This window comes from Desulfogranum aggregans, from assembly GCF_055398265.1.
Map to the genome: position 1 here is coordinate 759137 of NZ_AP042447.1, position 115343 is coordinate 874479.

At 51.8% G+C, this 115343-nt stretch carries 102 protein-coding genes and 1 riboswitch (2 of these 103 running past the window's edge); of the genes, 58 read left to right on the forward strand and 44 right to left on the reverse strand.

From position 1 onward, the window contains the following. The 10 genes from leuS to ACZ52Z_RS03630 all read right to left on the reverse strand — a co-directional run. Positions 1–852 carry the 5' end (the start) of a leucine--tRNA ligase gene (gene leuS / locus ACZ52Z_RS03585; protein ID WP_464269389.1) on the reverse strand. Its footprint begins 1620 nt before the window's first position, so 852 of the gene's 2472 nt are visible here — the first part of the coding sequence; it begins with the start codon at positions 850–852; its stop codon lies beyond the left edge, outside the window. 81 nt (positions 853–933) lie between these two features. Further along, positions 934–2313, reverse strand: coding sequence for a replicative DNA helicase (dnaB, locus tag ACZ52Z_RS03590; RefSeq protein ID WP_464269390.1), 1380 nt, complete (start codon positions 2311–2313; stop codon positions 934–936). Between the two features lie 258 nt (positions 2314–2571). Next, positions 2572–3027: a 50S ribosomal protein L9 gene (gene rplI / locus ACZ52Z_RS03595; protein ID WP_464269391.1), complete on the reverse strand. Its 456-nt coding sequence runs from the start codon at positions 3025–3027 to the stop codon at positions 2572–2574. Positions 3028–3586: 559 nt separating this feature from the next. Further along, positions 3587–3826, reverse strand: coding sequence for a 30S ribosomal protein S18 (gene rpsR / locus ACZ52Z_RS03600; protein WP_464269392.1), 240 nt, complete (start codon positions 3824–3826; stop codon positions 3587–3589). Between the two features lie 39 nt (positions 3827–3865). Then, positions 3866–4312 carry a 30S ribosomal protein S6 gene (gene rpsF, locus ACZ52Z_RS03605; protein ID WP_464269393.1) on the reverse strand — a complete coding sequence of 149 codons (447 nt, stop codon included), beginning with the start codon at positions 4310–4312 and terminating at the stop codon, positions 3866–3868. Between the two features lie 135 nt (positions 4313–4447). After that, complete coding sequence (locus ACZ52Z_RS03610) at positions 4448–4849, reverse strand: MazG nucleotide pyrophosphohydrolase domain-containing protein (protein ID WP_464269394.1); 402 nt, start codon at positions 4847–4849, stop codon at positions 4448–4450. 123 nt (positions 4850–4972) lie between these two features. Then, positions 4973–5812, reverse strand: a complete 840-nt coding sequence (locus tag ACZ52Z_RS03615) for a CheR family methyltransferase (RefSeq protein WP_464269395.1) — start codon at positions 5810–5812, stop codon at positions 4973–4975. 83 nt (positions 5813–5895) lie between these two features. Next, the gene (locus ACZ52Z_RS03620) at positions 5896–7020 is read right to left on the reverse strand and encodes a protein-glutamate methylesterase/protein-glutamine glutaminase (RefSeq protein ID WP_464269396.1); all 1125 of its coding nucleotides are present in this window, start codon (positions 7018–7020) and stop codon (positions 5896–5898) included. Between the two features lie 10 nt (positions 7021–7030). Further along, the gene (locus ACZ52Z_RS03625) at positions 7031–7501 is read right to left on the reverse strand and encodes a chemotaxis protein CheW (protein WP_464269397.1); all 471 of its coding nucleotides are present in this window, start codon (positions 7499–7501) and stop codon (positions 7031–7033) included. A gap of 128 nt (positions 7502–7629) precedes the next feature. After that, a complete protein-coding gene (locus ACZ52Z_RS03630) occupies positions 7630–10524 on the reverse strand; it encodes a hybrid sensor histidine kinase/response regulator (RefSeq protein ID WP_464269398.1) in 2895 nt (964 codons plus the stop codon). Between the two features lie 180 nt (positions 10525–10704). On the opposite strand from ACZ52Z_RS03630, the gene ACZ52Z_RS03635 reads away from it, so the two are divergent. After that, on the forward strand, positions 10705–10938 hold the full coding sequence (locus tag ACZ52Z_RS03635) for a hypothetical protein (protein ID WP_464269399.1): 234 nt from the start codon (positions 10705–10707) through the stop codon (positions 10936–10938). Between the two features lie 38 nt (positions 10939–10976). Here ACZ52Z_RS03635 and ACZ52Z_RS03640 read toward each other — a convergent pair whose 3' ends face one another. Then, positions 10977–11417: an FKBP-type peptidyl-prolyl cis-trans isomerase gene (locus ACZ52Z_RS03640; RefSeq protein WP_464269400.1), complete on the reverse strand. Its 441-nt coding sequence runs from the start codon at positions 11415–11417 to the stop codon at positions 10977–10979. A gap of 374 nt (positions 11418–11791) precedes the next feature. Between ACZ52Z_RS03640 and hisI the strand changes: the two genes are divergently transcribed. Genes hisI through yihA form a run of 3 tightly spaced genes read left to right on the forward strand, consistent with a single transcriptional unit; the run spans position 11792 to position 13707 of the window. Beyond that, complete coding sequence (gene hisI / locus ACZ52Z_RS03645; RefSeq protein ID WP_464269401.1) at positions 11792–12178, forward strand: phosphoribosyl-AMP cyclohydrolase; 387 nt, start codon at positions 11792–11794, stop codon at positions 12176–12178. Positions 12179–12206: 28 nt separating this feature from the next. Further along, complete coding sequence (hisG, locus tag ACZ52Z_RS03650) at positions 12207–13079, forward strand: ATP phosphoribosyltransferase (protein WP_464269402.1); 873 nt, start codon at positions 12207–12209, stop codon at positions 13077–13079. Between the two features lie 43 nt (positions 13080–13122). Then, positions 13123–13707 carry a ribosome biogenesis GTP-binding protein YihA/YsxC gene (gene yihA / locus ACZ52Z_RS03655; protein WP_464269403.1) on the forward strand — a complete coding sequence of 195 codons (585 nt, stop codon included), beginning with the start codon at positions 13123–13125 and terminating at the stop codon, positions 13705–13707. Between the two features lie 12 nt (positions 13708–13719). On the opposite strand, the gene lepA is transcribed toward yihA, so the two are convergent. Further along, positions 13720–15513 (reverse strand): translation elongation factor 4, encoded by a 1794-nt coding sequence (gene lepA / locus ACZ52Z_RS03660; RefSeq protein WP_464269404.1) that lies wholly within the window; start codon positions 15511–15513, stop codon positions 13720–13722. 283 nt (positions 15514–15796) lie between these two features. Here lepA and ACZ52Z_RS03665 point away from each other — a divergent pair, with 283 nt between their 5' ends. From ACZ52Z_RS03665 to greA, 4 genes are all read left to right on the forward strand, one after another. Beyond that, the gene (locus ACZ52Z_RS03665) at positions 15797–16783 is read left to right on the forward strand and encodes a sigma-70 family RNA polymerase sigma factor (RefSeq protein ID WP_464269405.1); all 987 of its coding nucleotides are present in this window, start codon (positions 15797–15799) and stop codon (positions 16781–16783) included. Positions 16784–16846: 63 nt separating this feature from the next. Next, on the forward strand, positions 16847–18022 hold the full coding sequence (locus ACZ52Z_RS03670) for a DegT/DnrJ/EryC1/StrS family aminotransferase (protein ID WP_464269406.1): 1176 nt from the start codon (positions 16847–16849) through the stop codon (positions 18020–18022). A 24-nt stretch (positions 18023–18046) separates the two neighbouring features. Continuing rightward, on the forward strand, positions 18047–19378 hold the full coding sequence (locus ACZ52Z_RS03675) for a tetratricopeptide repeat protein (protein WP_464269407.1): 1332 nt from the start codon (positions 18047–18049) through the stop codon (positions 19376–19378). Positions 19379–19547: 169 nt separating this feature from the next. Further along, positions 19548–20033 carry a transcription elongation factor GreA gene (gene greA, locus ACZ52Z_RS03680; protein ID WP_464269408.1) on the forward strand — a complete coding sequence of 162 codons (486 nt, stop codon included), beginning with the start codon at positions 19548–19550 and terminating at the stop codon, positions 20031–20033. Positions 20034–20179: 146 nt separating this feature from the next. Here greA and ACZ52Z_RS03685 read toward each other — a convergent pair whose 3' ends face one another. Beyond that, positions 20180–20818 (reverse strand): TetR/AcrR family transcriptional regulator, encoded by a 639-nt coding sequence (locus tag ACZ52Z_RS03685; protein ID WP_464269409.1) that lies wholly within the window; start codon positions 20816–20818, stop codon positions 20180–20182. A gap of 246 nt (positions 20819–21064) precedes the next feature. Here ACZ52Z_RS03685 and purD point away from each other — a divergent pair, with 246 nt between their 5' ends. Genes purD through ACZ52Z_RS03700 form a run of 3 tightly spaced genes read left to right on the forward strand, consistent with a single transcriptional unit; the run spans position 21065 to position 23811 of the window. Beyond that, positions 21065–22840 carry a phosphoribosylamine--glycine ligase gene (purD, locus tag ACZ52Z_RS03690; RefSeq protein ID WP_464269410.1) on the forward strand — a complete coding sequence of 592 codons (1776 nt, stop codon included), beginning with the start codon at positions 21065–21067 and terminating at the stop codon, positions 22838–22840. Further along, complete coding sequence (locus ACZ52Z_RS03695) at positions 22834–23466, forward strand: L-threonylcarbamoyladenylate synthase (protein WP_464269411.1); 633 nt, start codon at positions 22834–22836, stop codon at positions 23464–23466. Before purD ends, ACZ52Z_RS03695 begins: the two co-directional genes overlap by 7 nt. Positions 23467–23475: 9 nt before the next feature. Further along, positions 23476–23811 (forward strand): Hpt domain-containing protein, encoded by a 336-nt coding sequence (locus ACZ52Z_RS03700; RefSeq protein WP_464269412.1) that lies wholly within the window; start codon positions 23476–23478, stop codon positions 23809–23811. 62 nt (positions 23812–23873) lie between these two features. Here the strand turns inward: ACZ52Z_RS03700 and ACZ52Z_RS03705 are convergent, their stop codons facing one another. The 3 genes from ACZ52Z_RS03705 to hrpA form a co-directional block, all read right to left on the reverse strand. Next, complete coding sequence (locus tag ACZ52Z_RS03705) at positions 23874–24617, reverse strand: rhodanese-like domain-containing protein (RefSeq protein ID WP_464269413.1); 744 nt, start codon at positions 24615–24617, stop codon at positions 23874–23876. A 3-nt stretch (positions 24618–24620) separates the two neighbouring features. Then, entirely contained in the window at positions 24621–25196 is a 576-nt protein-coding gene (locus tag ACZ52Z_RS03710; RefSeq protein WP_464269414.1) for a rhodanese-like domain-containing protein, read from the reverse strand. A 258-nt stretch (positions 25197–25454) separates the two neighbouring features. After that, positions 25455–29192, reverse strand: coding sequence for an ATP-dependent RNA helicase HrpA (gene hrpA / locus ACZ52Z_RS03715; protein ID WP_464269415.1), 3738 nt, complete (start codon positions 29190–29192; stop codon positions 25455–25457). A gap of 122 nt (positions 29193–29314) precedes the next feature. Here hrpA and galU point away from each other — a divergent pair, with 122 nt between their 5' ends. Next, positions 29315–30199 (forward strand): UTP--glucose-1-phosphate uridylyltransferase GalU, encoded by an 885-nt coding sequence (galU, locus tag ACZ52Z_RS03720; protein ID WP_464269416.1) that lies wholly within the window; start codon positions 29315–29317, stop codon positions 30197–30199. Positions 30200–30219: 20 nt separating this feature from the next. Next, positions 30220–32730 carry a replication restart helicase PriA gene (gene priA / locus ACZ52Z_RS03725; RefSeq protein WP_464269417.1) on the forward strand — a complete coding sequence of 837 codons (2511 nt, stop codon included), beginning with the start codon at positions 30220–30222 and terminating at the stop codon, positions 32728–32730. A gap of 96 nt (positions 32731–32826) precedes the next feature. On the opposite strand, the gene ACZ52Z_RS03730 is transcribed toward priA, so the two are convergent. After that, the gene (locus ACZ52Z_RS03730) at positions 32827–33246 is read right to left on the reverse strand and encodes a periplasmic heavy metal sensor (protein ID WP_464269418.1); all 420 of its coding nucleotides are present in this window, start codon (positions 33244–33246) and stop codon (positions 32827–32829) included. Between the two features lie 325 nt (positions 33247–33571). Between ACZ52Z_RS03730 and ACZ52Z_RS03735 the strand changes: the two genes are divergently transcribed. After that, complete coding sequence (locus ACZ52Z_RS03735) at positions 33572–35416, forward strand: two-component system sensor histidine kinase NtrB (RefSeq protein ID WP_464269419.1); 1845 nt, start codon at positions 33572–33574, stop codon at positions 35414–35416. A 22-nt stretch (positions 35417–35438) separates the two neighbouring features. Here ACZ52Z_RS03735 and ACZ52Z_RS03740 read toward each other — a convergent pair whose 3' ends face one another. Next, positions 35439–35654, reverse strand: a complete 216-nt coding sequence (locus ACZ52Z_RS03740) for a hypothetical protein (RefSeq protein WP_464269420.1) — start codon at positions 35652–35654, stop codon at positions 35439–35441. 175 nt (positions 35655–35829) lie between these two features. Between ACZ52Z_RS03740 and ACZ52Z_RS03745 the strand changes: the two genes are divergently transcribed. From ACZ52Z_RS03745 to ACZ52Z_RS03755, 3 genes are all read left to right on the forward strand, one after another. Further along, on the forward strand, positions 35830–36384 hold the full coding sequence (locus tag ACZ52Z_RS03745) for a YqgE/AlgH family protein (RefSeq protein ID WP_464269421.1): 555 nt from the start codon (positions 35830–35832) through the stop codon (positions 36382–36384). Between the two features lie 84 nt (positions 36385–36468). After that, complete coding sequence (locus ACZ52Z_RS03750; RefSeq protein ID WP_464269422.1) at positions 36469–36897, forward strand: YkgJ family cysteine cluster protein; 429 nt, start codon at positions 36469–36471, stop codon at positions 36895–36897. Then, on the forward strand, positions 36894–37367 hold the full coding sequence (locus ACZ52Z_RS03755; protein WP_464269423.1) for a 23S rRNA (pseudouridine(1915)-N(3))-methyltransferase RlmH: 474 nt from the start codon (positions 36894–36896) through the stop codon (positions 37365–37367). Before ACZ52Z_RS03750 ends, ACZ52Z_RS03755 begins: the two co-directional genes overlap by 4 nt. Here ACZ52Z_RS03755 and ACZ52Z_RS03760 read toward each other — a convergent pair. Then, a complete protein-coding gene (locus ACZ52Z_RS03760; RefSeq protein ID WP_464269424.1) occupies positions 37358–38482 on the reverse strand; it encodes a putative NPN-dependent ornithine cyclodeaminase in 1125 nt (374 codons plus the stop codon). The genes ACZ52Z_RS03755 and ACZ52Z_RS03760 overlap by 10 nt on opposite strands. A gap of 326 nt (positions 38483–38808) precedes the next feature. Between ACZ52Z_RS03760 and tsaE the strand changes: the two genes are divergently transcribed. From tsaE to gmhB, 5 genes are all read left to right on the forward strand, one after another. Next, positions 38809–39378, forward strand: coding sequence for a tRNA (adenosine(37)-N6)-threonylcarbamoyltransferase complex ATPase subunit type 1 TsaE (tsaE, locus tag ACZ52Z_RS03765; RefSeq protein WP_464269425.1), 570 nt, complete (start codon positions 38809–38811; stop codon positions 39376–39378). A 14-nt stretch (positions 39379–39392) separates the two neighbouring features. Continuing rightward, positions 39393–40610 (forward strand): EAL and HDOD domain-containing protein, encoded by a 1218-nt coding sequence (locus ACZ52Z_RS03770; RefSeq protein ID WP_464269426.1) that lies wholly within the window; start codon positions 39393–39395, stop codon positions 40608–40610. A gap of 83 nt (positions 40611–40693) precedes the next feature. Further along, positions 40694–42448 (forward strand): YcaO-like family protein, encoded by a 1755-nt coding sequence (locus ACZ52Z_RS03775; RefSeq protein WP_464269427.1) that lies wholly within the window; start codon positions 40694–40696, stop codon positions 42446–42448. Positions 42449–42452: 4 nt separating this feature from the next. Continuing rightward, on the forward strand, positions 42453–43517 hold the full coding sequence (gene waaF / locus ACZ52Z_RS03780; RefSeq protein WP_464269428.1) for a lipopolysaccharide heptosyltransferase II: 1065 nt from the start codon (positions 42453–42455) through the stop codon (positions 43515–43517). Positions 43518–43521: 4 nt separating this feature from the next. Next, positions 43522–44115 (forward strand): D-glycero-beta-D-manno-heptose 1,7-bisphosphate 7-phosphatase, encoded by a 594-nt coding sequence (gene gmhB / locus ACZ52Z_RS03785; protein ID WP_464269429.1) that lies wholly within the window; start codon positions 43522–43524, stop codon positions 44113–44115. Between the two features lie 25 nt (positions 44116–44140). On the opposite strand, the gene ACZ52Z_RS03790 is transcribed toward gmhB, so the two are convergent. Then, entirely contained in the window at positions 44141–44449 is a 309-nt protein-coding gene (locus tag ACZ52Z_RS03790; protein ID WP_464269430.1) for a PilZ domain-containing protein, read from the reverse strand. A gap of 416 nt (positions 44450–44865) precedes the next feature. Between ACZ52Z_RS03790 and ACZ52Z_RS03795 the strand changes: the two genes are divergently transcribed. Genes ACZ52Z_RS03795 through ACZ52Z_RS03810 form a run of 4 tightly spaced genes read left to right on the forward strand, consistent with a single transcriptional unit; the run spans position 44866 to position 49977 of the window. After that, the gene (locus ACZ52Z_RS03795; RefSeq protein ID WP_464269431.1) at positions 44866–47787 is read left to right on the forward strand and encodes a DUF294 nucleotidyltransferase-like domain-containing protein; all 2922 of its coding nucleotides are present in this window, start codon (positions 44866–44868) and stop codon (positions 47785–47787) included. A 30-nt stretch (positions 47788–47817) separates the two neighbouring features. Further along, positions 47818–48408, forward strand: coding sequence for a LemA family protein (locus tag ACZ52Z_RS03800; protein ID WP_464269432.1), 591 nt, complete (start codon positions 47818–47820; stop codon positions 48406–48408). Then, a complete protein-coding gene (locus tag ACZ52Z_RS03805; protein ID WP_464269433.1) occupies positions 48401–49288 on the forward strand; it encodes a TPM domain-containing protein in 888 nt (295 codons plus the stop codon). The genes ACZ52Z_RS03800 and ACZ52Z_RS03805 overlap by 8 nt, the downstream gene beginning before the upstream one ends. Before the next feature lie 5 nt (positions 49289–49293). Further along, the gene (locus ACZ52Z_RS03810) at positions 49294–49977 is read left to right on the forward strand and encodes a TPM domain-containing protein (RefSeq protein ID WP_464269434.1); all 684 of its coding nucleotides are present in this window, start codon (positions 49294–49296) and stop codon (positions 49975–49977) included. A gap of 11 nt (positions 49978–49988) precedes the next feature. Here the strand turns inward: ACZ52Z_RS03810 and ACZ52Z_RS03815 are convergent, their stop codons facing one another. From ACZ52Z_RS03815 to ACZ52Z_RS03825, 3 genes are read right to left on the reverse strand one after another with little or no spacing between them, the layout of a single operon-like run. Further along, positions 49989–50642, reverse strand: coding sequence for a hypothetical protein (locus ACZ52Z_RS03815; protein WP_464269435.1), 654 nt, complete (start codon positions 50640–50642; stop codon positions 49989–49991). Between the two features lie 9 nt (positions 50643–50651). Continuing rightward, positions 50652–51596, reverse strand: a complete 945-nt coding sequence (locus tag ACZ52Z_RS03820) for a S66 peptidase family protein (protein WP_464269436.1) — start codon at positions 51594–51596, stop codon at positions 50652–50654. Next, the gene (locus ACZ52Z_RS03825) at positions 51593–52384 is read right to left on the reverse strand and encodes a type III pantothenate kinase (protein ID WP_464269437.1); all 792 of its coding nucleotides are present in this window, start codon (positions 52382–52384) and stop codon (positions 51593–51595) included. Before ACZ52Z_RS03825 ends, ACZ52Z_RS03820 begins: the two co-directional genes overlap by 4 nt. 143 nt (positions 52385–52527) lie before the next feature. Here ACZ52Z_RS03825 and cutA point away from each other — a divergent pair, with 143 nt between their 5' ends. The 4 genes from cutA (at position 52528) to msrA (ending at position 57724) form a co-directional block, all read left to right on the forward strand. Further along, entirely contained in the window at positions 52528–52866 is a 339-nt protein-coding gene (gene cutA, locus ACZ52Z_RS03830; protein WP_464269438.1) for a divalent-cation tolerance protein CutA, read from the forward strand. Positions 52867–53211: 345 nt separating this feature from the next. Beyond that, entirely contained in the window at positions 53212–55044 is a 1833-nt protein-coding gene (locus ACZ52Z_RS03835; RefSeq protein ID WP_464269439.1) for a DNA topoisomerase IV subunit B, read from the forward strand. Further along, positions 55041–57041: a DNA topoisomerase IV subunit A gene (locus tag ACZ52Z_RS03840; RefSeq protein WP_464269440.1), complete on the forward strand. Its 2001-nt coding sequence runs from the start codon at positions 55041–55043 to the stop codon at positions 57039–57041. Before ACZ52Z_RS03835 ends, ACZ52Z_RS03840 begins: the two co-directional genes overlap by 4 nt. 146 nt (positions 57042–57187) lie before the next feature. Then, positions 57188–57724 carry a peptide-methionine (S)-S-oxide reductase MsrA gene (gene msrA, locus ACZ52Z_RS03845; protein ID WP_464269441.1) on the forward strand — a complete coding sequence of 179 codons (537 nt, stop codon included), beginning with the start codon at positions 57188–57190 and terminating at the stop codon, positions 57722–57724. Positions 57725–57800: 76 nt separating this feature from the next. Here msrA and thiC read toward each other — a convergent pair whose 3' ends face one another. The 6 genes from thiC to thiS are packed head-to-tail and all read right to left on the reverse strand — an operon-like array spanning position 57801 to position 62430. Next, positions 57801–59090, reverse strand: a complete 1290-nt coding sequence (thiC, locus tag ACZ52Z_RS03850) for a phosphomethylpyrimidine synthase ThiC (RefSeq protein WP_464269442.1) — start codon at positions 59088–59090, stop codon at positions 57801–57803. A gap of 40 nt (positions 59091–59130) precedes the next feature. Then, positions 59131–59775, reverse strand: a complete 645-nt coding sequence (gene thiE / locus ACZ52Z_RS03855; RefSeq protein WP_464269443.1) for a thiamine phosphate synthase — start codon at positions 59773–59775, stop codon at positions 59131–59133. Next, positions 59768–60304, reverse strand: coding sequence for a sulfur carrier protein ThiS adenylyltransferase ThiF (gene thiF, locus ACZ52Z_RS03860; protein ID WP_464269444.1), 537 nt, complete (start codon positions 60302–60304; stop codon positions 59768–59770). Before thiF ends, thiE begins: the two co-directional genes overlap by 8 nt. Further along, positions 60301–61410 carry a 2-iminoacetate synthase ThiH gene (gene thiH, locus ACZ52Z_RS03865; protein ID WP_464269445.1) on the reverse strand — a complete coding sequence of 370 codons (1110 nt, stop codon included), beginning with the start codon at positions 61408–61410 and terminating at the stop codon, positions 60301–60303. Before thiH ends, thiF begins: the two co-directional genes overlap by 4 nt. A gap of 48 nt (positions 61411–61458) precedes the next feature. Further along, positions 61459–62229 (reverse strand): thiazole synthase, encoded by a 771-nt coding sequence (locus ACZ52Z_RS03870; RefSeq protein WP_464269446.1) that lies wholly within the window; start codon positions 62227–62229, stop codon positions 61459–61461. Positions 62230–62232: 3 nt separating this feature from the next. Then, complete coding sequence (gene thiS / locus ACZ52Z_RS03875) at positions 62233–62430, reverse strand: sulfur carrier protein ThiS (RefSeq protein WP_464269447.1); 198 nt, start codon at positions 62428–62430, stop codon at positions 62233–62235. 84 nt (positions 62431–62514) lie between these two features. Next, a riboswitch (TPP riboswitch) is annotated at positions 62515–62613 on the reverse strand. A gap of 705 nt (positions 62614–63318) precedes the next feature. Between thiS and ACZ52Z_RS03880 the strand changes: the two genes are divergently transcribed. Then, on the forward strand, positions 63319–64110 hold the full coding sequence (locus ACZ52Z_RS03880) for an SDR family NAD(P)-dependent oxidoreductase (protein WP_464269448.1): 792 nt from the start codon (positions 63319–63321) through the stop codon (positions 64108–64110). A 445-nt stretch (positions 64111–64555) separates the two neighbouring features. After that, positions 64556–65638, forward strand: a complete 1083-nt coding sequence (locus ACZ52Z_RS03885) for an endonuclease/exonuclease/phosphatase family protein (RefSeq protein ID WP_464270752.1) — start codon at positions 64556–64558, stop codon at positions 65636–65638. 157 nt (positions 65639–65795) lie between these two features. Here the strand turns inward: ACZ52Z_RS03885 and ACZ52Z_RS03890 are convergent, their stop codons facing one another. After that, positions 65796–68069 carry a nitric oxide reductase activation protein NorD gene (locus tag ACZ52Z_RS03890; protein ID WP_464269449.1) on the reverse strand — a complete coding sequence of 758 codons (2274 nt, stop codon included), beginning with the start codon at positions 68067–68069 and terminating at the stop codon, positions 65796–65798. Positions 68070–68491: 422 nt separating this feature from the next. On the opposite strand from ACZ52Z_RS03890, the gene ACZ52Z_RS03895 reads away from it, so the two are divergent. Next, positions 68492–68857 carry a response regulator gene (locus ACZ52Z_RS03895; protein ID WP_464269450.1) on the forward strand — a complete coding sequence of 122 codons (366 nt, stop codon included), beginning with the start codon at positions 68492–68494 and terminating at the stop codon, positions 68855–68857. 139 nt (positions 68858–68996) lie between these two features. On the opposite strand, the gene ACZ52Z_RS03900 is transcribed toward ACZ52Z_RS03895, so the two are convergent. Beyond that, complete coding sequence (locus tag ACZ52Z_RS03900) at positions 68997–70970, reverse strand: Clp1/GlmU family protein (RefSeq protein ID WP_464269451.1); 1974 nt, start codon at positions 70968–70970, stop codon at positions 68997–68999. Positions 70971–71401: 431 nt separating this feature from the next. Here ACZ52Z_RS03900 and ACZ52Z_RS03905 point away from each other — a divergent pair, with 431 nt between their 5' ends. After that, complete coding sequence (locus ACZ52Z_RS03905; protein ID WP_464269452.1) at positions 71402–73795, forward strand: thrombospondin type 3 repeat-containing protein; 2394 nt, start codon at positions 71402–71404, stop codon at positions 73793–73795. Between the two features lie 113 nt (positions 73796–73908). Further along, complete coding sequence (locus tag ACZ52Z_RS03910; protein ID WP_464269453.1) at positions 73909–75924, forward strand: eCIS core domain-containing protein; 2016 nt, start codon at positions 73909–73911, stop codon at positions 75922–75924. A 142-nt stretch (positions 75925–76066) separates the two neighbouring features. On the opposite strand, the gene ACZ52Z_RS03915 is transcribed toward ACZ52Z_RS03910, so the two are convergent. Further along, positions 76067–76432 (reverse strand): cell wall hydrolase, encoded by a 366-nt coding sequence (locus ACZ52Z_RS03915; protein WP_464269454.1) that lies wholly within the window; start codon positions 76430–76432, stop codon positions 76067–76069. A 10-nt stretch (positions 76433–76442) separates the two neighbouring features. Next, positions 76443–76682 (reverse strand): NifU family protein, encoded by a 240-nt coding sequence (locus ACZ52Z_RS03920; protein WP_464269455.1) that lies wholly within the window; start codon positions 76680–76682, stop codon positions 76443–76445. 191 nt (positions 76683–76873) lie between these two features. On the opposite strand from ACZ52Z_RS03920, the gene recD2 reads away from it, so the two are divergent. From recD2 to ppk1, 5 genes are all read left to right on the forward strand, one after another. Continuing rightward, a complete protein-coding gene (gene recD2, locus ACZ52Z_RS03925; protein ID WP_464269456.1) occupies positions 76874–79363 on the forward strand; it encodes an SF1B family DNA helicase RecD2 in 2490 nt (829 codons plus the stop codon). A gap of 91 nt (positions 79364–79454) precedes the next feature. Further along, positions 79455–80339: a bifunctional 5,10-methylenetetrahydrofolate dehydrogenase/5,10-methenyltetrahydrofolate cyclohydrolase gene (locus ACZ52Z_RS03930; protein ID WP_464269457.1), complete on the forward strand. Its 885-nt coding sequence runs from the start codon at positions 79455–79457 to the stop codon at positions 80337–80339. A 29-nt stretch (positions 80340–80368) separates the two neighbouring features. Continuing rightward, positions 80369–80563, forward strand: coding sequence for a hypothetical protein (locus ACZ52Z_RS03935; RefSeq protein ID WP_464269458.1), 195 nt, complete (start codon positions 80369–80371; stop codon positions 80561–80563). An 89-nt stretch (positions 80564–80652) separates the two neighbouring features. After that, entirely contained in the window at positions 80653–81222 is a 570-nt protein-coding gene (locus tag ACZ52Z_RS03940) for a DUF4136 domain-containing protein (protein WP_464269459.1), read from the forward strand. Positions 81223–81325: 103 nt separating this feature from the next. After that, on the forward strand, positions 81326–83509 hold the full coding sequence (gene ppk1 / locus ACZ52Z_RS03945) for a polyphosphate kinase 1 (RefSeq protein WP_464270753.1): 2184 nt from the start codon (positions 81326–81328) through the stop codon (positions 83507–83509). Here ppk1 and ACZ52Z_RS03950 read toward each other — a convergent pair. The 7 genes from ACZ52Z_RS03950 to ACZ52Z_RS03980 form a co-directional block, all read right to left on the reverse strand. Continuing rightward, positions 83506–86658, reverse strand: a complete 3153-nt coding sequence (locus ACZ52Z_RS03950; RefSeq protein ID WP_464269460.1) for a DNA polymerase III subunit alpha — start codon at positions 86656–86658, stop codon at positions 83506–83508. The two genes, ppk1 and ACZ52Z_RS03950, sit on opposite strands and share 4 nt — an antisense overlap. Then, a complete protein-coding gene (locus tag ACZ52Z_RS03955; protein ID WP_464269461.1) occupies positions 86594–87769 on the reverse strand; it encodes a DNA polymerase Y family protein in 1176 nt (391 codons plus the stop codon). The genes ACZ52Z_RS03950 and ACZ52Z_RS03955 overlap by 65 nt, the downstream gene beginning before the upstream one ends. A gap of 61 nt (positions 87770–87830) precedes the next feature. Further along, a complete protein-coding gene (locus ACZ52Z_RS03960; RefSeq protein ID WP_464269462.1) occupies positions 87831–88625 on the reverse strand; it encodes a DUF72 domain-containing protein in 795 nt (264 codons plus the stop codon). Next, positions 88625–89269 carry a transcriptional repressor LexA gene (gene lexA / locus ACZ52Z_RS03965; protein ID WP_464269463.1) on the reverse strand — a complete coding sequence of 215 codons (645 nt, stop codon included), beginning with the start codon at positions 89267–89269 and terminating at the stop codon, positions 88625–88627. Before lexA ends, ACZ52Z_RS03960 begins: the two co-directional genes overlap by 1 nt. A 202-nt stretch (positions 89270–89471) precedes the next feature. Continuing rightward, on the reverse strand, positions 89472–89963 hold the full coding sequence (locus ACZ52Z_RS03970; RefSeq protein ID WP_464269464.1) for a universal stress protein: 492 nt from the start codon (positions 89961–89963) through the stop codon (positions 89472–89474). Positions 89964–90011: 48 nt separating this feature from the next. Then, entirely contained in the window at positions 90012–92090 is a 2079-nt protein-coding gene (locus ACZ52Z_RS03975) for a TRAP transporter permease (RefSeq protein ID WP_464269465.1), read from the reverse strand. Between the two features lie 231 nt (positions 92091–92321). Further along, positions 92322–93290, reverse strand: coding sequence for a TAXI family TRAP transporter solute-binding subunit (locus ACZ52Z_RS03980; RefSeq protein WP_464269466.1), 969 nt, complete (start codon positions 93288–93290; stop codon positions 92322–92324). Between the two features lie 264 nt (positions 93291–93554). Between ACZ52Z_RS03980 and ACZ52Z_RS03985 the strand changes: the two genes are divergently transcribed. From ACZ52Z_RS03985 to ACZ52Z_RS04015, 7 genes are all read left to right on the forward strand, one after another. After that, positions 93555–93845 (forward strand): 4Fe-4S dicluster domain-containing protein, encoded by a 291-nt coding sequence (locus ACZ52Z_RS03985; protein WP_464269467.1) that lies wholly within the window; start codon positions 93555–93557, stop codon positions 93843–93845. Further along, positions 93838–94977, forward strand: coding sequence for a 2-oxoacid:acceptor oxidoreductase subunit alpha (locus tag ACZ52Z_RS03990; protein ID WP_464269468.1), 1140 nt, complete (start codon positions 93838–93840; stop codon positions 94975–94977). Before ACZ52Z_RS03985 ends, ACZ52Z_RS03990 begins: the two co-directional genes overlap by 8 nt. A 13-nt stretch (positions 94978–94990) precedes the next feature. Further along, positions 94991–95833: a 2-oxoacid:ferredoxin oxidoreductase subunit beta gene (locus ACZ52Z_RS03995; RefSeq protein ID WP_464269469.1), complete on the forward strand. Its 843-nt coding sequence runs from the start codon at positions 94991–94993 to the stop codon at positions 95831–95833. Further along, positions 95830–96432 carry a 2-oxoacid:acceptor oxidoreductase family protein gene (locus tag ACZ52Z_RS04000; RefSeq protein ID WP_464269470.1) on the forward strand — a complete coding sequence of 201 codons (603 nt, stop codon included), beginning with the start codon at positions 95830–95832 and terminating at the stop codon, positions 96430–96432. Before ACZ52Z_RS03995 ends, ACZ52Z_RS04000 begins: the two co-directional genes overlap by 4 nt. A 1-nt stretch (position 96433) precedes the next feature. Further along, entirely contained in the window at positions 96434–97009 is a 576-nt protein-coding gene (locus ACZ52Z_RS04005; RefSeq protein ID WP_464269471.1) for a flavodoxin family protein, read from the forward strand. A 161-nt stretch (positions 97010–97170) separates the two neighbouring features. Continuing rightward, complete coding sequence (locus ACZ52Z_RS04010; RefSeq protein ID WP_464269472.1) at positions 97171–97356, forward strand: zinc-ribbon domain-containing protein; 186 nt, start codon at positions 97171–97173, stop codon at positions 97354–97356. 355 nt (positions 97357–97711) lie between these two features. Next, positions 97712–98722, forward strand: a complete 1011-nt coding sequence (locus ACZ52Z_RS04015) for a hypothetical protein (protein ID WP_464269473.1) — start codon at positions 97712–97714, stop codon at positions 98720–98722. Here ACZ52Z_RS04015 and rlmN read toward each other — a convergent pair. From rlmN to ACZ52Z_RS04035, 4 genes are all read right to left on the reverse strand, one after another. Further along, positions 98717–99802 (reverse strand): dual-specificity RNA methyltransferase RlmN, encoded by a 1086-nt coding sequence (gene rlmN / locus ACZ52Z_RS04020; protein WP_464269474.1) that lies wholly within the window; start codon positions 99800–99802, stop codon positions 98717–98719. The genes ACZ52Z_RS04015 and rlmN overlap by 6 nt on opposite strands. Positions 99803–99817: 15 nt before the next feature. Then, complete coding sequence (locus tag ACZ52Z_RS04025; protein ID WP_464269475.1) at positions 99818–100702, reverse strand: radical SAM protein; 885 nt, start codon at positions 100700–100702, stop codon at positions 99818–99820. 97 nt (positions 100703–100799) lie between these two features. Next, positions 100800–101885 carry a 3-phosphoserine/phosphohydroxythreonine transaminase gene (serC, locus tag ACZ52Z_RS04030; RefSeq protein WP_464269476.1) on the reverse strand — a complete coding sequence of 362 codons (1086 nt, stop codon included), beginning with the start codon at positions 101883–101885 and terminating at the stop codon, positions 100800–100802. A 76-nt stretch (positions 101886–101961) separates the two neighbouring features. Beyond that, positions 101962–102420, reverse strand: a complete 459-nt coding sequence (locus ACZ52Z_RS04035) for a tRNA (cytidine(34)-2'-O)-methyltransferase (protein ID WP_464269477.1) — start codon at positions 102418–102420, stop codon at positions 101962–101964. 246 nt (positions 102421–102666) lie between these two features. On the opposite strand from ACZ52Z_RS04035, the gene ACZ52Z_RS04040 reads away from it, so the two are divergent. The 11 genes from ACZ52Z_RS04040 to ACZ52Z_RS04090 all read left to right on the forward strand — a co-directional run. Continuing rightward, entirely contained in the window at positions 102667–103908 is a 1242-nt protein-coding gene (locus ACZ52Z_RS04040) for an aspartate kinase (RefSeq protein WP_464269478.1), read from the forward strand. A 9-nt stretch (positions 103909–103917) separates the two neighbouring features. Further along, positions 103918–105513 carry a citramalate synthase gene (gene cimA, locus ACZ52Z_RS04045; RefSeq protein ID WP_464269479.1) on the forward strand — a complete coding sequence of 532 codons (1596 nt, stop codon included), beginning with the start codon at positions 103918–103920 and terminating at the stop codon, positions 105511–105513. Continuing rightward, positions 105494–106009 (forward strand): ComEA family DNA-binding protein, encoded by a 516-nt coding sequence (locus ACZ52Z_RS04050; protein WP_464269480.1) that lies wholly within the window; start codon positions 105494–105496, stop codon positions 106007–106009. The genes cimA and ACZ52Z_RS04050 overlap by 20 nt, the downstream gene beginning before the upstream one ends. Continuing rightward, the gene (gene miaA / locus ACZ52Z_RS04055) at positions 106009–106962 is read left to right on the forward strand and encodes a tRNA (adenosine(37)-N6)-dimethylallyltransferase MiaA (RefSeq protein ID WP_464269481.1); all 954 of its coding nucleotides are present in this window, start codon (positions 106009–106011) and stop codon (positions 106960–106962) included. The genes ACZ52Z_RS04050 and miaA overlap by 1 nt, the downstream gene beginning before the upstream one ends. Positions 106963–107031: 69 nt before the next feature. Continuing rightward, positions 107032–108741, forward strand: coding sequence for a single-stranded-DNA-specific exonuclease RecJ (gene recJ / locus ACZ52Z_RS04060; RefSeq protein WP_464269482.1), 1710 nt, complete (start codon positions 107032–107034; stop codon positions 108739–108741). A gap of 134 nt (positions 108742–108875) precedes the next feature. Next, a complete protein-coding gene (purB, locus tag ACZ52Z_RS04065; protein ID WP_464269483.1) occupies positions 108876–110321 on the forward strand; it encodes an adenylosuccinate lyase in 1446 nt (481 codons plus the stop codon). A 9-nt stretch (positions 110322–110330) separates the two neighbouring features. Beyond that, positions 110331–110612: a DUF4911 domain-containing protein gene (locus tag ACZ52Z_RS04070; protein ID WP_464269484.1), complete on the forward strand. Its 282-nt coding sequence runs from the start codon at positions 110331–110333 to the stop codon at positions 110610–110612. Beyond that, positions 110590–111939 (forward strand): tRNA (N6-isopentenyl adenosine(37)-C2)-methylthiotransferase MiaB, encoded by a 1350-nt coding sequence (miaB, locus tag ACZ52Z_RS04075; RefSeq protein ID WP_464269485.1) that lies wholly within the window; start codon positions 110590–110592, stop codon positions 111937–111939. Before ACZ52Z_RS04070 ends, miaB begins: the two co-directional genes overlap by 23 nt. Before the next feature lie 295 nt (positions 111940–112234). Next, positions 112235–112636 carry an OadG family protein gene (locus tag ACZ52Z_RS04080; protein WP_464269486.1) on the forward strand — a complete coding sequence of 134 codons (402 nt, stop codon included), beginning with the start codon at positions 112235–112237 and terminating at the stop codon, positions 112634–112636. Between the two features lie 42 nt (positions 112637–112678). Next, positions 112679–113806: a sodium ion-translocating decarboxylase subunit beta gene (locus ACZ52Z_RS04085; protein ID WP_464269487.1), complete on the forward strand. Its 1128-nt coding sequence runs from the start codon at positions 112679–112681 to the stop codon at positions 113804–113806. 606 nt (positions 113807–114412) lie between these two features. Then, on the forward strand, positions 114413–115343 hold the 5' portion of the coding sequence (locus ACZ52Z_RS04090) for a UbiD family decarboxylase (RefSeq protein ID WP_464269488.1). The gene runs 884 nt beyond the window's last position; the window shows 931 of its 1815 coding nt (coding positions 1–931); the start codon lies at positions 114413–114415; its stop codon lies beyond the right edge, outside the window.

Sequence of the window (115343 nt, forward strand, 5' to 3'; positions counted from 1 at the left end):
AAAGTCCCGAACCTCGTCTTCCTTTTCCGTGCCGGCGATAAGCTGTTCCACCAACGGATGCTCGGCTGCAAGGGACATGAAGGTGACCCCGAAAATAGTGTCAGGCCTGGTGGTGAAGATGGTGACGCTCTTTTCCTCTCCTTCCACAGGGAAATCGCAGGCTAGTCCAGTGCTTTTCCCTATCCAGTTGCGCTGCATGGTGACGACTTTTTCCGGCCAACCGCTGAGTTTGTCCAGATCGTCGAGCAGTTCGTCGGCATAGTCGGTTATCTTGAAAAACCATCCATGCATGGTTTTGGGAAAAACCGGCTGGTCGCAGCGCCAGCATAATCCATCAATGACCTGCTCACGAGCGAGAACGGTCTGGCAGTCGTTGCACCAGTTGACTGTGGTCTCTTTTCTATAGACCAGTCCTTTTTCCAGCATCTCAAGAAACAGCTGCTGTTCCCAACGATAATATTTAGGGTTGCAGGTGGCGAGTTCCCTGTTCCAGTCGTAGCTGAGGCCCAGTGCTTTGAGCTGGTCGCGCATGTAATCGATATTGTCGTAGGTCCAGGCGGCGGGGTGAACCCCTCTTTTCATGGCGGCATTCTCTGCAGGCAAACCAAAAGCGTCCCAGCCCATGGGATGAATGACGTTATATCCCTGGAGTCGTTTATACCGGGCAATGACATCACCTATGGTATAGTTGCGTACATGGCCCATATGGATTCGACCGGAGGGGTATGGGAACATCTCAAGCACGTAATACTTTTCACGTTCACTCTCGTGCGTAACTGTGTAGGGATTGGTTGTTTCCCACCGCTGTTGCCATTTGGATTCAATGGTTTGAAAAGTGTATTTATCGTTCATCTGCCTGCACACGGGATTATTGTTGATGGATCTGACGGTGCCGATTGCCGCAAAAGGGATGCCATTGGTTTGCGACAACGCTCAGTTGAGCGGTGGGGCAAGTGTCGTATAATTTTCAAATGTAGTGAATTCACCGAGGAAGGTCAGCTTGATGATTCCTGTGGGACCGTTTCGCTGCTTGCCAACGATGACCTCCGCCAGGCCGCGATTAGGGTTATCCTCGGCCTTGTTATACACTTCGTCGCGATAAATAAACATGATAACATCAGCGTCCTGTTCAATCGCTCCTGATTCGCGAAGATCTGAGAGCTGAGGTCGTTTATCCGTTCGGCTTTCCAGGCTTCGGTTCAACTGGGAAAGTGCCAGTACAGGAACATCAAGCTCTTTGGCCATGGCCTTGAGGGATCTGGATATATCGGAGATCTCCTGGGCTCTGTTCTCAATACCGCTTTTCCCCTGCATGAGTTGCAGGTAGTCGACAACGACCATGCCGATGTCGTGTTCTGATTTCAGCCGTCTGGCCTTTGCCCGCATCTCAAGCACAGTAATACCAGCGGTATCGTCGATGAAAATCGGGGCGTCAGCGAGCATACCGGTTGCCCGGGTCAATTTGGGCCAGTCGGATTCGTGCAGTTTACCGGTACGCATTCGCTGGGAATCGATACGTCCGAGTGAACAGAGCATTCGTAGAGCTAATGATTCCATGGACATCTCAAGACTGAAGACCGCGACCGGCACCTTTTCGATAAGGGCGGCATGTTGAACAATGTTCATAGCCAGAGCTGTCTTTCCCATGGAAGGACGGGCAGCAAGCACGATCATGTCCGAAGATTGCAGCCCGGCGGTCATTTTGTCCAATTCATCATACCCGGTTGCTACGCCGGTGATGAGTTCCTGGCGGTCATACAATCGGGTGATGCGGTCAAAAGCCCTGGGAACAATCTTTGCCATGGCTTGAAACCCCTGTCCATTCTTAGACTGAGCAATCTCAAAGATCGTACGCTCTGCCTCGTCAACCAGTATATCGATGTCGTCCTGGGCGTCATAACAACGGGCGGCCACCTCTGATGTCGTCCTGATCAGCTTCCGCAATACTGATTTTTTGCGAATGATGTGAGCGTGATGCACCAGCGTACCGGCAAAAGGAATGATATCGGTGAGTGAGGCCATGTAGCCGGCACCGCCGACATCTTCGAGTTTATTCTTGTCCTTGAGCAAACCGGTGACGGTAATCAGATCATGGGGTTCACTTTTTTCAAAAAGGGAGACCATGGCTGCATAAATTATCTTATGCGCCTCCTTGTAGAAATCATCGGGATCGATAATTTCCGCGACCTGCAGAAGAGATTTATCCTGGATGAGAATAGTTCCCAGTACTGCCTGCTCGGCTTCTATATTTTGCGGAGGGAGGAGGGACGGTGAGGTAACTGGTGGGGAAGCGACTGCTTGTTGCATATCCATGGCCTGAAACAGGAGAAACCGTGATACAAAGAGGTAGGGCCAACTATACTGCTGCTGCCTATTAATGCACGTCTAAAATACCAGTGCCTTTTCCGCCAGGCAGAAAAGGCACTCAAGTGACACTGGTTTCCGTGCTCGACCCTTCAGCGAAGCATCATGGAGACCAGTTAAAGAATTTTCATGTCATTACCTTGGGCCTGCGGGCGACGGAGGCCCAAGGCAGGCATGAAAAAAATAAGCTTTCAACCAGCCGGTTGGTCAGTCGCCGATTACCTCCGGAACGACCTGCACTGAAATATCTGCAGTGGCCTGATAGCCGACCTTGACGGGTACCTTGTACTCGCCAATCTCCTTGATAGCATCTTTGAGAATAATATTCTTTTTTTCCACCTGGACGCCGGCATCAGCGAGGGCGGCTGAGATATCGGAGCTGGTAACCGAGCCAAACAGCCGATTTTCATCGCCCGCCCGCTTATTGATGATGACAACCTTGTCTGCAAGTACGGATGTTAGTTTTGCTGCAGCCTTCTGCTGCTCAGCCAGGCGGGTTTCGATGGCCTGCTTTTCCTTTTCCAATTGCGCAAGTGTCGACTTGGTAACCAGGACCGCTTTATGTTGGGGGATAAGGTAGTTTCTAGCGTACCCATCCTTTACCTTCACGATTTCACCTTCCTGGCCCAGGGTATCTATTGTTTCTTTGAGTATAATTTCCATGGGTGACCCCTCTACAAGTGATATGATTGACGTAATCACCGTGCCTCATTGTCGCTGCAAGTGATAGTATTTTTTCTTAGTTAGTTACAATATGTTTACCGGGGAGATTCCTGAAATTGATCCACACCTCGAAATATCATGTACGGCCCCACTTCCATACAACTGCAACATGGTTGCATGCTGTAAAGAGAGCATACCTGGTGGGATATCCGCCTCGCCCCTGTATACTTCACGCGCCAGAATCAGGCGCACATCGAGAAAGGCGGCTATCTGGCTGTACTGGTGTACCGAGGTTGCCTGATTGCAGCCCCATCAGAGCAGAATCAAACTTCCACAGAGGGTTGCAATGGCACTTGCCCCGGTGGTCGCTATGCTTTAACCTGCTCGTGCTCCCCCTCCGGTCAATCACGAACCCGAGGGGAAAGAATGCAAGTGAGACGAGAAACAGGGCCATGCGCTGGGCAAGCACCGCAACTGCTCCGGCGGGGAGCAGATTGTTTCTCAACCTTGTGCGAGCGCCTCGGCCTCCTGGATCACTGTTCTGTCCAGGATGAACGGATCAGAATTGGGTTGAACCGGTGTATGGCAGAAGGGCAAGCTGACGAGCGCGCTTGACCGCCTCGGTCAGTTGACGCTGGTGGCTTGCACAGGTGCCATATATACGTCGGGGAATAATTTTCCCTCTTTCTGTAACAAAACCTCTCAGGGTTTTAGGGTCTTTGTAGTCTATAACGATTTCTTTGTCCGTGCAGAATCTGCAGACGCGGCGACGGGAAAATACTTTTTTGGGTGCTGCCATGGGAGTTCTCCTTATTTCAGATAAGCTGGTCTGGGGCTGTTACGCTTCTTTGTCAGTTTCTTCTGCCGGGGCTTCGGCTTTTTCTTCAGCTTTTGCCTCGTCTGAAGAGCTTTCGTCCTCTCCCGCTTCCTCAGCTTCTTTTGCAGCTGCTTCTTCTGCTATGCGTTCTTTTTCCTGAGCGATGGCACTCTCATCGATTGCATCATTGAGTTTGATGGTCAGGAAGCGAAGCAGTCGATCGTCTATTCTGAATATTCGCTCGAGTTCATTGATGGTGTGCCCTGGAGCAGCATAATTAACATGTACATAGTAGCCCTGAACCTCTTTCTTGATTTCATAGGCAAGTTTTCTCATGCCCCAGCGATCGACGTTGATGATGGTGCCGCCGTCATTGGTGATAAGCGAATTAGTTCTGTCAATGATCTCGGTGAATTGGTCCTCACCAAGATTTGGACGCAGAATATAGGTGGTTTCGTAATGACGCATGATGCCTCCTCGTGGTCATGGTGGCCCTCGCTTCTATCTGGATGATGAGAGCGAAGAGGTTTAATGTGATGAACAACGAAATTTACTTAAAATGCCATTATTCGTCAACAGAGAATATGAGTGTCTGCGGTTTTCTTATTTTTGTTTCTCTTCTTCCTTGATCTTCTGCCATTGACGTCGCAAGTGTTGCTCGTCAATGTACTCCACATCGCCAAACACATGGGGGTGTCGGCGTATCATTTTTTCATTGATGGCAGCTATAGGGTTAGCGAGGCCAAAATCTTGTTTTTCCGCGTACATGACGCTTAGCATGGTCAAAATAAAATACATGTCGCCAAGTTCTTCGCAGATATCGGCACTATTTTCCCTGTCCAGTGCCTCCACGAGCTCACGGCACTCTTCGAGCAGGTACTTCTTGAAGGTGAGAGGTGTTTGTTTCTTATCCCATGGGCAACCGTTCTCTCCGCGCAGGGTGGTAATGATTTCTATCAGGCGTTTCAACTCTGCGCCTGGAGCAGCATCTGATGACAATGACATGGCAAACAATAGGTGTTTGGGTTTATTAGTACGCCTTCGGTGAACGGGCACAGTCGCACAACTTGGCTGATATACACCCGATCAATGGCGGTGATGTCGCTTTCTGATGAACAGAAACAACCCTTACTTGAGCTGATAAAATATCGAGCGTAAATGTCTTTTAGGAACGAAAAGAGGGCTGACACCGGTTAGCGATTCGGTGGAGCCGATAATGAGGTAGCCATCGGGCTCTAGGGCCTGGGCCAGCTTGTGAAACAGTTTTTTTCGATCTTCCTGGGTAAAGTAAATGGCGACATTGCGGCAGAGGATAATATCATATTTTCCCACACCAACAAAGGGTTGCATCAGGTTGATTTTACGAAAATTGGCCATTGCGCGCAGTTCGTCTTTGACTCGCCAGCCACCTGAATAGGCAGTGAAATAACGGTTAAGCTTGTCTTTGGCTAAGCCTCTCTCGATTTCAAATTTGTTGTATTTTCCCGCGCTGGCTTGCGCTATGGCTGCATCGGAAATGTCTGTCCCTATCAGTTTAATGGAATAACGGGAGAGGTTGCCCAGCAACTCGCGCAACACCATGGCCACCGAGTAGATTTCCTGCCCCGTGGAGCAGGCGGCGCTCCAGATGCGCAAGGGGACCCGGGTGTTGGCGGGGTGAGCCTTTGAGCGGGCATCGATCAATTCCGGTAGAATTTTGTGACGCAACAGTTCAAACGGGCTGTTATCACGAAAAAATAAGGTTTCATTGGTCGAAATGGCATCGATAATTTTTTTTTCGAGTATCCGCCCCTTATCCGCACTCGCCCGTGTATACAATTCTCCATAGCTGGTCAGGCCATATTCGTCGACAATGGTTTTCAGGCGTGTTTCCAGCAGATATTTTTTGGAAGAGTCAAGGTAAATACCTGATATCTTGTAGATATACTGGGAGAAAAGCTTGGCCTCTTCAGCAGTTATTTTGAGCATCTAGTAGTCGGGTGGTGTTGTTGTCGGCAGCCGGGAGGTGCATGAGCCGCGTGTTTAAAAGGGGCAAAGAATAAGCTGTGCACTCATTGCACCGAACGAACGATTTCGTCAGCTATTTTATCCAGAGAAACCACCCTGTCAAGCAACCCGAGTTCAGCCGGTGCTTTTGGCATACCGTAAACTACGCAAGATTCCTCGTCCTGGCCGATTAAAAAAGCATTTTTTTTCTTCAACGCCTGCAGGCCAAGGGTTCCATCCGATCCCATTCCGGTCATGATGACAGCTGTAGTTCTGCCGACAAAAAAATCTGCCACCGAACGAAAGAGGTAATCTGCCGAGGGCTTACAGGAGTTCTCCGGTGGATCATCGGTGATCCGTATCAGGCGATGCACTCCATCAGCAGCTGCAACCAGTTTCATCTGTTTGCCGCCCGGCGCTATATAGGCCACATTCGGGACAAGCGGTTCGCCGTTTTCCGCTTCTTTCACCTGTATTCTGCTTTTCTTGTTTAAACTGGCGGCGAGTGATCGGGTAAAGACCGGCGGCATGTGCTGTACAATAACCAACGGCACGCCGATGTCGCCCGGGAGCCGCGGAATCATCTGGGCAAGGGCATTGGGTCCGCCTGTGGAGATACCGATTGCAACGATTTCGGATGCCCCTCTCCTAACCGGCGTGGACAATGGGCGGTTGGCAACAGATGGCTGGGCGGTGGCAGTTCCGCGGGATTGGCGTATTGGCGGTTCTTTACCTACTCTACGCTTGGGACCTGTACCGCCAACAGCTGTGCGTCCTTTGGAAAAAGCGCGAATCAGAGGTGTGAGGTTCTCTCTCAGGTATGCTTTACTCTGCTCGATATTGGTGGCATTTGGTTTAAGGATAAAATCAAAGGCTCCGAGTTCAAGTGCTTTCATGGTCATTGACCCGCCCTCGGAAGTCAAGGTGGACACCATGATGGCGGAGACCTGGGGAGCGTTCCGGCGAAGGTGTTCAAGCACTTCGATGCCATTCATCTCGGGCATTTCAATATCAAGGGTGAGGAGATCTGGCTGAAGGCTCTTTATCTTGGAAACAGCAATCTTCCCGTTATGGGCAACGCCGACGACTTCGACACCGGGTATTTCCTTGAGAATATCACTCACTGCCTTTCGGTAGACAATCGTGTCGTCTACGACCAATACCCTGACATTTTTTTGTTTGCCTGTCATCGACTCTAAACTACACACGGTTGATGTTGTCTGCGTCCATTTTCAATACTTCCTTTACATCCAGAATACCGATAAGCTTGTTTTCCGTCTTGTATACGCCGGTAAAGAAAGTTCCCTGGATTCCGCTCATGTTCGCCGGAGAAGGTTCAATCTTTTCCGGTTCCGCCGTGACCACGTCACTGAGTTTGTTTACCAGCAACCCTACGTATTCACCCGGAGAATTGACAATTATATTACGGGGGTCCTGATTGATGTCCGTCTTGCCAAGACCGAGTTTTTTCCCAAGATCGATAATAGTAACGATCTGGCCGCGAAGGTTTAATATCCCCATGACATAATCGGGCGCCTGGGGCACGTTTGTCATCTCCATGAGTTTGTTGATTTCCTGAATCTGCAGGATGTCCATGCCGCACAGTGCATCACCCACATGAAAAGTGGCGAGCTCGATTACGGTCTTGTTGGCTTGCGATAAGGAACTCATCTGTTTGATTTCTCCTTGCAACTCATTATTCTGGCATCCTCGGCCTCACGGCTGTCGGGTGCTTTTCATGCATTTGGTGATATATCCCCTGAGGAGCCGGACCAGGGGGTATAGGTTCGGCAGCGGTTTTAATACACGGGCAATTTCATGCCGACATATCGATGGACACTTTCCATCAGTCGCTCCTTGTCGAGCTTGATGTGATATTCATCTACCCCAACCGCTTTGCCTCGTTCCACATCCTCATCAGCAGCAAGAGTCGTCAGGGCAATGACCGGCAATTCTCTATACTGGGGATGCTGTTTGATCCTCTCCGTCAATTCAAACCCATCCATATTAGGCATCTCAATATCCGTGACAATCAGGGAGAGTGATTCATACTGTTCGCTGATGACCTCCCAGGCTTCGACGCCGTCTTCACTTTCGATAACCGTGTATCCCGCCTCCTCAAGGTAGCCTCGGACCTGGTTACGGAAAAAGTTGGAATCTTCCACAATCAGAATAGTTGGCGCTTCCTGGGCTTCTTCAAATTGGTTTTCAAAACTGGAATTTTCAAACCAGTGGGGATTGATCGTTTTGACTATTTCAAAAATATCTACCAGCATAGTGGTGTTACCGGCAATGATGGTCGAGCCCATAATACCTGTCTGTTTGAGCGTGACATCATCTATCTCCGAGGCAATCTCCACTGCATCAATGGGACCGGTGGCCAGCAGGCCGATATCTTTGCCGCCGAGACAGAAAACGATGACCAGGTAGTTTTCCTGGTCACTCAGCGGTTGTACCATGGCGACATCATCGATACTGACCAGTGGTAGACTGCCGCCTCGGTATTTCATTACTCTCCGGCCGCCAATATCTTCTATATCGCCGGCCTCTATCTTTTCAACCCGTTCAACCTGATTGAGAGGGACGCCGAAATTTTCCTGCGGTGCGCTGGAAAAGGTCAGGAGTGATTGTCGGTCACGGGATTTTGTAATCGAATCCCGTGCCGCGTCGGCAAGTTCGTTGGCACGCTCGGTGCCGTCCAGGGAGGTGAGCCCCGCCATGTTGGCAATACTGCTGACATCAAGGATAAGAGCGATCCTGCCATCGCCCATGATGGTGGCGCCGGCATAGCCTCGACATTGCTGCAGGTGACGGCCGAGGGGTTTGATGACAATTTCTTCCGAGTCGTGGAGACGATCAACAATCAATCCGTACTTGGTTGCTCCTGTGGATACCACAACGATATTGAGTGCACTAGCTGGAGCCTGTCGCCTGTCGGTGTGCCTTCGCTCCTCAACGTCACCTTCCTTTTCCCTGTCATGTGTCTCCTCGACAGGTGCATCCGCTGCATCCAAGAGGGAGCCGGATCGCCTGTCAACAAGCTGCTGGCGTCGGTCGACTTCGGTCTCTTCCCGCACAGGGTCATAGTAGGTTCGCTCTATGTCAAGGACATCAGCCATGCGGATAAGCGGTAACAGGTTGCCTCGCAACCTTACCACCTCGGCATTTCCGACTCTCTCTATGCGTTCGGAAATTTTTGACGCCGGTATGCGCAGCAACTCCTCCAGGTTGACCTGTGGGATGGCGTACCGTTCCCCACCGGTCATGATGATCTGGCAGGGGATGATAGCCAGGGTAAGCGGCAGTTTGATGCTGATGGTTGATCCCTGCCCGACTTCGGATTCTATTTCAATGGAGCCGCCGAGTTCATCGAGATTGGTTTTCACCACATCCATCCCTACTCCGCGACCGGATACATCGGTTACCTGTTCCGCAGTGGAAAAACCGGGTAGGAGAATCAGGTTGATGCGCTCTTTGTCCGACATCGCATGCACCTGTTCCTGGGTAATTAATCCTTTTTTTACGGCTGCTTCCGCAATGGCATCGCCGTCTATTCCTTTCCCATCATCGCTTATCTCAATGACGACCTGACCGGCGGCATGGTAGGCTTTAAGTACGATAAGCCCCTTGGCATCCTTACCTTTGCCGATACGGATGTCTGGCGCCTCGATGCCATGATCCACCGAATTGCGGACCAGGTGGGTCAGCGGATCATTGATCGCCTCGATGATTGTCTTGTCCAGCTCAACATCCTTGCCGACAATGGTGAGATCAATTTGTTTATTGAGTTTTCCGGAGAGATCACGTACTACCCTGGGGAATTTGTTGAACACATTACCGATGGGCTGCATCCTGGTAAGCATGATGGCCTCCTGGAGTTCAGAGGTCACCAGGTCTATTCGCTGGCCGACAGCTTCTGCATTCCGTACATCACCGGACGTAATCGTCTGGAGCAGCTGGTTTCGCGAAAGCACCAACTCTCCGGCAAGATTCATCAGCTGGTCCAGCAGGCTCACCGTAACTCGAATGGAGGTATCGGGTTTGGCCGAAGAGGTTGTTGAGGTTTTGGCAGTGGTCTCTTTTGCCGTCGGGACAGCCTGGGGCACAGTTTCGGCAGCCGCTACTGCTGCTGCCGCAGCTTCAGCCAGCGGTTGCTGAACATCCGCCGCATCATCAGCAGGCGGGTCAGGGAACTGCTTTTCCTGTTCGTGCACTTCAGAATATGGTTTCTCTACAGCTTCCTGCTGCCCGGCCTCCTCCTCTGGGGAAGAGGGCGGCTCCGCATTTGCTGGGGCGATGGCAGCTTCTCCACGGGCATATATATCATCAAGTGCTTCGACATGGTGGGTGATATCAACCGTATTGCTGTTGCCGATATCTTCGATCAACTGCTGCAGCTGGTCAGATGCCAGGAGGAGAACGTTGATGATATCCGGGTCGGGAACAAGCTTTTCGCTTCGAATCAACCCCAGTACATTTTCCAGGGAGTGAGCAAGGTCCTGGATAACGTTGAGGCCCATGAAACCGGCGCCTCCTTTTATGGAGTGAGCGGCACGAAATACTTTGTTGACCAGTTCAACGTCAATATTTGCGCCTCTTTCCTCGATGGAAAGGAGATCTTTTTCTATGTCGGCAAGATGGTCAAGTGATTCCTCTATAAATCCCTGTAATATTTCATCATCTTCAAAATTCATTAAAAATTCTCCTGCAAAACAAGACCATACGTGCGGATTCCATTGCAAAAGCGCCTTGGAAAACCATTGATGGAGGCTAATAGTATCTGATGGGAGACTCGTATAAGAGTATTGTACGTGTCCGAACCTGCTTGTACAGGATTTTTTTTACATGGTTAAAATTTAAGTGGAGAGAGGTTCATGGCACAAGGTAAGGAAGAGCACGTCACTCTTTTTCGCCGCTACCCGTTCCGGGAAGGGGAAAAAATCCATATCCAGGATGGACCACGAAAAGGCGACTGGCTAGTGGTTGAAGTGCGGGATAAAACAGTGGTGTTGCGGTGTCCGGTCAGCGGATTCCAGGCTGAGTGGACCCGGTTCTGCTATTTTATAGAGGAGAAGGACACCCTCTGGCCTGCAGACATGTCCACCTGAGGGACGGGCAACAACTCGCAGCAGGCCAGAGAGGGGAATCAGTTGCCGATGGAGTGCAGCTTATAGGTATAGGTAATGTGCTTGCCCGCCAGGGGGTGATTGTAATCAATGGTCACCGTATTGTTGTGAACGCCGAGTACTGTCGCAGGAACCTGTTGCGGCTGGCCGTCTTTTTCTACGGAAAGGGAGAGTACCATACCGGGACGCGGCGTTACCTTGTCACCGAATGACGCAAGGGGCACCTCATGGACCAGTGATTTATGGTAGGGGCCGAAGGCATCTTCAGGCTCAATGCGAACGGTTTTTGTTTCTCCGGGCTCCATCCCCAGCATGGAGGCTTCAACGGCCTGGAGTATCCTGCCAGAACCGATGGAAAGGGGAATGGGCTTATTTTCCGGCACCTGATCGACCACTTCTCCTGAATCTATCGTTGCGGTATAACTGACCAATACAGTATCTGTAAATTGCACAGGGCTCATTTTCTCTGTTCCTTGGATTTTGATTTGAGCATCAAGATTGTGCGGCATCATATACAACCTGTCCTGGTTTGACAATAGCTGCCTTGAGCAAGAGAGGGGTTGACAAACTCGATTGGAGGGCATAAGTATCCTGTGCCGAAGAGTTGGCTGTTTTCATCGGAAATACTGCCTACGACTGTTCATAGCCGTCGACGCAGCTGGAGCCGGTCCTGACCTCTTAGTTTTTTCTTGTATTGTCCAGGTTGTTCAATAAAATCCTGTATGGCGAATACACCATTTGTCGGGTGAAGCCCCTTGTTGCTGCTATGCACGAATCCATAAGAAGACCGCACCTTGTGTAACGAATTGAATGCATTCATGGGAAAAGTGATGTTATGATTAAGCTCGATTTCGCAAAAGATACCAATGGGTTGCTTCCTGCAATTGTTCAGGATCATGAAACCGGTCAGGTGCTGATGCTCGCCTATATCAATCAACTTGCCTGGGAAAAGACCCTGGAAACCGGCAAAGCTCACTACTGGAGCCGCAGCAGAAATACCCTGTGGCTGAAAGGTGAATCTTCGGGCCATGTGCAGTTGATAAAGGATATTGCCGTCGACTGCGACATGGACACCGTGGTTTTTCAAGTTGAACAGCTTGGCGGGGCCGCCTGCCATAAGGGCTATAAAAGCTGTTTTTATCGACACCTCGAACAGGACCAGCTCATCGTCAAGGAAGAGAAGGTTTTTGATCCGGAAAAAGTATACAAAAAAAATGCATGATCCGCAGGATCAGCGCGTGGGGAAGAATATGAAGATGTTGAAGTTGGGAATACCCAAAGGCAGCCTGGAAAAGGCAACAATCGATCTTTTTGCCAAATCAGGATGGCAGATTAAGTTGATGTCGCGAAACTATTTTCCCGAAGTTGACGACCCGGAGTTGAACTGTTCCATTTGTCGTCCGCAGGAGATGTCCCGATACGTTGAGTCGGGTATGCTGGATGCGGGCATTACCGGTAAAGACTGGACCATGGAAAACGACTCTGATGTGGAGGTCGTCGCAGACCTGGTCTACTCCAAAGTCAGTAAAAAACCTACTCGGTGGGTTATTGCGGTCCCCGGCGACTCGGATATCACCAGTATCGAGCAACTTGATGGTAAAAGAATCTCAACGGAGCTGGTTAATGTCACGCGTCGCTTTTTTGATGAAAAGGGGCTGAATGTGGACATTTCCTTTTCCTGGGGTGCAACTGAGGCCAAAGCGGTGTCCGGGCTTGCCGACGCCATCGTTGAGGTCACTGAAACCGAATCGACCATTCGTGCGCACGGTCTCCGCGTCATTCATGAATTAATGGAGTCCAATGTTCAGATGATCGCCAACAAGAGCGCGCTTGCTGACCCATGGAAAAAAGAGAAAATCGATAATGTCATCACGCTGCTCAAGGGAGCATTGCGGGCCGATCGGATTGTGGGGTTGAAGATGAACGTTCCTGGGGAGAAGCTCGAAACAATCATCGGTCTGCTACCCAGTCTTAACGCGCCGACGGTTGCCCAATTGTACAAAACCGAGTGGTTTTCGGTTGAAACAGTGATTTCCGAGCATCAGGTGCGGGATCTGGTTCCCCAGTTGAAAAAGTTTGGGGCAGAGGGAATTATTGAGTACACGCTCAATAAAGTCATTTGATTCAGTAGGACAGACTGCCAATCGGAGCCATATGACAGGCAAGGTGAATTTTCAATCAGTGCATTTCCTGCTTTCCGCTTTTTCGCTCAAACAGCTACCGGAACCGGTCGTTCCTGAAATAGCCTTTGCAGGGAGATCCAATGTTGGAAAATCCAGCCTGATCAATCGTCTGGTCGGCAGAACCAATCTGGTCAAAACAAGCTCCAAACCGGGAAAGACGCAAAGTCTCAATTATTTTTCACTCGATGACCAGCTCTACCTGGTTGACCTTCCCGGGTATGGCTTTGCCAAAGTATCCAAAAAGGTGCGCAATCAGTGGCTGACCCTGATCAACGGATACCTGATCGGTCGGGAGGTGCTGGCAACGGTGGTGGTCATAGTTGACCTTCGCCATGAAGTCAAGCAGCTGGACCGTGATCTTGTCGATTGGTTGCGCTACCACCATATTTCCTGCCAGCTTGTATATACCAAAGCCGACAAGCTGTCGAACAACATGCAGGCGAAGCATGCAGCTGCACTCGATGCCGGACTCAATGTGCATTCGGATCAGCGGATAATTTTTTCAGCCAAGACCGGTCAGGGCTTGGAGGCACTGAGAGAACAGCTGCTTCTTCATGCCGGCATATAGGGGCGGCGAGAATTACTGATCGGATTTGAGGACTGCCAGGAAGGCCCGCTGGGGTATCTCAACATTGCCCACGGTTTTCATCCGTTTCTTGCCTGCCTTTTGCTTCTCCAGCAATTTTCTCTTTCTGCTGATATCTCCACCGTAGCATTTGGCGGTAACATCCTTTCTCAGGGCTGAAATGTTTTTCCTGGCGACGATGTTGCCGCCGATAGCAGCCTGGATGGCAATTTTGAACATCTGGCGGGGGATCTCGTCCTTGAGTCGTTCACAGGCGTGCATGCCTCTTTCCCGAGCTTTCTCCCGGTGAGTAAGCTGCGAGAGCGCATCCACCTGTTCCCCGTTCACCAGAATATCCAGCTTGACCAGGTCGCTGGGTCGGTAGTCGGTCAATTCGTAGTCAAAGGAGCCGTATCCTTGGGTTATGGATTTCAGGCGGTCGTAAAAGTCATAGATTACCTCGGCCAGAGGCAGCTCGCAGGTAAACTCTATCCGTCCCGGCATGGGGTAATGGTAATTGGTGTTTTCCCCTCTTCGTTCCATACAGAGATTCATCACTGCGCCCATGTAGCGTTCCGGGATATGAATGGTGGCTTTGATAAACGGCTCTTCGATTCGGGAAATGGATCCCGGATCCGGAAAATAAGCGGGATTGTCGACCTCTATTTCCGTGCCGTCCTGCAGGTAGAAGATATATTTGACTGTTGGTACAGTCAGGATAAGCGATATATCGAATTCTCTTTCCAGGCGTTCCTGCACCACTTCCAGGTGGAGGAGCCCTAAAAAACCGCAGCGAAATCCGAACCCCAGCGCTGCCGAGGAGTCCTTTTGAAAGGTAAGTGCTGCATCATTGAGTTTTAATTTCTCCAGGGCATTCGCCAGGTCTTCATAGTCATCGGTGGAGATCGGATAGATGGAGGAGAAAACAACCTGCTGCACTTCCCGAAATCCGGGTAAAGCAATGGGGCAGGGGGCAGCTTTGAGGGTAATGGTATCTCCTGGGCGCGTGTCGGAAACGGTCTTGACTCCGGCAATAATATACCCGACCTGGCCGGCGGTCAGTTTTTTTTGCGGCATGCGCTTAAGCCCAAAAACACCGAGCTCTTCCACTCTATATTCGGCTCCATTGGACATGAAGACAATAAAGTCTCCAGTGGAGATGGTGCCATTGACGATGCGAACCGAAATAATAGTGCCGCGATAGGGATCGTAATTGGCGTCGAAAACAAGGGCCTGCAGCGGAGCATCGTTTGTTCCTTCCGGAGGTGGAAGGTAACGGACAATCGCCTCAAGCAGTTCACTGACGCCTTCGCCGGTCTTGGCCGAGCAGAGTCTGATAGTATCGCCTTCAAGGCCGAGGTCATCGACAATCTGGCTGACTACCTTTTCCGGTTCAGCTGCAGGTAGGTCAATCTTGTTGATGACGGGAATAATCTCCAGATCATTTTCCATTGCCAGATAGAGGTTGGCGAGGGTCTGTGCCTCTATCCCCTGGGCTGCATCAATCAGCAGCAAGGCTCCTTCGCAGGATGCAAGGGCTCGTGAAACCTCGTAACTGAAATCCACATGACCGGGGGTGTCCACCAGATTAAGCGTATAGGTGTTGCCGTCCTCTGAGGTGAAGGGGAGGCAGATGGTCTGCGATTTGATGGTTATGCCGCGTTCACGCTCGATATCCATATTGTCGAGCAACTGGTCTTTAAACTCCCGGTCAGTCACCATCTTACAGTGCTGGATAATCCGGTCGGCCAGGGTCGATTTGCCATGGTCAATATGAGCAATTATACTGAAATTTCTAATGTTATCCATTGTCGCCATCTGTAGAGGAAGGAAAGCGTGTAAAAAGGTGCTATAAATAGCACAGATTGAGTGAAAAAAAAACTCTTCCGCGAAAAGTCACTATATAAAGTGAAAAAAAATATTGAATAGAGTATAGTTATCTCAGACTAATATTCGCAGTAGTTCTGTACCCCTTTAACTTCCACCCTCGGAGAAAAAGCGGGCAAAACACAACTGCCCGCCAAAAGTATTTTCTCTGTAAACCTGTTCGGTATACAACCCTTTGCGAATTTAACCTTTATCTACTTTGCCAATGACAGCATCCAGCGACAGCGCAACACTTGATCCGAATAGTGCACAACATCATCCACTGGTCGTCAGCTCAAATGAAGAAAATCTTCCCGCACTGAGCAACCCGGCGCTACACCGTTATCTGCAGGAGATCAGCCAGTATGAGTTGTTAAGCCGTGAGGAAACCGAAGAGCTGGCAGCCAAATTTCAGGAAACCGGAGATCCGGATGCGGCTTATCGTTTAGTCTCGTCCAATCTGCGCCTGGTGGTTAAGGTGGCAATGGACTTCCAGAAATATTGGATGCAGAATTTTATGGATCTGATTCAGGAGGGGAATGTCGGTCTTGTGCAGGCTACAAAAAAATTTGATCCTTACCGTGGGGTCAAGTTCTCCTACTATGCCGCATACTGGATTCGTGCCTATATTCTGAAGTTCATTATGGATAATTGGCGGTTGGTGAAAATCGGAACAACCCAAGCCCAGCGCAAATTGTTCTTCAGCCTTAACAAAGAGAAAAAACTGCTTGAAGCGCAGGGGTTTAAGCCTGAAGTAAAACTGCTTGCCGAGCGGCTGAATGTGAAGGAAAGTGAAGTTATTGAAATGGGACAACGCATGGACAACTGGGATGTTTCCCTGGAAGCGCCCGTGCGGAGTGATTCAGAGGATGAGCAAAAGAGTTTTCTTCCTCATGAGGGGCCAGGTATCGAAGAGATCGTCGCCAGTCATGAGATGCGTGACCGCCTCAAGGAGGTCCTGGCAGGACTCCACGACAACCTTAACGAAAAAGAGCAGGTTATACTTGGCACCCGGTTGCTGAGTGATGAACCGAAAACACTCCAGACCATTGCCGATGAATTTCAAATTTCCAGGGAACGGGTGCGTCAAATTGAAGCTAACCTGTTAAAAAAACTGCGTAAACAACTGGAAAAAGAAATGCCTGACATCCATGATTTCTTTAACGGTGAAAGCATGATCCTTGCGAGCAAGCCGGTTAAAGAAACCACCTGATTCTTTTCTTCCTCTATTTTTTAATCATTATTATATCCACCTTTACCTTTCTTACCCTTTTTCATGAATGTACCATTACTTGACTTGAAACCTCAACTGGAGGTTCTTCGAGATGATATACTTGCAAGCGTTACAGAGGTTATCGATTCCACGAGATATATTCTGGGACCTGTTGTTGAAGACTTTGAAAACGAAATTGCCCAGTACTGCTCCACTGAGTATGGCGTCGGCGTCTCAAGCGGGACCGATGCGTTGCTTGCTGCATTGATGTCGTTGGATATCGGTGCAGGGGATATGGTCCTGACAACGCCGTACACCTTTTTTGCAACCATGGGGACCATCCTTCGAACCGGTGCTCAGCCCCTGTTTGTAGATATCGACAAAGACAGTTTTAATATTGACCCGCAACTCGCCGCGGAAGCGGTCAATAATGCTCAGGGAAAAGTGAAAGCCATCATGCCTGTTCACCTGTATGGACAATGTGCGGACATGCTCCCCATCATGAAGATAAGCGATCAGTACGGAATTCCGGTTATCGAGGATGCGGCGCAGGCAATAGGAGCCGAATACCCCATGCAAAAGAATGGCAGGACCGAATGGCGACGGGCCGGGAGCATGGGGCTGGCTGGGTGCTTTTCTTTTTTTCCGAGTAAGAACCTCGGCGGTATAGGCGATGGCGGCATGATTACCACTGCAGACGAGCGTTTTGCCACTCTCCTTCGACACAATCGCAATCACGGTGCTGAGCCAAAGTACTACCATGCTCGTGTAGGTGGTAACTTCAGGCTGGATACCATTCAGGCGGCAGTGCTTTCCATCAAGCTGAAACACCTGGAAAGTTGGCATGCTGCTAGGCGGAAAAATGCACAGCTCTATACCAGGTTTTTCACTGAGGCCGGCCTGAAAGACGACCCCGTAGTCCTGCCGCAAGCCGTGTATGCCGAGCATGCTGATGCCGAGCATCATAACCACCATATTTACAATCAATTTGTCATTCGGGTGCCCCAGCGAGACAGCCTCCGCGAATACTTAAGTCAACAATCCATCGGTACTGAAATCTATTATCCTCTCTGCCTTCACCAGCAGGAATGTGTCGCCGAAATTGCCGGCATGGCCGAGCAACGGTTCCCCGTTGCAGAGGATGCTGCAGAGGCAACCCTCGCTCTGCCAATCTACCCGGAACTGGCCGAAGCACAGTTAGGTTATGTTGTGAATGCTATCAAGGAATTTTACCATTAACAGGCCGGCTGTTGAGGTATGCCTATGACAAGCAAAGCAAGGAGATGGCTATGGGGTGCCTTAAAAATGGGTGGCTTCGCGGTAATGGTAGCGATGTATGTGCCTGGCGACCGGGCCGCGGCCACTGAGGACTCAAAAAACGGTCTTGTTCCGGATCGCGATATTGCCTATGCCACCTCCCAGACCGCACCGGTATGGAAAACAACGTGGGACGAGGCAAGGGGGGAGTCGCGTACCGGAAACTTCAGGCAGGCGCTTTCTCTGTATTCCTTACTCCTGAACAACAAACCGAACCTGGATGAGGCTCGGTGGGAGTATATATCTGTACTTCTTCATGTCGAAGAGTGGGAAGCGGCGGAAACACAGCTCAACACTCTGCTGGCCAAAGAGCACGGAAACACTCGGTACCTCTTTGCTCAGGCGAAGATTGCCCTGCATACCGGGAACCTGGAAAAAGCGGCAGGGGTGTATCGCCGTCTGTTTGAAAGCAGTCCGCCTGGGGAGAAAACCGTTGCAGCCCTCGATGGTTTAACCAGTGCCCTTATTGGCATGGGCAAACAAACCCTGGCCGAACCGCTTATGGATTACCTGCTCAGCCTGGAAACGGAGAACCGCACGTTTAAGCGGCGCGCCTTCCTCCTTTATAGTCACCTGCATCACTTCAATAAAGCTGCCTTGTTGGTTCCAGAGGTGTATGCCGCATTTCCGCACGACCCTGAGGTGCTGAAGTGCAGTGCTGAAGTTGCAACCATCCTGGGAAAGACCGATACTGCTGCAAGGTACTGGCAAGAGCTTGTCGCCATTGTTCCAGGCCATATGCAGGCCAATACGATGCTGGTCTCTTATTACAGGGAGAAGGGTAACTCGGCTATGGAACTCGTGCATCTTGAGCGACTGGTGGACAAGGGACATCATGCATCCTCACTTGCCGCACGACGGATAGAGCTGCATATCGAGCATGGTCGTGCTGACCGAGCCCTTGAATTATGCGATACCGTTCTCCTCGAGGATCCTGATCAACCTGATATCCTTGTCCTCAGAGGTCGTGCACTCGTTGCATTGGCAACAGAGCTGCTGGTTCTCGTGGAAAACAGTGACTCGCAGCTGCTCTGGGAAGACCTGTTGGAGGTTACCTCCAACAGGGTTGAGGTGTACAAAACAATGGCCGGTATTCTTCGCAACAGGGGGGAGCTCAGAAAGCTTACCGATATCCTGCTCGTTGTTGCACAAGAGTTGCCTCGAAGCGATCCGGTATGGCGAGAACTGGAGCAGCTCCTGATTGTCCAGGGGAGGGGCGAGGAGATGGCTGCACTGCAGAGGCAGTTGCAGACCAACAATAACCGGAGTATAAACTAGCAGCGAACTACGTCATGTGCGGCATCCCACGCATCCACTCACCATGTGTATGCAGCACCCCTTGGTGGATGGCACTATCCCCATATATTCACTGCATTATTCTTCGTATTGCTCAATACCAAGTAAGTATATTTTCTATCTAGTAATAATATTTTAAGAGGAAGAAGGAATGGTTGAACGTATACCAATGTCTCTGACAGGGAACAAGGCGCTTCGTGATGAACTGGAACGGCTCGAGAGGGTGGAGCGCCATGAAACGGTAAAAGCGATTGAAACCGCCAGAGCACATGGAGACCTCAGTGAAAACGCCGAATACCATGCTGCTAAAGAACGTCAGGGCATGATTGAAGGGCGTATTATGGAACTCAAGGATAAGTTGGGACGTGCTGAAGTGATAGATTGTTCGAAAGTGCCGACAGAGCGTGCAATTTTCGGTACAAAAATCACCTTGATGGATATGGACACTGACGAAGAGGTAGCGTACCAGTTGCTTGGTCCTGAGGAGGCTGATGTGAAAAATGGCTCTATATCTGTCCTGTCCCCGCTTGGCCGCGCCATATTGGGAAAAGAGGTTGGTGACGAGGTCGTAACCAAGACACCGGGTGGCATTCGAGAATTTGAAGTTGTTGATATTAGCACAGGTAAAATTCAATAACCACTTCGGTCAACAAGATGCGTCGACCGTACCTGTACCTCTGCACGCCTGGCAAGGATGTGGCAAGTGTGGGAATCCACTATGTATATGGTGCGAAAACGTATTGAAAAAACGCCCAGGCCGGGCGGGGTGGCGCACTACTGAGGTTATTGCGCATCCTCCCGGCTGACCGGGGCCGGGGCATGACCGTTCAGGTCGTGCTGTAAAACACCGTTCAGGATAATTGCTGCCACCTGGGAGCTCACTTCCTCCATCGTCGTGGTTGAACGAATCTCATTCCCTACACTCCAAACACGAGAAATCTCGTCCAACGACCCGAAAATTAACTGTTTGGCAATATCCGACTCTATCTCCTGGCGAAAAATACCCTGCTGTTTGCCTTCCTCAATAATGGAAGAGACGATATCAAGATAGTTGGTAAAACTATTTTTCCGGTATTCTCGGACCAACTTATTGGTCTGGCGAAGTTCAATATGCATCACCTCAGCGAGATTCCGATTTTTTTTCATCTCTTCCAGGTGCTTATGAATAAAGATCTCAAGTTTTACCTTGGGATCGTGTTCGTTGGCAATCAGTTCGTTGGTCTGGATGATGAGTTTGCCGATTTCCTCCTCAAAGACAGAGATGAGGATGTCGAATTTGTTTTTAAAATAAAGATAGATCGTTCCATCGGCCACCTTGGCCTCTTTGGCGATATCTGATATACGGGCGTTGAAAAATCCTTTTTTCGCAAAGACCTTGGTGGCGGCACGAATGATTTTTCGATGCTTGTCAGGTGATTTCATTTATTTGTTTTTACAGGAAGTTACCTTAAATGAATGAGCCCTCATTCTGACGAAAGTAACAGTACTCACCAAAGCTGTCAAGAAAAATGCCGGAAGCCGGTTCGCCCCAGAGCCTTTCCCTTCCTTCCTTCCGCGTAGTTTACCCTCAAAGAAGATGTAATTTTACTGGACGGATACCGTATCTATTTATTAGGTTCGCTGTTAATTGTTGCTACAGCCTTCAACTATTACGCGGGAGATCGTACAATGAACATTTTGGTTATTGGGAGTGGTGGTCGAGAACACGCCCTGGTATGGAAGATCAAGCAATCTTCGCGGGTTAAAAAAATATATTGTGCCCCTGGGAATGCCGGGATCAGTAAACTGGCCAACTGTGTGGATATATCCGCCGGAGACGTTGAAAGCCTGGTTCAATTCGCTGTGAGTGAAAACATCGATTTGACCGTGGTGGGCCCCGAAGATCCGCTTACAAAAGGAATTGTGGACGAATTTGAGAAAAACGGTCTGCGAATCTTCGGCCCGAGCAAGGCTGCTGCCTCGTTGGAAGCCAGCAAGGCGTTTACCAAAGATTTTCTGCAAAAATATAATATTCCCAGTGCGTCGTACAAGGTTTGCACCAAGCCTGGACAGGCTAAAAAGTACATCGACAAGATTGGCGCTCCCTGCGTGGTGAAGGCCGATGGCCTCGCGGCTGGCAAAGGGGTCATTATTGCGGAAACTACTGAGGCCGCCAAAAACGCCGTTGACACCATCATGAAGGAAAAACAGTTCGGCGAAGCCGGCAATCAGGTGGTGATTGAAAGCTATCTTCGTGGCGAAGAAGCCTCGTTCATCGCATTTACCGATGGTAAGAGCGTGCTGCCTCTCCCTTCTTCTCAGGACCATAAGGCTGCCTTTGAAGGTGACCGGGGACCAAATACCGGCGGGATGGGGGCCTATTCTCCGGCGCCGGTGCTGACAGACCATCTTACAATGCGGGTGATGAATGAAGTCATGTTGCCCACAGTCCGTGGCATGGCAGCGGAAGGCCGCCCCTATAAAGGTATGTTGTATGCAGGTTTGATGATTGACGGCGATGAGATCAATGTCCTTGAGTTCAATTGCCGATTCGGTGACCCGGAATGCCAACCGCTTTTGATGCGGCTGAAAAGTGACCTGGTTGAGGTCATGGAGCACTGTATTGATTCCACCCTGGATGAAATCGAACTGGATATTGACCCGCGTCCAACGGTATGCGTGGTGATGGCCTCAGGGGGGTATCCCAGCGATTATGTCAAGGGTAAAGCCATCACTGGATTGATCAAGGCGGGAAGGATAAAAAATGTGGAGGTTTTTCATGCCGGGACAAGCATTGAAAATCGTCGAACAGTAACCAGCGGCGGCCGGGTTCTTGGGGTGACAGCAATAGGTCAGGATATCGGGAAGGCAATTGAACTGGCCTATCAGGCTGTGGATGAAATAGACTGGTCTGGTTGTTTTTACAGAAGAGATATCGGCCATCGAGCGCTGAAGCGGCTACAGCAGCAGAAGGGACCCGCGGTGGGGATACTCATGGGGAGCGATTCTGATCTTCCGGTCATGCAAGCCGCAGCCGATACGCTTAAGAGCTTTGATATTTCCTGCGAAATGCGTATAGCCTCTGCACACAGGACGCCGGAGCAGGCGGCTGAGTATGCCCGAACCGCCTATGACCGTGGGGTGAAGATAATCATCGCCGGAGCAGGTATGGCCGCTCACCTGGCAGGTGTCCTGGCCGCTCATACTACCGTCCCGGTTATTGGTATCCCCATTGACGCCTCTTCGCTGAACGGCCTTGACGCCCTTCTTTCCACGGTACAGATGCCTCCTGGCATCCCGGTTGGAACCATGGGAATCGGGAAGGCAGGCGCTAAAAATGCGGCTGTTCTGGCGGCCCGCATTCTCGGAATTCATGACGAAGACCTCCAGAGAAAACTCCATCAATATGCTGCGGATATGGAGCAACAGGTAATGGAAAAAAATAGTGCCTTAAAGGGATGCTGAAGATTTCGGCAGATGAACAGGCGATAGACAAGGCTGTCCGTCTTGTGCAGGATGGCGGCCTTGTTGCTTTTCCCACGGAAACCTACTATGGCCTTGGTGTCGATCCTTTTAATACCGATGCGCTGCAGCGCCTTTTTCACGTAAAAAAAAGGGCGGCGCATCTTCCTATCCTTGTACTCGTAGGGAGTGTTGATCAGGCGGCGACACTGGCTGCGCGGCCATTGCCAGACAGTTTTTATCTTCTCGCCCAACACTTCTGGCCTGGACCGCTTACCCTGGTTTGCAGTGCTTTGCCTCAACTCCCCTCCGCCCTCACCGGTGGTACGGGAACCATAGGCATGCGCCATTCATCAGGCGAGGTAGCCGGCAGACTAGTGGATGCGCTGGGAGCACCAATTACCGCAACCAGTGCAAATATTTCCGGCAGGTCTCCTGCCGCCAACGCCGAACAGGTAGCCCATTATTTTCACAACAGCGTAGATATGGTAATCGACGGCGGCCAGACTCCCGGCGTTAAGGGGTCAACCCTTGTCCTCTGCACCGATACTTCTGTCCGGTGTCTTCGAGAAGGGGCTCTCAGTCGTAGTGCCATCAACGAAGTACTTCCCTTAGAACCAACTGATTGAATAGGAAAAATGAACTCATTACAGTGGAACAAGGAGTTTGCCCTGGAGCAGACAGCAGGCGATAAGGAACTGCTTGAAGAGCTCTTGCTGCTGTTCAAAGATTCTTCTGCTGCAGATTTTCAGCAACTGCAGGAAGCTGTCCAGGCCGGAGATATGGCCAGCATACTCTCAGCGGCGCACAGTATAAAAGGCGCTGCGGCCAGCCTGGGGATCGAAGGAATACGGAGTGTTTCGCTGGAAATAGAACAGACCGCTCGTGAGGAAGGCGACAAGGCGGATATTGAAAAGAGAGCGAGTCAGCTCGGTGAGTTGCTTGGCCAATTTAATGCTTTAGTTGAATTGTAGCCAGCAAAAACACCCTGGAAGCGCCTCGGTCAATGGTTGAGACGCTTCCAGCAATTTATAGGTTATGGACGGATAATTTCACAGTCACATTCTGCATCGGCAATGTTGAGCAGAAGGAACTTGGCGTTATATCCGTTTTTCAACAGTTCCTTATACGCCATATCTGCTCGCGCTCCGGTAGAACAATGCACATATATCTTTTTATCTTTGGGCAATTCATCCATGCGGGCAGGAATCTCATCCAACGGTATGTTGATGGTATTTTTAAAAATACCGAGCTCAGCCACCTCTTCTTTTGTTCGTGCATCAACGATGACAGCGTCTGGATCTTCGCCTGAGGCGGCTTTTCTGAAGTCGGCCAGAGACACCTCACCCTTGCCTAGCTTGCGTACCCATCGAATTTCCGTATTGAAAATCGGGCCTTTTTCAATGGGTTCTCCTGAAGCAATCCATCCGGCAAAGCCGCCTTTCACCAGCGAGACGAACTTAAAGCCTTCGTAGCGAAGGTCTTCTACCGCATCAAGTACCTCTTCGTCGCCATAGAGGACGACCGGTGCATTGCGCGGGATATCATCAATACGGTCTTCAAGCTGGGGATATGGAATACTGTAGGCACCCTTTATCCGTCCTTTTACGGCTTCACTGCTGTCGCGCACATCGACCAGGACGACATTGCCGTTTTTGATGAAATTATGGGTTGCGTAAGTGGGCAGGTACTCTTGGGACCATGCAGGCTCACCATCAAGATAAACGCGAACGTTGGAGTAACCGAGTTTCTTCGCCAGACCGGCGGAGTTTGTTGACATGCCTCATGTGGGCCCTCCACAATAGAAAACCAGTAACTGGTCCTTATCTTCAGGAAGCAGGGCGGCTTTCTTTTCCTTAAGCAGCGGTACCGGAATGGAAACCGCACCAGGAAGATGTGATTGACCGTAACGACTGGCAGGTCTTGAATCAACCAGGTAAACCTGTTCACCAGTATTTAACAGGGCATTGAGTTCTTCGGTCTTTATCTCGGTAACACCAGCAGGAAGCTTTGCCAGTTTTGGTTTGATGGAACGGGCATAAATGTCCTTGCCACGCTGTTCATAGCTGATAATGGCGGCATTTCCTTTGACTGCATGTTCAACGCCTGTGGTCTGTTCATCAAACCTGACCATTATAACTTTTGCCTGGTCACCTTTTCCCACCTCTATGGAGATGGTCTTGGCCTTGTTTGATTTTCCTTCAATTTTCCCCTTGTAGACGTCCTGTTTTACCGTTTGTTTTGCCTGACCGGCGTCCGTGGACATCGACTGTTCTGTTTCCGGTTTATGGGCGCAGCCAAAGCTGAGCAGTCCAATCACCAGCAATGCTGACAACAGTTTTGTTAATCGACCGTGCACGTTTTTCCTCCTCTGTACGTATTCATGTGGGCCTCGCGATCGGAGAGGTAAGCGCGTTATGGTGAATTACTCCAACTCTTCACCTAGGGAACACGGGCTCCAATCGGTGGTTGGTACATCCCTAGATAATCTTATAGCATTAAATTTTACCAAGGCACAAGCAATGCACGATGTCCATCCATGAATAATATTGATTATCCATATAAAGACAGCTGGGTGCTGGGTTGCCGGCAGGTAAAAAAGAGCAGAGGTGGCTGACTATTCGACGGTTCTGCACACATTTTCAACTTCCTTCCAGTATGCCAGCAAGCGTTTCTCGGAAACCGGCACTGCAGTGCCGAGTTCCGGGGCGAATACAGAGACCCTGAATTCTTCCACTAGCTCGCGGTATGTGGTCAGTCGTTGCCTGCACGCAGGTGACGGGGAGGCAAAGGTGGTAAACTGCTCCAGCCTGTTGAGTGGTTTCTGCAGCCTGGCTGCTTTGTTGCGATCTTTATCCGGAAAATGCTCGGCACGTTCAACTCTGACGATGAGTGCCTGCAAATAGCGGCCAGTATGGGGAAAGAGGGGATGTTGATGCTGGTGAAGAATCTTGCTTGGCATGATCTGTTCAAGTGCCTCCAGGTATTCTTCATACCGCTGTTGATTGAAACTACGGCTCTTTCTGACGCGTTGGGCCCACTGTTCTATACATTGCCTGGCCTGGCGTCTTTTTTTTAGCATCTCTAGGAAGTGCTGCAGCAGAGGCAGGCCAAGCTTCAGCAGGCCTTTTTCCTTCACCTGATTGACCTGATCGAAAAAAGCGTCAGTTGAGGGAAAATGTTCCCCGTCAATGGGGAAGAGTGTCTGAATGAGGTAATTGAACAGTTCCTCTTTCAGCTGGCCGGCCGTTTTCTTCCCTCCAAGAGATAGCCAGCTTGCCGAGTGCATGGTCACCGCTGCCTTGCACTCCCTTCGCAATTGCTTTTCTTCTCCAGGAAACTGGGATGCAAAGAGTGCTGCCAGGGCAATCCTGTTGGAGTCAATACGGGTGCTGCGTTCCAGGGTATAGGTCAAAGAGAACGCGCCCTCTTTCATGCTCAGACACGGGCAGTATATTTGCACAATGCCTCTTTGGCTGTCCTTCACCTGCAGGGAGGACTGGACCCGGTCAAAATCATTGGGGGTAAACGGATCAATGGTCGGCAGCTTACGGGTTGAACTAGCCTGAGCAACGGTTGGCGATCGGGAGAGGTACTGGTGAACTTGCTGAAGGGATCGGGAGTGAAAGCAAGGGGTGCCTTGCTCATCGAGCAGGGCAAAGCGCATGCGCAGGAAGGGGGGCAGGGTGTCTGCCTGCCAATCGGTCCGGTGGACACTGACCTGGTATGTCCGCCGAAGCACCTGCTCTATGGACTGGTATAGTGACCCCTTATAGAGATCAAGCGCATCCATTATCCTGTCAACGGCGTCCGGCAAAGGGACAAGTGGCTTGCGCAGTCTTTTCGGCAGCCGCTTCAACAGGTGGAGAATTTTTTCCGGCAGTAGACCGGGGACAAGCCATTCAAAGAGGGTAGGCTGCAGGCTGTCAACGAGCTGTAAGGGAAGGGAAACAGTAACCCCGTCACGTTCATCACCCGGGGTAAAGGTATAGTTCAGCTGCAGGGTATGTTCTCCCGCCGTCAACGTGGGAGGGTACAGGTACAGCTCGTTATCATCCGGTGCGCTGGTGCAGACATCCTCCGGGGTCATGCGCAGGTGCGTATCGCTCTTTTTTTTGCGCAGGTATCTGTGCAGGGTGAATCGGTCATACACATTGCCCAGATTCCGGTCATAGAAAAGGAAAAGGTGTTCATCGTCGGCAACAATCGTTCGGCGACGAAGGCGGTCCTCTACCTCTCTGTAATGGGCAAGCAGGTCCAAATTCGCCTGGAGAAACGGATACCCTCTTCCAAGCCGGTTCTGGACAAGTGCTTCACGGATAAAGATTGTCCGCGCCTCTTGGCGGGTGTGTTTATTGATACGCCCATAATTGATTTTACGACCGCTTATGATGGGTAATCCAAAAAGGCTGACGTGTTCATCTGCAATGACTCTTCCGCTTTTTTTCTCCCAGCGGGGGGTGGTCCATGAGCGTTTGCAGAGTTCGCCTCCCAGTTGCTCCAGCCATTCCGCTTTGATGGTGGCTGCGGTTCGTGCAAACAGTTGACTTGTTTCAACAAACGCGGCAGCAACGATAAATTCACCGCCATGTTTGTAGAGGGCTGATCCGGGAAAAATCTGCAGTTCCTTATTGGCTGCGGCTTGATAGATATTCTTTTCTTTTTTACGGCAGACATTGCGCAGAAAACCGCTGGTAAGGGCCATATGAACGGCTTCATACCCGGCGGGCTCGTCATTGAGTCCAAAATCCGTTCTGTTTTTCAATAGTCGTGTCAGCTGGTCGTGTACATCTATCCATTCGCGCATTCGTTGCCAGGAGAGGTAGTGCTGCTTGCAGAACTTGGACAACGTCGACCAGCTGACACGTGTTTTATCCTGGAAGAGCGCCGACCACAGGGCGTAGAGCGTTAAAAAATCGGACCGGTTGTCCATAAACTCTCGATGGGCCTGATCAGCCTGCTGTTCTTTGTCCAGCGGTCGAACGCGTGGATCCTGGATGGTCAGGGCGGCAGCAATGACGGTGATCTCTCGCAAGGCATTCTGTTTACCGCCTTCAATGATGATGCGCGAGATGCAGGGATCGAGCGGCAACGATGCCATTAGACGGCCTTCCTTGGTGAGTCTGTGGTTGCGATCAAGAGCGCCCAGCTCAATAAGGGCTTGGAATCCAAGGCGTATTGTTCGAGGATGGGGTGGATCGACAAAGGGATACTGGTCAGGGGGGCCGAGCTGAAGACTGACCATTTGCAGGATGACCTCTGCAAGGTTGGAACGCTGGATTTCCGGCAGCGTAAAAGCATCGCGGCTGAGGAAATCCTCTTCAGCATAAAGGCGAATGCAGGTACCGGGTCCGGTTCGACCGCATCGACCCTGCCGTTGATTGCAGCTGGCTTGAGAAACTTTGCTGATACGAAGGCTGGTGGTGCCGGTTCGAGGGTTATACCTGGAAATACGAGCCAAACCTGTATCTACGACAAAACGGATGCCCGGTACGGTGATGGAGGTCTCGGCAACGTTGGTGGCAATGATGATTTTTCGCTGGGGGGCTGGCTTGAATATCCTGCGCTGGTCCGCAGCCTGCAGGCGACCGAACAGGGGAAGGATGAGGTTGTTTTCATGCACATAGTCTCCCAGTCCGTTGATAGTGTCAAAAATATCCCTTTCCGTTGGCATAAACACAAGGATATCGCCGCCAAAGGGGTCGGTGGCCAAATCCTGAACAACTTTGACCGCCTGCTCGACATAGCCTGTTGATTCAGAAGCTTCCTCTGTCGCCTGGGGGGCGTATATGGTAGTGATGGGATAGAGTCGACCAGAAACACTGATGATCGGTGCGGTGTTGAAATGATGGCTGAACTTTTCCGTATCAATGGTAGCCGAAGAGATGATCAGTTTGAGTTGCGGACGCTTTTTCAGCAGTTGCTTGACGTAGCCAAGGAGAAAATCAATATTTAGGCTTCGTTCATGGGCCTCATCTATAATCAAGGCTTCATATTGACGCAGCAGACGATCGCCTCTGGTTTCAGCAAGCAATACCCCGTCTGTCATAAACTTGATAAGTGTGGATTCGCGTGTTCGGTCCTGGAACCGAATCTTGTATCCCACTATCTCTGGAGCGCGCAGTTCTTCGGCAACCCGCTCAGCCACAGAAATGGCGGCAATCCGTCGAGGCTGGGTACAGCCAATCATTCCCCGCTTGCCAAGGCCGGCCTCCAGGCAGATTTTCGGTAATTGGGTGGTCTTGCCGGAGCCGGTATCCCCAGCAATAACGATGACTTGATGTTCAGCGAGGGCGTTGCGGATACTCTCCCGGTGTTCAGCTATGGGCAGGTTGGCTGGATAAGAAATATGCATAAAAAAGAAGGAATTGTACTTGTGAGAAAAACCAAACTGTGAGTATAGTTTACACTTTGCTATTTGTACACCCCATCGTGCTTCCACGCTATCCTTTACCAAAACTCAGAATCGAGGTGACAATGCAGGCGATACGAAAAGCTGTTATTCCGGTGGCCGGCTTAGGTACCCGTTTTTTGCCGGCAACCAAAGCCATTCCCAAAGAAATGCTGACCATCGTTGATCGACCAACCATACAATATATTGTCGAGGAAGTCGTTGCCTCCGGTATCGAAGAGGTCGTTCTCATCACCAGTGAAGGGAAATCCGCCATTGAAAATCATTTTGATTATGATTTCCAGCTGGATACTGTTCTCAAAGAAAAGAACAAGACCCAGCTTAGCGAGGAGCTGACCAATATTTCCAACCTGATCGATATTGTTTCCGTCCGCCAGAAAAAACCGCTGGGGCTGGGCCATGCCATATGGATGGCGCGTAATGTCATCGGCAACGAACCCTTCCTGGTTTTGCTCGGCGATGACCTGGTGATGAGCGATGTTCCCTGCTGTAAGCAGATGATTGACCTTTATACTGAGGTTGGAGAATCTATTGTCGCCATTCAGCGGGTCCCCATGGACCAGACCTATCAGTATGGAATAGTGGAAGGGGAGCCAACAGATAAAGATCGGACCTTCAAGATCAACCGTATGGTCGAGAAACCAGCCCCCGGCACATCGCATAGCGACATGGCCATTATCGGTCGCTACCTGCTCATGCCGGAGGTTTTCGATCTGCTGGGGAAAACCACTCCGGGCCATGGCGGTGAAATTCAGTTGACCGATGCCCTGCTGGCGCTTTCCAACCAGCGAGGAATGTACGCCTATGAGTTTGAAGGAAAACGTTATGACGCCGGGGATAAACTCGGGTACCTGAAGGCCATCGTTGATTTCGCCCTCCGACACCCTGATTTGGGCCAACCGTTTGGTGACCATCTGCAAAAGGTCTGTAAGGGCAGCAGGAAAAAATAGGCTGGACACTGCAGGAAAAGATGATCCGCTATGAGGTTGCCGTCAATGCGCCGATCAACCATACGCTGACCTACGGCCACCCGGAAACCTCTGTCACGCCCATACCTGTTGGCAGTTGTGTGCTCGTACCTCTGGGTAACCGAAAGGTTACCGGCTATGTCCTGGACACGCTCGGTCCTGAAGAGGAAGGCGAGGAGCATTCTCGCCGTCCCATCAAGCCCATAGCTGAAGTCTTTGAACCTGCTCCGTTTTTTCCTGAGTTCCTTATCCCTCTCTATCGGTGGGTTGCCGAATACTATCATCATCCCCTGGGGGAAGTCATCAAAACCGCTTTACCGGCTGCTCCGTCGGCAAAAAGTGGTTTGCGTGCCCAGCTCACCGATCAGGGGCGGCAGATGCTGGCCGAATCCACTGTCGCAGAAACGGGAGAGGCCCAGCCGGCATGGTTGCGGCGTTTACTTGCAGAGGAGGAATTGTCCCCCAGTGCTGTCACCCGCATAAAACAGGATGTTTCACAACGAAAACAGCTCGAATCACTGATTCGTCGTAACTATGTGGCTCTCATACCGACCTTAATTGCCAGGCAGGTAAAGCCGAAAAAGGAAACCGTGTACGCTTTGGCGCCAGGTGGCCACAGCCCTGAAGAACTTCTTGCTGAGCTGCAGACTGGTCAACCCGTTAAGTCCTCCTTCCGACTGAAGGTCTCCGAACAGAAGGCTTTAACCGTGTTTCTCACCGCCTACCAGGCTGGTCGGGAGACGCCTGTTGGGCGAAAAGCCATATTAGGTCAGTACCGCAATGGCGCCAAGGCCCTGACATCGCTGTGCGAAAAAGGCATCATCACACAGCGGTCAAAGCGTCTCTATCGCGACCCTTTTGGGGAAACCATCCCCACGGTTGAATCACCGTTGGAACTCACCGAAGAACAAAACAAAGCACTCAAGGAGATAATTCCGGCAATAGAAGCTGCCGTTTTCCAGCCATTTCTTCTCTTCGGTGTTACCGGCTGCGGCAAGACTGAGGTGTACCTCAGGGCTGCGGAAGCCGCGCTGCAATCGGATAAATCAGCACTCATACTGGTACCGGAAATTGCCCTGGCAACGCAACTGGAAGCGCAGTTTTACTCACGCTTCGGGGAGCAACTGGCCTTGTTTCATAGCGGTCTTACCCCCGGAGAACGGGCTGATCAGTGGCAGCGGGTCGTTAATGGTATCGCCCGGGTGGTGCTCGGTGCCCGCTCTGCAGTTTTCGCCCCTCTCCATTCCCTGGGCGTGATAATCGTTGATGAAGAGCATGAACCGGCGTACAAGCAGGAGGATGGAGCGAGGTACAATGGACGTGATGTTGCTGTCATGCGCGCCAAGCAGGCTGGCTGTCCGATACTTCTCGGCACAGCCACGCCTTCCATAACCACCTATCATAACGCTGCCATTGGCAAGTATCGGTTGCTGACTATCACGAAGCGGGTAGAGGAAAAACCCCTGCCAACAGTGGAGGTGGTTGATCTTTCAGGACCCCGGAGAAGCAGGCACGATCTTTTTTTTTCCGATGAGTTGATTCACCATATTGGCCTCACCCTTGACAGGAGGCAGCAGGTGCTGTTGTTTGTCAACCGACGCGGCTTTTCCTCCTCCATGCTCTGTAGAGATTGTGGGCATATTGTGCAGTGCCGGCACTGTCACGTGTCCATGACCTATCACCGCCAACGTCGGAAACTGCTTTGTCATTATTGTGGATACAGTATGGGAACCCGTATTGTCTGCCCACAGTGTCATTCAGAGAATGTCGCCGGTGTCGGTCTGGGAGCAGAGCGGATAGAAGAAGAAGCCAAGCAGCTATTTCCTGCGGCAAGGGTAGCTCGGCTCGACAGCGATGTTGCCGGAAAAAGAAAACGCTACCTGTCGGTGCTCAAAGAGGTACGATCTGGAAATGTAGATATTCTCGTTGGAACGCAGATGATCGCCAAAGGCCTTCATTTCCCCGATATTACCCTTGTTGGCGTAATATGGGCAGACGCCGGTTTTTCCATTCCAGATTATAAGGCGGCTGAACGAACCTACGCTCTTTTATCTCAGGTGACGGGAAGGGCCGGTCGAGGCGTGGAGCCGGGGAAAGTCATCATTCAAACCAGCCAGCCGGAACACTATGCCATCGTTCATGCCAAAGCTCATGATTACGCCTCACTCTATGAAACCGAGTTGGCGTCCCGTGCGCCAATGGGCTTTCCTCCTTTTTCCAGGTTGATCAATATACTCTTCAGCGGAACTGATGAACGCAAGGTCGAACAGGCAGCCCGTAAAACCCAAACCCTTATTGCAGATAGGTGCAGACGGGAACAGATAACCGTTCTGGGGCCGTCACCTTCTCCTGTGAGCAAAATTAAGGACAGGTATAGGTGGCAGTTGCTCTTACAGGGGACAAATCCTGCAGGGCTCCACCGAATCTGCTCAGCAGTGCACGCTCAACAGAGGGGACATGGTTCACACGCGGTACGCGTGGCAGTGGACGTTGATCCGGAAAGTATGATGTAGGTGCGGCGGGTTGGACGGTTAGGCAAAACTCCCCCAGCAGGAGGAAAAGGAGGGAAAACCTGCCAGGGGAGGGGAGGAGGGGGAGATACGAGGTGATCAGTTCCATTTACCACGCATGCCTTTTTTTCCATCGCAACCCATCATGGCTCCGTGAAACCCCATGCCCACCGCAGGCAGCCCGTATTCCTGGGCCTTGATGCGCAATTGCTCGCGGAGGTCAAACAACTCACCGGCTATCTTTGAGGCCTTGGCCGGGTCGGGTGTCTCTGCTGCCATAACCGCACGCATAGAGGCGCGCTTTTCCATCATTTGCTTGCGCAATTCAGTGGTGTCCTGAAGGAATTTTTCGTGTGCCTTCTGCGTTACGGTGTCCATTTGCCGTGCCTGGCAGGGACTGTTGCCGCCCTGGCCGTGCCAGTTTGGTTTGGCAATAGCTGCCTGGGTGATAGCCAGGGATATACCGCTGGCAAGGATGGTCGCAAGGAGGATGGATTTTTTGTTTGGAATATTTTTCATTTTTTTCTCCACTTTGTAGGTTGAGGTGATGAACGCCTGTTGCACCCTGTTTATTGCCAACCGCGTGCCATGTTGCAAGTAAAAGCTATAATATGCTGAAATTATATAGAAAAATGATAAATTAAGGAGAGGGGACGTAAAGAGTTTTCTTCATGCGAGCTGCTGTTGTTTCTTTTTTACGCACTGTTTCGCTTAAGACTGGGTAAAAAATACACGCATTGTTTCAACCTGTTGTCCGTGGCGATGCACTGTTCGCTGCATGGTGCTTTGCACAGGGTGTATTTCTATATGTAAACATGGTCTCTAATTTGCAGAGAATCAAGCTATGCAGACACTCACCAGTTTTCTTCGATCCCGCTTTCTCTACGCCTCTCCCTGGCTCCTTACTGCGGCTGCCGGGCTGCTGATCATTATTATCGTCACGTTTGCCTTTCACAATCTTCGATTGGAAAAACGATTGATGACCAATGCCATGATGCAGAAGGCAGCCACGTTGATCAAGGCCGTGCAATCAGGGGCAAGGGCTTCCTACCTTGCCGACGTACGCAATAACTTTTGGGAAAGTGATCCCTGGCACAGCCATGTGCAGAAGGTGATCGATCATCTTGTCGAGGATACCGACATCATGGAGATAGCGTTGTTTGACGAACAGGGGAGCATCCTTGCCCATAGCGACCAACAACGCATCGGAACAAAGCGCTCGCTGGACAGCGAAATGTTCCACAGTGAAAGCGAAGCAGAGGAAAGTAAGGTGTATATATCCATACTCCCACAAAAAGAAGGCGGCCGGGTATTTGTTGCTGAAAAGAGAATTCGACCTATTCTTGTTGGCGGCATGCGAAAACCAACCCATCATCATGAACGTGGGATGTTCTTTTTCGATCGAAAACGACAGCGTCCACCGGCTATGGGGATGTTTTTTGAAAGGAGCAAAAGTAGTCGACCGTTTTTTCTGCTGGTTGGGCTGGATATGCATGAGTATGAACAAACACTCGGCAGGTTGCGGCTGCAAATAGTTATCCTTTCCCTGGCAATGCTCCTGGTTGGTTTGGCCGGTTGGTTTTCCCTCTCCATGGTGCAAGGCTACAGGGTCTCTCAGAAAACGCTTAATGCCATCCAGGCCTTTACTTCTCTGCTCATCACCACCTTGCCGGTGGGCATTATCGCCACCGATAAATCTGGCCGTATCGCAACATGGAACCAGGCGGTGGACAATATAACCGGTATCAGCGACACTGAAGCTTTAGGAAAAAAGCCCCATGAAATTCTTCCGCCGGCGCTGGCTGTTTTTTTTGACGATGCACCGCGCAGACATCACCCTGCAGCGGACGATGAACAGGAAGTCCGCCTCGCTGATCGGTATCCTCCGCTGGTCTTGCTCTGTCGCCTCATTCAAATCTACGACAATAATAAAGTGTGTGTGGGCGATGTGCTGCTGCTTTCAGATATCTCCAAGGTCAAGCGGCTTGAACAGAAAATGCGGGAAAGCGAACGGTTGGCTGCCATCGGTCGAATGGCCGGTGGAGTGGCGCACGAAGTACGAAATCCTTTAAGCTCGATTAAGGGGCTGGGGCTCCTGCTGAAAAACTCTTTTCTGCCGGGATCCAAAGAACATGATACTGCAGACCTGCTGATTCAGGAAACCGATCGCATGAACCGCACTATTACAGAGATGCTCAGCTTTACTCGTCCTTCCTCGCTCAGCCTGCAGCCGGTTGATGTACGGCAATTGCTGGAAAAGGAAATAGAATTGATCAGGGCGGAAAGCGAAGATAATGCTATTGCTATCGAGCTTCGAGTCCAAGAAGGTTTGCGGCACGTGCACGGGGATAAGGACAGGTTGACGCAAGTCCTGATGAATATTCTATTGAACTCCATTCAGGCCATGCCTGATGGAGGTAGCCTCTCGCTTGAAGCGGAAAGCGTAGAGCAGGGGGAGTGGGTGCAGATAATTATCAGGGATACCGGGCAGGGGATGGATGAGGCTATACTCGCTCAGGTTTTTTACCCCTATTTCACCACCAAGAAGAAGGGAACCGGGATTGGGCTTGCCATATCGCAGAAAATTATTCTTGATCATGGGGGGACCATCACTGTGGCCAGCGAAGCAGGACAGGGAACAACGGTTACTCTGTTGCTCCCTGCTGCCGATCCGGGGAGGAAGAAATGATTTTTCCCGTACACACTTGGTCTCAGCCCTCATCCAGGTGGTCATTTGCGGAAGGGGCAGCGGAAAAATTTTTATCAAGAAATGCGCAATCGGCCGGGCATAAGTCAAAACGGATTTCAGCTTCCTGCAGCAGTTTTTCCCTGGTGGCCGTTGGCCGTTTTTCCAGGTTTTCGCTTAACCAGAGCAATGCCTTTTTCACTTTTTCAGAATGAGGATACAGTGATGTGCAATCAGTCATAGTGGGTGCCTTGTAGGGTGAAGGTGTGAGTGAATATGTCCGCACCTTTCATAGCATGATTCACCGAGAAGAGCCATGGTTTGCCATTCTCTTTCCAGTGGATGGCTGATCCTCCTTGACTGTTGAAACAGTCAAGTGATAGGATCTTTGTAAACAAACTACGAGCAGAGTTACTATGGAAAGTCTTGCCGGCCATTTTCTCATATCCACCCCGCAGATGCCAGATCCTCGTTTTCAGAGGCAGGTCATCTATATGTGTGCCCATAATGAAGAAGGGGCCATGGGCGTTGTTATAAATAATCCTAACCATGAAATCACTCTTCTGGAAGTGTTTCATGGTGCGAATCTGCCCATCCCGGAAGGTCCCCTGCCACCTGTATATATTGGCGGCCCGGTGGAAATGGATGCCGGGTTTATTCTTTTTCTGAGCGCCAAGGAAGCAGACCAGTTTTCCCTGGCAGTGACTGAAGAAGTATCGCTGTCGCGTGATACGCGCCTGCTTGAGGATATCAGCCTAGGAAAAGGACCCCGAGAGTATATCTTCCTGCTCGGCTATGCAGGGTGGGGACCCGGACAGCTGGAAGCCGAGCTGGTTGACAACAGCTGGCTGACCGTAGAAGGGGACTTGGACGTCCTCTTTCATACCCCAGACGAATTGAAGTGGAAAAAAGCTGCAGCGCGTTTGGGTATAGACATCTCCATTCTCGGTGATGCCATCGGTTCTGCCTGATCCACGCATACGGCAAAATGAGTCGACATTGAGCCAGTGCCTGCCGCCTTTTTATCTTAGAGCCCTCTCTAGGGAGAGTCTTTCATGCAATCTAAAGAAACGTTTACCATAGACGAAATTTTTCAGTGCACCCGCTGTGGTTTTTGCTGCCATGGAGAGACGACCGTTTCCCTCTCCGCCTATGACCAGAAGCGTATGGCCGCTGAACTGGGTATGAGCATTGAAGAAGCGCGGGAAACGTACTGGCGTCTTTCCGGCAACGTTGTGCAAATGCAAGTGAAGGATGGTCACTGTATTTTTTATGATCCGGAAATCAAAGGCTGTTCGGTGCATGCCGGACGGCCGGAACGGTGCAGGGAGTGGCCGCTGCACCCCAGCATTCTTGCTGATAAGAACAACTATACCACCATTGTCGATTCCTGCCCGGGCCTCAATCGAGAGATGGAGTATGAGGAGTTCTGCAGCAGGTTGCGCTTTTTTCTGGAAAAGGGGGCGGGGCAAGAGCAGCCATGAAGCTGATCCTTCCCCTGCTTGGAAAAACCAAGCAAGCGTACCTCGACGAGGGCATACGCGATTACAGCAAACGGTTGAGTCATTTTATGCAGGTGGACCTGCCGGTGCTCAAAGGGAAGAACAGCCGCAGTCTTCCGGACGAACAACTCAAGCGTCATGAGGCTGAATTACTGCTGGATGCAATCAGCTCGTGCAGACAGGGGGTGGTTGTCGCACTTGACCCGCAGGGAAAGATGGTGGACTCTCCGGGGTTGGCTTCCCTGCTCGACCAGTGGCAGATGCAGGGGGTTGATAGTGCGGCCTTTCTTATTGGTGGGCATCTGGGGTTGCATCCATCCATCGTTGAGCGGGCCGATCAGTTGCTCTCGCTTTCCCGGCTGACCTTTACCCATGAGATGACCAGACTCATCACCCTGGAACAGCTGTATCGGGCCTGTACCATCCTAGCAGGTCAAAAATATCACAAATGATCCATCGGCGCAGGGGAAGAGACGGCTTCCAGCTTTCGGGCTACATGGACTATAAAATCCTGAACATTGGTGAGAATGGCCTTGGCCATCAGTGAGCCCCGATCGCACAATTTATTCACCGCAAATTCACTCATATCCACCGAATAAAAATACACTGGCCGAAGATTCCCCTCGTGGTCAAAGGTGAAAGAGGGAGTCATGTTGCCGCTGGCGATCGTATGTAGCTGGGTCGCGAGCCCTATTACCGTTGTTGCCTGGGATGTAAATGAACGCATCTTCTCCTGGGCCGCGTAGACATCAGCGATAACGCCAGGCAACGGGCCATCGTCCCGTATGGAACCGGCGAGTACATAGGGAATGTTGGAGGTTACCAGGCTGTACATGACCCCTTCACAGAGGAGTCCCCGCTTGACAGCTGCCTCCACACTGCCGGCTCTACGGATGGTGTTGATAGCCTCCAGGTGCTTGTAGTGTCCATCGCTTACTCTTGTTTTGTGATAGAGCTCCTGCCCCAGGGCGGTACCGAAGAAAGCTGCCTCGATATCATGGGTGGCTAGGGCATTGCCTGCCAGCAGCGCATCCACATAGCCATGTTGAATAAGGGTTGAAAAGGCTGAGCGGGCATCATGGTCGAAAATAACTGCCGGTCCCACGACCCAGACCACATATCCGTTGGTGCGCTCATAGGCCAACAGGTCGTAGAGCATGTCATAATCGATACTGAAAGCCGTTTCACGACTGCGATTGGAGCGAAAGGTGAAGAGTTCTTCATGACCATCGCCTTCGACAAACCCACTGGCATGGACATAGATGCCTTCTTCTCCGTTGTTCGTGCGCCCAATGGCTACCAGGTCATCGCGTCGTAACCTTCTGAATTCTGTGACTGCCAGGGTGTCGTCTGGTTGCAGCACGACCACAGCGTCCATTCTTGAACGGCCTGCCAGCAGCCAGTGTCCTCTTCTGACATGAAAATATTCAGGATAGATGGTCGTTGCGTGAAATCCTTCCGGTGCCACCCCGTCCTGTTCGACGGGTACAAAGGTTGCCAATGGTGCGTCGGCAAGTGGCGGCGTGTCAAAATCAGGAGCGGTATAGGCAGGCATGGTGAAAGACATCTGTACCTCCCGGGCAGTGGTATGGTCAAGGCAATCAGGGCAAAAAGGGTACACCTTGAGTCAAAGTGGCAATACCTTGAGGGAATCACCTGAGGTTACAGTGGTGATACAAAGAAAAATTGTCAATCGATTCAGGTGAATATTTCTTTTTTTCTGCCAATGTCGAGACCTCCTTCAAGGAGGATGCAACCCGGTTAATAGGCCGGGGGGAGTATTGGGTATCCGGAAAACGCATATGCTGTTCGGCTATCCCAGAGACTGTTTTTCGCCCTGGTTAAAATACCCCTTGCCCAGAACACGTAAACTCCCTACAATGCCGTCAGAGAATGAACAGTAAAATTAACCGCCGGCTATCGACCTGTCCGCCAGCCGGGGTATCCCCTGAACAGCGCATTTCTGCACCATTGTCACAGCAAAACCGTTTCATCTCCAGGCCGCTTAACCTGGAGCAGCTTACCGAATTTGCCGCCCAGTTTGCCCCCCTCCTCCATGCTGGCGATACCATACTGTTGTCAGGCGAGCTTGGGGCGGGAAAAACGGCCTTGGTCCAGCTTCTAGCCAGACAACTGGATGTCAGTGATGAGCAGTATGTTTCCAGCCCTTCTTTTGCCCTTATGCATGAATATTCAGGCAGGCTGCCCATTTATCACATGGACCTATACCGTCTCAGCGACGAGGAGGATGTGGAAGCCGCCGGCCTGCTCGATTATTTCGATCACCAAGGCATATGTTTCGTTGAATGGCCGGTGCGGTTGGGGAGTGCTATGCCACGCCAGTATCTTGACCTGGAAATACACATTCACGATCAAGCACATCGTCGTCTCACGTTCACCTTTCACGGAGAGGATTGGCAACAGCGGCGTGATCGCATAGCGCAACTGCTTAAAGCTGCGTAACTTACCAGGATTGAATGGATATCTATCTTGCAAGGCAACCGATTTTTGATCGTAAACAGCGGGTCTTCGGCTACGAAGTACTCTACCGGGGGGAACTGCAGAACTACTTTCCCCTGGAGGTGGATGGAGAACTTGCCACCAGTACCGTTCTTGCCCACACCCTCATGAATATTGGCCTGGAAAGGGTTGCCGGCGGCAAAAAGGCGCTGATAAACTTTACCGCACAGCACCTGCTAGACGGCACCCCCCTGCAAATGCCCCATGAGACGTGTATCGTAGAAATCCTGGAAAATATTCCCCCGACCAAAGAAATTCTCACTGCCTGCGAGCAGTTAAAGCAGCGCGGCTATACACTGGCACTGGATGACTACTGTTTTGAGGAAATCCAGGAGCCTTTCCTTCAGTGGGTGGATGTGGTGAAAGTGGATATGAGGGCGTGTAGTCCGGATCGATTACAGACCAACATCAGCCATATTGCCAAAGATCGCCACCAGTCGATGCTTGCTGAAAAAATTGAGCAGCAGGATGAGTATGCCCGATGCCGTGAGATGGGCTTTCACTATTTTCAGGGGTACTTTTTCAGTAAACCTGAAGTGATACACAAACAAAAACTCGATATTACCCAGGTCACACTTCTTGCCATGATGGCCGAGGTGACCCGCCCGGATTTTAGCTTTTCTCGTGCAGAAAAGATGATCTCCTCAGATGTTTCCCTCTCGTTTAAACTGCTGCGCTACATCAATTCAGCCTACTATTCCCTGGTTTCCAAGGTGAAATCCATCCGCCATGCGCTGGCGTATCTCGGCGAGAAAGGAACCCGCCAGTTTGTCTGTCTGGTGGTCGCATCAGAATTAGCGGTCAACAAAACGCCTGAGCTTACCCGGTTAGCCATAATCCGCGGCCAGTTGTGTAAATTGCTTGCTCTTCAGTGCCGTGCTGGGTATGACGAGTCCGAAGTTTTTCTGTTAGGCTTGTTCTCCCTCCTTGATGCCATGCTTGATCGGCAAATGGAAGAGGTGCTGCACCAGTTGCCCCTTGATGAAAGCCTCTACAATGCGCTTGTCCAGCGAACGGGGCCGCTTGCACCCTTTCTGCTGACGGTAGAGGCCTATGAAAAAGGCGACCTGCAGACATGTATGCACCATCTTTCCCGATTAAACATTTCCAGTGAGGCGATGGTTTCGTCCTACTTTCAAGCATTGCAATGGGCAGATTTGTTTAATGAGGAGTAAACAGGGGTAGTATTAACCGCCATTATTTCTCACCAATTTATCTGTCCTTCCCTATACCATTTTATTCACTTTGTGTTGTGTATATGAAACAAAAGATAGTAACGCTGCGTCCGTGTAAAAAAACATACACCTATGACCAGGACAAAGCATGTTCGCCCGTAGAGACGGTAGAACGGTTCCACCAGCGCCTCAGGTCCACCCGCCTGGATATCCTTAAAGAGGTGAAGCGAATAGATAACGGAAGGCTGGATATCCCCGTCTATTTTTCTGTCTGTGGAGACGATGCCGTCCATATTATCGGTAACAAGAAACAGATGGGCAAAGGGTCTACGCCCGAACAGTCCCGTGCAAGTGCCTGCATGGAGTTGGGCGAGCGATTTTCCTTCTTCAGCTTCATCGGTGATCAGGAGAATTTTATTACCGGCGATTATCAGGCTATGGAACAGGCCGGATACCCGGTTTTACCGGCAGAGGTTCTACTCACTTCGGTGCATGATACCACCCTTGATGCCGGCACCCTAAAAAAACTGCTCACCGGTATACCAATGCAGTGGACCTGGTCAACCAGGCTTTCCGACATGGAACCGGTGCTGCTTCCTTTCAGCTGGTTTTATGCCATCAACGAATTCAATGGCCCATCTGCCGGTAACACCTACGAAGAGGCGGTCATGCAGGGGATCTGTGAGATAATAGAACGGCATGTTTGTGCCGTGATCAGCAGGGAGAAACTCCAGACCCCGGCTATTGACCTTGACTCCATCACTGACCCGGTAGCCGTGGAACTGATAGAAAAATTTCGTGCCAATAACATCCAGCTTCATCTACAGGACTTTTCCCTGGATACAGGTATTCCCACCATCGGTGCTCTGGCCTGGGATCCAGAGACATTCCCTGAAAAAAGCGAAATCGTTTTCACCGCTGGAACAACGCCGGATGCAGCCAAAGCCGTTATACGTGCCCTGACCGAAGTGGCGCAGCTAGCCGGCGACTTCAACAGCGGCTCCAATTATGTCGCCAGCGGGTTGCCTAAACCCCTGCAACTGGAAGACGTAGCGTATGTAATTAACAGCGACAGGAATGTTCAACTGGCTGAAATACCCGATGTAAATGACGATGACATCTTTCAGGAGGTGCAGAACTGTATCGCGGCTGCCCGTAAAATGGGCACAGATATCTATGTCCTAGACACTACCCATCCGGAGCTGCAGATACCGGCCCTGTACACTATTATTCCCGGAGCACACTTTCGCGAGAGAGCCATGGGCGGCAACAGCGCAATGTTTGCCGCCAAGCTTGCGGCCACCCTGCTCGAGGGACAACAGCGAAGAGATGCCTTGGACGCTATGGAAAGGCTCCTGCCCACAGCCTATTATCTTCATTTCTACAAGGGACGGGAGGCCTACGAATTGGGTGCGCTCGAAGAAGCACTGGCCCATTTCGACAGGGCCCTTACTCACCAGCCTCATGCAGAGGATCTTCCGTATATTTATTCGTACAAGGGCAGTTGCTTGCGGGATATGGGACGTTTCAGCGAGGCTATCACTGCCCTCAAGGAGGGGTTGCGCATTGACGAAGAACGACCGGACATGCACAATACCATTGGCGTATGCTACTTCAAGGACGAACAGTACCCACAGGCCGTGCGCCACTTTCGACGGGCAGTGGAGCTGAATCCTGTTTCCGCCATTGATTACGCAAATCTGGCGCTTAATCTGGAGAAAACCGGCAGCAGGGAGGAGGCAATTGAAAATTACCAGATTGCCTTGGGACAGGACCCCACCATCGAATTTGCGATAGAGCGGCTGGGACAACTGCTCGAGCAGGCAGATAAAAGGTGATTCCGTGCTGCGACCTTTTCCCTCCACACCCAAAAAAATTCTCATTCGCTCAACCAACTGGATCGGCGATGCGGTTATGACCACCCCGGCCGTCCGCACCATCCGGGATAATTTTCCCGAGAGCCACATAACCCTCCTGGCTCTCCCATGGGTCGGAGATATTTTCCGTTCCAGCCCAAGGGTCGATGCGATCATCACCTATGATAAAAACAATCTACATCAGGGATTACGCGGTAAATGGACATTGGCCCGGGAGCTCGCCCAACACCGCTTTGACTGTGCAATTCTGCTGCAGAATGCATTTGAGGCGGCCCTGATCACGACCCTAGCCGGCATACCGGTAAGAGGAGGGTACACCACCGATGCGCGGGGTATGCTCCTTACCCACGGTGTACGGAAGAGCCCCCAAATCAACACCAAACACCAGGTCCATTATTATCAGGAAATGCTTCAGGGGCTTGGTTTACGGCCATCGGCGAATGTCCTCGAACTGTTTATTCCGTCAGCCGTCAGGCACCAAGCCCGAACCAGCATCAACCAACTGACCGGCGATGATTCCGGGGAATTGCCAGTGGTCGGATTCAACCCAGGAGCGGCTTATGGCCCGGCAAAAAAATGGCCTGCAGAGAAGTATGCAGCCCTGGCCCGGCTCATAAGTGAGGGCACGGATGCGGCTATTGCGGTGTTCGGTACTGCTGCAGATAACCAGGCGGCACAAATGATCGGAGAAAATGTTGCTGATCGAAAAAAGTTTCTCGACTTTACCGGAAAAACAACCTTGCTCGACGCCATGGCATTGATCAGTCACTGCAGCGCATTTGTCACCAATGATTCCGGCCTGATGCATGTGGCTGCTGCCCTGCATGTGCCGCTTGCGGCCATTTTCGGCTCCACGGATCACATTGCGACCGGGCCCTATTCGGAAAAGAGTACCATCATCCGTAAACCGCTCCCGTGCAGCCCGTGCAAACAGACGCACTGCCCGGAAAAACATCTGCGTTGCCTGCGGCAGATAGAGGTAGACGAAGTGTATTCAGCGGTTTCCGATCTCCTAACCTCCACAGTCTAAAACAATGTCACACCCATTGCGACCTGCGGTTTTTCTTGACAGGGACGGCACCATCAACGAACAGATGGGATATATCAACCATATCTCGCGTTTTCAGCTGCTCCCCGGTGTTGGCGCAGCTATTCGCCGACTAAACGATCTGTCCATTCCCGTGGTTGTCGTTACCAACCAGTCCGGACTGGCCAGAGGCTATTTTCCGGCTTCACTGCTTGAAGAGGTGCATCAAAAGATGCACTCGCAACTTGCGGAAGAGGGGGCGCATGTTGACGGCATCTTTATCTGTCCGCATCATCCGGAGGCTAAGGAGGCCCGTTACCGGATCGACTGCGACTGCAGAAAGCCAAAAACCGGGTTGCTGCAACAGGCGGCAGCAGAACTGCACCTGGACCTGACGGCTTCTTTTGTGGTGGGAGACAGGTGGTCGGATATCCGGTGCGGCGATGCGGTAGGTGCACGTACCATACTTGTGCTTACCGGTTATGGACAGGGCGACGCAGTCTATATAGGTCCACAGCAAACCGTGCAGCCGCACCACATTGCACCAGATTTAGGGGAAGCGGTTCAATGGATACTGGCTCAGCTGAGCCACTGCCCATGACCAATCAGCTGCATGGGTTGCGCGATTACAATGTTCGGCGCATCATGGCCGCCATGGAGTCGATAAACTCCGCACCTATGCGTGAACCCGCTATATTCTGCAAACGGACCTTTCTCGTGACCATGGCACCGGAGGCGACCCGGTATTTGATCTCCAGCTCCTGACCGATACGCAGTCGCCGCGATTGTCCCGATTTCACTGTAAATCCAAGGCCGGTCGGTGAAACGTCACGAAGCTGGGCACGCATGACCACCCCTTTGCCTGCTGTGGCCAGGGCCTGTCCACTGATCGATTCGCGCATAAATCCACGGTGATTGAGAATATAGCTCGACACTTTGCCACATTTGCAGCGGACCATTTTTCGCCGGTTCGTGGTCGAGACAGGGACGTACCTGATGGATTTGCATCGTGAACAGACAACATGTATACGTCCACCTTTTACATCGCAACTCTTAGTTCTCCCGCGCATAAACAATCCTCTCCTATCGGTGGTACCTTTTCAGAAAAAGTACCGGTTCCCTCGCCGTAGTATGTCCAGCCTGCCGCCTCGCGGCTGGCAGTCAGTTGTTTTCTGTACAGAATATCTCTAGAGGAATATATGGAGGTATGGTATTTAATACAACCGTAAAAGGATCAGCAACTTGCGATCAGACCATCTGAAGGCCAGCTGTTGCCCCTGACCAGCCTGCCGCGTCGAATTTTTATGGCAGTCATTGTCTCCCGATGCTCACTTCCATCAAGGAGGATTGTATGCCGCCTGAAAAGGATGTTCGAGTCTGGCGCCCGTTTATCTATCGTATCATCCTGCCCTCACTGCTTGCCATTTCCCTGTTTGTCGCTATCATTTTCCTGTTGATCATTCCCTCTCTGGAAAAATCCATGATGGCCGGCAAGCAGGAGATGATCAAGGAACTCTCCTTTGCCGCCTGGTCCATTGTCAATAAAGCAGCAGAACAGGAAGTTGACGACACCCTGAGCCGCCGGGAGGCCCAGCGGCAGGCCCTGCAGTATATTCAGTTTCTTCGTTATGGAGAAGAAATCAAGGATTACTTCTGGGTGATGGACCTCAGCCCGAAAATGCTCATGCACCCGTACCGGACTGATCTTATCGGCCAAGAGCTCGACAACTTCAGAAACCAGGAGGGCAGGGAGCTGTTCAATGAGTTTGTCCAGGTCGCCCAGGAGAGGGGAGACGGGTATGTTCGATACCTGTGGGAAGATAAAGACAACCCGAACCTGACTGTTCCCAAACTCTCCTACGTCAAGCTGTTTAAGCCTTGGGGATGGATTATCGGTACAGGAATTTACCTGGAAGATGTGCGACTGGAGATCAAATCGTTGACCAACCGGCTGCTTATTCTTTCGCTCGGCATTACTGCCGTTATTACCGCGCTGCTCTTTTTTATCACACGGGAGAGCATGAAGATTGAGTCCCGGCGGCAGGAAAACGAGCGCCGTCTCCGCGAAGCTGGAGAGAAATATAAATCCTTGGTCGATGCCTCTACCGAGGGCGTCATGATGATCATCGACCGGCAAATAGTCTATGCAAATAAAATCATAGAGGACATCAGCGGCTACTCGGAAAGCGAGATTGCCGAGATTCCCCCGGCCGACCTCATTACCTTTTCACCTTCAGCCGACCACCCTTTTCGCAACGGCGGGGAGGTGCTCAATGGTGAGCATCAGACCCAACTGGAGGGGTTGCTTCACCATAAGACAGGCTCATCCTTTGATATCCTCCTGTCGGTCTCACCCATGGAGATCAGCGGGCAATCCGGCACGATCTTCATTATTCGAGACATCAGTACCCAAAAACAGATTGACGGTGAGCTGGGGTCTAGACGAAAGAAATTTGAACACCTCACCGATAATATCAGTATTGGGGTGTTTCGTACAACGTACGGCGGCGACGAGGTCTTTGTCGAAGCAAATCCCGCTACAGCTGACATCTTCGGTATGCCGACAAATGAACAACTCTTTACGGTTTCTTTGCGCACACTGTTTAGTAATCCGCAGCAGTATCGACATTTTAAGCAAATGCTGCGCAGTGATGAAGCGGTCAACAATATGGTTTTTGACTATCAAAAAACCGATGGATCCATAGCTACCCTCTCCCTGACCGCTGTCCTGGTAAAAAACGCCTATGGTCAACCTGTCTATTGCGACGGGTTTGTAGAGGATATAACAGAGCGGCATCGCAGGGAGGTTGAGCGGGAAGGGTTGATTAGTGAGTTGAAGGCAAGTCTGCTGTTCCAGAACGAGCCTATTCATAAGGCTCATGCTGTCGCCATACCAACCTGCTCGCTCTCTACCTCCATCGAGCTCGCCACCCGATTCATGACCCATGCAGGCTCAAGCGCCATACTGGTAACCTCAGATCATCAGGGCTCTCCGGTTGGCATTGTCACTGATAATGACATACGTGAGCGGATGGTTGCACGCGGAATGCGGAGCACGGAATCGGTATCTTCTATTATGAGTGCTCCGCTTATCGGCATATCCGGCGACGCCCTCATCTTTGAGGGCATTGTCGAGATGCTGGAAAATCGCGTCGATCATTTACTGGTCCGTGATCCCCAGGGAGCCTACTTCAAAGTAATAAGCGCCAAAAATCTTCTTAAAAATCAGCAGTATATACTAACAAAGCTTATCCGTGACATTGACAGCGCCCATTCTCCGGTAGAGCTGGCCAACCTGAAGGGGCGTCTACCTGAACTGGTCCAGCGCCTTTTTGAGAGCGCACCTGATGCCCGCAACCTCACCCGGATTATTTCCGCTGTTGCCGAGGCTGTGATGAAAAAGTGCATTGTCCTGGCTATTGCTGATCTTGGCCCACCGCCCTGTGCCTATGCGTTTATGGCTCTGGGCAGTGTAGGGCGGGAGGAGCAGACCCTGGTCACTGACCAGGATAACGCCATAGTCTATGCCAATGTTGATGCCATTGACGAGGAAGCCACCGCAGCCTATTTTCTGGCAATGGGGGAAAAAGTCTGCACCTGGCTCGATGCAGCCGGATATACCCTCTGCAAGGGAGAGGTGATGGCCAAAAACCCCAAGTGGTGTCAACCGGTTCGCGTATGGGAGGACTATTTTCGCACGTGGGTATCGGCAATGGAACCAGCAGACCTGCTGGACACCAAGATATTTTTTGATTTTCGCTGGGTCAATGGTGATCTGGAGCTGGTTACCGGTTTACGCTCTTTTCTCCACCAACTGACCGATACCAAGCCTCTGTTTTTTTACCACCTAGCCCAGAATTGCCTGCAGTCAAAACCGCCGCTCAATTTTTTTAAAAATATTGTAGTGGAATCCAGCGGTGAGCACCGGGAAATGTTCAGCCTGAAAAAGGCAATGACGCCCCTGGTTGATTACACCAGGATTTATTCACTGCGTCACCATATCCCCCAGACCAACACTTTTGCCCGGTTCAACCAGTTGCAAGCCAAAGGGCACTTAAGTGAAAAAGAGTGTCAGGAATTGACCTTGGTCTATAAATACCTGCTTGAATTGCGTTTTAAGCACCAAATCCTGGCTCTTGCTCATGGAAAAGAACCGGACAACTACATCAACCCCAAGTTGGTCACCGAGATGGAACAGGTGGTTCTTCGGGAAGCCCTTTCCCAGGTAGCGGATTTCCAAACTAAGATGGGTTTTGATTTTAAACAAATATGATTTATCAATGATCAAACCGGGAGAATTGCAATGAAACACCGCGCGACCCTCGTGGTATTCTTCGCTGTTGTCGTGAGTCTGCTGGGAGGGTGCAGCTACAATACGCTGCAGGTTAAAGAGGAGGCCGTGTTTAAGGCATGGGCGGATATTGAATCCACTCTTCAGCGACGGGCTGACCTGATCCCCAACCTGGTAAAGACGGTCAAGGGGTATGCCCAGCACGAGCAGGAAACCCTGGAAGCGGTAATAGAAGCTCGGGTCAAAGCGACGGCTGTACATATTGGTCCGGAGGATTTAGGCGATCCGTCTGCCATGCGGCACGTGCAGGCTGTTCAGGGAAATTTGAGCGCAGCGCTCTCCAGGTTATTGGTTGTTGTCGAGCGCTACCCGGACCTCAAGGCCAGCCAGAACTTTCTTGATCTGCAGAGCCAATTGGAAGGAACGGAAAACAGAATCAACGTTGCGCGGCAGCGATACAATAGAGCGGTGGAGGAATTTAACGGAGCCATTCGCACCTTCCCGGCGAACCTGACCAACTCGTTCCTGCTTAAACTTGAACGGAAAGAGTACTTCTCGGCCACCAACGAGGCCGCCGAGGTACCAGAGGTATCTTTTGAGTAACCTGTGGCGATGCGCCGTAACGGCGGGAGTATTGCTGCTCTGTCTGATACTCTTGGACAGAGTATCCATTGCCCGCTCTGTGCCAGCTCCCTCAGGGTTCGTCAACGATACAGCGCATCTGCTCTCGCCCGCCACTCGCCAGTTGCTTGAACAGCAATTGCAGCGGCTGGCTGAGGAAGATTCCACCCAGGTGGTGCTCTTGACCATTCCTTCGCTTGGTGGAGAAAGTATCGAGGCATATGCCTTGAGAGTCGCTGAGGCATGGCAAATAGGGCAACAACAATTCGATAACGGGGTACTGCTGCTTGTTGCCAAAGGAGATCGAAAAATACGCATAGAAGTCGGACACGGGCTGGAGCCTGTTCTCACCGACCTGATCGCCGGCCGCATTATCCGCACGGTTATGGTGCCCCAGTTTCGCAGAAATCGTTTCGACCAGGGAATAATCGATGGCGTTGGTGCCATCATCGGCACGGTCAAGGGGACGTTTGACGTCAATCTGCTGGAGGACAAACAGGGTACAGACCCTCTCGGCTGGCTGATTGCCGCATTGGTTGGCTGTTTTTTTCTCGGCAGGATGTTTCGCAAAAAAAAGGTGGTTGCTGCAGCTGCCGGCGCCCTGTACGGGACGGTGCTGGCCCTTGCCGCACCGTTCATTGAAGGGGTGGTGCTGATTTTACTGTGTACGGTTGGCGGTATGGTTGGGACGGTTGCTGCCAGTGCGTTTACCAGAGCAGCCACGGGCCGACAAAGCGGAAAAGGGGTGCATTTTCCCGGCACCCTCGGTGACAACAATCGTCGCAGCGGCAAAACGTTCGGTGGCGGATTCAGCGGCGGTGGTGGTGGATTTGGCGGAGGCGGCGCCTCAGGAAACTGGTGATACGGATGACACTTGCTCAAACATTTCTCTCCTCTGCAGAACAGGAGGCTGTTCGTCAAACCGTTCAGGCCGTGGAGAAAACCACTTCCGGAGAGATCGCCCCCATGGTCGTTTCCGCCAGCCACGAGTATCCTGCAGCCGCTATAGTCGGCGGTCTGACCCTGGCCGTGGTGCCAGCCCTGATGATGACTATGACCGTTGACTACTTCTTATGGACAGACTGGAACAGTCTCTGGATTTTTTTGCTTATGGCCGCTTTGTTTTTCCCTGTGAGCAGCTTTCTGATCGAGCGATCCCTTCGGATGAAGCGATGGTTCGTGTCCGAGTCCCAGATGGCTTTGGAGGTTCAACGGGGCGCGTTCCTCTCCTTTTATCAGGAGAATCTGCACCAAACAAGAGAGGAGAACGGGGTACTCCTCTATATCTCGGTTTTTGAACGCAAGGCCTGGATTCTTGGGGACAGAGGGGTCAATGGGAAGATTGCTGCCTCCGGTTGGCAGCCTCTTGTCGACAACCTGACCCAAGGTATTCGGCAACGCAAGAGGGGGGAGGCAATCTGTCACGCCATCGAGGAAATCGGAAATCTATTGCGTGAACATTTTCCCGTAAAAGTCCAAGATGCCAATGAACTCGAGGATCTGATTATTGGCAAGAGCCAACGAGCGGGACATGATTTGGTCATTCGTTAAGGTGGGGTAGTTTAAAAAAAACAGAAACGGACATTCCAGCCGTTTTTTAGCAGCGTGCCGACTACCGGCGACTTGATCTCCCTTGAGTGATAAGAATATTCCTCTGGATTTCTGCCCCTGTAGTTTTCCACTCCCCACTGTTTGCCGAGACCGACCTGCAAGAAAGGTTTCGGTCGACTGAAGAACCCGGTCTTGACCTTTTCAGGGCAATCGATAAACTGCAGGGAGCGGACCCGATCGACCGTCTCTACCGTATTCGTGGCGCTATCAAAGCGAAGGTGAAGTTCGTAGAGCCGGTTCATCCCGTGGCGGTTCATCCATTCACACCACTTGGGGCTTGTGACGTGCCAGGTGACGATCAAACGGTTCTTTTTCTCCCGAACCTGCACGGGTCCCTGCACTTCGTTTATTGCAAGGAGCTGTTTTTTCAAGGTTGCAAGAGGAACCGTCTTTCCCATGCCGCGAAAAAACCAGATTTTTTTCAGGAGCATATTCAGCACAGGCAAGAGGGAAACAAAGACCAGCCCCCCCCACAGCCCGTAAGCGGTCATGGCGGCCTGTGACTTCAGCCCTGCTTCAACAACCAGCAGGGGGACAAGGGTCAATGCGTAGCCGCAGAGCAACAGAAGAAAAGCGAATATGGTGAGCAGATAGCGTTTGACCATTGATTCTCGTTACAGTACCTGTACCGACTGCGGATGAAGGCGCAGCTTTCCGCCTTGACCGTCCATGGTGGCCTCCATACCCATCGGCAGGGCTGTATTGGCCTCCTGATGCCCAGCTGGAAAACCTCCCCATACCGGGTAGCCTGGACCTTCTGTCAGCTCCAGAACCCGATGCCATACCTGCTCGTGGAGCCGGATCGTCTCCAGCCGATCCGGGGTGCCCGGATCAAAGGTTCCTAAAACCAAACCGGCTATTCGCTCCAGACGACCGCTGAGTGCAAGTTGGGTCAGCATACGGTCAATCCGGTAGAGGCTTTCTCCGGTATCCTCCAGCACAAGGATAGCATTGTCCCAGATGCATTCCCATGGAGTGCCGATAAGATGCACCAGCGTGGTCAGGTTGCCGCCGAGCAAACGACCAGTTGCCGTCCCCCCGCGGAGCACTTCCACTTCGGCGGAGAAGATGGTGTCTTCGGCTGTACCGGTCATCAGGGCAAACAGCTGGTGTAGGCTTCTCTCATTAATCGAGGGCAGTGAGGTGAGGACCGGTCCATGAATTCCCACTATTCCGGCCTGCTGCACCATACCGCTGATCAGGGCACTGACATCACTGAATCCGATCAACAGTTTTGGATGGCGGCGCAGTCGTTTCCAGTCGATTCCCGGCAACATGCGCAGGCAGCCGAATCCCCCGCGAACCGCCATTATTGCCTGAACCTGATCATCCTCCCACAGGGTGTTGAGCGCGCTTATTCGGGCACTATCCGTGTCAGCGAGATAGTGCCCGGAATTTTCCAACGCCCCTTCGACCAGGAAGTGAAACCCGAGATTGCGGATCAGGGCAATGCCCTGTTCGTACTCCCGGGTATGCCGCAGAGGACCGGCGGGGCAGAAGAGGCCGATGGTATCGCCTTTGCGAAGCCTGGGAGGGAGCAAGGGACGTGACGTTGTCATTGGGCGTTCAAGGAGTAGAGGTGTTTGAGGCCGACCAGGGTCAGATGGGTGTCGGCAATATTCAATGAGTGGGCGTAGGGCATGATGATATCGGCCATGCCTCCTGTGGCGATCGTATTCACCTCTTCCTGATCTGGTGCCAGTTCTTTTCCCAGGATGTCGATCATCCTATCTATGAGTCCGCCGAACCCGTAAAGCATGCCGGAATGGATGGCTTTGACAGTGGAGGTGCCGATAGGATTTTCAGGGGTAACGTCTATGTCGAGACGGGGAAGCTTCGCAGTACGCGATGCAAGGGCATCAAGGGAAATGCCGATTCCCGGATGAATGGTTCCGCCACGATACTCGTGCCGACTGTTGATGCAGTCAAAGGTGATTGCTGTACCGAAGTCGACCACAATAAAGGCTGAATGGAATCGTTCCCAGGCCGCCACCGCATTAACGATGCGATCTGCGCCCACCTCGGCGGGATTTTCTATGTGAATCTTCAGGCCGCCCAGGTTGAGGAGGTGGTTAACTGCCAGAGGCGGATGTCGCAGCTCAATCAGGTAATTTTTGGCGAAATTCAGCCAACTTGTTTCCAGGGTCGGCACCACCGAAGAGACGATGAAACCGGTAATCTGCAACGGATCGATTTTAGCCATCTGAAACAGGGCATTGTAGCGTATAGCGAGTTCATCGGCAGTTCGGTCCTGGTTGGACTGGAGCCGCCAGTTGGCAATGAACGTATCATTGTGTATAACCCCGCTGACGGTGTGCGAATTACCTACATCAACCGTAAATAGCATTTTCTCTCCCACAGCTTGCTTTACCGGGGCAATATTTGTATTTTTTGCCCGAGATTGGTACTATGTTTCTGCGCGGGGCATCCGGTTTTTCCGACCGTCGATGCCCTGAAACTCTGTAACAGGTATTTGATCAGGTGTAAACAGTGACTCGATATATTCAAGTACAGACAACGGTAACCACAGAAGCCGAGGCTGTAGCGCTCGCAACCTTGGCCGTGGAGGAGCGGCTGGCCGGCTGTGTACAGATCACTTCCTGTTCCAGCGTCTACCAGTGGCAAGGAAAAATTGAACACGACCGGGAATACCTTTGTACCATGAAATCCCACAGCCTTCTTTTTCCCTTGTTGCGCAAGGCATTGGAACAAGCCCATCCTTATGACGTACCGGAAATCATTGCCTTGCCGATAACCGATGGAGCCGATCCCTACCTGCAGTGGCTGGGGGAGACCCTTCGCCCCTTGCCTGAAGAGCAAGACTCCTGAAAGCGCCCATGAGCGACGAGGTCACCACGGACGAAATACAATGAAGAGTACCCCTTCCACCAGCAGACGAAGACGCCGCCGCGCCCCATTTAAATGTCATTGCTGTAAACAGGAAAAGCCTTTCTGCTGGAGCTGCACCTGCGGCTTTCAGATCTGTCCGGAATGCTTTGAGGAGAATAAATGGGGGATAAGCAACGGACCAACCTGGATTTGCCCCGACTGCGAGCGGGTGCACATGATGGAATAGTCAGATATATCGCAAACACCCGACCCTGAAAACACACTGCCCAAAGACCGTGAGTTTTTGTTTCTTCAGCCCATTGAGCATCTTTCTGCATACAGCCTATGTCCACTCACCAGTACGATGAATCAAAAATAAAAACACTCAGTTCCCTTGAACACATCCGCAAACGACCGGGAATGTATATCGGACGGCTGGGCAACGGCAGTCACCCCGACGATGGAATATATATCCTGCTCAAGGAGGTGGTGGACAACGCGGTGGATGAGTTTATCATGGGGTATGGCAAGCGGATTGCTATAGGAATCCAGCCTTCCGGCAGCTGCATCGTTCGGGATTTCGGTCGGGGTATCCCTCTGGGCAAGGTGGTTGAGTGTGTTTCCGTGATTAATACCGGAGCCAAGTACAATACTGATGTATTCCAGTTTTCGGTTGGCCTCAACGGTGTGGGAACCAAAGCGGTAAATGCGCTTTCCACGCGATTTACGGTCTGCGCCTTTCGTGACGGCAGGTTCAAGCGGGCAATTTTTGATCATGGCACGCTTGTGGAGGAGGAGGAAGGGGAGACTTCGGAAAAAAACGGCACCCTGATAGAATTCACTCCTGATCCTGAGTTGTTTCCTGAATATACCTTTGATCACGAATTTATTGAACAGCGACTGTGGCGCTATGCCTACCTCAATGCAGGGCTCAGCCTGTTTTTCAATGACACCGAGTTCTTTTCCAAAAAAGGATTACAGGATCTTCTCGAAAAAGAGGTCAACAGCAACCGGATTTACGAACCGGTTCACTTCAGTGGAAAAGCACTGGAATTTGCCTTTACCCATACCGATGATTACGGGGAACTCTATTTTTCCTTTGTCAACGGGACCTACACCAGTGAGGGGGGAACCCATCTGTCGGCTTTTCGGGAAGGGTTTCTCAAGGGAGTTAATGAGTTTAGTGGGAAAAAATTCAGTGGTCAGGATGTCCGTGATGGTTTGGTGGGAGTGCTCGCGGTCAAGGTGCAGGAGCCGGTTTTTGAATCACAGACCAAGAATAAACTCGGCAATACCGATATTCGCTCAGGGATTGTCAATGCCACCAAAGATGCGGTAGCCAATTTTCTCTACATGCATCCGGATGTAGCGGAAATGCTGCTCGACAAAGTGCAGCGAAATGAAAAGGTTCGCCGTGAGCTGCAGTCGGTCCGCCGTGAGGCCAAGGCCAAGGCCAAAAAAGTCGCCCTCAAAATTCCTCAGCTCAAAGACTGCAAGTATCATCCCTCACGAGGAAAATCGTCTAAAGCGGGAAAAGAAAACATGCTGTTCATCACCGAGGGACAATCGGCAGCAGGCTCCATTGTCAGTTCACGCGATCCCATGACCCAGGCGGTGTTTTCCATCAAAGGCAAACCGATGAATGTGTATGGCCAGCGGCTCGACCTGCTCTATAAAAATGATGAAATGTATTCGCTCATGCGTGCCTTGGACATCGAAGAGTCGATTTCCAACCTGCGTTTCGACCGGATTATCTTTGCCACTGATGCTGATGTGGACGGGTTGCATATCCGTAACCTGCTGTTGACTTTTTTCCTTCATTATTTTGAACCCCTGATCAAACTCGGTCATGTCTACATCCTGGAGACCCCTATCTTCCGGGTCCGCAACAAAAAGGAGACCATCTACTGCTACTCTGATCAGGAAATGGAAGCAGCCTTCACCAGGCTCAAGGCCAAGGGCAAGCGGGACAAAGGGATTGAAGTCACCCGGTTTAAAGGGCTGGGAGAGATTTCTCCGCCGGAATTCAAGCAGTTCATCGGTGAGGATATGCGTCTTAAGCAGGTGAGGATGGATTCGCTGGGAGAAGTCAATCGGGTGCTAAAATTTTATATGGGAAAAAATACACCTGAACGAAGACAGTACATCATGGATCACCTCAAACTGGAGCCGGCATGAGTGAGTCTGCAGAGCGTCAACGAGGCAAACTGCACAAGCTCTTTGACGAAAACTTTCTTGAGTATACCTCCTATGTTATTCGGGAACGGGCGATTCCGGATGTGGACGATGGCCTGAAACCGGTGCAGCGGCGACTGCTGCAGACCCTGTATAACATGGATGACGGGCGTTTCCACAAGGTGGCCAACGTGGTCGGGGAGACCATGAAGCTCCATCCCCATGGTGATCAGTCGATTTTTGCCGCTTTGGTAAACCTGGCCAATAAAGACTACCTGATCGACCGCCAGGGAAACTTCGGCAATATCTATACAGGAGACCAGGCATCGGCTGCCAGGTATATCGAATGCCGCCTGACCCCGCTGGCTCTGGAGACCCTGTTCAACAAGGAACTGACCCGGTTCATCGATTCCTATGACGGTCGAATGCAGGAGCCGGTCAGTCTGCCCGTTAAAATCCCGCTGCTGCTGCTGCTCGGCGCGGAAGGCATTGCCGTGGGTATGGCGACCAAGATAATGCCCCATAACTTCAATGAGTTGCTACAGGCGCAGATAGATTACCTGGAGGGCAGGGAATTTACGCTCTATCCGGATTTCCCCCGGGGAGGCATTATTGATGTCAGTGACTACAATCACGGTAACGGCCGCATACGTTGCCGGGCCAAACTGGAACAGCCAGACAGTAAGACCATTCATATCACTGAGCTCCCCTATAACATCACCACCCACACACTGATTGAATCCATAGAGCGGGCTGCCAAAAGCGAAAAACTGAAAATTTCCTCGGTCAACGATTATACGGCCGAAAAGGTGGAAGTTGAAATCAAGCTGCCCCGGGGCATTCATGCCGAAGAAACCATTGATGCCCTCTATGCCTTTACCGATTGCGAGATAAGCGTATCGCCCAGCCTGATCGCCATTGAGGACAACATGCCCAAGGTGATCGGCGTGGAAGAAGCTCTACGCAGGAACACGGATAGACTGGTTGCCAGCCTGCAGCGGGAACTGGAATTAGAACTGGAGCGACTCCTGGCGAAATGGCACGCACGTAAGCTGGAACAGATATTTATCGAGGAGCGCATTTACAAGCAGATAGAGGAGCAAACCAGCTATAAAGCGGTTATCGGTGTCGTCCGCGAGGGGTTGCTGCCCTTTGCCGATGAACTGCAGCGCAAGGTGGTTACCGAAGATATCGAACGGTTGTTGGAAATAAAAATACGCCGCATATCCCGGTACGATATCAAGCGGCAACAGAAAGAGCTCCTGGAGATCGAAAAAAATATCAACAGGATAAAAAAGGATCTCGAGGACATGGTGGGGTTCACCATTGCCTACATTCGCGCTCTGTTGGAAAAATATGGTCCCCAGTATCCGCGCAGAAGTACCCTGGGTACCTTGGGTGAGGTCGATGCCCGCGCTGCCGCGCTCTCCAACCTCCATCTGGTTTACCAAAAAGACAACGGATTTGTCGGCTCAAAGCTGAAAGTAGAAAACAAACGAAAAGACAAAGAATTAACCTGTTCTGAATATGACCGCATCCTCCTTATCTTCAAAAACGGGATGTACAAGGTCATCAGTGTGCCGGAGAAACTTTTTATCGGCAGCGACCTGGTCTGGATGGGCCTGGTTCAGCCCGAACAGACCTTCAACCTCATTTATCGCAACGGTCGCGAAAACCTTACCTACATCAAGCGGTTTACCACACCCAAGTTTATCCTCAACCGCGAATACCACCTCTTTGACGAACATAAACGATCGGCCATTCTCTTTCTTGAGACCGGCGATGCGGATGTGCGGGCCAGAGTCAGCCTGGTCCCCTCCTCCAGGGCCAAGTACAACAGCCTGGAGGTGGAGTTTGGTGACCACCTGATCAAGGGGCCGGCTGCCAAGGGGAAGCGGGTGTCCAACCGCGTAGTGCGCAGCGTAAGCAATCTTACCGGGACTCCCCGAAAAGAACCGGTCAACACTCCCGAGCTCCCCGGCTTCAGTAAAGAAGAATAAGCGCCACCACTCCTTGTCAGCCTGGGTTCAATGCACATTATTAGTAATAGACGGCTTGGAGCCGCCTTGTGGGAAACGCGTCGATTACGGCTTTGCATACACTGGATCGGCGGGTGATTGCGACCCATTTACAGGAGAAAGACCTAATGGCACCTGATAAAAAACAAGCAAAGGCGATGTTCGCCGGTGGCTGCTTTTGGTGTATGGAGGGGCCCTTTGACGCGCTGGAAGGGGTGGAAGATGTGGTTGCTGGATATGCCGGGGGATCGACGGAAAATCCGACCTACCAGGACTATCATGGTGGCGGTCACCTTGAGGTGGTGGAAGTGACCTATGATCCGGAAAAAGTTTCTTACCAGCAGCTGCTGGACGTCTTCTGGCGGCAGATAGATCCCACCGATCTCGGCGGGCAGTTTGCTGATCGCGGTCATGGCTACACTACGGCTATTTTCTACAACACTGATGAGCAGCGGCTGCTTGCTGAACAGTCAAAAGAACAGCTGGACACTTCCGGACGTTTTCAACGACCGATTGTCACCGCGATTTTGCCGGCATCAACCTTTTATCCGGCTGAGGAGTATCATCAGGATTACCACCTGACCAATCCCACCAGGTATAGGTTTTACCGAACCGGATCTGGCAGAGACGCCTTTTTAGCACGGGTTTGGAAAGCAAAAACCTGAAAGAGGACGAGAGACCGTCAGCATAATGTTTATGCGCACCGCTCGGGAAACAGAGGGGTGCGCACCAAAAAACAAACTATACCCGTTCCAGGATTTCCCTGCTGCGCTTCACTGCACACAGGTCTCCGCACATGGTGCATACCGATTTGTCCATAGGCAGTGAAGACTCCCGGTAGGCACGAGCCTTGATCGGGTCTATCGCCAATTCGTACATCTTTTCCCAATCCAGTTCCTTGCGCGCTTGACTCATGCGGTTGTCCCAGTCAATGGCATGGGGAATACCTTTGGCCACGTCGGCGGCATGGGCGGCGATCCGTGATGCAATGATGCCCTCCTTCATGTCGTCCTGGTCCGGCAGGCGGAGATGTTCGGCCGGAGTCACATAACAGAGAAAATCTGCTCCGTAGGTTGCCGCAAGCGCACCGCCGATGGCAGAAGTGATGTGATCGTAGCCTGGGGCAACATCGGTGACGATAGGTCCCAGCACGTAAAAGGGCGCGCCATGGCACAGCTTTTTTTCCAGCTGCATATTGGAAACGACCTCGTTAAGCGGTACATGACCAGGGCCCTCGATCATGACCTGTACGTCCTGTTCCCATGAACGCTTGGTCAATTCGCCCAGGACAATTAGCTCCTGGATTTGAGCGGCATCGGTGGCATCGTTCAGACTGCCTGGCCGGAGGCCGTCGCCCAGACTCAGGGTAACATCGTGCTGACGGCAAAGCTCGAGCAGTCGGTCATAGTGTTCATAAAAGGGATTTTCCGCAGCATTGACATCCATCCAGTGGAGTAGCAGGGAGCCGCCGCGACTGACCACATGGGTCAGGCGGGGATTATTTTTCAACCGTTCGACAGCGGTACGGTTAAGTCCTGCGTGGATAGTCAAAAAGTCGACTCCGTCTTCGCAATGGATTCGAACAACATCGAAAAAGTCATCCACCGTGATGGCATCCATCTTTTTTCCGTAGCGGGCAATGGCATCATATACCGGCACGGTGCCGATCATCAGCGGACAGATTTCCACGGTTCGTTTGCGAAAGGTACGGGTATCACCAAAGGTACTCAGGTCCATGATGGCATCGGCTTTGAGGGCAACCGAGCGGCGTACCTTCTCCAACTCCGCCTCCACATTGCAGCAGTCCTCGGACACCCCCAGGTTGACGTTAATTTTTGTTCGCAGGCCGCTGCCTATCCCGCATCCGACAAGATTGGAGTGATTGGTATTTGCCGGAATGACAATCTTCCCTTCAGCCACCTTGGCCAGCAGGTCGGTTTCTGTGATAACTTCGCTGGCAAGCACATCCTGCATCTGGGGGGTGATGATACCCCGGCGGGCTGCATCCATCTGGGTGGTATAGGTGGTCATCTCAAGGCCTCCATGGAATGAGTGAAAGAAAACGTTGAATCTAGGTGGTAAGAAAACGATGTATCTCTTTGACGGTTTGGCAGATATCGTCAGCGCCGACAATTTCCGTCACCAGGCAGATGGTTCGGGCACCACGACTCACTACCTCGCCTATATTGTGCTGTTTAATCCCGCCAATGGCGACCAGGGGCAGAGAAACATTGGCAAGAGCGTATTCCAGGTATTCCAGCCCAACTGCTGCACAGACATCCTCCTTGGTCTGGGTGGCGAATATGGGACCGACGCCAATATAGTCTGCACCCACCTCTTGGGCCTTCTCCGCCTGGGTCGCGGAGTGGGTGGAAAGGCCGATGATCTTGTTCGGGCCGAGCAGGCGGCGAACCGCCTCTACCGGCAGATCCTCCTGCCCTACATGGACCCCGTCAGCGTCAACGAGCAGGGCGATATCAACAAAATCATTTACAATGAAGGTCGCTCCGTATCGCCTTGTCAGCTCGCGGATAGCCAGGCACTCTTCAAGGATATCACGGTAATCTTTCTGATGCCGTTTTTCCCGATACTGCAGCACCTTGACGCCACCTCGCAGCATCGCTTCGGCTACTTCGATATTGGACCTGCCACGGGAAAATCGTTCTGCGGTTATGCCGTAGATACCGGCAGGAAGAATGGTTTGCTTTTTAATCATCTGGCGCTCCTGAGGCGAGTAAAATGGCGGTCATCCGAGCGGCTACAGCGATCACTTTATGTGCACAGAGCTCGGCATGACTGCAGTCTGTGATAAAATCTCCAACAATATGAGTATTGCCGATCTGTTTACAGGTAATGGGTGTCAGGTCAGCCCCGGCTATACCGCTGGCCGAAACCACCAGCTGCTTGGACAGCCCGAAACTCTCCAGCAGCATTTTTTTATCAGCCTGCCGGTCAAGCCCTTCAACAATGGTGTCGCAGCCAGTAAAAAGACGGTCAATATTTTCCGGCGTGATGCGCTCGATTAAGCTTTCCACCCGTACTTCAGGATTGATTCGTTCCAGGTTTCGCTGCAGCATCTCCACCTTGAAATGACCAACCTGATCGAGAAAATAGAACTGTCTGTTCAGATTGGAGGGTTCAACACGATCATCATCAATGACCCGTAACCTGGTGATTCCACTGCGTACCAGATTGGCGGCGACATTGGAGCCTATTCCACCGGCTCCGGCAATGCCTATTTTCATCTGATATCGTCCCAGTCTTTGTATACCGGCTGATAGCCGTGAGCCGCAATTGCGTTGGCCACCTGCCGGACGCTACGCTCATCGGTTATTGCAAACTGCGGGGTGTCTTGCGACTCATGCTGGCTGTAGCCACCAACACTGGTGCTGACTCCCGCAGAAAAACGGGTGGCCCCCAGCTGCATCAGGTTATCACGCATATGCTGATTTTCCCGCGTAGAGATAGTGATTCCGGCACGTGGCAAAAACAACCGCAATGCCAGCAAAAACTGGACAAAAGTCTTGTCATCCACCGGGTATTGGGGCGTGAAGGCACACTCGGCCGGATTGAAACGTGGCAGGGAGACCGATATCTCTGTGTCCAGGTAGGTTTTGTCCAGGTACGCGGCGTGGAGACCAGTAAAAAATATCTCGCTTCGTTTTTCCCCCAAGCCGAGGAGGGCGCCGATATTGACCGATCGAAAGCCGGCTCGTGCTCCCCGCTCCGGACCAGCCAGGCGAAAACAGTAGTCTTTCTTTTTACCAGCAAGATGGACCTTATCATAGGTATCCCGGTCATATGTTTCCTGAAAAAGGGTCAGGCCATCGACTCCGGCTCGCTGTAAATGGCGGTATTCATCCTCCTCCATGGGAAATATTTCGATCGAGACCGAGGCAAAGTACCGTTTAAGTCGGGTTACGGCCTCGGTAAGGTATTCCATCGGGGTCGCCTGGCGTGATTCGCCAGTCAATAACAGCAGATGCTGCATCCCGGTTGCCGCTATCACCCGTGCTTCCTGCTCAATTTCGTCAAAGGTCAACTTGCGGCGGCTAATGGTATTGGTGGTATTAAAACCGCAATAGGTGCACTGGTTGGAACAATAATTGGAGATGTAGAGTGGGGTGAAGAGTTGAATGGTTCTTCCGAAGTACTGTACGGTTAAACGCTGGGCCTTCTGAGCCATCAGTTCGAGGTGATCTGCACCACGAGGGCTGAGCAACGCCAGGTAATCGATGGGTTTGAGTGAGTCCCTGGCAACGATCTGCTCGATATCTCGATCTGTCACCTGATCAAAAAAACCGGTAAAAGAAAAATCCCTATAGTGGTCCAGCACGTCCAAAAAGGTCACATTGAGCTCCAGGGTAAACGAGAAGGGGCAAAGGTTGGGGCCGGGAATTTATGCAAGAAATCCGGTCAATGGGGATGATGCACGAGCCTCGGTACTCCTCCCTGCAGCCTCTGCCTTAAATGCTGTCCGGCCTGCACGGACAGCCAGGTCAAAGGCACGGCCCATGGCCTCCGGATCGCTGGCCGTGGCAATGGCGGTATTGACCAGGACGGCATCAGCGCCCATCTCCATGGCGGCAGCTGCATGGGAGGGAAGACCGATACCGGCATCCACCACTACCGGCACCTGACAGTTTTCGATCAACATGGCAATCAGAGGTTTGGTTTCCAATCCTCGATTGGTGCCGATAGGCGCTCCCAGGGGCATGACCGCTGCTGCTCCAGCATCCTCAAGCCGTTTGGCCAGGGGGAGATCGGGCAGAACATAAGGCAGTACCACAAATCCCTCCTTGGCAAGAATCTCTGTGGCTCGAAGGGTTTCGTAATTATCTGGCATTAGGTACCTGGCATCGGTGATCACTTCAATTTTAATGAAATCACCACAGCCGGCCGCTCTAGCAATACGTGCTAACCGGATGGCCTGTTCAGCCGTGCGGGCACCGGAGGTGTTGGGCAGGAGGGTGACTGTGTCAGGTATACTGTCGAGGATATTTTCGGTTTGTGAGCCGATATCAATCCGCCGCAGGGCCACGGTGATCATCTGTGAACCACTGGCCGCAAGCATGGCCGGGATCTGGCTGTGAGCGGCAAATTTTCCGGTACCGGTAAAAAGCCGATTGGTAAAGGTTACCCCACCGAGCTCTACTCCCTGATCATCCATGACTCACCCTCCACCGACAAAGTTTAGCAATTCGAGTACATCGCCTTCATTGAGCAGAGCAGCAGGCCACTGCTCCTGTCGAATAATCTGCCTGTTGTGTTCAATCACCAGGGAGCTGCTCTCTAATTGCAGTTCCCTGACCAGCTCTTCAATGGTAACGGCCCCTGTAGTTGTCTGTTCGCCGTTGATCTGCAGTTGCATCACTGTTCCTCAAAATAAAAAAGCCACTCACCTATGGAGAAGGCAAGTGGCTTGAAAGGCTCAGAAAATCTGTAAATTTTGCAGAGTATGTATCAGCCGCTTCCCTTCGCCGGTATTACCCGGATCAGGTTCTAAGGGTTGGAGAAATTCCTCTCAGCAGAGCGTGCACCCCTAGCGATGACTCCCTGTATAAAAGAGGGGTTAATAATTGTCAACAAGAAATTTTCTCAGCACAGGCGGCCAAAATTATCTATTATATAAACAAATAAAAGCATTTTTTTACAATAGCTTAGCAATAACTATTTACAAAATGGTTTAAGTTAATGTCCAGTGGAAAAGAGATTCTTTTTCTCTCGACCTCTTTGCGTGAAGGCACACTGACGTTTGGAGCGGATAAATCGTTGCTGAGAAAAACAACGCATCCCCATTGCCTTTTGCACGCCTTTTTTAAGCGGAGGGGACAGAACGATATTTGCTGATTTGACATTGTCAGCGCAGAGGGTTCGGGGTAGAAACTAAGAAACGCTCTCTACCCATGGCTTGCTGCACCTCTACCAGCACTGCTCTAGGAATCCCACCTTTGGCTGACGGGATGATGCGACAGTGGAGCTTCCGGTCATGGGCACTGAGGGGAAAATCGTGGCCAGCAGTGCGGAAACGCCGGGGTGGAGGTGTCAGCCAAAGGCTTAATTGGCGGGTTCAGTGGCGAGAAGCAACCAACGCCGGAAAACCCAAGCGATGTTGAGCAGACGTTTTACCCCTTGGCTACGCAGTGCATGCACCTTGTTACCCTCTGTGCCATGGTATCTTTTTTACCCGTTTTTCCGGGAAACGGCCGCCCCTGGTGGACGAGCATGATGGCATTTCAACCGCGACAAGGAGGACAATATGGATCTCAAGCTCGAACATAAAACCGTCCTGGTAACAGGAAGCAGTGCAGGCATCGGTTTTGCCATAGCAAAAGCATGTTCCCAGGAAGGTGCGCGGACGATCATCAATGGACGCTCCGAGGAGACGGTGCAGCGCGCAATCTCCGAACTGGAATTATCGGCTACGGGCGAGGTTCTTGGATTTAGTGGTGACTTGTCTTTAGCCGACACTGCGGACCGACTGGTGGCAACCCATCCCCATGTGGATGTACTCATCAACAACCTTGGGATTTTCGAACCGGTCCAGTTTGAAGAAATATCAGATGAAGACTGGCGAAGATTTTTTGAAGTAAATGTGCTCAGTGGCGTGCGCCTGTCAAAACTCTATCTCCCCTCGATGAAACAAGGCAACTGGGGGCGAATTATTTTCATTTCAAGCGAAAGCGGCATTCAAATTCCGGCGGAGATGATTCACTACGGTATGACCAAAGCCGCACAAATTGCAGTTGCCAGAGGATTGGCCGAACACGTTGCCGGAACAGGCATTACAGTGAATTCGGTACTGCCCGGCCCCACGCATTCGAGAGGTGTCGGCGACTTTGTCAGTGAACTTGCAGCCCAGGAAGGGAAGACCTTCGAGGAATTTGAGAAAGAATTTTTTGACAAAGTGCGACCTACTTCGCTCATCAAGCGATTCGCATCTCCCGAAGAGGTTGCCTCCCTTGTCTGTTATCTTGCAAGTCCGCTTGCATCGGCAACGACCGGCGCCGCCCTTCGTGTGGATGGCGGTGTGGTAAAAAGCGCCTATTAAATGAACAGATAGCCGAAAAAAATACCACTCCCAGGAGGGTTCATGCCGGGGAGCGCTTCTTGACTGGTCTTCGGCAGCAGAAGGCGTATCGTCCACAGAGGCTGGATGCCTTCGTCCCCCAGAGATCGATCCACTTGAGCCCCTGGAAGAGCTCTGCTCGTCAATCCTCCGCTGAGGAAGCATGCCTCACGACCCCATCTTGCAGAGGCGCTTTGGTGAATCCTTGATACGCCGTTTACCGGTGCGTTATTGAATCACCTTAGCCGTTCCTGTCGTGCACCGGTTTTTGTTGCTGCGTGGCATGGTGACCTGATGCCCTGGTGGACGACAGGTGAGACCATCGAATATCGAGGCTGCGGCGCCAATTCCTTTTTTCAGTCTGCAGCGTGATGAAGCCCTGCATGTAAGATCAAAACTAACTATAGCCCGGTTCATCAAAGTACAAATGGTGTCAGTTCTCTCTATTTTGACAATTTTGCTCGCCCTTGCAACGCTTTTGCCGATGACGCGATGTACCCACTGGATGGTTCGTATCCTTGATTTCCCTCGGCTCCAGATAGGCGTTTTTGCGGCGATGTTGGTGTTTGCACACCTGGTTTTCCTTGAGAGGACCGCAGCCCTTACCTGGGTGATGCTGGTAACAACCACACTCTGCATGGGGTGGCAGCTGTGGTGGATAGCGCCCTATACCATGCTGTGGCCAAAGGAGGTCCGAAGAGCCAGGGGGGGCGATCACCATCATGAGCTCAGCATTCTGACATCCAATGTACTGACACCGAACCATGATGCCGCTTCCCTGATTCGCCTTGTTCGAACCCACCGTCCGGATATTGTGGTTACCCTGGAATCCGACCAATGGTGGGAAGACCAACTCAAGGCAATAGCAACGGAAATGCCTCACAGCATCAAATGCCCGCTTGATAATCTTTACGGCATGCATGTTTTTTCCCGCTTGGCGTTGATCGAGCCGGAAATCAGTTTTCTGGTCGAGGATGACGTTCCGTCCATCCACTCGTTGGTGCAGATGAGGTCAGGAGATATGGTTCGGGTGCATTTTATCCATCCCGCCCCTCCAAGCCCGACAGAAAATCCGGAATCGGGCGAGCGAGACGCCGAATTGATTATCGTTGCTCGCAGTGTTGCCGCGAGCAGCTATCCGGTTATCGTGGCCGGCGACCTCAACGATGTTGCCTGGTCTGCAACAACTCGCCTTTTCCGTAAAATCAGTGGCCTGCTCGACCCACGTATCGGCAGGGGATTGTTTAATACGTTTCACGCTGATTACCCGTTTCTTCGGTGGCCCCTGGACCACCTCTTTCACAGCGACCATTTCACCCTGCGCCACATACAACGGCTTCCTACAATCGGTTCGGATCATTTTCCCCTCCTGACCAGCCTGAGACTCGCTCCCCATCGATGCGCCGAACAGGATGGACTCAGCGCCGAGGAGGCGGATAGGGAATGGGCCAAGTCAATAACCAGAGCCCAGCGCGTGCAGGGGCATGATGTGCCGTCACCTGGGGAATAGAATCACCTCCGGGTTGAGGTGAAGTGTGCGACACTGGCGTTGAGGGGAGCAATAAAGATAATTCCACCCTTTGCACTGAGGACGGGCAGCAATGCGGTGCTGCTCCATGATCTCCGCACTGTGCTCTACAGGGGCCGGAAATGTTTCAGGGTATGCTTCAGGTGGTCAGGGTGCGATACACTTCAGGCATGCGTAGTGGCAGTTTTTTCAGATCATCGACGATAATGTAATTGGCCGGCCCATACATGTAGCGCATGTACGGCTGTACCTGATCGTCAATGGTTATGCAGAACGGCTGCACGCCGGCAAACTTGGCCTCAATCAGGGCGTGCCTGGTGTCTTCTATCGCATATTCCTCCCTGTACTCATCGTAATCTTTTGGTTGACCATCGGAGAGGATCACCAGCAGCCGCAGGCGGGCATCAACCTGTTGGAAGAGGGCGGTCATATGCCTGATAGCCGGTCCCATTCGCGTGTAATCCTGTGGAGATATGCCGGCAATTCGTTCCTTTACCTCGTTACCATAGGGTTCATCCAGTGTCTTGATCGGAAAAATTTCACAGCCCAACCGGCATCTTCCGGAAAAGCCATAGATGCCGTATCGGTCTTTGAGCATTGCCAGTGACTCGCAGATCAGGAGCAGGGCTTCTTTGATGGCTCTCCCTACCCATCCCTCGGTGGAACTCGACATGTCGACCAGAAACAAAACCGCAATATCTCGTTGATTCGGTACCAGGCGAACAAAGAGATTGTCTGAGGGCGTGTACCCGGCCCTGGTATCGGCAATAGACTCCATCACTGCATCAATGTCGATATCATCCCCTTCTTTTTGTCGATACACATATCGGGTGGTGGTTTGCAACATTTCAAACTGCCGTTTGAGGATGGCGACCTGATGCCGGTAGTGAGTCAGGGTTTCCTGGGCAAAAGAGGAGGCACCCCTGGGAATCGATTTTTCAGTGACAACGCACCATTCCCTGCGAAACCCGCGGCGGCGACAATCCCATTCATCATAAGTGAATTGGACCCTTGCCGGCCGAGGCAGAGCGCCCTCACTGAGTGTGCCTGCCAAGCTTCTTGCCTGCTCAGCTGCCTCTACAGCGCAGTTCAGGTAGTGGACCGGTATTTGGCCAAGATCTTCAGCAATGTCATCGGCAAGTTCTGCCAATTCTTCATTAAGGGGAATCTGTTGATCGCCGACCATGATAGTTGTTTGCTTTCCCATCGATTGTTGATCTGTATCCTCGCCGGAAATGGCAGAATCCTGGTCGTCGCTGGACAGCAAGTTGCAAGCGTCCTGTTCTCCGAGGCTTTCTCCTGTCAGATCAAATGATGGAGAGTCTGCCAGATAGGAAGAAAATGTTTCAATGAATTGCTGTTGCCTTCGTGCCCGCCGTTGTTTTGTAGCCGTCATGACCTCGTGGAGGCGCAACTCGCCTTGAAAAACAAGCGGCTCCGCTTCATAGGATGTAAATAGATCATCTGTAAGGCGCGCAGCAACATCGCTGGCAGCACGCTGACTGGTGCTGCGTAGTGCCTGTTGCTGTTCACATTGCTCAACCCAGTAGGCAACGCTTTGCAGCAGAGGTGATTGATGATCGTGAAATACCTTGCCCCCCAGCAGACACCATTGCAGGTAATGGATCAGGTCTGTCTGGTTCTCCGCTAGGGACAGGTGGCAGCACAGCTGGGGGGTAATCCTGTCAAAACCATTCATGAGCCCTGGAAGTTCCCTGCGCAGGTAAGACAGCGTTCGAACCATTTCAAAAAAATGATACAACTGCATCAACAGGAGCGGGTCAGCCCCAGTGGTAAAAAAATCCTGGAGCGGATGGATCGCGGTGTCAGCAGTTCTTCCAAACCCACGAATACTGACGGTGCCTAACCTGAGTGAGGCCCATTGATACGTGACCATTGATTTGTAAAGAAAAATAATATCTTCCCTTGTGTCCAGTGCATCCAATTCCCAGGGGACGAAAATGGATTGTGTGTCTGTATAGGTCGTTCCTGCGGCAATAATCGGAATTTCTTTTCCAGCCAGCCCATTAAGGTACAACTGCAGTCGGCCCTGTACATCATCAAAAAGTACCCCTTTTTTGCCGCGCAGCCGAGGCTGGAAAGAGTGCGCCTGCTCAATGCGGCGCAGCACAGCCGACAAACCTTGTGAGTTGTACTGCTCAAGCAGTTCTTTTACCCACCGATCAAGATTTTCCCGGGTAATATAGGGTACAACCTGCCGCACGTGGGCAAGATAGGAAAAACAGAGTGTATAGGAGACAGACCAGAGGGCGGGAACCTGTTGGAGGATTTTGATGGTGGTGTCGTTATTTTCACCGACAAGCGGCTGCAGGCTGCGTTCAACATCTTCTTCAGCCGGCATGCTTGGGGCAACCAGCTCATAGAATTGTTCATAGAGTTCAGTGATATCCATGGAAAAAGAGAGCGAATGAGGTGATTGGGTTGTCTATCATGCTGCCTGTGGCATGTGCTTCAGCTATCGGGAACGTGTTGGCGGCATTGCAAGATGGCTGCACCGGTACTTATGGGACACGCATAGCGAGACCATTTTTCCTCTGCCCCTCTTTCCTGGAGGGAGGGTGAAGCTGTATACTGCGTGTATCCATACGCCTTTACCTCAATCCCTGCAACCAAGCGCCATGCAGGGGTATAACACTTGTAACCTGAGCGGGCGACCCGAATTTTTTCGTAGCCACCATTGTTATCATCATCGATCAAGGATAAACTAAAGCATAAGAAGATCTTCAGAGGCGACTGTCCGGGAAACAGCTGCCAAGTCTCTCCAGCGGTCACCACGATGCTTTCACCCCAACACACACCCATGAGCAGGCTATCATGACACCGAAAAGAATGTTGATTATTGATGACGAATCCATTGTAAGGGAAGTCCTTCAAGACTTCCTGGTGCTCCTGGGGTATGCAGTTGATCAGGTAGATAACGGTGTCGATGGTCTGCAGAAAATAAAAGAAAACAATTACTTGGCAGTATTTACAGATTTACGCATGCCAGGGATGAATGGGGTCGAGGTTACTCGCACCCTTCAGCTCACTCATCCGGCTCTGCCTGTCATCATTATCACTGGCCAGGGATATGATGAAACACTGGAAGAGGCCGTTAATACCGGAGCCAGGGGCGTTTTGAAGAAACCATTTTCCTTTGACCGGATTCAAGATGTAATCAAAGATATCGATTGCCCATGAGCCGGTTTGTGCAGCAGGTGCTTGTTCCCCCAATCAGCATTTTTCCCCCACCTGCCCATCCTTACCCGTTCATTGCCCGGGCCCGACATCGTATTCCACCAGCAAGGGTATCGTGGAGTATGCAGCGTATGCCACCGCCTTATATCTTCTTGAGCTTTTCCGCATACCCTGAAGTCACCGCATTGGGGCACACTATACGAATTTCATCATACACCGCCTGCAGGTCGCTGCTGTACCTTTTTGAAAAATGAAACGGCAGGAGGCGTTTTACTCCGGCTGCGTTCGCAATTTCTCCGCAGGCCCTGGCGGTCAAGTGAAAAGTCTGAACAGCCTGGGATGCGTGATGTTGGCAAAAAGCGGCTTCGCAGAAAAAGGTATGTGCTCCGCCGGTAAATTCGATTAATTTTTTACGGTTGGTAGGGGAATCTGCCAGGTCGGTGGCATAGACTAATTTTTCTTCACCGGAAGCGCGGATGAGCGCATCGGCTAATTTACCCACTGCCATGCTGCCGCCATCGGGCAGTTCGAGGAGGACTTCCCGGTTGCCCTGTTGTGCATGATATTTCAGTTGCTGTAGCCACGCACCAGAGGATAATCCCATAGCTGCTAAACGATCCCGGCGGATAGTGAGCCGTGGGGAAAGCTCGAATGCATAAGCAAGTACAGGCGTGCCGTGATCCAACGTGACAGCGCGAACGCAAAAGGTGGGTTCCTGCCAGATAACCTTCTGCTCCACCGACTGTTTGCGGTAATGGCTGGTGGTGGTCGCAATGCCAGCCTGCACCCGGTACCAGTGCAGGCTGGCACCATGCAGTTCGCCTATGTCAAAACAGGGCCCCAATGTACCTACACGGTCCCAGAGGATGCCGTTCATCTGCGCTGCAATCAAGGCCGCAACCCCTGGAGGGCCAAAAATTCGGCAGGGAGGAAAATCTCCTATGCGTGAACGCAAGAACCAAAAAAAACCGCTTATATGATCTATATGGCCGTGACTGATAAAGACATCCGTCACCTGGTGAGCGATCTTGGCGGGAAGTCGGCTGCCTTCTCCAAGATCAAACAGCATACTCCTTTTTTGGCTGCGCAGGCGAAGATGAAGCAAGGGGTCACCCAGTACACCATTCACCAGCATGGCGACAGCTGGTCCGATATGGACAACAGGCCTTGGTCCGGTAGAGCTGAAGACCTGAACATCCGGCTTGATGTCTGGTGGGGGAGCATCGTTAACGGAACGGGCCGTAAAAGGCTGGGATGTAGCCAAATGGCCTTTCTCGTCTCGACGGGCATCACGTACCAGCAATTGCCGGGTATCAGGCGGGACGTTTTCTGGAACCCTGACCAGCAGCGTATCGTGATTGATCTGAACCACTTCTCCCATTAACAGTACACCGCTGTCGTCAAGAAATGCTATCTGTCTCCCGGGCCACTGCTCCGGAGCGGTAACAGGAGGGGGCATGCCGACAAGTTGCAGAGCAGCATGGGAAATGACCTCGGATATACTGTCGGATAGATAGTCGTCCCATAAACGCTGCCGCTGACATGCCCTGCTTTTTTTACCGGGTAAAGAGGATTCCGCGGCGGCATCCATGCAATAGGCTGGAACGGAAAGAGCACGCAGTTCATTGACCAGCGGGATTGCTTTTTCGGGTCGGACAAGGACCAGCACCATGTCAACCGCAGCGGCGTGAGCAAGACTTGTCAAGAGTTCTGCCCCGGCAACTCCTCTGACCACTCCGGGAGCATCCACCAGCAGCACACCTTCGGTATGGAGGGCAACAAGTTTTCGTACCGCCAGGACCAACGGAAGGCGGAATCGGCCCGCATTGAGGCTGCACAGTGCCTCATACGGTCCGGTTTGCCAACCTGCTGCTGTCCACCTCGCCAAACCAACGGTTCCGGGTATTCCGAAGGACGGCGATCCCGGATCTGCACTCAGGCAGAAGCAGGGCTGTCCAGCCCGGCTGAATATTTTTGCCAGTTCCAGCGCTAACGTCGATTTACCAGTACCGCTCTCACCATACAGCAGCAGGCGGCAATCCTCAGTATCAGGTAGGAGAGCAGCCGCTGTTTGGACCGAATAAGCCATTCGCTGTCGGAGAGCGCCTGGAAGCATAGGGTGTTGCTCCGCTAATTTTTTCCTTTTTAGGCAATTTTCCTTCCTCTGGGTTCGTCCTCACCTAAAAAGAGGATAAGAACGGTGAAAGGGAAATCAATGGACTTGGCAAACCGATCCATGGAGCTGCAGGGAAATACAGGGGGCAGCGGATTTCGTTAATTTTGGTGGATTTGCACCACTTGTAGTGGTGCAAAAGTACCACTCGCCAGATGTCCTTTTGAGCCAGCTGTTCATTCTCCGAAGTAACTATATGTTATTATGAAATAAAAACATACTCACAAAGCAGGAATAAAAGATGCAAAGTAAATCGTAAACTGTTCTCCCCATCGTGACCAGAGCAAGGAAAAAGGGTGTTGGTATGTGTTCCAGCTTTTGCTCAAACACATGGGTAGTGTTCAACCACCTTTGACAAGCGGGAGGAGAGTACAATGTTTATGCGAGCCCTATTCATCGTGTGCAGTACCCTCCTGCTTGCCAATCCTGCTCCTGGGTGGGCGAGGCGGATGCTGTATGCAGATGATTTTGAAACGCGTCCTTTGAACAACTGGGAGTTGGAGCCGGGGTGGGGACTGGTGCGAGATGCAGATAATGTCGTCCTCCGTGGAGAAGGGCACTCCTGGGCAAGATTGCAGAGCGGCCGGGAGTGGAGCGATTACATCATACGGGCACGGCTTAAATTGTTCAACGGTGGAATCCATTGTAATTTTAGGGTGAGTGAAGAGGGGAGATATTTTGTAGGATTCGCTGAGCATGGGGTATACCTGAACAAGGAAACCCCCTGGGGGAAATTTCAGGAGCTAGGTGCTCATGCCACGCCTCTTCAACATGATGCATGGTATGATATAGAAATTCGAGGTGTCAGGGGAATTATTCAAGTGTATGTGGATGACGTGCCTGTCTTGGAAGTCGAAGATGAAAATCCTCTATTTGCCGGCAGTATTGCTTTTGAAACCATTGAAGACTCCTTTGCATTTATCGATAATGTGGAGGTGTACACCTCTCAACAGGTAGCTGAGATCAGTAGCAGCGGTGCCGGTTCTGCAGATATGGCCGCCAGTATCCTTACACCTCTGTACATGTATTACCTGAAAAGATACTTTTCAGACCATACCGGAGGTACGGAGATTGATCAGTACATCCGCTCGATACTGGATGCATCGCCTTCGGCTCGAAAAATGTCTGAGCGAGCATTGGCAAACTACCAGGCAATCCCTCTGGTAACCAGGACGAGGATGCTTGATGCTGAAGTGGTGGCAATGACCAATGAGAGCTCCAGAGAGATTTCTCTGGAGTATATCAGGGACCGCTTACGAGCGGACACTCCGATACTTGGCAAAAAATTTGGTGACCCACCCGTTGCACCGAGCAATCTGGTCGCACAGAACACCTCGCGGTGGGACCAGGAGTTCCCGCATCACGAAATAACCCTGCAATGGCAAACGCACTCCACCAATGCAGACGGATTTCGTCTGTATAGAGTGTTCAAACCTTCCGGTAATCCCTTGCCTCAGAAAACCCTGCTGGTTACGAGTGTTGGGCCGACGGTTACCACCTATCGCGACCTGTTGACTAAACCAGCCAATCCTCTGGATATGTATTGTTACTACCTCAAGGCCTTCAAGGTCAGTCCTCTAGCTTTAATCGGACAGCAGCCGCAGGTGAATGAGTCAGGACCTTCCAATGCGGTCTGCGAGTCCTACGCGACAACACCTCCTCCCAAGCCGGCAGATACGGACGGCGACGGTATACCGGATTTTCTTGATGCTTGCCCGAGCCAGAAAGGTACACTGACCCATGGCTGTCCTGATAAGGATGAAGACGGTATACCGAATAAAGATGACTTCTGCCCGTCGCTTCCCGGAGTAGCCTCAGGTAAGTATATCCCCAAAAACCGACATGGCTGTCCGCAACGCTATACACTGCGATGGTTGGGTATGCAGGTCTTGAATAATTCAGCGGCCTATGCATATTCGGGAATCAAAGTACTGCCGGATAAACAGCTCTATGATAACGAGAAATATAACGACAACAAATATGGCGGCGGGGAGGAGCCCTACCTGGTGTTTACCTGGAACAACGGGATCACCTCCAAGGGAACCCTTGAGCATGGCGCATCACGCTGGTGCTGCGGAGAAGGGGTGGGCGTGGAGAGTGTCAAGCCCGGCGACTTTGACGAGCCTGACAACAAGCCCTTTGGGGAAGAACCCTCGAATCCTCCGCTGAAAAAGTTACTAGCTACCGGTCTGGCGATCTGGCCGCCAGCCGGGCTGTATCGTGAGATAGATACAGAGCTGGGGCTGGGGCTCAATACCACCCTCATGGAGCGCGACTTTGATGCAACCATTACGGTACAGGATGAGATAGATGCCCTTGAAGCAGCGTTTAAGATCGGCGGCAAAGTGACGGGTACGGTTGCGGGCTGTGTCGGCAGCGGTGGACTGGGGTGCCTGGTGGCTATTGGGTCCACCATCAAGAGTGTGATAGAGGATATCCTTGGGTTGTCACAACCCAAAACAACGATAACCGTCAATGATCCGGATGATCCGCAAGGTACTGACTTCTGGGCAATTACCGCTAGTGAAGCCGCAGCAAAGACCGCCTCGAACGGCGCCTATCCGTTCTACTTTCAGGAACTTCCAACTGACGCACGTTGGTTCTGCACGTGGATTCCCTGTAACGTTGGCAACAAACTGCCAAGGTACATGCGGATCAAGCCCTATTTCTGCCTCTGCCGGGAAGGAATGTCAGCAGCGGAAATTGAACAACATTGCGCTGCATCCAAAGCTACGGTTGTCCTGCCCTGGCCGATGAAGGCTCCGTAGGCAAAACCTGGGTGGATTGTCATGGGCAGAGGGATGGGAAGGCGTGTACATCAGCTTTCTATCCGCAGGAGCCTGGAAGTGCACAACCTCTATTTGAAAAAGGACGACGAGGAATGCAGCGGCAAACGTACACTTTAGCAGCAGTTCAACGGGCTCCCTCAGGACAGGGACGTAAAGGCATACACGGCCGCGGAGGGCCAATCCTCCAGCGTAAACCATCCGGACCAGCTCCCCAGGTTGCACCGAAAATCGTGCAGGAGGTGCTGAGCAGCCCCGGTCGCCCACTCCCTTCCAAGGTGCGCACTGAGATGGAGGCGAGGTTTGGTCATACTTTCGCAGATGTTCGCATTCACGACGGGGAACTTGCGGCAACATCCGCACAGGCCGTCAATGCCCAGGCATATACAGTGGGGCGTCAAGTCGTCTTTGCCCAGGGGCACTTTCATCCTTCAACCGAGGCAGCCAAACGGCTGCTCCTCCATGAGTTGAGCCATGTGGCGGATTATCCACCCGCACTGCCTGCCCCATCCGGAGACCTCAGGATCAGCAGGCCGAGCGAAGCAGCAGAAAGGAAGGCCGTGGCCGCGTCTGAGGGGAGAGAACTGCCGGCGCCTCTGCCAAGCAACAGACCCAGGCTCCACCGGCAGGCGAGTGGGCTGGTGCCGCTTACAGGCGTCAGGGTGAATCATGACCGGGTCACCGTCCCACCGGTTGGCGGGTTAACCTTCAGGGCGCGCAAAAGACCTGCAAATGCTTCAGGGGTGACCTTTACCCTTGTTGGCGATAACGCGACCATCAACTCCGCAACCACCATCGATAGTCGGACTGGGGTGATCACGGTAGCAGCCGCTCAAACCGGTGGCAGTGCACATGTGGCAGCCAGTCAGAATGCCCATGGTCCAGGTGGAGGGACACTGGTCAGTACTTCACCGGCAACGGCCCCGTTTAATTTCACTGCCATCCCTACCGGCATCACCAGTACAAGTGCCTCACCCACCACTGCCACCGGGGTATATGGCGGCGATTTTATCCACACCTTTACCTCGCCTGGCGGCGGCCAGTCGGCATTGGAACGCACCCATGTCAACGAGCGATTTGCTGCTGCACGCGGCACGACCCTCAGGCTGAGAGGGGCTTTGATCAATTTGAATTTAACCGTGAATAACCCGAATTCGGCAACCGCCGGGTGGAACCTGGATGCGAGCGGAACGATGGCTGGACCAGATCATGTGACCTGGTCCAACACGGCCGATGCCCGTCCCTTTGTGAGCAATGCGTCCAATCCCAACCCAAGGAGACAACTGCCTCAGGCGTTGACGGCAACCCAGAATTTTCGGAATCTGACCTTTCCCGCTCAAACATACGCAGCGACAGCCGTTGCAACGACAACCCACCGTCGGGCAATTGAGGAGCGCACACACCGACTCAAGGCAGTGACAAGCGCCAACGCCAGCGGCATCAACCAGGAAATCGTAGAAGACTATGTGGGGCCAACGGTTTTTCGTCGATGTCGTGCCAATCCCCCTTCCGTCCGCAGGTCTCTGCCCACCCCTCCGGGAGGTTCACCACCGGCGGTCGATACCACGACCGTTTCCGTTGATGCTGAAGGACAGGCAGCAACGCCTGCATTCACCATTCGCCCACCGGACCTTGGCTGCACCATCACCGCTGCGGGAGTGCTTACCCCGGGACAGACAGCCGGAACAATTACTGTTCGTGCAGGCGATCGAGCCAATTATGATGAAACCTCTGTTATTATCAAACCCAGACCGGCAACGTTCATCCGACTCGACAACGCCAGTACTCCAGACCAGATTATTGGTGACTATAACCTGGCAGAACGGGGCATGGATAGCAATGCCCTGCGCCGCTTGAACCCTGAACTCCATTCCCAATCAACGTTTGCCGCCGGAACGGTGATCTGGCTGAAGGCGCGGGAAGTCCCAGCAGCAGCCACCGGCTTTGAGTCCATTGCCGAGCGCTATTTTGGCAGTCGCTATCGTTGGCCTGCCCTCTGGAGCTATAATCCGCATATCACTGACCCTTCATCTATTGTGCCGGCAACGCGAATACACCTGCAGTCGGCCGCAGATCGAAGCAGGTTCGGGGAGGTAGCGCTTGTTCAATAGGACCCAGGGTGTCCTGCTCTGTGGGGTCCACGCGCCTATTTTACATCTCAAGAGTGGGTTGAGGGCAACAGCTGGGAGATCGTTGGGTGTTTTATGGTTACGACCGTGGGGAATCAGCAGGGGAAGCCAAGACGAGCAGGGGTCAGTTACGGTAGAACTTATGGGATCCGTATTGGGCAACAAAAGTCATATCTCCAGCCCAGTGAGGATTGACGGCCGTATGGTGATAGAAGGTCGCCCCCTTGGTAAAATCAGGGGTAGTCAGTGCCTTGAGCGCTATGCGTGCACTTTGTTGCAGGGCCTGGTACTCGGTGGGAAAATACGAACGTTTCTGAAAGGTCCAACTGAACTGGTAGGGAGCGGTAACGATCTCACCCACGCTTTTACGTTCCTCAATGGCCCTGTTCAGGGTCACATGCGCCACCGCCATCTGCCCGATTTCCGGTTCACTGCGCGCCTCGTGGTATACATTGAGGGTGAGCCACAGTAACCCTTCAAGAAAACTCATGACCTTTTCTTTACCCCTCTTCCACAGCCCGCACGCTTTTGACCGCGGGTATTTCACTGCGAATAAATTTTTCTATTCCCTCTTTAAGGGTTTTTTCCGACATAGGGCAATTCCGGCATGCGCCGGTCAGCCGGACCGTGACCACATTGTCCTGGTCAACCCCTATAAACTCGACATCCCCGCCATCCTGCTGCAGCGCCGGCCGAATTTGTTCCAGAGTTTTGACGATACTCCCCTGCCACTGATGCATATGTACGCTCCTTTTACCGCTTGCCTCTAGGGGCATGAACCTCTACCTATAAGAAGGATAATAGTGGAAAATCAGGGGCGCTTTCGGTAAACTTTACGCATTGTCCCTGAAAAAATCATAGTATTGCCACATACCCGCCTAATTTACCACGACTCTACGATTCAGACAACTATGGACTCAAGGGAAGACCTTTGCAGCAAACGCCCCTCCAGGAAAAAATCAAGGGAGTAGTTGAACGGGTTACCTACCACAACGAAGCCACCGGCTGGTCGGTGGTTAAGGTCAGCTCTTTTCACCACTACGATGACTTAATCACCGTTACGGTCCACCAGACGCGCGTATTTGCGGGGGCGACAATGGAGTTTACCGGGGCGTGGACGCACCATCCCCGGTTTGGCCGCCAGTTCAAGGCCACCTTTGCCACTGAACTCAAACCGGCCACGACCGGTGCCGTGGAAAAATACCTTGGCTCCGGTCTCATCAAAGGCGTCGGCCCCAAAACCGCTAAAAAAATTGTTGGTCACTTCGGCAATGCCACCTTGGACGTCTTTGAAGAGAACATTGACCGTCTGGTTGATGTTCCAGGAATAGCAGCCAAAAAACTGGCCTCCATCAAGCAGGCCTGGTCGGACCATAAGGCGATACGGGACGTGATGATGTTTCTTCAGTCCTACGGAATCTCCACTCTGTTCGCTGTCCGCATCTACAAACAGTATGGGGACGACGCTATTGAAATAGTCCGATACAATCCCTACCGGCTCGCTAGCGATTTTTACGGGATCGGCTTTTTCACCGCCGACCGGGTGGCATTGGCGCTTGGTTTTGCAGCGGATTCCCAGGTCCGGATCGTAGCCGCCATACGGCACGTTCTCTCTGCCTCGCGCGAGTCAGGGGACTGCTTTCTTACCGCAAAACAAGTCATTTCGCGGGTAAACGAGTTGCTTGCCCTTGAACTGGATTCGATTGTTCCCGTTCACCTCGACACCATGAAGCAGGAAGGACTGCTTCGCGTGCGGCAGCTTGTTCTGGGGGAAGCCAGCGAACCTTCAACCTGCTACTATGCTAAATCGCTCTTTTATGACGAACAGTATACTGCTGAACGGGTCCGTGCCCAGGTCGGATCCATGGGAGAGGAGCAAGATTGGGTTATACAGTGGGTGGAACGTTATGCAGAATCCATTGGCTTTTCGTTCAGTGCCGAACAGAAAGCGGCAATCTGCGCCATTGTCAATCAGCGATGCTCGATTTTGACCGGTGGGCCAGGATGCGGAAAAACAACCGCAACCAGGGCTATTGTCGCCTTGCTGCATGCCATGGAAAAACGAGTACTGTTGACCGCTCCAACCGGACGAGCCGCCCAACGTATGGGAGAGGTGATTGGCCAGGAGGCGAAAACCATTCATCGTCTCTTGGAGTTTCAGGGTACAGGGTTCAAGCGTAATGAAGAAAATCCCCTTACGACCGATTTTCTCATTATTGACGAGACGTCCATGCTTGATATTACCCTGACAGCGTCACTGCTGCGGGCTGTTAAACCGGAAACAGCGATGCTGTTCATCGGTGATGCCGATCAGCTGCCATCGGTTGGAGCGGGCAACGTACTCAAGGACCTGATTGCCTCACAGGGCGTCCCTTGCTTTCACCTAACCACTATCTTCCGTCAGGCCACTGCCTCCTGCATCATCAGCGCCGCTCACCAGATCAACGCCGGCGAGGTCCCAAAACTTGACTCACCCTTTAAAAAACCTGAAGTATGGAGAACAAAAGACTGTTTTTTCATCGATTCAGACGAAGCAACACAACAACAGCTGCGATTTGCAGCACGGGTAAAACACCATTTTCAGGATATCGAACAGCGCGAGGAAGCTTTCGACAGTTCCCCCTATGCACCACCGAGGACGGGTGATGACAGTGCAAGTGTGCCGTTCAATCTACCTGGTGGCTTCAACCATGTTGACCTTGGTGCTCTGGCTACTGCTGAACCGGGTGCTGAAACACTGTTGACCCTTGCTGCCAAAACCCACCCCTGGTCCTCCCTTTACTATGGGCTCACCGCCCAAGACGTGGTCCGTCAGCTTTACCTGCAATGGATACCCAAATACCTGGGCAAGCATGCCGAGATCCAGGTGCTTTCGCCCATGATTCGCGGATCTTTAGGCACTGCAAACCTCAATCTTGTTCTCCAGAAAAACAGCAATCCTCCGGCAGCGGCTAAACCGGAAATCAGTATTGGTGAGCGGATTTTTCGAGTGGGCGACAGGGTCATCCATAGGCGTAATAATTATGAACTGAATGTGTTCAATGGGGATATTGGCCGAGTAGAACAGGTGGACAACACCAACCTCACCCTGCATGTGGCTTTTTACCCCGACTTTCGTCTGGTGGAATACAGTCGGGAACAGATCACCGAGCTCGACCTGGCCTATGCCATTACCATTCATAAATCACAGGGGTCCGAATTCGACGCAGTAATCATTCCGGTCGTAACCCAGCATTTCAAGATGCTGTTTCGCAACCTGTTGTATACCGGCATTACCCGAGGGAAAAAACTTGTTGTCCTCGTCGGAACGAGAAAGGCGTTGGCCATGGGGATCAACAACCGGGACACCTCGCTGCGTCAGACGGCCCTCGATCAGCTGCTGCAGGCAGTCTCTCCTGGAAACAGGAAGGGAAAAAGCTGACAAATTTGCTGCGATTACAGTCAGGCCGCATTATACATAGTATACATACGAAGATATTCTATTTATCCCTTTTTATTTTAACGGAAAACAAATGAGTGCAAAGATTATCCGCGGAGCTGAAATTGCCAAAGCCATTCGCCAGGAAATAGCTGAAGAGGTGGCGGCTCTCAAAACCGCCCGCAATATTGTCCCGGGGCTTGTCACAATACTCGTAGGGGAGGACCCGGCGTCAAAATCTTATGTAGCGGCAAAAAATAAGACAGCCGCCGCACTGGGTATCTACTCCAAACAGATCAATCTGCCCGCAGATACTCCGGAAGAGGAACTGCTGGAACTTGTTGCGAGCTATAATCGTGATCCGCAGATCCATGGTATCCTGGTGCAACTTCCGCTGCCCCGGCACATCAATGAGGCCAAGGTTCTTTTTGCCATTGATCCCGACAAGGATGTGGATGGCTTCCATCCTGTGAATGTGGGCAAAATGGTACTTGGTGAACAATGTTTTCTCCCCTGCACGCCTCACGGTATTCTTGAATTGCTCCGTCGTTCCGGATACGAGACTTCTGGGGCGGAAGTGGTCATTGTCGGTCGTTCCAATATCGTCGGTAAACCGGTGGCAAACCTTATGCTGCAGAAACGCGACAGCGGCAATGCCACTGTTACCCTGTGCCACACCCGCACCCGTGACCTTGCCTTTCACACCAGGAGAGCCGATATCCTCATTGTCGCCGCTGGAGTAGCAAAGATGATTTCCGCAGATGACGTTAAGCAAGGGGTGGTGGTTATTGATGTAGGGGTGAACAGGGTAGGGGAGACCCCTGAAGGAAAGGCTATTCTCGTCGGCGACGTCGATTTTGAAACCGTCAAGGAAAAGGCTGCCGCCATCACGCCAGTTCCCGGAGGCGTCGGCCCCATGACCATCACCATGCTGATGAAAAACACTCTGCAGGCTGCACAACAGGCAGCCAGCAGCTAATCAATCATTGATTCTCTACGTGCACGGCCATGACTGCTGAGAAAAGTAAAACAATCTGTCCCAGCTGCGGAGGAACCGGTGAAATCGGTTTTTTTCAAGGGGAAAGCCGTTTTCTGCTCACCCGCGAAGAATGCCCTGTCTGTTACGGCCTCGGCTATATTCTTCCCGAGGAAGAGGGGGGGAGTAATGTATTTGCCGAAAAAAGAGGAGATGACACCACCTGAAAGCCCTCACGGTTTGTCAGGCAAGGTATGCAAATTTTCTTTTGCGGCACTCTTGATTATTCGCAAAAACATTCCAAGGGAGGAATACCATGCAACCGCAACGCTTTATCCTTGCTCTGCTCGTACTGCTGACGCTTTTTGGCTGCAGCACCATTCAGGTCAACTATGACTATGATCAGGAAGCTGACTTTAGTGCGATCACAACCTATAGTTGGCGCATGGCCAATGTACAGAATGACGCTCTTGAGGCGAACCCGTTGCTGAAAAAACGGGTTGTTTCAGCGGTAGACGCCTATCTTGCCGGCCGGGGGTACACCCAAGCGGTGAATGCCATACCGGATATGTACGTGGTTGCCCACGCCGGAACACAGGAGAAAATGCGCGTGACCAACTGGGGCGGTCCCGGGGGCTACTACGGTTCTCCCTGGTACGACCCGTGGTGGGGAGTCGGCCCTGCGTATGGCGGACGTATAGATGTCAATTACTACACTGAGGGCACCCTGATCATCGATATTGTAGACGCCAAAAACAAGGAACTGATTTGGCGAGGCGCTGGAACCGGTATTGTCAAGAAATACAAGGACCAGGAAAAAATGCAACAGGCGATAAACAGCTATGTGGATGAGATCCTCACTCATTTTCCTCCGGAGGATGAATAGCAGGCAGGGAACTAACCCTCACAGACCCCGCACGTAACTACCGGCCACGTATCCCAGCGCGAGGCAACCCATGGAATTGAGCACACACAAGGCTGTTGAGAATATGGCAAAAGACACGACCAAAAAACAAGCATCGGCCAAAGAAGCACCTGCCACCTTTGATCTGAACAGCAGCAAATGGTTTCTCAATCGCGAGCTGACCTGGCTTGAGTTCAACCGCCGGGTACTGCATGAAGGCCAGGATGAACGTAACCCTCTTCTGGAAAGGGTCAATTTTCTTGCCATTATCAGCAACAATCTTGATGAATTTTTCATGAAGCGGATCGGCGGACTCAAACAGCAGGTCGGTGCCGATCTCAAGCGTCTGTCTGATGATGGAAGAACACCACAGCAGCAGATCGATGAATCCTATGCCGTGATCCGTGATCTCCTGCGTCAGCAGCAGGAATTGGAAACAACCCTGCTCAAGCTCCTGGCCAAGGAAAGTATTCATATTATCGAATATACGGATCTGGAGAAGGAGCAACAAAGTGCACTGGACACCTACTTTCAAGACAGTATCTATCCGCTCCTTACCCCACAGGGCATGGATCCGGCCCATCCGTTTCCCTTTATTTCCAACCTCTCGCTCAACCTGCTGGTGGCAACCCATCATGAGAACAGTGACCACACCTATCTCAATCGGATAAAAATTCCCAGCGAGGTCGGTATTCCCCGTTTTATTGAGGTGCAGGAGGGGACCGATGTTTACGTTCGTTTTGAGGACCTGGTTGCCAATAACCTGGAAGTCCTTTTTCCGGGAATGGTTATCGAAAGTTGTGAATTTTTTCGGGTCACCAGGAACGCGATTACCGAAAAAACCCTTGATCTGGCAACCGACCTGCTGGCCATGATCGAAACAGCGCTCCAAAATCGTAAATTCGCCTCCATTGTCCGGCTGGAAGTAAGCAGCAACATGACCAGGCAGCACCGCGGCATGCTGGCGGCAGAACTCGGCATCGACTCGCGCAAAGACGTGTTTGAAGTAGACGGCATCATGGACAAGCGGGATCTGTTTCAGATCGCTGGCATCCATAAACCTCACCTGCACTATCCGGTGCATCAACCTCTTGACCATTATAGGTTGGCCGGCGACTCTCCCAACATCTTTCACCTGATCAGGGAGGAGGGGCCGTTCCTCCTGCAGCACCCCTATGAGTCGTTCAGTTCGTCGGTGGAACGGTTTCTCAAAGAGGCGAGTCGCGACCCGAAAGTGCTGGCCATTAAAATGACCCTCTACCGTACCTCGGCCGACTCACAGATTATCAAATACCTGCTTGAGGCTGCCCAGAATGGGAAACAGGTGGCAGTGGTCGTTGAACTGATGGCACGATTTGATGAATCAGCCAATATCCGTTGGGCAACCTCCCTTGAAGAGGCGGGAATTCACGTTACCTACGGCGTTGTCGGCCTCAAAACCCACTGCAAGGTCATCTTTGTTGTCCGTCAGGATTATCTCGGCCTCCGCCGCTATGCCCACATAGGGACCGGTAATTACCATGCAGGTACGGCCCGCATGTACAGTGACTTCGGTCTGCTGACCTGCGATCAGGAACTCGGCAATGACTTGACCGAGCTGTTTAATTACCTGACCATGGGATACGCACCGCTTCGTAATTACAAGAAACTGCTCCCTTCACCCAAGGTGCTGAAAACCACACTCCTTGAGCTCATCCATAAGGAAATCGAGCTGCATAGCGATGATGCCCCAGGTTTGATCCAGTTGAAGACCAATGCCCTCACCGATTTCGATATCATCAAAGCGCTTTACCAGGCCTCCCAGGCCGGAGTAAAGGTAAACCTTATCGTCCGTGACAGTTGCCTCCTCAGACCAGGCATTCCCGGCCTTTCCGACAATATTTCCGTTATTTCCATTGTCGGCCGTTTTCTCGAACACGCCCGCATTTATTATTTTCAGCACCAGGGAGAGGAGCAGTATTTCATCGGTTCAGCAGACCTGATGAAGCGCAACCTGGAAAGACGGGTTGAGGTCATCACCCCTATCCGTGCACCGGTCCTCTGCCAACAATTACGTAGATTTATCGACCTGCAGCTCGCTGATCAGCGGGGTGCATGGGATATGCGCGCCGATGGCTCCTACCTCCAGCGAAAACCCGATTCGTCCGCCAAAGCGGTATCGGCTCAGGAACAATGCATACAAGAAACCGCCAAACGGCTGGCTGAAGCCAAGCGCCAATTTAAAAAACAAAAATATAGCAAAAAAATCGCCAAACGTAAAAAAAGCTAACCTCCCATTTTTTTCGCTACAGGCCGTGCATCGGGCATAGCCGTGAACTGAAAACAGGTGCTGCGGTCTGCGGCCCGTTCAACGGTAAGGGTGGATACACCGAACTCCTGATCGATGTATCCCTCCAACAGCAGGGGACCTTTGCGGTGAAGCAGATGACAGAACCGGTCGTATATCCGGGGAAAGAAGGTACACTCCACCTGACCGGTTTCATCTTCAAAACTGAGAAATTGCATAGTTTCCCCCTGCTTGGTCCCTACCACCTTTCCGGTAATCATCCACCCCAAGAAACGAAGACGGCACCTGGCCGATGACGACTGGAGTGGCGGCCAGTTCTCCATATCCCGGGCACGCACTGTTTTCAACCTGCGACGATATCGATCAAAGAGAATGATGGGATGACATGCGCAGAGAAAGCCGAGAACCCGGAACTCACTGCGCAGCCGTTCCAGCGGTTCTCCTTCGGGAAGCGGCGGCGGCTTGACTGACGGGACAAACAGGGAGCCGGTTTCAACGCTTTTGCCTTTCTGCCAGCGAGCGAGCAGCCAGCACAATGCCGCCCGATTCTGCTCGCCTTCGTAGGGTTCCAGCTCGTCCAGGGCACCGCAATGGATAAGGGCGCGGGCTTCGTCCGCTTCCGGCGCGATCCTGGTGAAAAAGTCCATGGCTGAGGCAAAGGGACGTCTGGCGCGCTGATCCACCAGGCGTTCAGCAGTCCTGTGCGAAAGCCCCTGGACAGCCATGAACCCTACCTGTAGCCTGTTTCCCCGGCCTGTCCAGGGTATTTCGCTTGTGCGAACATCCGGTGGGATAATGGTCAGCCCCATGCGCTTAGCCTCGGAGACATAGGCGAAGGTCGAATAAAATCCTCCCTGGTTGGAGATAACTGCGGCCATGAACTCTGCCGGATAATGGACCTTGAGATAGGCTGCCTGAAAAGAGACCTTGGCATAGCTTGCTGAGTGGGGTTTGCAAAAGGAGTAACCGTCAAAGCTCATCATCATCTCCCAGATGCGGGCGGCAGTGGCATCATCCACACCGCGTTCCCTTGCCTTTGCCAGAAAAGATTGCTGATAGTCCCGGAGTTTTCTGTCCTTATCCTTTTTGGACATGATCTTGCGCAGACGGTCAGCGTCACTGTGACTGAAGCCGAACTGCACCGCCACCCGTGATACATCTTCCTGGTAGACCATAATACCGTAGGTTTCGTCGAGCACGTTGCCCACCAGCGGATGAAGCGGTTGCCATTGGCCGCCATGAAGACGACGCAGGTATTCGCGAATAAACTCATTGGCTGCCGGACGGATGATCGAGGAATGGATGACCATATGAGCAAAATCTCCGACCCCGGCCTTTTTCTGCAATAGCCGGGTGGCAGGGCTTTCTATATAAAAGCATCCCATCGTGTCTCCCCGGGCGATACCGGCCCTGGTCATGGGGTCATCTTCGGGCTCCCACCTGGTTTCGTCGAAAGGAAGGTGCTGGCGGCGGATGGCGGCAACCGTATCCCTGATGACGCCCAGACTGCGGTTGCCCAACAGGTCGATCTTGACCAGCCCCCCGCTTTCGGTGCCATCTTTTTCCCATTGGATAATAGGGACCCCTTTGGGTGCATACTCCACCGGCACATATCCGCTGATCGGCTCCGGAGTGATGACCACGCCTCCCGGATGCACGGAGCGGTACCTGGGGCATCCGGTAATTTTTTCCGCCATGGCCAGTATCCTGGGCCAGGGGGCGGAAAGCTCCACGCCCTTCAGTTGTGGGAGACTTTCCAGCGAAGCAAGGGAGGAGCCTCGCCGACCTTGCGCCCGCCACATCCAGGGCAGTTTTTTGGTTATGCGGGAAATCTCTCCTCCAGGAAGACCGAAGACTTTGGCTGTCTCCCGGATAGCCATGCGCGGTTGCAGCATCACATGGTTGGAGACCATGGCGGCATGGCCCTGGAAATCGGTAAGCACCCGCTGCAGGACGGCATCGCGTTCATCCCAGGAAAAGTCGACGTCTATATCCGGCGCATCACTCCTGCCAGGGTTGAGAAAACGTTCAAAATAGAGGTTGTGCTTGATTGGGCACACATTGGTGATAAACAGGCAATAGGCTACCAATGAGGCGGCTCCGGATCCTCGCCCGCAGGTTCTGGAAACCGAGCCGACGATATCCTGAACCACCAGAAAATAGGAGGAAAACCCCATGTTGCCGATCACCTTTAGCTCATGCCGCAGGCGAGAGTCAACAGCATCGGGAAGGGGTACCCCGTAGCGTTGGGCAGCTCCCGTATACGCAGCTTGCCAAAGACGCTGATCGGCATCTCCATGGCTGCAGGGGGGCAGGACCAGCCGGGTAGGGGGGCTGGTGAAGGTGCATCGTTCTTCAACCTGTCGGATGTTGCGCACTGCCTCCGGCCACTGTTCAAACCGCTGGGCAAACTCTTTTGGAGAAGCGAGGTAGGCGTCCGCCCCCGCATCATCGGCCGCAGTCAGCCTGCTTATGGAGGTATTATCGGCAATGGCGCGCAGCAATCGGTGCACAGGGTAATCGTCTGGAGTGAGAAAAAAAGCGTCATTGACCGCAATCGCGCGAATACCGCGTCGTGCGGCTGCGTTGCGCAAACCGTGATTGTACTGATCAGGTTTGCGGACTATGGCGGCAAAGGTATCGGCGCCGCATGCATGGCAGTGATCAAGCAGGGGGATAGTCGTTGGCAGGAGTACCAGCCCCTGGTGATAAACGCTTACCGCATCCTCAATGTCAAACAGGGATCGGTCGTGGTATCTGCTGAGCAGACGGCAGAGATTACCATACCCGGTTTGGTTCTTTACCAGGCATACCATGCGGTACTGGGCAGTACGGATTTCGGCGCCGATAATCGATTTAAGCCCCTGTTCCCGACAGCTTTCAACATACTTCCAGATTCCGTAGAGGTTATTGATGTCGGTCACGGCAAGGGAGCGGTATCCCAATTGACGAACATGACGACAGAGTTCCTCCATGGAAGGCGTTCCCTCCATCATCGAATAGTGAGAGTGGAGGCCAAGGGCCGCTGAAGCGGATCGTAAAGGCGCCTTGCTGTTCATATCCCTGCTACTGGGTTGTAGCGCCCCCCCGTCGGATAGCCCCGGCTCCGAATCGCCGGAAAATCGCGTCACAGGCACTGCTCAGCCTTTGTTCCTTTTGCTCCTTTTCACTCTCGCTGTTGTCACCAAAAAGGGAAAGTTGTTGTACCGGTCTACTGCAGCGGCTGCAGGAAACAGTGAGCTGCCGCAACCGTACCCTTCTGTGCCATGCACGGTATAAGGCGGTAAGGGCGAGTTGTCCAAGGGTTGAATCATCGGCAACGGAGTTTCGGGTGACGGCCTGACGGGCAACTGTCGCCCCATCGGTATACAGCAGCTGCACACTAACCCGGCGACAGCCAAGGTGTCGGATTCGTAAACTGCGACCGGCCCGGGCAACAAGCGCTGTCAATGCGCTGCGAACGACTGTCGCCTGGTTGGTGTCCGGTGTAAAGGTATGCACGAAAACATTGCCTGCCGGGTGGGAAGAAAAAGGGAGGACCGGTGCCTGATCGATACCACGGGCCATCTGGTAGAGGGTCCTGGCACGCCTGCCGCATATGACACTCAGTTCCTCCACGCTTAAAGCTGCCACCTCAGAGGCTTTCCTGATATGGATATCGTGCAGGCAATGCAGATCTGTAGAAAGGATGCCTGGCAGCAGTGAAATGGGCAGGGGGGCGAGGAAAGACTCCTCCTCACCGGCGGCCACAATGTATTCCCCCACTGGCTTAACCAAGCGGCTTGCCACCTTGGCTGTCAGTTTATTGGGCGCAACAGACCAGATGGGGTCAAGCCCCAGTTCCCGCAACAATGTTTTCCGCAGCCTCCATCCGATGTCAGGAGCGGGGCCAAAGAGGCGATGCGTGCCGGTGACATCGAGATAGAGATGGCCATTACCGTCGGAGCATTCTACCAGAGGAGTAAAATGCCTGGCACGACGAAAACACTCCAGCAGGGCCTGTCGATATTTTTCCTGTCGCGGCGGGAGCACGACCGCCCCGCGACAACGCCTGACAGCAGAAGTTAAAAGCATTCCCTTGCGGACGCCGTCGCGATAGGCCTCCTCACTCATGTCATACACAAGCGAACGCGAAGCATGGGGGGCAACGATCAATGGCCGACTGCGAAGAGAGGTGTCCATCAAGCGCTCGACAGCAACGCTGAAGTCGGCAATATTGAGATGGATGACTTTTCGTTCCATCTCTCAAATGTAAACAAATGTAAAGTTTTTGTAAAGTACACTGTGCGGAAAAGGCAAGCAATCAATTGCCGGCAAGGAGATCGTGCATCTGCCGTGCATTGTCCACTGCCTGCCCGGCCACATAGTTATTGAAGAAAATAACCCCGCGACCGGCACAGTCCCGCAAAGGGGTGATAACTTCACGGATCAGCGCAACTAATTCATCGTGACTGTAGCGATAGCTCAACCGCTGCCGGGTGGTAGCTGATCCCCATCCCGAACTGTTGCGGCCATGAAGCCGAACATAAAAAAAATCAGTATTGGTGGAAAAATTCAAGCAGGGAAAGAGCTCGGGAAGGGGAGGGGTGTCGGGCGTCACCAGGGTGATGTTACGCTGCTCAAGTGCATGAAAGACTCGGTCAGTGGCCCAGGAACGATGACGAAACTCCACAGCCAGCGGCAAGGTGCGCAATTCGTCCAGAAGCCTGGACAGGTAAAGGCGATTGGTTTGGGTTCGGGAAAACGAGAAAGGAAACTGGAGCAGAACGGCCAGTAATTTTCCCGAACAAAGCAATGGCCGTATCCCGCTGCAGTAAAGGCGGGCATGGCTTTTCCACTGATCGTTGACCTCGTGGGTCATGGTTCGGGTAAGTTTGGCAGTAAACCGAAAAAAGGGAGGTGCACGGTCGAGCATACGATCCAGGGGCTCGGGCCGAGCCATCTGATACCAGGTATAGTTGAGTTCAACCACCGGAAAGAGCCGGCTGTACAGGTCGAGCATGTGGCCGGATTTGGTTCCGGCCGGATAAATACCTGCTTCAATCCACTCGGGATAAGAAAAACCACAGGTACCGACTCGCAGACATTGTCCCGCCATTAGAGGCCGTTCATCCGGTCAGGACCGCGGTGGATGCCGATCACCCTTCCCTGAATGAGCACACTGCCCAACGCATAGCGGACCGGCTGGTAATCGTCATTTTCCGGTACCAGTTCAATAGAGTCACCACGATAAAAAAACCGCTTGACAGTGGCTTCCTCGTTGCCGATAAGGACGACCACAATCTCACCGTTCTGGGCATACTGCCGGGGTTCGCAGATGGCAAGGTCACCGTCAAGAATGCCGACCTTTTCCATGGAGTTTCCCTGTACATAGAGGGCAAAGAGGTTGTCGCCACGATAGAGGGTGCGGTCAACGCAGATATGGCCGGCCCATTCCTGCTGCGCATAGAGCGGCATCCCAGCGGCTACACGACCAATGATCGGAACCATGCGCCCCTGCGACTCCCTCGCGTGCTCCTCCCCCCCGGTGAGCAGGGTCAACGATCGACTGTACCGGCCGTCACGCTTCACCCACCCCTTCTCTTCAAGGGTTTGCAGCATACTGGCAACAGCGGTGTGACTGACCTGGAGATCATGGGCAGCCTGACGGAGACTCGGGGTCTGGCCGGTATGTGCAAGTTGCTTTTTCAGATAGGCAAGCAGCTGTTGTTGCCGCGGAGTTAAAGCATTTGATTGGGACATGAAAGGTTACTCTCCTGTAACTGTACATTTGATTAAATGTAATAGTACAAGAAAAAAAAGCAAGCAGGAAAGTGTTGTCGACGTGCTATGGTTATGGCAGACGGGACTCGGGACAGGGTTTCAAGGGAGGGAAAACGGGAGAGGCACTGCAAAGAATCACGCTCTGCAGTGCCTCATGTAAAAGGGGGGAAAGAGAGGTGCTTTATACCTGGATGCGTTTACGCAACTTCTCGGCAATGCGTTCACCACGGTAAGAAACGATGGTGACAGGGGAGCGACGAAAGAGTTTTTCCGCCACTGATCCGGTAAAGGCGTGCATCAGTTCCGATTTGGCCTTGAGCCCCATAACGATCATGTCCGCGTCTTCCTTGACCGCTACTTTCAGCAGGGTGCTTGCAGGACGCCCTACCTTAAACAGGAAACGAACCTTGTCTTCGTTTATGTCAACGTCTTTGATCATTTCTTCGAGCAGGCCGATCCGCTGTTTCTCTATCTCCTCCACATAGTGTTGTTCATCCACTTCATAGCCGAAAGAGGTGATGGTCTGTACGGCCTCCAGATCCCGTTCGTTAATTACATGAACAAGCAGGAGCTCGGCATCAAACGGTTTGGCAAGCATTGCCGCATACTCAAGTATGCCCTTGGAAAAACTTGAAAAAGCCAGTGGAACCATAATTTTTCGTATACCAGCCATGAAAGTCTGCTCCTCAGTTGAAAAGATTGCATAAATGATTGCCGCGTATCATGCCGCTGGTGCCTGTTGCGGGGCGGAACGCGGAACCCGCGGTCGCTGCAGAAGGTAGAGCACACCAAAAATCGTCAATCCGATCAGGTAGGTCCAGTATCGTTGATCATGGGCCATGCCCAGCCACTTGGCGATTTGATCAGGACGCATGAGGATAAAGGTCACCGAGAGAAAAAGGGGAATTTCCCAATAGCGGTTTTTGGCAATAAACCATCCCTGGGTAGCAGAGGCAAAGGCAAAGTTACCAATGCAGGTCATAACGAAAATTAGTATTCCCTGACTCCAAGAATAGACGTTATGCAGGATGAGATCCGTGTTGAAGATAAACATGAACGGCAGAATAGCCGTCCGAATATCGTACATGAACCCCTGGATCCCGGTCTGAATCGGCGGGGATTTGGCAATGGCCGCTGCCGCATAGGCGGCGAGTCCGACCGGCGGAGTGTCATCAGCCAGGATACCGAAATAGAAACAGAAAAGGTGTGCTGCCATGAGCGGAACAATGAAGCCCTGCATTCCGCCAACATTCACGATGGCAGGAGCCGTCAGCGAGGCCATGACGATATAGGTTGCCGTCGTCGGCAGCCCCATACCGATAATCAGACTGGCAAGGGCGGTAATGGCGAGCATGAGCACCACATTACCCATGGAAAGCACATCAATGATCTCGGTGATCAGGTTGCCGAGCCCCAGGGCTACAACGCCGACAATGATACCGGCAGCTGCCGTTGCCAGGGCTACGGCTACCATATTCCGGGCACCGGCAGCCAATGCATTGAGAATATTGATGATGGAGTACTTGAATGCCGGCCCAAGGGGTTGCTTGGCCCGATACGCCCTGACCGGTTCCTGGAACAGCATGATGACGAACATGACCATAATCGCGTTAAAGGCGGCCAGCTCGGGGGAATGGCGCACAACAATCAGTTCGTAGAGCAGCATGGCCAGGGGAATAAGGTAATGGACGCCGCTGAGCAGGGTGGCTAAAAACGGCGGCAACTCTTCTTTGGGCATGCCGCGAATTCCGAGTTTTGAAGCCTCGATATGGGAAATGAAAAACAGAGCTGCATAGGAGGCGAACGCCGGTACAGCAGCCGCTTTGACAACCTCGATGTAGGGTACATTCACATACTCGGCAATAATAAAGGCAGCTGCCCCCATAATCGGCGGTGCCAACTGCCCATCGGTGGAAGCCGCCACCTCAATGGCTGCCGCTTTGGTGGGCGGATATCCGACTTTTTTCATCATCGGGATAGTAAAGGTCCCGGTGGTGACGATATTGGCGATGGATGAGCCCGATACCAGACCGGTAAGTCCGGAACCCATGATGGCCGCTTTGGCCGGTCCTCCCTTGAATCGTCCCAGCAGACTCAGGGCGAGTTGAATAAAATAATGTCCGGCTCCTGCCTTGTCCAGCATGGCGCCAAAGAGTACAAAAAGAAAAACAATGGTTGCCGACACATCAAGCGGAATACCGTAAATACCCTCGGTGGACATGGTCATCTGTCCGACAAAACGATCGAGAGACGTACCCTTGAAAGCAATCAGATCGGGCATATACGGACCAAGGAATGAATAGATAATAAAACAAGTGGCAATGACGGGGAGTGCCGGCCCAATGGTCCTCCGAGCAGCCTCCAGTAAAACAGCGACAAGGGACAGGCCAACAACAATATCCATGGTTGATGGAGTACCATATCGGATGACCAGTTCCTCATAGTTGAGCATGAGGTACAACGCACAGTAGGCGGCAAAAAGCGCAAGGCCCATGTCCAGCAGAGGAATGCGCTTGTGCTCGGCAAAATACCGCAGGCCAAAGTAGGGTTTTTTGAAAAACGGATAATTGAGATACACCAGGGCCATGGCAAAAGCGAGGTGGATGGCTCGAATATAGGTGGAATCAAGGAGCAGGAATTTGGGCAGCGCCAATTGGAACAAGCTCCAGGCGATGGCAATGGTGGGGATAAGGTACTTTTGCCATCCATCCGGCCTGCGCCCTATCCCTTCTTCTTCTTCAGCCAGACGGCGGGCAGCTTCGACCCCGTCTTCGACTTTTTCAATACGGATTTTGCTCATCAACTACCTCCTGTCGGTAAGGCGAATATCATTGAACATCATGGCTGTTACTTGTCAGCCACAAACCGGGGCATAGATCGGGAAGAAATGCCTCCGGTTCAACCCGGAAATCGGGTTAACAGGGGGATTGGAAACAGCTTGGCTGCGCTGTGGACCGACTGTCTGCAGTCGGGAGAGAACCCGGGCAACAGCGGCGGCTGCTGCCCGGGGTGTTCCATACTGCCGAGCCTGTTATTTCAGACCGACTTCTTTGTAATACTTCAGCGCGCCGGGATGAAGCGGAGCGGACAGACCTTCCAGCATCGATTCTTTGGTCAGGATGGCGTATGCCGGATGCAGCTTTTTAAATTCCTCGAAGTTATCGAACACCTCCTTGGTAATTGCATAGACGACTTCATCAGGAACTTTGGCAGAGGTAACCAGGGTGGCCTTTACCCCGAAGGTGGGAACGTCCTTGTCATTCTGTGCTCCCGGGTAGTTGGAAATCGGGATAATGGATTTTGCATAGTAGGGGTATTTGGCCAGTAGCGCATCTATACCGGTGATGGAAACAAAACGCACTTTTCGTGCTCCGGAAGTTGCTTCCTTAAAGGCTCCACTCGGATGACCGACGGTGTAGAAAAAGGCGTCAAGCCGACCGTCCTGGAGCAGTCCTGGCGCTTCGGAAGCCTTGACTCCCTCAGCGGTGAGGTCTTTTTCAGGATCAAGACCAACAGCCGTCAACGCGTCGATAGCGTTCTGCCGCTGTCCGGATCCGGGGTTACCGATATTGACCCGTTTACCTTTCAGATCCTTGATGTCAACCGCACCGGAATCCACTGCCGCTGCTAACGTTACTGATTCGGGATGGATGGAAAAAACAGAACGGAGATTCTTTTGCGGTCCTTTATCCTGCCACTCGGCAGTCCCTTCCATTGCCTGAAACTGGCGGTCGGATTGGGCTATGCCAAACTCCAGGTCACCATTCATGACAGCGTTGATGTTGAATACTGAACCACCCGTGGACTCGACCGTGGCGCGAATGCCGTATTCCTTTTTTTTCTTATTGACCATTTTCGCAATGGCGCCGCCGGTTGGATAATACACGCCGGTAATACCGCCGGTTCCGATGGTCACAAACTGCGTTTTCGCCTGGGCAAGACCTGCTGCCATGCACAGACCTGCTGCCACTGCAATTGATAGAAACAGTCCTTTCTTCATGCATACCTCCATTGCGTTAATTCGTGTTGAAAAGCGTTAGCCCTCTATGCAACAACCTATTTTTATATAGAATTATTAATGGCTTTACAAGTTTTTCTTCTATTTTTTGACAATCAGGACTGGGCCGGAAAAAAGCAGGGGATTTGCTTGATTTTTTTGATGAGAACCTGTATGCCGGGGGTGGAGAGAGGCAGGTGACCGGTGAGAGCACATCCCGCTACCAATGACGAGCGCTCAACTTGAGTGACAGCACACCCTTAAAAAATGAAAGAAAAAGAAGAAAAACAAACAGTTAAACAGGAAGAGACGACAACTCCTTCACCCAAGAGAAAAAAGAAACTGTATGACATAGCATTCTACCATGACTGGTGCAAAGCGTGTGGAATTTGCATTGCCTTTTGCCCCAAAAAAATTATCACTCCCGACAAATCCGGCAAGCCCGTTATCGAAGAACCTGACAAGTGCATCGGTTGCCGTTTTTGTGAAATACACTGTCCGGATTTTGCCATAACTGTTTCCGAGCGACGCCCCAAGAGGAGGAGAGACGATGTTTAACGAAGCAAACAAGCGACTTCTACTCCAGGGAAACGAGGCAATTGCCTATGGTGCTCTGGCAGCCGGTTGTCGGTTTTTTGCCGGCTACCCCATTACCCCGGCTACAGAAATTTCAGAAATGCTTGCAGCCAAGCTGCCGCAGGTAAATGGTACCTTCGTGCAGATGGAAGATGAAATTGCCAGTATGGGGGCCATTATCGGCGCGTCCCTTGCTGGCGTTAAATCCATGACTGCAACCTCAGGCCCGGGTTTTTCCCTGATGCAGGAAAACCTGGGATATGCGTGTATTGCCGAAGTCCCCTGTGTTGTTGTCAATGTCATGCGCGGCGGTCCTTCCACCGGTCTTCCTACATGCCCTTCACAGGGAGACGTCCAGATGGCCAGATGGGGTACCCATGGCGACCATCCTATCATCGTTCTCGCTGTCTCATCAGTCGCGGATTCGTTTTCTATCACTGTCAAGGCGTTTAACCTGTCCGAACAGTACCGGGTGCCGGTGGTCCTGCTTTCCGATGAGGTGGTTGCCCACACCAGGGAATGTGTACAGTTGCCGGACCAAAAAACTATTCGGGTTGTTGATCGTATACGACCCAGTGTCCCACCCGACTGGTACAAGCCTTATGAAGGGGACAATCGTGGCGTACCACACATGGCTGCCTTTGGTGATGGATATCGTCATCACGTCACTGGCCTCGTCCATGACGAACACGGGTTTCCCACCCAGAGACCCAGCGAGGTGCTTCAGTTTCAAAACCGGTTGACCCAAAAAATTACCCGCGGTTTTTCTGAGATCATGATCACTCGGGGATATATGCTCGAGGATGCTGAGGTAGGGGTTATTGCCTATGGCTCGGTGGCGAGATCCGCCTACAAGGCTGTCGAAGATGCCCGTAAACAGGGGGTAAAGGCCGGATTACTGCAGCTCGTTACCCTTTTTCCATTTCCACGAAGCCACGTTACTCCGCTGCTTGACAGGTGCCGCGCGGTTCTGGTTCCTGAAATGAATATGGGCCAGATCAGCCGTGAAGTGCAGCGCGTCAACCAGAACAAATGCGTTGTGGCCAAACACAATCGCATCGACGGCCAGTTCATCACCCCCAATGAAATTTATGCACAGCTGATCAAGCTTTAAGGAGACCATCAGTATGTCAGTTTCTGCACAGGCGATTCGACACGAATACCTCCGCCACAACAAAAAATTTCCCCACGTCTGGTGTCCAGGATGCGGCAACGGTATCGTTATGGCTGCCCTGCTCCGAGCAATTTACCGAATGGAGATCAGCAAGGACGATGTCGTGCTCGCTTCCGGTATCGGCTGTTCCGGGCGAATGCCGACTTATCTCGACTTCAACACCCTGCACACCACCCATGGACGGGCATTAACCTTTGCCACCGGTGTCAAGCTGGCCAACCCCGGACTCAATGTGGTCGCGATCATGGGCGACGGTGATGCCACTGCCATCGGCGGCAACCATTTCATTCATGCTGCCCGCCGTAATCTCAACCTCACCGCCATCATCATCAACAACTCCATCTATGGCATGACTGGTGGTCAATACTCACCAACGACTCCTTTTGGGTCCACATCAACCACCTCGCTCTACGGACATATTGAACATGATTTTTCTATTGCCGAACTAGCGGTTACCGCCGGCGCTTCGTTTGTCGCGCGGGCGACGGTATACCACGGAGAGCTGATGGATCGTCTGATTGAACAGGCGATGAAAAAGCGTGGGTTTGCCGTAGTGGAGGTCATTTCCAATTGTCATGTCCAGTATGGACGGCGCAATAAACTCGGCGGCGCCGTAGAAATGCTGACCAGTTTCAAGGAAAATGCCATCACGGTCAACAAGGCGAAAAAAATGACCCCTGAAGAACTGGAGGGAAAACTCACCGTTGGCGTTCTGACCGATAGGGAGATGCCCATCTCAACCGAAGAGTACAAAAAGGTCCGCCATCGAGCCAGCACAACAAAGGGAAAAATATGAAAGCACTCAAACCCATACAAGATAGGTACGAACTGCGCTTCAGCGGCTCAGGAGGGCAGGGACTCATTACTGCGGCCGTTGTCTTTTCTGAAGCAGCAGGAGTTTACGACGGAAAATATGTCTGCCAGACCCAAAGCTACGGGCCTGAAGCCCGCGGAGGTAAATCCAAGGCAGAGGTGGTCATAAGCGATAATCCAATTGATTACCCTAAATCGCTCAACCTGGATTTTCTTCTGGCAATGAATCAGGCCGCATGCGATGCGTACTTTTTTGACCTCAACTCCGATGGGCTCCTTCTTGTAGATTCCTCCCTGGTTGAGCAACACCCAACCAGCCGGATTATTGCCATTCCCTTTACCGATATCGCGAAAAAGGACCTGAGAAACGTGGTAGTTGCCAACATGGTGGCCCTCGGATCGGTGGGCCAGCTCTGCCAGCGAGTTGACCTGGACAACCTGGAACGCGCATTGCTGGAGAGAGTGCCCAAAGGAACAGAGGAGCTCAACAGGAAAGCACTGCATCGCGGTATAAAAGAGGCAGAAAAAGTAGACATTTCCTCGCTCCCGCGCTCCGTAATTACAGATGACGAAGAGGTGTAACATGAAAGTAGTAGCCTTTAACGGTAGTGCTCGCAAGAACGGCAACACTGCCTTGATGATCGAGGCTGTATTCGAAGAGCTCGAAAAGCAGGACATCGAAACCGAAATGCTGCAGCTGGCCGCCAAACATCCCCATGGCTGTATCGCGTGCTACCAATGCTTCAAGAAAAAAAATCAGCAGTGTATTGTCGATATCGACTGCATCAACGAGTGTATCGGAAAAATGGTTGAAGCCGACGGTATCATCCTCGCATCTCCTACCTACTTTGCCGATATAACCACCGAAATGAAAGCTCTCATTGACCGGAGCGGCATGACGTCACGGGCAAATGATGATATGTTCAAGCGCAAAGTCGGGGCATCTATTGTAGCCCGAAGGCGGGGCGGCGCCATTCATGCATTTGACACGATGAATCATTTTTTTACCATTAACCAGATGATCATCGTCGGTTCTTCCTACTGGAACATAGGGGTAGGCAGAGAAAAAGGAGATGTGCATGAGGATACCGAAGGTATGACCACCATGCGCGACCTGGGCAAAAATATGGCCTGGCTGCTCCATAAACTGAACAGTTGATGCTGCTAACCGGTCTGCGGAAAATCGATCAGCCATCGTTTCTGTTACTTGGGAACCCTGGTCGCTTTTACCCAAAAAAACAGCGGTCAACTCAATTGATAGCGACTGCGTCGCAACCGGTTTTCTTTTCTTGACGCCATATCCACCTGGAGCATGTGTTTATGTTGGCAATTTGCGAGGAATGTTCAAAAAAATACAATGTCGATGAAACAATGATAAAAGGTGACCAGGCTCGATTTTCCTGTTTCGAGTGCGGACACATCATTGTGGTAACCAAATCGAAAAAGGGCGCTTCTGGTGAAGCCCCCCAGCCAGACCCGCCTGAGGTAGACACGCAGAAGCCGTGATCTACACCGAGACGTGCTGCCGGAGGAACCATTCCTTCCTTCGGCAGCGCGACGGTTTCTTTTCATTTGCATAAAGTTGCGACTTGCCGAGCAAGGGAACGCTCACGCCAAAAGAGCATCAGCGTGCCATGTTTCCTCTTTGATGAGGAAAATGCGTGCCCATTCTGTTATTTATTGATGACATCTCTTGAATTTCTTTCAGAAAAACGATTTATTATATGGTGTCGACAATTATACATACCCACTGCTGAAAAAGTACCGAAACGGCTTTCGGCAACTCTCTATTCCATGGTTACGAAGAATGAACTATGCATGCTTGCCAGGCCCTTCAACGCTCTCTGGCTTGACATAGACCATGTTGCTTCCCAAAGAAAAGCCTTTTCTTGAGGGGCTCAACAGCTATTACCTCAACCTGGAGAAACTGACGGAGCATCTACAGGGAGAAATTGGTTCCGGCTGTATTCACGGGAAGGCCGTTGACCGGGAAATCCTTATCTATTTTGATGAAGACGAAATAATCCGCAGCCTGTTGCAGGAAACGCGAAAACCAGCCCAGTTTTTCCCTGACCTGGCGGTAATCAGTGAAGTATTCATGCAAAACAGCTTTGTGGTCAACATCCACTATCTCGACCCCAATGCTATCTTTTTTTGGGGACACATGCAGCCTTTTCAACGGGCAAAATCAGCGCTCAAGTCAACCGAAATTCCTCTTCCGGATCTTATTTTCCGGCTGCGTCAGAAAGATTTTTCCGGATTCATCGATGTGCAGATTATCAATAAACAGGACAGCGGGCTCCTGTTTTTCCACGAAGGAGATCGTGTCGGCGGCTCCTATTCCTGGGGAAAGGGAGGAATGAGCAAGTCAGACGAGGACTATAATATCCTTCTCAGCAGGGTACAGGCAGGGGAGGGGATGTTCACCTTCGGTTCCTATATCAAAAAAACGCAGGAAAAGGAAAAACAACAGGTGGGTTCCACCCAAACAGCCGCCCGAAAAGCACCCCCGAGGGTAGTAAACCCTGTTCACTCCCAATTACGGCCGGCTCTGGAGGAACTGCTCTTCTTCTTCATTCAGACCCTGCAGGAAAAAGGCGAGCAGCGTCCCGTAGAGGTTCTAAATGAGTACATGCAATCCCAGCTGGACACCTACCCCTACCTTGACCCCTACATGGGCTATTTTGAATACACCAAAGGGATTGTCAAGTTTTCCGCTGATGCACCAAAAGAGCGAATAATCCGGGCGCTTATTGTCTGTATGTGGGCCTTGGTTCGCTCCTATCGTGCGGAAGATGCCTTCAGGAGCAAACTGGGAACCATGCGCAATAAAGCATTGTTGGAATCCCGAAATATCCAGGTGGATTTATAGGGCCGGCTCCAGCACCGTACACCGCGTTTCGTCCCATCCCTTGCCAGCCAGTTGACCGCAGGCCGCTGAAATATCTTCCCCACGACTCTGTCGGATAAAGACGGTAAAACCATTCTCCCGCAGAATCTGCTGAAACCTGAGCATTCGATCTCTACTTATTGCCTGCGCCTTTTCCCCCTGGCCGCTATTGACAGCCAACAGGTTTATTTTACATGGAATCCCCTGCAGCAGCCTGGCCAGCTTGCTGGCAGCTTTATCGGAGTCATTGCTTCCCGGAAGCAGTGTATACTCAAACATAATCCGCTGTCGTTTTTTCTGCGGATAGTTTCTGCATGCCTCAATCAGTTCACCAATCGGATATTTTCTGTTTACCGGCATGACCGCACTCCTGCTCTCATCATCAACCGCGTGAAGGGAAATGGCTAGGTTCACATTGGTCAACGCCCCCAGTCGGAGCATCTGCGGCACCAATCCGCACGTGGAGACAGTGATGCGGCGGGCGGAAAAATCAAGCCCGCGCTGTTCGGTGAGCAGGCTGATCGCATCCAGCAGATTAGAAAAATTGGCAAGCGGTTCACCCATGCCCATAAAGACGAGGTTAGATAGCTGACCACGGTCGTTGTGCACCATCCAATCGCGAACCGCGCACACCTGATTGATTATTTCCGCTGTGCTCAGGTTACGCTCAAACCCCATTTTACCGGTGAGACAAAAAGTACAACCCATGGCACATCCAGCCTGGGAGGAAACACACAGGGTGTTGCGGTCCTCCTCGGGTATAAGCACAGATTCAATGACCAGCCCGTCGTGTAAACGAAAGGCAAACTTGACGGCTCCGTCGCGGGAGGTTTCAATGACAGCAGATGTAAATCTGCTGATGGTCGCGGACTGTTCCAAAACCCGACGAAATTTTTTTGCCAGATCGGTCATCTGTTCAAATTCGGTAATTCCCGGCTTGTAGATCCAGGCCAGAAGCTGACGACCGCGAAATGCGGGCTGCCCGAGTGATTCGACAAAGGAGATCAATTGCTCCTGGGTCAGGTTCTTTACATCTGTTTTTTGCACCTTTCCTTGTGTCATCCACCTCTCCTGCATCTATAACAATCGAAACCGTTCTTCTTTGAGCGGTACATTCCCTCCTCTGACTGCGGCGATGGTCGCGAGCATTGCCTCTTTGTCCTTGGGCAGCCTACCGCTGAGAGAAAAGTAATTGGAGGCATGGTTAGCCTGAAACTGGACTTTTGCCAACTCAATTTCCCGCAGCAAAGTCTCCAGTTCGACAAACAGCTCCTCAGGGGCAAGCGGCATAAAACGCTGCTGTTTCCATTGCTTGTACAATGGCGTTCCCGGCAATAGCATGAGGGTAAGCACGGCTATCTGTCTGGGCTGCATTTGATTGAGCACCCTTGCCGTAGCCTCTGCATGGGCACGAGACCTGGTTTTACCGGCAATGCCGAGCAGACAGGTGACAGAAAGAAAAACTCCTGCGGCGGCAACGCGCCTCCCGGCCTCGATCATCTGCTGACTGTCCACCCCTTTTCCAATCTCCAGCAATGTTTGGTCATCTCCTGTCTCCAGCCCCATATACAGTCGTCGTAAACCGAGGGCATTGTAATGCTGGAGTTGCTGCTCGCTCCTGGCGAGAATATTATGACAGTTGGCATAGGAGGCAACCCGCCTTACCCAGGGGAGACGTTGTTTGATGGTTTGTAATAGCCGAACAAGGGATGCATGGGGGAGGGCAAGTGCGTCACCGTCGGCAAGAAAAAGTGTGTGCTGGCGAAGGCACCACTGCGCCGCAAAGTCGATATCCTTTTCCACGATGGCCCATGCCTTTTCCCCAAAAGGCTTTTCACGGTATGCTCCACAGAAAGTGCAGTGATTGTGGGAACACCCTGTGGTCACCTGGAGAATAATGGAGTTGGCCTCACTTGGCGGTCGTATAATATTTCCCTGATAATCCATAGAAAACGGGTGCAAGCGTAGAGGAACTGCTGAAAACGAGGTGGGAGGATAAAGGAGGAAGGTGAAAGGGTGCCTTTAAAAAGTTTTTCTCCCTAACGGCACCCCTTATACTTCAGGCGCCGTTTTTACGCGCAAAGTCAGCCATAAAACCAACAAGTTTTTCCACCCCCTCTACAGGAAACGCATTATATATGGACGCGCGACACCCGCCAATGGACCGATGCCCCTTGAGACCGTCCAAACCAACAGCTGCAGCCTCTGCAATAAATTGAGCTTCGAGCTCAGCGGTCGGTAGATTAAAGGCCACATTCATCAGCGAACGCGAAGCTTTTTCCGCGTGACCTCGATAAAAATCGGTGCTGTCTATTGCCGCATACAGCAGGTTCGCCTTTTTTCTGTTGAGTTGTTCAATGGCAGGAATGCCGCCCAGCTCCTTGAGCCAGTTCAATACCCGGCCAACACAGTAGATGGGAAAGCAAGGCGGGGTGTTGAACATGGAGTCTTTCTCGGCATGGGTCGAATACTTAAGCATTGTCGGCACGGTCTCTACGGCACGAGTCAAGAGGTCCTCGCGTATTATCACCAGAGTCACACCGGAAGGCCCCATATTTTTTTGCGCTCCGGCAAAAATTATGCCGAATCTGGAAACATCGACCGGACGGGAGAAGATATCCGATGACATATCGGCGACCAGCATGGTCTCCTTGCTCGGCATGGTTGGGAACTGGGTACCGTAAATGGTGTTGTTGGAGACAAAGTAAAGGTATTGGCTGTTCGGATCAACGGTGTATTCGTCATCGGTTGGTACCCGGTTGAAGGAAGCCTCTTCGCTGGAATATGCCACCTCGATGTCACCGAAAAGCTTTGCCTCTTTAATGGCCTTCTTGGACCAGGTGCCGGTGTTGAGATAGGTTGCTTTTTGCCCTGGTGAGAGCAGGTTCATGGGCACCATGAAAAATTGAGACGAGGCTCCGCCCTGGAGAAAAAGAACCTTATAGTTGTCGGGAACGGCGAGCAGGGAACGGATTAACTGTTCTGCCTCTTCAGTAACAGCCATGAATTCCTTGGAACGATGGCTCAGTTCAATAAGACCGATTCCTTTATCCTTGAAATTGACAATGTCAGCGGCGGCTTCCTGTAGTACCGAGTAGGGTAGGGTGGCCGGTCCCGGGCTGAAATTATATATTCTCTCGGGCATGATGATCTCCTTGTAGATGGTGGTAGCAAGCGGTGAGGCAGCGCCCCGTTAGGGATAGAGTCAACACCAGTGAAAGTTACCGGTGATGTTGCCGCAGAGCTTCGTACAAGACAATTCCTGCAGTCATGGCCAGGTTCAGGCTGCGGATGCGGGGATTACTCATCGGGATTGTATAACAACGGTCCTGATACAGTGCAAGAATTTCTTCCGGAAGCCCTTTGGTCTCTTTGCCGAAAATCAGTTTGGCGCCGGCTGGGAAATGTGCCTGGGTATATGGAGTCTCTGTTTTGGTGGTAAAGAAAAACAATTCCTGTTCATCCTGTTCTGCGAGGAATGACTCCAGGTTGTTCCAGTGACGAATATCCACATAATGCCAGTAATCGAGGCCGGCGCGCTTCAGGTGCCGGTCATCGGTACTGAAGCCGAGCGGGTGAACAAGATCGAGCACCGCATTCGTCGCTCCGCAGAGACGAGCAATAGATCCTGTATTTGGAGGAATTTCAGGTTCGACAAGGACTATGTGGAGTGGTTTCATCAGGCCATGATAAAAAAAGTGTAAGCAGTCAGGGACTGCTTGTACCTGATAATGATTGAGGTTGCAAATTTAAAAAATCGTCTTACATTCTTACGGCTGATTTTTTGTTTACCGATGACCACAGCGGCTCAAGGGAAAAACACGTCATCACCATCGGTATACTGTTGTGGGTGATGCATTCCCTGTGCGCGCAAATCGGAGAGGAAATTTAGACAGGTTGAAGCGTATCGAGCTGCAGGGAGAGATATGGCACTCATAGTTCAAAAATTCGGTGGTACATCCGTCGGTACTGTTGAAAAAATTCAGGCGGTGGCTGACCGTGTTATTGCTGAATATAAACGGGGCAACCAGATGGTGGTTGTTCTTTCTGCCATGTCTGGAGAAACCGACAGACTAACCGGTCTTGCCCAGTCAATCCAACGGCGACCCAGCGGTCGGGAGATGGACATGATCCTGTCAACCGGCGAACAGGTGACCATCGCGCTCTTTGCTATGGCTGTCAAGGAAAGAGGCATTGATGCGGTTGCCCTCCTGGGTGACCAGGTGTCCATCCATACCGACAACACCCATACCAAGGCGCGGATCCAAAAAATCGATTCCGAGCTGATATACGACCATCTCAACGCCGATCGCATTGTCACAATAGCCGGGTTTCAGGGAGTCGACGAGCAGGGCAACATCACTACCCTTGGCCGTGGAGGCTCAGACACCACCGCTGTCGCCTTGGCCGCAGCCCTGGAGGCAGATGCCTGTGAAATATTCACCGATGTAGAAGGCGTTTATACCACCGACCCCAACATTTGCACCAAAGCACGAAAAATCGATCGAATATGTTACGAAGAAATGCTGGAGCTTGCCAGCCTTGGTGCCAAAGTGCTCGATATACGGGCAGTCGGTCTTGCGAAAAAATATAAGGTCCCGGTCCATGTTCGTTCAACATTTACCGATACGGTGGGCACCTGGGTTGTTGAGGAGGAAAAAATCATGGAATCACTGCTTGTATCCGGCATCACCTATAACAAAAACGAAGCTCGAATCACGATTAAAAAAGTTCCTGATCGTCCTGGCACTGCCTCTCAGGTCTTTCTTCCGATCTCCGATGCCGAGATCCTTGTTGATATGATTATTCAGAACACCCACGATGGTCAACTGACGGACATGACCTTTACCGTCATGCGCAACGACTATGAGCGGGCCATGGAAATCGTACAGGGGATTGCCAGGGAAATTGGCGCTGAATCGGTGACCGGTGACCCGCACATTGCCAAAGTTTCCATTGTCGGAGTGGGCATGCGCAACCACTCAGGAATCGCGTCAACTATGTTTCACATCCTCTCAAAAGAAGGGATAAATATGATGATGGTTTCCACTTCGGAAATTAAGGTTTCCTGCATCATCGACGAAAAATACACCGAGCTTGCGGTACGCGCACTCCACGACGCTTTTGCCCTGGAAAAGGACAACCTGCCCGCTGAAGAGACCAACTGACGGCTGTTTATGAGCAGAACCATAGAAATCTACGATACGACCCTGCGCGACGGAACTCAGGCTGAAAATTTCAACCTGTCGGTCGACGATAAGGTCAAGATTGCCCGTCAACTGGACAAGTTTGGTGTAGACTATATCGAAGGCGGATGGCCAGGTTCCAACCCGCTGGCTGTCGAGTTTTTTCGCACTATGGAAGGGGTGAAGCTCGAACACGCACGCCTGACAGCCTTCGGTTCTACCCGACACTTTCAGAATCGTCCGGACAATGATCCCAATCTCAAGGCGTTGCTGGACGCCAAAACGCAGGCAATTACCATTTTCGGCAAGAGTTGGGATATTCACGTCACCGAAGCGCTGCGTATTGGTTTAGAGGATAATCTTCAGCTTATTGAAGATTCCTTGGCATACCTCCGACCCCACGTGCAGCACCTGCTCTATGATGCCGAGCATTTTTTTGATGGATTCAAAAAAAACCAAGAGTACTGTCTTGCAACCATCGGCAGTGCCCTTGCCGGCGGCGCGGAGACCATCGTTCTCTGCGATACCAACGGCGGCACCCTGCCGCATGAAATTGCACCGATTGTTCAGCAGGTCCGGCAGTACATAGCTGAACAGGGAAAAACCGTTAAGCTGGGCATCCATTCCCACAATGATTCTGAAACAGCTGTAGCCAATGCCCTGATCAGCGTCGACCTAGGGGTGGACCACGTACAGGGGACCATCAACGGCTTCGGGGAACGGTGCGGTAACAGTAACCTTACATCCATCATTCCCGCATTGATCTTCAAAATGGGATTGGAGTGCAGCGTTAAACCCCATATCGATCAACTCAGCTCTACCAGCCGCCTGGTCAACGAACTGGCCAATCTCCCACATGATCAATATCAGCCGTATGTGGGCGAGTCAGCTTTTGCTCACAAAGGTGGGATCCATGTCAGTGCTGTGCAGAGAAACCCTTTGACCTACGAGCATATTGAGCCGGAAAAAGTAGGAAATATCAGGAGAGTGCTGATTTCCGATCAGGCAGGCAGGGCAAACGTCATGTCCAAGGCCCGCAAATACGGTATCCCCATACAGCCTGATGACCCACTGATGTCCTCCATTATCAACGAACTCAAGGAGCGGGAAAATCAGGGGTACCAATACGAGGCTGCCGAGGCAAGTTTTGAGCTGCTGATGCGCCGAACCCTGGGGCTGCAGCGAAAATTCTTCAAGCTCGAAGCTTTCAGGGTAATGAACCATAAGTACAGCATGGGCCGGCCACCGGTAACAGAGGCCACTATCCGACTCTATGTCGGCGGCAGTGAAGTGCATACCGCTGCACTGGGCGACGGACCGGTCAATGCCCTGGACAAAGCCCTGCGTAAAGCCTTGACCCGTTTTTACCCCACCCTGGCCGAAATGAACCTGGTGGACTACAAGGTTCGGGTACTTACCGGGGAGTACGGAACCGGTGCCCAGGTACGGGTCCTTGTTGATACCCGCGACAATACCGACAGATGGGGAACGGTCGGTGTCTCGGTCAATATTATTGAAGCCAGCTGGCAAGCCCTGGTGGACAGCATCAACTTTAAATTGTTAAAGGATGAAAAGGCAAAGCATTAAGGCCGCCGACACCCCACAGCGTCTTTTTTTTCGGTTTGAGGACAAGCGGGTGCTTGTCCTTTTTGTTTTCGGTGCCCTGCTGCTCGTTGTCCTGATGGCACAGCGGTTGACTGGGCTTGGGGACAGAAAAAGGGTGCCTGCCGCCGGAAAAGCACAGTACGTCGTTACCCCTGCTATCGACGGACAAGCGCAGGATGGAACGGTTCGTTTACACCTGACCGGTAAGCAACCAGGGAGCAGCACCATCGATTTTCGCTCGCCGCCGATCTCAACAGCAGTCGCCAGCGTGTTTTTACACACCCCTTTTCCCATCAACAGGGCCGATGTGGAGGAACTTCAGCTGCTGCCGGGTATTGGCCCCAAGCTGGCCATGTCGATTCATGCCAGGCGAATGGAACGCGGCCCATTCACCACCATCAACGACCTGGAATCGGTCTCCGGTCTTGGAGCAAAAAAATTGCGTGATCTTCAGCCGTTGCTTGACTTTGCCCATTAATGGAGAAGCCGAAAACCATACACATGCCGGTGATCGTACTGGTTGGTCCCACTGCCATCGGCAAAACAGCCTTATCCCTGGAACTGGCCGCAAGGTTCCATTGCGAAATCATCTCCATGGACTCCATGCAGGTGTATCGTTACATGGATATTGGGACGGCCAAGGCAACCCCCCTGGAACAGGCGCAGGTTCCGCACTACCTGATCGATATCTGCGACCCGGATGAACAGTACAACGCTGCCAGGTTTATCGATGATGCCGCTTTGGCAATGGACGGCATTACTTCACGCAGCCACATTCCCCTGATCACCGGGGGCACCGGCATGTACCTTTCTGCCCTGGTCAACGGCCTGTTCAGCGAGGTGCCGGTAGAACAACAGGTACGGGAGATGGTCCGTACCCGTTTCACGCAGCAGGGAAGGGCGGCAGCCTATCAGGAATTGCAGAAAGTAGATCCAGAGAGTGCACAAAGAATACACGTAAACGATACCCAGCGACTGCTGCGAGCGCTGGAGATTTATCACAGCACCGGCGTTTCCTGGTCCGAACACCTTCAGCGGCAACATCGACAGCCGCCGCCGATTTGCTTTTCCCATCTTTTAGTAATCGGCTTGCACTGCGACCGCGCCAGACTGTACCGAAGGATCGAGGAACGAACCGCGGTGATGATGGAGAGCGGCTTGCTTGAAGAGGTCGAGGGCTTGCTGCACAAGGGCTATCAAGAAGCATTGCCGTCAATGCAGGCCATTGGCTATCGTCATGCCGTCAATTACCTTCGCGGTCGACGCACCCTCACGCAGACCACTGACGATTTGGTGAGGGACACCAGAAGGTATGCAAAACGTCAGATGACCTGGTTCAACAAAGTAGTACAGCTGCAGTGGTTCGAACAGGCTGATGCCCAGCAGGTTATCGATGCCGTACACCACCATATAGATCACGCTAACCCGTAGGAGACAATGTACCTGGACCGACCAACAGCGCCGTGTATACAAGCCGACAAAAAGGAGAGGGAAGGGTGCATGCGCATTGAGGAAGAATTTGATCTGCCACGACCACTGGCGGCCCTTCTTCGCAAACGCGGTTTTACTTCAACCAGGCAGATAAGGACATTTCTTTATCCGGATTTTTCTTTATTGCCTCAACCGTTGCTTATGCGTGGCCTGGAAGGGGGAGCAGCGGTCATCGCCAGGGCATGTGCAGCAAAAAAGCCCATTATCATTCACGGCGATTATGATGTCGACGGGGTTACGGCCACTGCCTTGTTGGTAAAATTTTTCCACCTTCTTGGCCTGGAAACATTTTACCATATCCCCAACAGGCTGACGGATCAGTATGGATTTACAGTCCACTCTGTTGAGCGCATAATGGAGCGTTCAGGCTTTCGTAATTGTCCACTCATAACGGTGGACTGTGGCATTACCTCTCTTGAAGCGACCACCTTTGCCCGCGAACAGGGATTTGAAGTGATTATAACCGATCACCACCAACCATCCCCAATGCTCCCCCAGGCTGAGGCGGTCATCAACCCCAAGCAGCCGCACTGTGATTTTCCGTTTAAAGAACTCTCCGGAGTGGGGGTCGCCTTCTTTTTCGCAGCCGCGGTGCGCAGGGTACTGCAGGAACAGGGCTACTGGAAAACATCGAAAGAGGTGCCAAATCTGAAACAGTTCCTCGATTTCGTTGCTCTGGGTACCATCGCCGACGTCATGCCGCTGACAGAGACCAATAGAATTCTGGTAAAGGGCGGCTTGGAGGTATTGAACCAACAGCGTCGTTTGGGCATATACTGCCTTGCCGAACGGTGCGGCATGCTGCACAACGACCTTATTCAAGCCGAGGATGTATCGTTTAAACTTGCCCCCCGAATCAATGCTGCCGGCAGAATGGGTGAGGCCGATCATGCAGTACGGCTGCTCCTTACGGAGAACACCCAGGAGGCGAAAAAAGCTGCCGGTCAGCTGGACGCATTAAACAATCGACGGCGCAAGCTGGAAAGCCAGATACTCGAGGAGATTCTTGAACAGTGTGCGCTGCTCAAGGATCGGGGAGCTGCAGCGATGACCATTTATCATCCTGCCTGCCATCCAGGCATTCTGGGTATTGTCGCTTCGCGTATAACAGACAGGTTTAATTGTCCGGCGATTGTGGTCACCGATGAACAGGCGGACAGTGATCAAACACCGTTGCTCAAAGGATCAGGAAGATCCATCGAAGGATTGAATCTATACAGAAAAATAGAAAGTTGCAAGTCACTGGTCAAGCAGTTTGGAGGACACCCGATGGCTATCGGCGTCACTTTACCGAAAAATAATTTGAAGGCATTTCGCCAAGCATTCAATGCATGCTGCAGCAATGAGCCGATAGTGGGTGCTCCCAGAAAACTGCCGGTTGACCACCGTTTGCAGACTGAAGAAATAGCTTCGGATGACTTTCTTAACAAATTGCAGCTGTTCCAGCCGTTTGGAGAGGGCAACCCGGAGCCATTATTCCTTTTACCTAAGACCCAACTGGTTAATGTAAAAGAGCTCAGCGGGCACCTGAAGTGCACCTTGGCGCTCAACAATGGAATCACGGTAAACGGTATCGGGTTTTACATGGCCGAAAAGATACCGATTGTACAGCAAGGGCCGGTTGATATTATTTTTAAGTTAAAACGCTCATCCTATCGTGGAGTACAGCGGCGCGAAGTGCAAATTGTCGACATAGCCGTCCTTGAGCATAAAATTTAACATAATATATATTATGCGACATAGCACAGGAAAAGCATAATTCATTTCAACAAATATCTGTGCTTGATCCGACCGAAAAACAGCTAGATACTGCTTTTTTCTCATGCCATTTCTTTCACAAGGATAATCTACACATGAACAGAGACATTTACCAGGAGCCGTTAGTATCACGTTACACCAGTAAGGCCATGCAGGAACTGTTCAGCGAACGGTTTAAATTCAGCCACTGGAGAAAATGCTGGATCGCCCTTGCCGAAGCCCAACATGAGCTGGGGCTGGAAGCCGTTACTCGGGAAATGATCGACGAGCTCAAGGCCAACGCCGACAACATCAATTTCGACGTTGCAGTAGCCAAGGAAAAAGAAATCCGCCACGACGTTATGGCCCACGTCTTTGCCTACGGTCAACAGTGTCCGCAGGCTGAACCAATCATTCACCTTGGTGCGACCTCCCAGTTCGTTGTCTGCAACACTGACCTCCTGGTGCAGAAACGTGCCCTTGCCCTGATTAAACAGTCGCTGCTTCGAGTTATCCAGAATCTGGCCGTGTTCAGTAAACAGCATAGAGCGACCGCCACCCTTGGTTATACCCATTACCAGCCGGCACAACCGACGACTGTTGGCAAACGCAACACTCTCTATCTTCAAGACCTGGTAATGGACCTGGAGTATATCGAACAGCTTGAAAATCAAATTAAAGCACGCGGTGCCAAAGGGACGGTCGGCACTCAGGCCACTTTTATCGAGCTGTTTAACGGAGACCATGAAAAAGTCCGGGAGCTGGATCGCAGGGTGGCTGAAAAACTGGGGTTTGAAACGGTTTTTGCTGTGACCGGTCAAACCTATCCGCGTAAGCTGGATATGAAAACCAGTGAAACCCTGGCTGGCATAGGCAGTTCAGCACACAAATTCGCTGTAGATCTCCGTCTGCTCTCCAACCTGAAAGTTCAGGAAGAACCCTTTGCCCGCAAACAGGTTGGCAGCTCGGCCATGGCCTACAAGCGTAACCCTATGCGTTCAGAACGAATGACCGGGCTGGCCCGTAAATTGATGGGCCTGCCGGCCAATTTCGCTGCCACTTCTGCCAACCAATGGTTTGAGCGCACCCTTGACGACTCGGCAATACGAAGAATGGACATTGCTCAGGCCTTTCTCCTCACTGACGCCATCCTTAAATTGTACATTAATATAACCAACGATATGGTTGTATATCCAAAACAAATTGAAAAATATCTTCGCGAAGAACTTCCATTCATGGCTACGGAAAAAATACTTATGGCCTGCGTTGAGCGCGGCAAAAGCCGCCAGGAAATGCATGAGGTCATCAGGGAGTATTCTGTTGAGGCTGGCAATGCGGTCAAAAACCAGGGACTGGCCAATGACTTGCTCGAACGGCTTGGCAATGATCCACGGGTTCCCTTTGACCATGACGAACTTGACGGTCTGCTTGGCAATTACCAGGAATTCACCGGACGTGCTGCCGAACAGACGGATGAATTTTTGGGCGAGGTGGTGCAACCGTTGCTGGAAAAGCACGGCGACCTTCTCGACCAGGACATTGACACTTCGTTAAGTGTTTAAGGTAACGGCTTGAAAGAACATATTTTTTCATCAGAGTCATACGTTTTTTTTCTTCGCATCCGTGCGGAAAAAATCGGCTGGCTCAAATTTATATTAGAGGGATACGACGGCTTGGCGACCTTGTCCACTGTTTCCGTTGCAGAAGGACTCATTCAGTTGTGGGTGCCTTCCTCATCAACACGGCCACTGTTCGCCCTGCTCGAATCGCTTGCCGGAGAGCTGACCCCCTACCCTGCTAGCCAACACCCTCGCTCCAGAGATGTATACCATGGAAAAGAATCTGTACATTAAGACCTTTGGTTGTCAGATGAACGAAAGGGATTCTGAAATTATCGAGCAGCTTCTTGCTCAAGAGGGCTATATAGCGGTCAGCGATCCCGAAAATGCAGATGTCATCATTTTGAATACCTGCAGTATCAGGGCAAAAGCCGAGCAAAAGGTATTCAGCCTGTTGGGACACCTCCGCGACAACAAAAAGCTTCATCCCGACCTGCTCATCGGTGTTGCCGGATGCGTTGCCCAGCAGGAGGGTGAACAACTATACAAACGAATGCCCCATGTGGATTTTCTGGTGGGAACGCAACAGTTCTACCAACTGCCGGAGATCATCCACAGATTGCGCAGCGGACAGACAGCCAGGGAAACAGCGACGGAGCTCGACCGAAGTTTTTCCATCCCTCCGTTTCAACAGTTGTTAACTCAGCAGGAGCCGTCCACCGCTCACGGAGAAGGATTGAAACGGTTTGTTACCATCATGCAAGGATGTAACAATTACTGCAGCTACTGCGTCGTCCCTTACACTCGCGGAAGGGAAATCAGCCGGCCGGTAACGGATATTATCGAAGAAGTCGAAATTCTCGTGGACCAGGGAGTGAAAGAGGTGACCCTGCTCGGGCAGAATGTCAATTCCTACGGATTGACCAATAGTGTGGCTGACACCCCTGTTTCCTTTGCGCAATTACTGCGTCGCGTGGCTGCTGTCAAAGGATTGCGACGTCTCCGCTTCACCACCTCCAATCCCAAGGATCTTTCCGAGGAACTGATGCGATGCTTTGCAGAACTCGACAACCTCTGCCCTCACTTTCATCTGCCTGTGCAATCCGGGTCCAATCGCATTCTGCACCTGATGAATAGAAAATATACGCGTGGGGACTATCTGCAGAAAGTGGCAACCCTGCTGACCTACAATCCGAACATTGCCCTGGCGACTGACATGATTATCGGCTTTCCCGGAGAAACCGACGACGATTTTCAGCAAACCATGGAACTGCTGCAAACTGTTCGTTACCACAGCTCGTTTTCCTTTAAATATTCGGATCGGCCCAACACCCGCTCCAGCACATTTGACAACAAGGTCCCTGAAAAGATAAAAAGCAGGCGGTTGCAGCAATTCCAGCAGCTGCAGGACGAAATCAGCCTCGCCAGAAACAGGGAGTATATCGGCCGGAAGGAAGAGGTCCTGGTGGAGCAGGTTTCAGGGGATACCTGCAAAGGAAGAACCTCGACCAATCACATCGTTCACTTCCCCTCACCCGATGCTCAGGTTGCTGTCGGTAATTTTCTCCGGGTAACCATTGATCATGCCGGCAAGCATTCTCTGCGTGGCAAAGCCCTCTGACATTTTTTCAATCCTCACCTCCCCTCTCTCCTTCCAGTCATTTCGCTGCCGCTAGCGGTTCACACCCCTAAGCAGAAGGAGAGTTGGGAGGACTGTTCCCGGAACAGTTCATCCAGCCTGATCGTCTCTTATTTTTCACCCAGAAAGAACTGTCCCTACCGCAGCACCCACCTGCGTACATTGCATAAAAATTGACAATATCGTGATTTGTATGTAAATATTCACCATCCATCCCCGATACCTCTTTTCCGCCTCTGGAAAAGGACCCATAATCTGTAAAAAAAGGAGGTTACGCTTGACTGGTTTCGAAGCTATTACACACCATAACGGGTGGGCTATGGCAATTGTAGGTGCGACCATCGTCATATCCGGCCTTGCAATCCTGTCGCTGATTATCTCTCAACTCCACAAAGTCGTCGGTTTACTTGACAAGAAAAACGACCCTCCTGTTGCAAATGTCACAGAAAAAGAAACCCGAGCAGAAGAAAATCGAGCTGCCTGCCCCTCTGATATTCAGATTACGCTTGAGTTATACCGTCCACTGATAGACGAACTCGATGACCAGTTCCAGCTTGCCGACCTCTATACACTTGCCAACAAATACCACATGCACCATCCTCACCTGTCGATCAGGTGCATGCGGGAGGCAGGTGTGCTCGAATCAATGGGCGACGGAGTTTTCCGACTTGCGGAATAATCTGTGCATTCTACTGAAACAGTTTAAAGGAGGAATGAGTTAATGGAGCTGTTTTTACAATTTCTGAGCAATACAGGCTATTACCTCGCCGATTACCGCAACATCATCATGCTGGTAATCGGTATTGTTTTTGTTTATCTTGCCATCGCCAAGGAGTACGAGCCACTGCTCCTGCTCCCCATCGGGTTTGGTGTGATTGTCGGCAATATCCCCTTTTTCAAGGGATTCGGGATAGGTATCTATGAGGCAAACAGCGTACTGCACTACCTGTATTTCGGGGTAACCACCGGCATCTATCCTTCTATTGTATTTCTTGGCCTCGGCGCCATGACCGATTTTTCCTTTCTCCTGAGCAATCCAAAGTTGATGCTGCTTGGAGCAGCCGCGCAGATGGGAATTTTCTTTACCCTGCTCAGCGCCATGGCCCTTGGTTTTGCTCCCAATGAGGCCTCTTCCATCGCCATTATCGGTGGGGCTGACGGACCTACTTCGATCTTTTTAACGGCCAAACTCGCCCCTGAGCTGATCGGTCCCATTGCCATCGCGGCATATTCATACATGGCCTTGATCCCGATTATCCAACCTCCGATCATGAACCTGCTCACCACTAAAAAAGAGCGTTTGATTCGAATGCCGGATTTGCGGGAGGTCTCGAAAAAGGAACGCCTTTGCTTCCCGGTTGTTGGGGTAATCCTCTGCTGCTTCCTGGCACCGGCATCCATCCCTCTTCTCGGTCCCTTCTTTTTTGGCAACCTGATGAAGGAGAGCGGTGTGGTTGAACGACTGGCACAAACAGCCCGTACCGCTATCATCGACACAGCAACCATTTTTCTTGGATTTACCGTTGGCGCCAGCACCCAGGGCGATGTATTTCTCAACCCGAAATCCATCGGAATTTTCCTGCTTGGGGCTGTTGCCTTCAGTATCGCTACCGGTTCCGGGGTCATTTTCGCCAAAATCATGAATCTCTTTCTAAAACAGAAAATCAATCCTCTGCTCGGAGCCTCTGGAGTGTCAGCAGTTCCCGGTTCAGCTCGTGAAGTGCACATGATGGGGTTGAAAAACGATCCAACAAACTATCTGCTGATGCATGCCATGGCCTGTAATTCCTCTGGCGTCATCGGTTCGGCTATCTGTGCCGGTATTCTGTGGAGTTTCAATATGCACTAAATGTGTGTGTTACAGACTTAGACAATCTGGTTTTAAGGCGGTTTCCTCCTAGGTGAGGAAACCGCTTTTTTTCGTCTCACGCACGTGGATAAACGTCGAAGGGCTTGCTTTCCCCATTATCACGGCGAAGAACAAGAACTCTCACTCCCTGTACAATGATGAGCAAGCTGCTTTATGATTCATACCCCCGGTTCCCGGTCTTTGTGAAACTCGCTTGCCTTTCGCTGGGCCCCGCTAGCTCCCAGGGGACGATACAGGGGAGTTTTCCGCTGTAAAACAGCTACCTGGCAATTATTGCATGGGAATTAACGACGAGTAAAAATACTATCCACGTGCATTCATAAACATCCATCGCGTCAGCTTCAGGGCGTGCACAGACTTTAAGGGCTCATTTTTTTGTTGTTTTTCAACGCTGATTTGTTATTGGACTAGATTGGGAGGAGGCCTCTCAGAGGGAGATTGTGGCGGCATCTACCGCTATCATCGATGATCAACGGCTGGTTGGTGCCCCCCTATACCAAGCTAAAAGATTTTGCAGGAAAGTATGGTGCCAAAGCGAAACAGGCGTCGTCACTGTGAAGAGTTATCCATTATAAAAAGGCAAATATGATCTACAAGAGCACCCGTGACCTGGTAAATGACCTGGAGAAACAAGGTGAGCTGCTTCGCATACGCCAAGAAGTTGACCCCTACCTTGAGATGGCAGAAATTCAGCGTCGCGTTTACAGCAAGGGCGGACCGGCGGTTTTTTTTGAGCAGGTCAAAGGGTCGCCCTTTCCGGCTGTTTCAAATCTCTATGGCACGCCCAAGCGTATTCGCTATATTTTTCAGGATTCACTGGAACCGCTCAAACGAGTAATCAGCCTTGCTGGTGATCCAAACCTCGCGCTTAAATCTCCTTTTAAAAATCTCGATCTCGCCGGAATCCTTTTTAAGGCTCTACCAAAAAAAGTAGCAAAACAGCGTGCACCTGTACTCAAAAATACCACTGATCTGCAATCGTTGCCCGGGATCGTCTCATGGAAGGATGACGGGGGAAGGTATATAACCTTGCCCCAGGTCTATACCCAGCATCCAGACGGCAGCGGTCCCATGCGTTCCAATCTAGGAATGTATCGAGTACAGCTTGACGGTAATGCGTATGAAGCAAACGAAATAGGGCTGCACTACCAGATACACAGGGGGATCGCCAACCATCACCAGGAGTGTCTGTTACGTAATATTCCCCTCCGGGTAAGTATCTTTATCGGCGGTCCTCCAGCCATGACCATCGGCGCGGTGATGCCTTTGCCTGACAATATGCCGGAGGTCGCCTTTGCCGGTATGCTGGGCAAACACCGTTTTCGCTATGCAATAGCCGGAGGACATGTGGTGTCTGCCGAAGCTGATTTCTGTATTGTTGGAAAGGTCAAGCCCCAAGCCATCAAACCCGAGGGACCGTTTGGCGATCATTTGGGGTATTACAGCCTTGCTCATGATATGCCGGTTATCGAAGTCGAAGCAGTGTATCACCGGGATGATGCGATCTGGCCTTTTA

What these genes read in the sequence shown, in the direction of transcription:
- ACZ52Z_RS03970 (WP_464269464.1), bottom strand. Translation starts at nt 89,963, where the DNA reads ATGGCTGGTATACGAAAAATTATGGTTCCACTGGCTTTTTCAAGTTTT.
- ACZ52Z_RS03685 (WP_464269409.1), bottom strand. Translation starts at nt 20,818, where the DNA reads ATGAAATCACCTGACAAGCATCGAAAAATCATTCGTGCCGCCACCAAG.
- ACZ52Z_RS03940 (WP_464269459.1), top strand. Translation starts at nt 80,653, where the DNA reads ATGCAACCGCAACGCTTTATCCTTGCTCTGCTCGTACTGCTGACGCTT.
- ACZ52Z_RS03985 (WP_464269467.1), top strand. Translation starts at nt 93,555, where the DNA reads ATGAAAGAAAAAGAAGAAAAACAAACAGTTAAACAGGAAGAGACGACA.
- purB (WP_464269483.1), top strand. Translation starts at nt 108,876, where the DNA reads ATGAACAGAGACATTTACCAGGAGCCGTTAGTATCACGTTACACCAGT.
- rpsR (WP_464269392.1), bottom strand. Translation starts at nt 3,826, where the DNA reads ATGGCAGCACCCAAAAAAGTATTTTCCCGTCGCCGCGTCTGCAGATTC.
- ACZ52Z_RS04000 (WP_464269470.1), top strand. Translation starts at nt 95,830, where the DNA reads ATGAAAGCACTCAAACCCATACAAGATAGGTACGAACTGCGCTTCAGC.
- ACZ52Z_RS03890 (WP_464269449.1), bottom strand. Translation starts at nt 68,069, where the DNA reads ATGGATATCACTGAACTCTATGAACAATTCTATGAGCTGGTTGCCCCA.
- ACZ52Z_RS03730 (WP_464269418.1), bottom strand. Translation starts at nt 33,246, where the DNA reads ATGAAAAATATTCCAAACAAAAAATCCATCCTCCTTGCGACCATCCTT.
- ACZ52Z_RS03895 (WP_464269450.1), top strand. Translation starts at nt 68,492, where the DNA reads ATGACACCGAAAAGAATGTTGATTATTGATGACGAATCCATTGTAAGG.
- ACZ52Z_RS03995 (WP_464269469.1), top strand. Translation starts at nt 94,991, where the DNA reads ATGTCAGTTTCTGCACAGGCGATTCGACACGAATACCTCCGCCACAAC.
- ACZ52Z_RS03695 (WP_464269411.1), top strand. Translation starts at nt 22,834, where the DNA reads ATGCTGAAGATTTCGGCAGATGAACAGGCGATAGACAAGGCTGTCCGT.
- ACZ52Z_RS03820 (WP_464269436.1), bottom strand. Translation starts at nt 51,596, where the DNA reads ATGACAACGTCACGTCCCTTGCTCCCTCCCAGGCTTCGCAAAGGCGAT.
- ACZ52Z_RS03825 (WP_464269437.1), bottom strand. Translation starts at nt 52,384, where the DNA reads ATGCTATTTACGGTTGATGTAGGTAATTCGCACACCGTCAGCGGGGTT.
- ACZ52Z_RS03705 (WP_464269413.1), bottom strand. Translation starts at nt 24,617, where the DNA reads ATGTCAACAAACTCCGCCGGTCTGGCGAAGAAACTCGGTTACTCCAAC.
- thiC (WP_464269442.1), bottom strand. Translation starts at nt 59,090, where the DNA reads ATGACCACCTATACCACCCAGATGGATGCAGCCCGCCGGGGTATCATC.
- ACZ52Z_RS03910 (WP_464269453.1), top strand. Translation starts at nt 73,909, where the DNA reads ATGCAGCGGCAAACGTACACTTTAGCAGCAGTTCAACGGGCTCCCTCA.
- ACZ52Z_RS03610 (WP_464269394.1), bottom strand. Translation starts at nt 4,849, where the DNA reads ATGTCATTGTCATCAGATGCTGCTCCAGGCGCAGAGTTGAAACGCCTG.
- ACZ52Z_RS03810 (WP_464269434.1), top strand. Translation starts at nt 49,294, where the DNA reads ATGACACTTGCTCAAACATTTCTCTCCTCTGCAGAACAGGAGGCTGTT.
- ACZ52Z_RS04010 (WP_464269472.1), top strand. Translation starts at nt 97,171, where the DNA reads ATGTTGGCAATTTGCGAGGAATGTTCAAAAAAATACAATGTCGATGAA.
- serC (WP_464269476.1), bottom strand. Translation starts at nt 101,885, where the DNA reads ATGCCCGAGAGAATATATAATTTCAGCCCGGGACCGGCCACCCTACCC.
- ACZ52Z_RS03990 (WP_464269468.1), top strand. Translation starts at nt 93,838, where the DNA reads ATGTTTAACGAAGCAAACAAGCGACTTCTACTCCAGGGAAACGAGGCA.
- thiE (WP_464269443.1), bottom strand. Translation starts at nt 59,775, where the DNA reads ATGATTAAAAAGCAAACCATTCTTCCTGCCGGTATCTACGGCATAACC.
- ppk1 (WP_464270753.1), top strand. Translation starts at nt 81,326, where the DNA reads ATGGCAAAAGACACGACCAAAAAACAAGCATCGGCCAAAGAAGCACCT.
- ACZ52Z_RS03915 (WP_464269454.1), bottom strand. Translation starts at nt 76,432, where the DNA reads ATGAGTTTTCTTGAAGGGTTACTGTGGCTCACCCTCAATGTATACCAC.
- recJ (WP_464269482.1), top strand. Translation starts at nt 107,032, where the DNA reads ATGCGCATTGAGGAAGAATTTGATCTGCCACGACCACTGGCGGCCCTT.
- miaB (WP_464269485.1), top strand. Translation starts at nt 110,590, where the DNA reads ATGGAAAAGAATCTGTACATTAAGACCTTTGGTTGTCAGATGAACGAA.
- rlmN (WP_464269474.1), bottom strand. Translation starts at nt 99,802, where the DNA reads ATGACACAAGGAAAGGTGCAAAAAACAGATGTAAAGAACCTGACCCAG.
- ACZ52Z_RS03625 (WP_464269397.1), bottom strand. Translation starts at nt 7,501, where the DNA reads ATGAGTTCCTTATCGCAAGCCAACAAGACCGTAATCGAGCTCGCCACT.
- ACZ52Z_RS03630 (WP_464269398.1), bottom strand. Translation starts at nt 10,524, where the DNA reads ATGAATTTTGAAGATGATGAAATATTACAGGGATTTATAGAGGAATCA.
- ACZ52Z_RS03975 (WP_464269465.1), bottom strand. Translation starts at nt 92,090, where the DNA reads ATGAGCAAAATCCGTATTGAAAAAGTCGAAGACGGGGTCGAAGCTGCC.
- ACZ52Z_RS03740 (WP_464269420.1), bottom strand. Translation starts at nt 35,654, where the DNA reads ATGACTGATTGCACATCACTGTATCCTCATTCTGAAAAAGTGAAAAAG.
- galU (WP_464269416.1), top strand. Translation starts at nt 29,315, where the DNA reads ATGCAGGCGATACGAAAAGCTGTTATTCCGGTGGCCGGCTTAGGTACC.
- ACZ52Z_RS03880 (WP_464269448.1), top strand. Translation starts at nt 63,319, where the DNA reads ATGGATCTCAAGCTCGAACATAAAACCGTCCTGGTAACAGGAAGCAGT.
- hisI (WP_464269401.1), top strand. Translation starts at nt 11,792, where the DNA reads ATGATTAAGCTCGATTTCGCAAAAGATACCAATGGGTTGCTTCCTGCA.
- miaA (WP_464269481.1), top strand. Translation starts at nt 106,009, where the DNA reads ATGGAGAAGCCGAAAACCATACACATGCCGGTGATCGTACTGGTTGGT.
- ACZ52Z_RS03815 (WP_464269435.1), bottom strand. Translation starts at nt 50,642, where the DNA reads ATGGTCAAACGCTATCTGCTCACCATATTCGCTTTTCTTCTGTTGCTC.
- ACZ52Z_RS03840 (WP_464269440.1), top strand. Translation starts at nt 55,041, where the DNA reads ATGAGTGAGTCTGCAGAGCGTCAACGAGGCAAACTGCACAAGCTCTTT.
- thiF (WP_464269444.1), bottom strand. Translation starts at nt 60,304, where the DNA reads ATGAAAATAGGCATTGCCGGAGCCGGTGGAATAGGCTCCAATGTCGCC.
- rplI (WP_464269391.1), bottom strand. Translation starts at nt 3,027, where the DNA reads ATGGAAATTATACTCAAAGAAACAATAGATACCCTGGGCCAGGAAGGT.
- thiS (WP_464269447.1), bottom strand. Translation starts at nt 62,430, where the DNA reads ATGCAACTGCAGATCAACGGCGAACAGACAACTACAGGGGCCGTTACC.
- ACZ52Z_RS03745 (WP_464269421.1), top strand. Translation starts at nt 35,830, where the DNA reads ATGGAAAGTCTTGCCGGCCATTTTCTCATATCCACCCCGCAGATGCCA.
- greA (WP_464269408.1), top strand. Translation starts at nt 19,548, where the DNA reads ATGGTTGAACGTATACCAATGTCTCTGACAGGGAACAAGGCGCTTCGT.
- ACZ52Z_RS03955 (WP_464269461.1), bottom strand. Translation starts at nt 87,769, where the DNA reads ATGGAACGAAAAGTCATCCATCTCAATATTGCCGACTTCAGCGTTGCT.
- ACZ52Z_RS03755 (WP_464269423.1), top strand. Translation starts at nt 36,894, where the DNA reads ATGAAGCTGATCCTTCCCCTGCTTGGAAAAACCAAGCAAGCGTACCTC.
- ACZ52Z_RS03900 (WP_464269451.1), bottom strand. Translation starts at nt 70,970, where the DNA reads ATGCTTCCAGGCGCTCTCCGACAGCGAATGGCTTATTCGGTCCAAACA.
- ACZ52Z_RS03930 (WP_464269457.1), top strand. Translation starts at nt 79,455, where the DNA reads ATGAGTGCAAAGATTATCCGCGGAGCTGAAATTGCCAAAGCCATTCGC.
- ACZ52Z_RS03620 (WP_464269396.1), bottom strand. Translation starts at nt 7,020, where the DNA reads ATGACAGGCAAACAAAAAAATGTCAGGGTATTGGTCGTAGACGACACG.
- ACZ52Z_RS03670 (WP_464269406.1), top strand. Translation starts at nt 16,847, where the DNA reads ATGAATGTACCATTACTTGACTTGAAACCTCAACTGGAGGTTCTTCGA.
- ACZ52Z_RS04085 (WP_464269487.1), top strand. Translation starts at nt 112,679, where the DNA reads ATGGAGCTGTTTTTACAATTTCTGAGCAATACAGGCTATTACCTCGCC.
- ACZ52Z_RS03960 (WP_464269462.1), bottom strand. Translation starts at nt 88,625, where the DNA reads ATGGCGGGACAATGTCTGCGAGTCGGTACCTGTGGTTTTTCTTATCCC.
- ACZ52Z_RS03615 (WP_464269395.1), bottom strand. Translation starts at nt 5,812, where the DNA reads ATGCTCAAAATAACTGCTGAAGAGGCCAAGCTTTTCTCCCAGTATATC.
- lepA (WP_464269404.1), bottom strand. Translation starts at nt 15,513, where the DNA reads ATGGATAACATTAGAAATTTCAGTATAATTGCTCATATTGACCATGGC.
- ACZ52Z_RS03775 (WP_464269427.1), top strand. Translation starts at nt 40,694, where the DNA reads ATGAAACAAAAGATAGTAACGCTGCGTCCGTGTAAAAAAACATACACC.
- ACZ52Z_RS03795 (WP_464269431.1), top strand. Translation starts at nt 44,866, where the DNA reads ATGCCGCCTGAAAAGGATGTTCGAGTCTGGCGCCCGTTTATCTATCGT.
- ACZ52Z_RS03770 (WP_464269426.1), top strand. Translation starts at nt 39,393, where the DNA reads ATGGATATCTATCTTGCAAGGCAACCGATTTTTGATCGTAAACAGCGG.
- ACZ52Z_RS03905 (WP_464269452.1), top strand. Translation starts at nt 71,402, where the DNA reads ATGTTTATGCGAGCCCTATTCATCGTGTGCAGTACCCTCCTGCTTGCC.
- ACZ52Z_RS03640 (WP_464269400.1), bottom strand. Translation starts at nt 11,417, where the DNA reads ATGAGCCCTGTGCAATTTACAGATACTGTATTGGTCAGTTATACCGCA.
- lexA (WP_464269463.1), bottom strand. Translation starts at nt 89,269, where the DNA reads ATGTCCCAATCAAATGCTTTAACTCCGCGGCAACAACAGCTGCTTGCC.
- tsaE (WP_464269425.1), top strand. Translation starts at nt 38,809, where the DNA reads ATGAACAGTAAAATTAACCGCCGGCTATCGACCTGTCCGCCAGCCGGG.
- hrpA (WP_464269415.1), bottom strand. Translation starts at nt 29,192, where the DNA reads ATGCATATTTCTTATCCAGCCAACCTGCCCATAGCTGAACACCGGGAG.
- hisG (WP_464269402.1), top strand. Translation starts at nt 12,207, where the DNA reads ATGAAGATGTTGAAGTTGGGAATACCCAAAGGCAGCCTGGAAAAGGCA.
- ACZ52Z_RS03735 (WP_464269419.1), top strand. Translation starts at nt 33,572, where the DNA reads ATGCAGACACTCACCAGTTTTCTTCGATCCCGCTTTCTCTACGCCTCT.
- ACZ52Z_RS04035 (WP_464269477.1), bottom strand. Translation starts at nt 102,420, where the DNA reads ATGAAACCACTCCACATAGTCCTTGTCGAACCTGAAATTCCTCCAAAT.
- purD (WP_464269410.1), top strand. Translation starts at nt 21,065, where the DNA reads ATGAACATTTTGGTTATTGGGAGTGGTGGTCGAGAACACGCCCTGGTA.
- cimA (WP_464269479.1), top strand. Translation starts at nt 103,918, where the DNA reads ATGAGCAGAACCATAGAAATCTACGATACGACCCTGCGCGACGGAACT.
- ACZ52Z_RS03750 (WP_464269422.1), top strand. Translation starts at nt 36,469, where the DNA reads ATGCAATCTAAAGAAACGTTTACCATAGACGAAATTTTTCAGTGCACC.
- ACZ52Z_RS03835 (WP_464269439.1), top strand. Translation starts at nt 53,212, where the DNA reads ATGTCCACTCACCAGTACGATGAATCAAAAATAAAAACACTCAGTTCC.
- dnaB (WP_464269390.1), bottom strand. Translation starts at nt 2,313, where the DNA reads ATGGATATGCAACAAGCAGTCGCTTCCCCACCAGTTACCTCACCGTCC.
- ACZ52Z_RS03885 (WP_464270752.1), top strand. Translation starts at nt 64,556, where the DNA reads ATGGTGTCAGTTCTCTCTATTTTGACAATTTTGCTCGCCCTTGCAACG.
- ACZ52Z_RS03665 (WP_464269405.1), top strand. Translation starts at nt 15,797, where the DNA reads ATGACAGCATCCAGCGACAGCGCAACACTTGATCCGAATAGTGCACAA.
- gmhB (WP_464269429.1), top strand. Translation starts at nt 43,522, where the DNA reads ATGTCACACCCATTGCGACCTGCGGTTTTTCTTGACAGGGACGGCACC.
- priA (WP_464269417.1), top strand. Translation starts at nt 30,220, where the DNA reads ATGATCCGCTATGAGGTTGCCGTCAATGCGCCGATCAACCATACGCTG.
- ACZ52Z_RS03800 (WP_464269432.1), top strand. Translation starts at nt 47,818, where the DNA reads ATGAAACACCGCGCGACCCTCGTGGTATTCTTCGCTGTTGTCGTGAGT.
- ACZ52Z_RS03635 (WP_464269399.1), top strand. Translation starts at nt 10,705, where the DNA reads ATGGCACAAGGTAAGGAAGAGCACGTCACTCTTTTTCGCCGCTACCCG.
- ACZ52Z_RS03920 (WP_464269455.1), bottom strand. Translation starts at nt 76,682, where the DNA reads ATGCATCAGTGGCAGGGGAGTATCGTCAAAACTCTGGAACAAATTCGG.
- ACZ52Z_RS04050 (WP_464269480.1), top strand. Translation starts at nt 105,494, where the DNA reads ATGAAAAGGCAAAGCATTAAGGCCGCCGACACCCCACAGCGTCTTTTT.
- ACZ52Z_RS03935 (WP_464269458.1), top strand. Translation starts at nt 80,369, where the DNA reads ATGACTGCTGAGAAAAGTAAAACAATCTGTCCCAGCTGCGGAGGAACC.
- msrA (WP_464269441.1), top strand. Translation starts at nt 57,188, where the DNA reads ATGGCACCTGATAAAAAACAAGCAAAGGCGATGTTCGCCGGTGGCTGC.
- ACZ52Z_RS03760 (WP_464269424.1), bottom strand. Translation starts at nt 38,482, where the DNA reads ATGTCTTTCACCATGCCTGCCTATACCGCTCCTGATTTTGACACGCCG.
- ACZ52Z_RS04005 (WP_464269471.1), top strand. Translation starts at nt 96,434, where the DNA reads ATGAAAGTAGTAGCCTTTAACGGTAGTGCTCGCAAGAACGGCAACACT.
- ACZ52Z_RS03675 (WP_464269407.1), top strand. Translation starts at nt 18,047, where the DNA reads ATGACAAGCAAAGCAAGGAGATGGCTATGGGGTGCCTTAAAAATGGGT.
- ACZ52Z_RS04040 (WP_464269478.1), top strand. Translation starts at nt 102,667, where the DNA reads ATGGCACTCATAGTTCAAAAATTCGGTGGTACATCCGTCGGTACTGTT.
- ACZ52Z_RS03980 (WP_464269466.1), bottom strand. Translation starts at nt 93,290, where the DNA reads ATGAAGAAAGGACTGTTTCTATCAATTGCAGTGGCAGCAGGTCTGTGC.
- ACZ52Z_RS03700 (WP_464269412.1), top strand. Translation starts at nt 23,476, where the DNA reads ATGAACTCATTACAGTGGAACAAGGAGTTTGCCCTGGAGCAGACAGCA.
- ACZ52Z_RS03870 (WP_464269446.1), bottom strand. Translation starts at nt 62,229, where the DNA reads ATGGATGATCAGGGAGTAGAGCTCGGTGGGGTAACCTTTACCAATCGG.
- rpsF (WP_464269393.1), bottom strand. Translation starts at nt 4,312, where the DNA reads ATGCGTCATTACGAAACCACCTATATTCTGCGTCCAAATCTTGGTGAG.
- ACZ52Z_RS04015 (WP_464269473.1), top strand. Translation starts at nt 97,712, where the DNA reads ATGTTGCTTCCCAAAGAAAAGCCTTTTCTTGAGGGGCTCAACAGCTAT.